This window comes from Bradyrhizobium iriomotense, assembly GCF_030160715.1.
Taxonomy (GTDB): Bacteria; Pseudomonadota; Alphaproteobacteria; order Rhizobiales; family Xanthobacteraceae; genus Bradyrhizobium; species Bradyrhizobium iriomotense.
The window spans coordinates 1-115,343 of the sequence record NZ_BSOW01000009.1 but is presented as its reverse complement, the minus strand read 5'-3'; the positions used below and the strand labels follow the sequence as shown (position 1 = coordinate 115,343).

At 65.0% G+C, this 115,343-nt stretch carries 93 protein-coding genes, 1 other RNA gene and 1 pseudogene; 39 read left to right on the top strand and 56 right to left on the bottom strand.

Going from position 1 to position 115,343, the window contains the following annotated elements:
• Positions 1-263: 263 nt before the first annotated feature.
• The gene (locus QQL28_RS14775) at positions 264-1,694 is read left to right on the top strand and encodes a DUF1254 domain-containing protein (RefSeq protein ID WP_284266378.1); all 1,431 of its coding nucleotides are present in this window, start codon (positions 264-266) and stop codon (positions 1,692-1,694) included.
• Positions 1,695-1,806: 112 nt separating this feature from the next.
• Here the strand turns inward: QQL28_RS14775 and QQL28_RS14770 are convergent, their stop codons facing one another.
• Positions 1,807-3,225: a DUF2252 domain-containing protein gene (locus QQL28_RS14770; protein ID WP_284266675.1), complete on the bottom strand. Its 1,419-nt coding sequence runs from the start codon at positions 3,223-3,225 to the stop codon at positions 1,807-1,809.
• Positions 3,226-3,352: 127 nt separating this feature from the next.
• Between QQL28_RS14770 and QQL28_RS14765 the strand changes: the two genes are divergently transcribed.
• The 3 genes from QQL28_RS14765 (at position 3,353) to QQL28_RS14755 (ending at position 7,767) form a co-directional block, all read left to right on the top strand.
• Positions 3,353-5,071 (top strand): SulP family inorganic anion transporter, encoded by a 1,719-nt coding sequence (locus QQL28_RS14765; RefSeq protein WP_284266376.1) that lies wholly within the window; start codon positions 3,353-3,355, stop codon positions 5,069-5,071.
• Between the two features lie 18 nt (positions 5,072-5,089).
• Positions 5,090-5,947, top strand: coding sequence for a carbonic anhydrase (locus QQL28_RS14760; protein WP_284266374.1), 858 nt, complete (start codon positions 5,090-5,092; stop codon positions 5,945-5,947).
• 155 nt (positions 5,948-6,102) lie between these two features.
• Entirely contained in the window at positions 6,103-7,767 is a 1,665-nt protein-coding gene (locus QQL28_RS14755; protein ID WP_284266372.1) for a sulfatase-like hydrolase/transferase, read from the top strand.
• Between the two features lie 9 nt (positions 7,768-7,776).
• On the opposite strand, the gene QQL28_RS14750 is transcribed toward QQL28_RS14755, so the two are convergent.
• Positions 7,777-8,349 (bottom strand): TetR/AcrR family transcriptional regulator, encoded by a 573-nt coding sequence (locus QQL28_RS14750; protein ID WP_284266371.1) that lies wholly within the window; start codon positions 8,347-8,349, stop codon positions 7,777-7,779.
• Between the two features lie 150 nt (positions 8,350-8,499).
• Between QQL28_RS14750 and QQL28_RS14745 the strand changes: the two genes are divergently transcribed.
• Positions 8,500-9,237, top strand: coding sequence for a 3-oxoacyl-ACP reductase family protein (locus QQL28_RS14745; protein WP_284266369.1), 738 nt, complete (start codon positions 8,500-8,502; stop codon positions 9,235-9,237).
• A gap of 391 nt (positions 9,238-9,628) precedes the next feature.
• Positions 9,629-10,096: a hypothetical protein gene (locus QQL28_RS14740; protein ID WP_284266367.1), complete on the top strand. Its 468-nt coding sequence runs from the start codon at positions 9,629-9,631 to the stop codon at positions 10,094-10,096.
• A gap of 317 nt (positions 10,097-10,413) precedes the next feature.
• Here QQL28_RS14740 and QQL28_RS14735 read toward each other — a convergent pair whose 3' ends face one another.
• From QQL28_RS14735 to QQL28_RS14720, 4 genes are all read right to left on the bottom strand, one after another.
• Positions 10,414-10,653 (bottom strand): hypothetical protein, encoded by a 240-nt coding sequence (locus QQL28_RS14735; protein ID WP_284266365.1) that lies wholly within the window; start codon positions 10,651-10,653, stop codon positions 10,414-10,416.
• Positions 10,654-10,687: 34 nt separating this feature from the next.
• Positions 10,688-11,812: a DUF2336 domain-containing protein gene (locus QQL28_RS14730; protein ID WP_284266363.1), complete on the bottom strand. Its 1,125-nt coding sequence runs from the start codon at positions 11,810-11,812 to the stop codon at positions 10,688-10,690.
• A gap of 199 nt (positions 11,813-12,011) precedes the next feature.
• On the bottom strand, positions 12,012-15,698 hold the full coding sequence (locus QQL28_RS14725) for an AsmA family protein (RefSeq protein WP_284266361.1): 3,687 nt from the start codon (positions 15,696-15,698) through the stop codon (positions 12,012-12,014).
• 133 nt (positions 15,699-15,831) lie between these two features.
• A complete protein-coding gene (locus QQL28_RS14720; protein ID WP_284266358.1) occupies positions 15,832-17,067 on the bottom strand; it encodes a cytochrome P450 in 1,236 nt (411 codons plus the stop codon).
• Positions 17,068-17,198: 131 nt separating this feature from the next.
• Here QQL28_RS14720 and QQL28_RS14715 point away from each other — a divergent pair, with 131 nt between their 5' ends.
• On the top strand, positions 17,199-17,807 hold the full coding sequence (locus QQL28_RS14715) for a TetR/AcrR family transcriptional regulator (protein ID WP_284266356.1): 609 nt from the start codon (positions 17,199-17,201) through the stop codon (positions 17,805-17,807).
• Here the strand turns inward: QQL28_RS14715 and QQL28_RS14710 are convergent.
• From QQL28_RS14710 to QQL28_RS14700, 3 genes are all read right to left on the bottom strand, one after another.
• Positions 17,799-20,393: an EAL domain-containing protein gene (locus tag QQL28_RS14710; protein ID WP_284266354.1), complete on the bottom strand. Its 2,595-nt coding sequence runs from the start codon at positions 20,391-20,393 to the stop codon at positions 17,799-17,801. The genes QQL28_RS14715 and QQL28_RS14710 overlap by 9 nt on opposite strands.
• 161 nt (positions 20,394-20,554) lie before the next feature.
• Positions 20,555-21,856, bottom strand: coding sequence for an MFS transporter (locus QQL28_RS14705; protein ID WP_284266353.1), 1,302 nt, complete (start codon positions 21,854-21,856; stop codon positions 20,555-20,557).
• A 108-nt stretch (positions 21,857-21,964) separates the two neighbouring features.
• Positions 21,965-24,355 carry a bifunctional diguanylate cyclase/phosphodiesterase gene (locus QQL28_RS14700; RefSeq protein ID WP_284266351.1) on the bottom strand — a complete coding sequence of 797 codons (2,391 nt, stop codon included), beginning with the start codon at positions 24,353-24,355 and terminating at the stop codon, positions 21,965-21,967.
• A gap of 322 nt (positions 24,356-24,677) precedes the next feature.
• Here QQL28_RS14700 and QQL28_RS14695 point away from each other — a divergent pair, with 322 nt between their 5' ends.
• Positions 24,678-25,844 carry an ABC transporter substrate-binding protein gene (locus tag QQL28_RS14695; protein WP_284266349.1) on the top strand — a complete coding sequence of 389 codons (1,167 nt, stop codon included), beginning with the start codon at positions 24,678-24,680 and terminating at the stop codon, positions 25,842-25,844.
• A 157-nt stretch (positions 25,845-26,001) separates the two neighbouring features.
• Positions 26,002-26,796 (top strand): adenylate/guanylate cyclase domain-containing protein, encoded by a 795-nt coding sequence (locus QQL28_RS14690; protein WP_284266347.1) that lies wholly within the window; start codon positions 26,002-26,004, stop codon positions 26,794-26,796.
• 83 nt (positions 26,797-26,879) lie between these two features.
• Here QQL28_RS14690 and QQL28_RS14685 read toward each other — a convergent pair whose 3' ends face one another.
• From QQL28_RS14685 to QQL28_RS14670, 4 genes are all read right to left on the bottom strand, one after another.
• A complete protein-coding gene (locus QQL28_RS14685) occupies positions 26,880-27,857 on the bottom strand; it encodes a hydroxyacid dehydrogenase (RefSeq protein ID WP_284266345.1) in 978 nt (325 codons plus the stop codon).
• Positions 27,858-27,871: 14 nt separating this feature from the next.
• Entirely contained in the window at positions 27,872-29,725 is a 1,854-nt protein-coding gene (locus QQL28_RS14680; protein ID WP_284266343.1) for a TRAP transporter large permease, read from the bottom strand.
• An 8-nt stretch (positions 29,726-29,733) separates the two neighbouring features.
• Positions 29,734-30,765, bottom strand: coding sequence for a TRAP transporter substrate-binding protein (locus tag QQL28_RS14675; protein ID WP_284266340.1), 1,032 nt, complete (start codon positions 30,763-30,765; stop codon positions 29,734-29,736).
• Positions 30,766-31,145: 380 nt separating this feature from the next.
• The gene (locus QQL28_RS14670; RefSeq protein ID WP_284266338.1) at positions 31,146-31,586 is read right to left on the bottom strand and encodes a DoxX family protein; all 441 of its coding nucleotides are present in this window, start codon (positions 31,584-31,586) and stop codon (positions 31,146-31,148) included.
• Between the two features lie 96 nt (positions 31,587-31,682).
• Here QQL28_RS14670 and QQL28_RS14665 point away from each other — a divergent pair, with 96 nt between their 5' ends.
• From QQL28_RS14665 to QQL28_RS14655, 3 genes are all read left to right on the top strand, one after another.
• Positions 31,683-32,603 carry a LysR family transcriptional regulator gene (locus QQL28_RS14665; protein ID WP_284266336.1) on the top strand — a complete coding sequence of 307 codons (921 nt, stop codon included), beginning with the start codon at positions 31,683-31,685 and terminating at the stop codon, positions 32,601-32,603.
• A gap of 129 nt (positions 32,604-32,732) precedes the next feature.
• Positions 32,733-34,232, top strand: coding sequence for a caspase family protein (locus QQL28_RS14660; RefSeq protein ID WP_284266334.1), 1,500 nt, complete (start codon positions 32,733-32,735; stop codon positions 34,230-34,232).
• Between the two features lie 273 nt (positions 34,233-34,505).
• Positions 34,506-36,182: a SulP family inorganic anion transporter gene (locus QQL28_RS14655; RefSeq protein ID WP_284266332.1), complete on the top strand. Its 1,677-nt coding sequence runs from the start codon at positions 34,506-34,508 to the stop codon at positions 36,180-36,182.
• Positions 36,183-36,313: 131 nt separating this feature from the next.
• Here QQL28_RS14655 and QQL28_RS14650 read toward each other — a convergent pair whose 3' ends face one another.
• The 3 genes from QQL28_RS14650 to QQL28_RS14640 all read right to left on the bottom strand — a co-directional run bounded on the left by QQL28_RS14650 (position 36,314) and on the right by QQL28_RS14640 (position 38,451).
• Entirely contained in the window at positions 36,314-36,715 is a 402-nt protein-coding gene (locus QQL28_RS14650) for a hypothetical protein (RefSeq protein WP_284266330.1), read from the bottom strand.
• Between the two features lie 190 nt (positions 36,716-36,905).
• Positions 36,906-37,310: a hypothetical protein gene (locus QQL28_RS14645; protein ID WP_284266673.1), complete on the bottom strand. Its 405-nt coding sequence runs from the start codon at positions 37,308-37,310 to the stop codon at positions 36,906-36,908.
• A gap of 121 nt (positions 37,311-37,431) precedes the next feature.
• Positions 37,432-38,451 carry a Spy/CpxP family protein refolding chaperone gene (locus QQL28_RS14640; RefSeq protein WP_284266328.1) on the bottom strand — a complete coding sequence of 340 codons (1,020 nt, stop codon included), beginning with the start codon at positions 38,449-38,451 and terminating at the stop codon, positions 37,432-37,434.
• Between QQL28_RS14640 and QQL28_RS14635 the strand changes: the two genes are divergently transcribed.
• On the top strand, positions 38,440-38,934 hold the full coding sequence (locus QQL28_RS14635) for a hypothetical protein (protein WP_284266326.1): 495 nt from the start codon (positions 38,440-38,442) through the stop codon (positions 38,932-38,934). The two genes, QQL28_RS14640 and QQL28_RS14635, sit on opposite strands and share 12 nt — an antisense overlap.
• Here the strand turns inward: QQL28_RS14635 and QQL28_RS14630 are convergent.
• A complete protein-coding gene (locus tag QQL28_RS14630) occupies positions 38,931-40,349 on the bottom strand; it encodes an FAD-binding oxidoreductase (protein WP_284266324.1) in 1,419 nt (472 codons plus the stop codon). The genes QQL28_RS14635 and QQL28_RS14630 overlap by 4 nt on opposite strands.
• A gap of 111 nt (positions 40,350-40,460) precedes the next feature.
• On the opposite strand from QQL28_RS14630, the gene QQL28_RS14625 reads away from it, so the two are divergent.
• Positions 40,461-40,967 (top strand): thioesterase family protein, encoded by a 507-nt coding sequence (locus tag QQL28_RS14625; RefSeq protein ID WP_284266322.1) that lies wholly within the window; start codon positions 40,461-40,463, stop codon positions 40,965-40,967.
• 2 nt (positions 40,968-40,969) lie between these two features.
• Here the strand turns inward: QQL28_RS14625 and QQL28_RS14620 are convergent, their stop codons facing one another.
• Entirely contained in the window at positions 40,970-41,143 is a 174-nt protein-coding gene (locus QQL28_RS14620; protein ID WP_284266320.1) for a DUF1328 domain-containing protein, read from the bottom strand.
• A 252-nt stretch (positions 41,144-41,395) separates the two neighbouring features.
• Between QQL28_RS14620 and QQL28_RS14615 the strand changes: the two genes are divergently transcribed.
• From QQL28_RS14615 to QQL28_RS14590, 6 genes are all read left to right on the top strand, one after another.
• Positions 41,396-43,972 (top strand): ATP-dependent helicase, encoded by a 2,577-nt coding sequence (locus QQL28_RS14615; RefSeq protein ID WP_284266318.1) that lies wholly within the window; start codon positions 41,396-41,398, stop codon positions 43,970-43,972.
• A gap of 91 nt (positions 43,973-44,063) precedes the next feature.
• Positions 44,064-44,480, top strand: a complete 417-nt coding sequence (locus QQL28_RS14610; RefSeq protein ID WP_284266316.1) for a hypothetical protein — start codon at positions 44,064-44,066, stop codon at positions 44,478-44,480.
• Positions 44,480-45,154, top strand: coding sequence for an OmpA family protein (locus QQL28_RS14605; protein WP_284266314.1), 675 nt, complete (start codon positions 44,480-44,482; stop codon positions 45,152-45,154). Before QQL28_RS14610 ends, QQL28_RS14605 begins: the two co-directional genes overlap by 1 nt.
• Before the next feature lie 170 nt (positions 45,155-45,324).
• Entirely contained in the window at positions 45,325-45,843 is a 519-nt protein-coding gene (locus tag QQL28_RS14600) for an Mpo1 family 2-hydroxy fatty acid dioxygenase (RefSeq protein WP_284266311.1), read from the top strand.
• A gap of 32 nt (positions 45,844-45,875) precedes the next feature.
• Complete coding sequence (locus QQL28_RS14595; RefSeq protein WP_284266309.1) at positions 45,876-46,907, top strand: NAD-dependent epimerase/dehydratase family protein; 1,032 nt, start codon at positions 45,876-45,878, stop codon at positions 46,905-46,907.
• A gap of 30 nt (positions 46,908-46,937) precedes the next feature.
• On the top strand, positions 46,938-47,564 hold the full coding sequence (locus QQL28_RS14590; RefSeq protein WP_284266307.1) for a methyltransferase family protein: 627 nt from the start codon (positions 46,938-46,940) through the stop codon (positions 47,562-47,564).
• 23 nt (positions 47,565-47,587) lie between these two features.
• On the opposite strand, the gene QQL28_RS14585 is transcribed toward QQL28_RS14590, so the two are convergent.
• A complete protein-coding gene (locus QQL28_RS14585; RefSeq protein WP_284266305.1) occupies positions 47,588-48,550 on the bottom strand; it encodes a LysM domain-containing protein in 963 nt (320 codons plus the stop codon).
• A gap of 132 nt (positions 48,551-48,682) precedes the next feature.
• Positions 48,683-49,162 carry a DUF3016 domain-containing protein gene (locus tag QQL28_RS14580; RefSeq protein ID WP_284266303.1) on the bottom strand — a complete coding sequence of 160 codons (480 nt, stop codon included), beginning with the start codon at positions 49,160-49,162 and terminating at the stop codon, positions 48,683-48,685.
• A gap of 181 nt (positions 49,163-49,343) precedes the next feature.
• On the opposite strand from QQL28_RS14580, the gene QQL28_RS14575 reads away from it, so the two are divergent.
• Entirely contained in the window at positions 49,344-50,471 is a 1,128-nt protein-coding gene (locus QQL28_RS14575) for a threonine synthase (protein ID WP_284266300.1), read from the top strand.
• Between the two features lie 38 nt (positions 50,472-50,509).
• On the opposite strand, the gene QQL28_RS14570 is transcribed toward QQL28_RS14575, so the two are convergent.
• Positions 50,510-51,229: a hypothetical protein gene (locus QQL28_RS14570; protein ID WP_284266297.1), complete on the bottom strand. Its 720-nt coding sequence runs from the start codon at positions 51,227-51,229 to the stop codon at positions 50,510-50,512.
• Between the two features lie 277 nt (positions 51,230-51,506).
• Between QQL28_RS14570 and QQL28_RS14565 the strand changes: the two genes are divergently transcribed.
• The 3 genes from QQL28_RS14565 to QQL28_RS14555 all read left to right on the top strand — a co-directional run bounded on the left by QQL28_RS14565 (position 51,507) and on the right by QQL28_RS14555 (position 54,168).
• Positions 51,507-52,430: an ABC transporter ATP-binding protein gene (locus QQL28_RS14565; RefSeq protein WP_284266295.1), complete on the top strand. Its 924-nt coding sequence runs from the start codon at positions 51,507-51,509 to the stop codon at positions 52,428-52,430.
• A complete protein-coding gene (locus tag QQL28_RS14560) occupies positions 52,427-53,188 on the top strand; it encodes an ABC transporter permease (protein ID WP_254103712.1) in 762 nt (253 codons plus the stop codon). Before QQL28_RS14565 ends, QQL28_RS14560 begins: the two co-directional genes overlap by 4 nt.
• Before the next feature lie 200 nt (positions 53,189-53,388).
• On the top strand, positions 53,389-54,168 hold the full coding sequence (locus QQL28_RS14555; RefSeq protein WP_284266288.1) for a L,D-transpeptidase: 780 nt from the start codon (positions 53,389-53,391) through the stop codon (positions 54,166-54,168).
• 19 nt (positions 54,169-54,187) lie between these two features.
• Here QQL28_RS14555 and QQL28_RS14550 read toward each other — a convergent pair whose 3' ends face one another.
• Both QQL28_RS14550 and QQL28_RS14545 read right to left on the bottom strand, forming a co-directional pair.
• The gene (locus QQL28_RS14550; RefSeq protein ID WP_284266286.1) at positions 54,188-55,453 is read right to left on the bottom strand and encodes a hypothetical protein; all 1,266 of its coding nucleotides are present in this window, start codon (positions 55,451-55,453) and stop codon (positions 54,188-54,190) included.
• Between the two features lie 30 nt (positions 55,454-55,483).
• Complete coding sequence (locus QQL28_RS14545) at positions 55,484-56,395, bottom strand: AraC family transcriptional regulator (RefSeq protein WP_284266284.1); 912 nt, start codon at positions 56,393-56,395, stop codon at positions 55,484-55,486.
• 107 nt (positions 56,396-56,502) lie between these two features.
• Here QQL28_RS14545 and QQL28_RS14540 point away from each other — a divergent pair, with 107 nt between their 5' ends.
• The 4 genes from QQL28_RS14540 (at position 56,503) to QQL28_RS14525 (ending at position 59,729) form a co-directional block, all read left to right on the top strand.
• Entirely contained in the window at positions 56,503-57,240 is a 738-nt protein-coding gene (locus tag QQL28_RS14540) for an SDR family oxidoreductase (RefSeq protein ID WP_284266282.1), read from the top strand.
• Positions 57,241-57,410: 170 nt separating this feature from the next.
• Complete coding sequence (locus QQL28_RS14535; RefSeq protein ID WP_284266280.1) at positions 57,411-57,608, top strand: hypothetical protein; 198 nt, start codon at positions 57,411-57,413, stop codon at positions 57,606-57,608.
• 141 nt (positions 57,609-57,749) lie between these two features.
• Positions 57,750-58,607: an alpha/beta hydrolase gene (locus QQL28_RS14530; RefSeq protein ID WP_284266278.1), complete on the top strand. Its 858-nt coding sequence runs from the start codon at positions 57,750-57,752 to the stop codon at positions 58,605-58,607.
• A 186-nt stretch (positions 58,608-58,793) separates the two neighbouring features.
• The gene (locus QQL28_RS14525; protein ID WP_284266276.1) at positions 58,794-59,729 is read left to right on the top strand and encodes a glycerophosphodiester phosphodiesterase; all 936 of its coding nucleotides are present in this window, start codon (positions 58,794-58,796) and stop codon (positions 59,727-59,729) included.
• A 117-nt stretch (positions 59,730-59,846) separates the two neighbouring features.
• Here QQL28_RS14525 and QQL28_RS14520 read toward each other — a convergent pair whose 3' ends face one another.
• Entirely contained in the window at positions 59,847-62,126 is a 2,280-nt protein-coding gene (locus QQL28_RS14520; protein ID WP_284266273.1) for a spermidine synthase, read from the bottom strand.
• 143 nt (positions 62,127-62,269) lie between these two features.
• On the opposite strand from QQL28_RS14520, the gene QQL28_RS14515 reads away from it, so the two are divergent.
• A complete protein-coding gene (locus QQL28_RS14515; protein WP_284266271.1) occupies positions 62,270-63,901 on the top strand; it encodes a phytoene desaturase family protein in 1,632 nt (543 codons plus the stop codon).
• A gap of 271 nt (positions 63,902-64,172) precedes the next feature.
• On the opposite strand, the gene QQL28_RS14510 is transcribed toward QQL28_RS14515, so the two are convergent.
• Positions 64,173-64,328, bottom strand: coding sequence for a Flp family type IVb pilin (locus QQL28_RS14510; RefSeq protein WP_431309607.1), 156 nt, complete (start codon positions 64,326-64,328; stop codon positions 64,173-64,175).
• A 171-nt stretch (positions 64,329-64,499) separates the two neighbouring features.
• On the opposite strand from QQL28_RS14510, the gene QQL28_RS14505 reads away from it, so the two are divergent.
• The 3 genes from QQL28_RS14505 (at position 64,500) to QQL28_RS14490 (ending at position 69,186) form a co-directional block, all read left to right on the top strand.
• Entirely contained in the window at positions 64,500-65,387 is an 888-nt protein-coding gene (locus tag QQL28_RS14505; RefSeq protein WP_284266268.1) for a 50S ribosomal protein L11 methyltransferase, read from the top strand.
• A 426-nt stretch (positions 65,388-65,813) separates the two neighbouring features.
• Complete coding sequence (locus QQL28_RS14495; protein WP_284266263.1) at positions 65,814-67,640, top strand: aminopeptidase P family protein; 1,827 nt, start codon at positions 65,814-65,816, stop codon at positions 67,638-67,640.
• Positions 67,641-67,908: 268 nt separating this feature from the next.
• Positions 67,909-69,186, top strand: a complete 1,278-nt coding sequence (locus tag QQL28_RS14490; protein WP_284266261.1) for a multidrug effflux MFS transporter — start codon at positions 67,909-67,911, stop codon at positions 69,184-69,186.
• Between the two features lie 158 nt (positions 69,187-69,344).
• Here the strand turns inward: QQL28_RS14490 and ligA are convergent, their stop codons facing one another.
• From ligA to rsmH, 19 genes are all read right to left on the bottom strand, one after another.
• Positions 69,345-71,498 (bottom strand): NAD-dependent DNA ligase LigA, encoded by a 2,154-nt coding sequence (ligA, locus tag QQL28_RS14485; protein WP_284266259.1) that lies wholly within the window; start codon positions 71,496-71,498, stop codon positions 69,345-69,347.
• Positions 71,499-71,683: 185 nt separating this feature from the next.
• Positions 71,684-73,357, bottom strand: coding sequence for a DNA repair protein RecN (gene recN, locus QQL28_RS14480; protein ID WP_284266257.1), 1,674 nt, complete (start codon positions 73,355-73,357; stop codon positions 71,684-71,686).
• 15 nt (positions 73,358-73,372) lie between these two features.
• On the bottom strand, positions 73,373-74,272 hold the full coding sequence (locus QQL28_RS14475; protein WP_284266255.1) for an outer membrane protein assembly factor BamD: 900 nt from the start codon (positions 74,270-74,272) through the stop codon (positions 73,373-73,375).
• Positions 74,273-74,518: 246 nt separating this feature from the next.
• Entirely contained in the window at positions 74,519-75,481 is a 963-nt protein-coding gene (lpxC, locus tag QQL28_RS14470; RefSeq protein WP_284266253.1) for a UDP-3-O-acyl-N-acetylglucosamine deacetylase, read from the bottom strand.
• Between the two features lie 360 nt (positions 75,482-75,841).
• Positions 75,842-77,629 (bottom strand): cell division protein FtsZ, encoded by a 1,788-nt coding sequence (gene ftsZ, locus QQL28_RS14465; RefSeq protein WP_284266252.1) that lies wholly within the window; start codon positions 77,627-77,629, stop codon positions 75,842-75,844.
• An 87-nt stretch (positions 77,630-77,716) separates the two neighbouring features.
• On the bottom strand, positions 77,717-79,036 hold the full coding sequence (ftsA, locus tag QQL28_RS14460; protein WP_284266250.1) for a cell division protein FtsA: 1,320 nt from the start codon (positions 79,034-79,036) through the stop codon (positions 77,717-77,719).
• Positions 79,033-80,070 carry a cell division protein FtsQ/DivIB gene (locus tag QQL28_RS14455; protein ID WP_284266248.1) on the bottom strand — a complete coding sequence of 346 codons (1,038 nt, stop codon included), beginning with the start codon at positions 80,068-80,070 and terminating at the stop codon, positions 79,033-79,035. Before QQL28_RS14455 ends, ftsA begins: the two co-directional genes overlap by 4 nt.
• Before the next feature lie 345 nt (positions 80,071-80,415).
• Positions 80,416-81,402: a D-alanine--D-alanine ligase family protein gene (locus tag QQL28_RS14450; protein ID WP_284266246.1), complete on the bottom strand. Its 987-nt coding sequence runs from the start codon at positions 81,400-81,402 to the stop codon at positions 80,416-80,418.
• 126 nt (positions 81,403-81,528) lie between these two features.
• Positions 81,529-82,449 (bottom strand): UDP-N-acetylmuramate dehydrogenase, encoded by a 921-nt coding sequence (murB, locus tag QQL28_RS14445; protein WP_284266244.1) that lies wholly within the window; start codon positions 82,447-82,449, stop codon positions 81,529-81,531.
• 205 nt (positions 82,450-82,654) lie between these two features.
• On the bottom strand, positions 82,655-84,058 hold the full coding sequence (murC, locus tag QQL28_RS14440) for a UDP-N-acetylmuramate--L-alanine ligase (RefSeq protein WP_284266242.1): 1,404 nt from the start codon (positions 84,056-84,058) through the stop codon (positions 82,655-82,657).
• Between the two features lie 150 nt (positions 84,059-84,208).
• On the bottom strand, positions 84,209-85,309 hold the full coding sequence (gene murG, locus QQL28_RS14435) for an undecaprenyldiphospho-muramoylpentapeptide beta-N-acetylglucosaminyltransferase (RefSeq protein WP_284266240.1): 1,101 nt from the start codon (positions 85,307-85,309) through the stop codon (positions 84,209-84,211).
• Between the two features lie 182 nt (positions 85,310-85,491).
• A complete protein-coding gene (gene ftsW / locus QQL28_RS14430; protein WP_284266238.1) occupies positions 85,492-86,643 on the bottom strand; it encodes a putative lipid II flippase FtsW in 1,152 nt (383 codons plus the stop codon).
• Between the two features lie 226 nt (positions 86,644-86,869).
• Positions 86,870-88,270, bottom strand: a complete 1,401-nt coding sequence (murD, locus tag QQL28_RS14425; protein WP_284266236.1) for a UDP-N-acetylmuramoyl-L-alanine--D-glutamate ligase — start codon at positions 88,268-88,270, stop codon at positions 86,870-86,872.
• 7 nt (positions 88,271-88,277) lie between these two features.
• Positions 88,278-89,381: a phospho-N-acetylmuramoyl-pentapeptide-transferase gene (gene mraY, locus QQL28_RS14420; protein WP_284266234.1), complete on the bottom strand. Its 1,104-nt coding sequence runs from the start codon at positions 89,379-89,381 to the stop codon at positions 88,278-88,280.
• A gap of 144 nt (positions 89,382-89,525) precedes the next feature.
• The gene (locus QQL28_RS14415; RefSeq protein ID WP_284266232.1) at positions 89,526-90,905 is read right to left on the bottom strand and encodes a UDP-N-acetylmuramoyl-tripeptide--D-alanyl-D-alanine ligase; all 1,380 of its coding nucleotides are present in this window, start codon (positions 90,903-90,905) and stop codon (positions 89,526-89,528) included.
• Complete coding sequence (locus QQL28_RS14410) at positions 90,902-92,374, bottom strand: UDP-N-acetylmuramoyl-L-alanyl-D-glutamate--2,6-diaminopimelate ligase (RefSeq protein WP_284266230.1); 1,473 nt, start codon at positions 92,372-92,374, stop codon at positions 90,902-90,904. Before QQL28_RS14410 ends, QQL28_RS14415 begins: the two co-directional genes overlap by 4 nt.
• Before the next feature lie 66 nt (positions 92,375-92,440).
• Entirely contained in the window at positions 92,441-94,192 is a 1,752-nt protein-coding gene (locus QQL28_RS14405) for a peptidoglycan D,D-transpeptidase FtsI family protein (RefSeq protein WP_284266228.1), read from the bottom strand.
• Positions 94,189-94,581 carry a cell division protein FtsL gene (ftsL, locus tag QQL28_RS14400; protein WP_284266226.1) on the bottom strand — a complete coding sequence of 131 codons (393 nt, stop codon included), beginning with the start codon at positions 94,579-94,581 and terminating at the stop codon, positions 94,189-94,191. Before ftsL ends, QQL28_RS14405 begins: the two co-directional genes overlap by 4 nt.
• 3 nt (positions 94,582-94,584) lie before the next feature.
• Positions 94,585-95,574, bottom strand: coding sequence for a 16S rRNA (cytosine(1402)-N(4))-methyltransferase RsmH (gene rsmH / locus QQL28_RS14395; protein ID WP_284266225.1), 990 nt, complete (start codon positions 95,572-95,574; stop codon positions 94,585-94,587).
• Between the two features lie 519 nt (positions 95,575-96,093).
• Between rsmH and QQL28_RS14390 the strand changes: the two genes are divergently transcribed.
• Positions 96,094-96,876 carry an N-acetylmuramoyl-L-alanine amidase gene (locus QQL28_RS14390; protein ID WP_431309602.1) on the top strand — a complete coding sequence of 261 codons (783 nt, stop codon included), beginning with the start codon at positions 96,094-96,096 and terminating at the stop codon, positions 96,874-96,876.
• Between the two features lie 118 nt (positions 96,877-96,994).
• Here QQL28_RS14390 and QQL28_RS14385 read toward each other — a convergent pair whose 3' ends face one another.
• The 3 genes from QQL28_RS14385 to QQL28_RS14375 form a co-directional block, all read right to left on the bottom strand.
• Positions 96,995-98,227 carry an RNA polymerase sigma factor gene (locus tag QQL28_RS14385; RefSeq protein ID WP_284266221.1) on the bottom strand — a complete coding sequence of 411 codons (1,233 nt, stop codon included), beginning with the start codon at positions 98,225-98,227 and terminating at the stop codon, positions 96,995-96,997.
• Positions 98,227-98,577, bottom strand: a complete 351-nt coding sequence (locus QQL28_RS14380) for a YciI family protein (RefSeq protein ID WP_284266219.1) — start codon at positions 98,575-98,577, stop codon at positions 98,227-98,229. The genes QQL28_RS14385 and QQL28_RS14380 overlap by 1 nt, the downstream gene beginning before the upstream one ends.
• Before the next feature lie 98 nt (positions 98,578-98,675).
• Positions 98,676-99,026, bottom strand: a complete 351-nt coding sequence (locus QQL28_RS14375; protein WP_284266217.1) for a YciI family protein — start codon at positions 99,024-99,026, stop codon at positions 98,676-98,678.
• Positions 99,027-99,174: 148 nt separating this feature from the next.
• Here QQL28_RS14375 and rnpB point away from each other — a divergent pair.
• Positions 99,175-99,654: RNase P RNA component class A (gene rnpB, locus QQL28_RS14370), an RNA gene on the top strand.
• Positions 99,655-99,833: 179 nt separating this feature from the next.
• On the opposite strand, the gene QQL28_RS14365 is transcribed toward rnpB, so the two are convergent.
• Positions 99,834-100,550: an alpha/beta fold hydrolase gene (locus QQL28_RS14365; RefSeq protein ID WP_284266215.1), complete on the bottom strand. Its 717-nt coding sequence runs from the start codon at positions 100,548-100,550 to the stop codon at positions 99,834-99,836.
• Positions 100,551-100,625: 75 nt separating this feature from the next.
• The gene (locus QQL28_RS14360) at positions 100,626-101,066 is read right to left on the bottom strand and encodes a DUF983 domain-containing protein (RefSeq protein ID WP_284266213.1); all 441 of its coding nucleotides are present in this window, start codon (positions 101,064-101,066) and stop codon (positions 100,626-100,628) included.
• Positions 101,067-101,156: 90 nt separating this feature from the next.
• On the opposite strand from QQL28_RS14360, the gene QQL28_RS14355 reads away from it, so the two are divergent.
• The gene (locus tag QQL28_RS14355; protein WP_284266211.1) at positions 101,157-102,533 is read left to right on the top strand and encodes an aminotransferase-like domain-containing protein; all 1,377 of its coding nucleotides are present in this window, start codon (positions 101,157-101,159) and stop codon (positions 102,531-102,533) included.
• A gap of 30 nt (positions 102,534-102,563) precedes the next feature.
• Positions 102,564-103,304: a sulfite exporter TauE/SafE family protein gene (locus QQL28_RS14350; RefSeq protein ID WP_284266209.1), complete on the top strand. Its 741-nt coding sequence runs from the start codon at positions 102,564-102,566 to the stop codon at positions 103,302-103,304.
• Between the two features lie 97 nt (positions 103,305-103,401).
• Here QQL28_RS14350 and QQL28_RS14345 read toward each other — a convergent pair whose 3' ends face one another.
• The 5 genes from QQL28_RS14345 to QQL28_RS14325 form a co-directional block, all read right to left on the bottom strand.
• Positions 103,402-104,664: an O-antigen ligase family protein gene (locus QQL28_RS14345; RefSeq protein ID WP_284266206.1), complete on the bottom strand. Its 1,263-nt coding sequence runs from the start codon at positions 104,662-104,664 to the stop codon at positions 103,402-103,404.
• Between the two features lie 171 nt (positions 104,665-104,835).
• Positions 104,836-106,242, bottom strand: coding sequence for an MATE family efflux transporter (locus tag QQL28_RS14340; protein ID WP_284266204.1), 1,407 nt, complete (start codon positions 106,240-106,242; stop codon positions 104,836-104,838).
• Between the two features lie 53 nt (positions 106,243-106,295).
• Positions 106,296-108,095 carry an ABC transporter ATP-binding protein gene (locus QQL28_RS14335; protein ID WP_284266202.1) on the bottom strand — a complete coding sequence of 600 codons (1,800 nt, stop codon included), beginning with the start codon at positions 108,093-108,095 and terminating at the stop codon, positions 106,296-106,298.
• 488 nt (positions 108,096-108,583) lie between these two features.
• A complete protein-coding gene (locus QQL28_RS14330; protein WP_284266200.1) occupies positions 108,584-110,167 on the bottom strand; it encodes a DHA2 family efflux MFS transporter permease subunit in 1,584 nt (527 codons plus the stop codon).
• Between the two features lie 24 nt (positions 110,168-110,191).
• A complete protein-coding gene (locus QQL28_RS14325) occupies positions 110,192-111,502 on the bottom strand; it encodes an HlyD family secretion protein (protein ID WP_284266197.1) in 1,311 nt (436 codons plus the stop codon).
• 182 nt (positions 111,503-111,684) lie between these two features.
• Here QQL28_RS14325 and QQL28_RS14320 point away from each other — a divergent pair, with 182 nt between their 5' ends.
• A complete protein-coding gene (locus QQL28_RS14320) occupies positions 111,685-112,320 on the top strand; it encodes a TetR/AcrR family transcriptional regulator (RefSeq protein ID WP_284266195.1) in 636 nt (211 codons plus the stop codon).
• 53 nt (positions 112,321-112,373) lie between these two features.
• A complete protein-coding gene (locus tag QQL28_RS14315; protein WP_284266193.1) occupies positions 112,374-112,724 on the top strand; it encodes a DUF6665 family protein in 351 nt (116 codons plus the stop codon).
• A 34-nt stretch (positions 112,725-112,758) separates the two neighbouring features.
• On the opposite strand, the gene QQL28_RS14310 is transcribed toward QQL28_RS14315, so the two are convergent.
• Together QQL28_RS14310 and QQL28_RS14305 are read right to left on the bottom strand one after the other, a co-directional pair.
• Positions 112,759-113,979, bottom strand: a complete 1,221-nt coding sequence (locus tag QQL28_RS14310; protein WP_284266192.1) for an extensin family protein — start codon at positions 113,977-113,979, stop codon at positions 112,759-112,761.
• A gap of 363 nt (positions 113,980-114,342) precedes the next feature.
• The gene (locus tag QQL28_RS14305; protein WP_284266189.1) at positions 114,343-114,678 is read right to left on the bottom strand and encodes a hypothetical protein; all 336 of its coding nucleotides are present in this window, start codon (positions 114,676-114,678) and stop codon (positions 114,343-114,345) included.
• A 305-nt stretch (positions 114,679-114,983) separates the two neighbouring features.
• On the opposite strand from QQL28_RS14305, the pseudogene QQL28_RS14300 reads away from it, so the two are divergent.
• Positions 114,984-115,343: pseudogene (locus QQL28_RS14300) on the top strand (DUF2147 domain-containing protein); the annotation flags it as partial.

Genomic DNA, 115,343 nt, shown 5'->3' with positions numbered 1-115,343 from the left:
CATTAGGGCGCGTCCTTATTAGTCCAGGACTATCTGCTCCCAGGTGTTGAGCCCGCACGGCCCAACCGATCGGGAGCGTCTGCAAGTGCCCCCAAGCCAGACATCCTTGATCTAAGTCAATCAGAACGCGGCGCCTTGCTCCTTAGCTGGCCCGCCCGCCATCCGTTCTTTGCCTTTGAAGGAAGGAAATGGGGAAAATACCCCCAGCGCATATCCACTTGGATCATTGGTCAACGGCGCAGACAAGTTCCGGAGAAATCATCATGAAGAAGCATCTGTCATCGCTTGCTGCGGTCTCGTCAGGTCTTATTCTCATGGCCTCGACATCGGCGCCGAGCTTTGCTCAATCGATTTCTGCGGACGAGGCACAGGCCATCGCTGCAGAAGCATATGTTTACTTCTATCCGCTCGTGACGATGGACCTGACGCGCAAGCAGCTCATCAATTCTGATCCCAAGACCGCGGGAATGGGCGGTCCTCCCAACACGTTCGACAATATCCAGGCCTACCCGACCGCGGACATGAAGGCGGTGGTGCGGCCCAATTTCGACACGTTGTATTCCAGCGCCTGGCTGGACCTGACGCGAGAGCCCATGGTCGTTTCGGTTCCAGATACCGGCGGCCGCTACTACCTGCTGCCGATGCTCGACATGTGGAGCGATGTGTTCGCGTCACCGGGATTGCGCACGACAGGCACCAAGGCCGCCGATTTTCTGGTCGTACCGCCGGGCTGGAACGGAAACGTGCCGGCGGGTTTCGCGCGCATCGACGCGCCCACGCCTTACGTCTGGATCATCGGTCGCACCAAGACCGATGGTCCCGCCGACTATGCCGCGGTTCATGAGGTGCAGAAGGGTTACAAGATCACGCCGCTGTCCGGATGGGGCAAGCCCTCCGTCGCCGTGACGCAGACCGTCGATCCCAGCGTCGACGTCAAGACTCCACCGAAAACACAAGTCGACACGATGGCCGGCGATAAATTCTTCGCCTATGCAGCAGAGCTGCTCAAGGCCAACCCGCCGCACATCACCGATGAGCCAATCGTCGCGCGCATGAAGCGGATCGGCCTCGAACAGGGCAAGAGCTTCGACATCACCAAAGTTGACGCGACGGTACGGAAGGCTGTCGAAGACGCGCCGGCGCAGGCGCAAAAGCTGATGGCATGGAAAGTCCCGACATTGGCGCGCGTCGCAAACAACTGGTCCATGAACACGGACACGATGGGCGTTTACGGGAACTACTACTTGAAGCGCGCGATCGTCGCCCAGGTCGGCCTCGGCGCCAATCTGCCGGAGGATGCGATCTACCCGGGCAGTATTGCCGATCAAAACGGCAAGCCGCTCGACGGCGCAAACAAGTACATCATCCGCTTCACCAAAGACACGATGCCGCCGGTCGAAGCATTCTGGTCGATTACCCTGTATGACAATGACGGCTTCCAGGTTGCGAATCCACTCAATCGCTTTGCGGTGAGCAGCTGGATGCCGTTCAAGCGCGACGCCGATGGGTCGCTGACACTCCACTTCCAGAACGAAAATCCCGGCGTCGATCGCGAAGCCAACTGGCTGCCCACGCCAAAAGGACCGTTCAACCTCACCATGCGCCTCTATGCGCCGAAGTCGGAGGCGTTGACCGGGGTTTGGAATCCTCCGGCCATCGAGCGGGCGGATAGTGACACCGTTGGCCGGAAGTGACGACGGATACCAAGTAAACTCGAAAATCGCGCAGCCGCGGTCAAGGGCCCCTACACTCCCTTGACCACGGGCGCGATCGCAGCCATCTCGCTCTTCATGCTGGGCGCTGTTGTTAGGATTCCAAATAAACCTTGATGTCGCCTTTCTTCACAGCAGCTTTCAGGGCGGCATGGTCGCGCTCGGCCTGATCGGCGTAGGCAACCGCAAAGCGGCCCATGGCTTGGTCGAATTCGTCGCTGGATGAGCCGAGATAGCCGCTGATCGTCGCCGATATCTCGCTGACCTTGGCATGCGCACGCGCGAGCACCCAGCCGCAGGCGCTCGCATAGACCTCCAGAACTTCCGCGTCGAACGCTTCAATCAGGGGTTTGATCTTGGCGTCGCGCAGCTGCCGCACGTAGAATTGCCGGTCGCGGGGGCCTGTAAGCCAGCCGAGGAAAGAATCCGACGCAGGTTGCATCAGACGCTGACCCATTACCACGCGCTGTCCGTGATGATGATAGGCGCTCTTTCCCGCATAGGGCTCCAAAACGGATTGCGCCGCCTCCTTCACCTGGAGAAACAGCGGACTGTTGGCCTCCGACATCATGAGCACGATCCAGCAATGCCGGCCCACACTTCCAACGCCGACCACCTTGATGGCGGCGTCGACCAGTTGGTAGCGGTCGAACAGCTGACGCCGGTCATCGGCCAGGGAATCCCTGTAGGTGCCCAAGATTCCTTCGAGTGTCGAAAGGAAATCAGGAGCGCGTGCCGCCTCCGGATGAAAGATGAGCGGAGGTTGCTCCGTGATACGGATTTGCCCACCGACGCTGCCGGCAAGCTTGGGAAAATCCAGCTCCGAGCCCCTGTCCGTGGCCGCATGGTCAATCCGCCGTTGCAGACGTTTCCGAGCACTCTTTGGCGCGATCGCTATCAAATCCTCGGCGGCGATGTTGGCGTACCATACAGCGAGCGGATCCATTCTTGAGTATTCGCGCATGTGTTCGCGATAGCCGCGCGCAGCAGCCGTGGCGCAATCGCGGCCTGTGGCGTCGGACAATCCAATCGATCGTGCGGCAAGCATGACCGAGGCGGCGAGGCGCTTGATGTCCCATTCCCACGGGGCCGGCGACGTCTCATCGAAATCGTTGATGTCGAAAATTATATGGCGTTCGGGCGTCGCAAAGCCTCCGAAATTCGCGAGGTGGCAGTCGCCACAGGCCTGCACGCTCAGCCCGGTGCTCGGCGTCCGCGCCAGGTCCGCGGCCATCACGCCCGCAGAGCCACGATAAAATGCGAACGGCGATTGCAGCATCCGGCCATAGCGGATCGGCACCAGCTCCTTCACCCGGCCGGCGTCCGACTTTTGCAAGATGTCGATCGGGTTCGGCCGGTCTTTTGACGGCTTCCAGCCGCCATGTTGCTCGCGCGCAAGCTTGCCGCGAAGAGCCTTGCCGGCGGCAGCGCGATCGTCTGGGGAAACGATGTGAGGTGTTGTGCCGACGGTCGGCCGCGTCCTGGCCTCTGATTTGTGGCTCGCACGATCCATCATGAACCCCGGCCTTATCGACCTTCGGGTTTGTTCACTTTTCGATCGGAAGCGTTGACTTGGATCAAGCTATCGGCAGTGCAGCCACATCAACGTTACCGTTTCATCCGCCGAAAGGCTTGGCACCATGGCCGATGCGACAGGACAAACGGGCAGCGTCGAGCGGCAGACTTCGTGGCTATCCTGGCTGCCACCAACCCGGTGGCTCGCGGAATATTCTCCGGCCTGGCTGCCTTCCGACATCATCGCCGGCGTGACGCTCGCAGCCTACGCAATCCCGGTCTCCCTTGCCTATGCCGGACTGGCCGGGCTGCCTCCGCAGGTTGGGATCTACGGCTACCTGCTCGGAGGCATCGGCTACGCACTGTTCGGTTCTTCGCGCCAGCTTGCGATCGGGCCGACCTCCGCCATCTCGCTCATGATCGCCGGCACGGTGGGCGCGATGGCCGCCGGCGACACACTCCGCTACGTGCAGATCGCCAGCCTGGCAGCCTTCACCGTGGCCGTACTCAGCCTGTTCGCCTGGCTGCTGCGGTTGAGCGCGCTGGTCAAATTGATCAGTGACAGCATTCTCGTCGGGTTCAAGGCGGGTGCCGGCCTCACCATCGCGATGACGCAGCTGCCGAGCCTGTTCGGCGTCCCAGGCGGCGGTCACAACTTCTTCGAACGAATCTATCTGTTCGTCGGACAGCTCGGTCAGACCCAGCTGCTGGTCCTTGCTGTCGGGCTCGTGGCCCTCATTCTGCTCGTCGCCGGCGGACGTCTGCTCCCGAGGCGACCCGTCGCTCTCGGCGTCGTCGTGCTGGCCATCGCGGCCGCGACTCTGCTCGGTCTGCCGGCGCTCGGTGTTCCTGTGACAGGCAAAATCCCGTCGGGTCTGCCGAGCCTCGCCCCGCCGGCGCTGCGGATCCGAGACGTCGAAGGCATCCTGCCGCTTGCGGGGGGCTGCCTGTTGCTGGCGTACATCGAGGGCGTGTCCGCCGCGCGAACCCTTGCGGCGAAGCACGGCTATGCGGTCGACGCACGCCAGGAGCTTCTCGGCATCGGCGCCGCCAATCTCGCCGCAGCCATTGGACAGGGTTACCCGGTTGCCGGTGGACTGTCGCAGTCGGCCGTCAACGACAACGCCGGCGCGCGCTCCCCTTTGGCGCTCATCTTCGCCTCGGTCACACTGGCCTTGTGCCTACTTTTTCTCACGGGGCTACTCGAGAACCTTCCGAAGGCCGTTCTCGCCGCGGTCGTCCTCACCGCGATCTATGGACTATTGGATTTCCCGGCGATGATCCGCATGTGGCACGTCAGCCGGCTCGACTTCCTGGCAGCGGCGATCGCGCTCTTGGCCGTGCTTTGGCTTGGAATTCTTCACGGCATCCTGCTCGCGGCGCTGGCTTCCATTCTGCTGCTGCTGGCGCGTGCATCGCAGCCCCACGTCGCCTTCCTCGGGCGCATTCCCGGGACCGAACAATATTCCGACATGGAGCGCCATCCTGACAACGAGCCGGTGCCTGGCGTGGTCGTGTTCCGACCGGAGGCCTCGCTGATCTACCCCAATGCCGATGCCGTGCTGGAAGCCGTTCTGACCCGCGTTCAATCCACCTCAGGCCCGATCCGTCTGGTGGTCTGCGATCTGTCCGCTTCACCGTTCATCGATCTCGCGGGCTCGCGGATGTTGCGCGAGTTGGAGGCCGAGCTCTCGAGCCGCGCTGTCGCGCTGCGGATCGTCGGCGCCCACGGAAGAGTGCGCGATCTCTTGCGCGCCGATGGCCTCGAGGACAAGGTCGGCGACATCGATCGCACCGCAACTGTCGAGAAGGTACTTTTGGTGACCTTGAGACAGGCAGGCTAACCGCAAAAGGAAGCCGATGTGAAAACGGTCGACGTCATCTACCGATATCAAGCAGATGCGCCTGCGAGACACCGACCATCCGATAGCGACCAAGCGCTACTACGTCTCGATGAAGGCAACCGGACCTTCGCCGCGCTCCTCGATCAGGTCAAAGACGAACATGGGCGAACAGAGAGAGTTGTGCCCGTCGATGCGCGTGATCTAGGCCTGATCTCTGGCCAAATCGGAACACCCACCCAGCACCCCTTCGCCGCGGTTCTTGGCTGCTCGGACGCCAGGGTGCCGATCGAACTCATCTTCAACGAAGGCCCGAACGACCTCTTCGTCGTCAGGGTCGCAGGCAACGTGCTGGGCACGGACGTCCTGGGCAGCCTGAAGTTTGCGGTGGACCACCTGGGCGGCAGTGTAAAACTCATCGTTGTCTTGGGACATAGCGGATGCGGCGCTGTGACCAGCGCTGTGGATGTGTTCCTGGATCCCGGCGACTACTTGTCCCTCGCGACGAAGCATTCGCTGCGCAACATTCTGGATCGTTTGCTGGTCGTGATTCAGACGTGCGCAAGGAAGTTGGCCACGGCGTTCGGACCGGAGGTTGCGCACCGCCCGGGATACCGAGAGGCCCTTATTGAGGCATCGATCGTGACCAACGCCGCGCTCGCTGCTTACTCAATACAGCAAGGCGTCGGGACTAACGAGGCCGGTGAACTGCGGGCGGTATATGGCGTCTACCTTCTTGAGACCCGGGAGGTGTGGGCACCGCATGCGGGCGACACGAAAGGCGTCGGGCTGGCGGCAGCCCCGCGCGACCTTGACGGGTTTGTCGATCTTGGCGACGCCATTGTTCGGTCGGAGCGAATTGCCGGTCTTCTCAGATAGCGGAACAAGAGCTACACCGATCTCTCTGATCGCACCACGAAATCGTTGCTCGTGGGCTGACCAAGAAGGTCTCCAGCGCGCCTTGTCCGCACGATGCCCCGCCTAGTCTGCAAAGCCATTTGACACGTCTCAGGCCGTGGCGGCATCCTGCTCCCATGGCTTTGACCTTGGCACTTGTGACGACCATCTGCGCCGTTGCCCTGACAGAACGCAGCGTCGAGCACCTGCTGTTTGCGATCGCGGCGCTCTTCTTCAACGCAGCCCTGTTGCTGGTCTTTGTTGCCGATTTCGAGAGAGCGATCCTGCTGTCTGGCATGCTGGCCGTCGCAATCGCCGGCGTATCGATCGTAAAATTCAAGCACAGTGCCCTCAAATTGGTCGTGTCCGATGTGCCGCTTGCGTTTGCAGGCACAGTCCCATTCTTCGTGCTGCAATACCCACGCATGATGCTGGGTGTTCTCGTCGCCGGCATCTTGCTTGCTTCCGCTTCGATCGCGGTTCTGGTCTACGGCGCCGGATCGCCGATTTCCGTTGCCGTTCGAATTCCCTTGGTCTGCCTTGCACTCATCGGCTTCGCGAAAGCTTCCGCCATCAAGGGCGCCACGTCCTTGCGGCTGACGCTGACGCAAGGGCGGTGCTTTTATTCGACCTTCATGGCCTCGCTCATCGACCCCGCGTCCTGGCGGCAGTTCAACGGGCTGGCTCTGAGCGATATCGCAAACGAACCGCTGCCGCTGAAGGAGGCGATGCCCGCGCGCTCCGGCGACCGTCCGGACATCATCGTCATCCAGCACGAGTCGATCTTCGACCCGCGCATTTTTGGCCTGCCGATCGAGCCGGTCGTCGAAGCGTTCCTGTCCCCGGCAGACGGGGAATTTGGCCGCCTCAACGTGGACATCTTCGGTGGCGGCTCGTGGCAGTCGGAATTCAGCCTGCTGACCGGTCTTTCAAGTGCAAGCTTCGGCTCGAGCGCGTACTACCTCTTCAAGAAAGGCGCCGGCCGATTCCACAGCAGCCTGCCGCGTTCGTTGGCGTCGCTCGGCTACAAGACGACGCTCACATCGAGCTGTCGTCGCAACTTTCTCGACTACGATGAATTTTACAGCTCGATCGGCATCGACGAACGCATCTTCATTGACGATTTTCCGCCGCCCTTTGATATCAGACGTTTCGAGGCGACGAATTCGGATGCCATGTTTCTCGATGCGGCGATCGATGCTCACGCCAAGAGGATTGCCGATGACCCGTCACCTCGATTTCTCTACGTGCTGACCAACTTCAATCATGGTCCGCATAACCGGCGGCTGGTGCCGCCCGGGCAGTTTGAGGAGGAGCGCGCCTTTGCCATGGCGAGCCTTCCCGATGACGAATATGCCGAATATTATGCGCGACTCGTGGAGACCGCCTCGACCTGGCAAAAGCTCAGAGAGAAGCTGGCAAACAGTTTTCCGGGGCGCCCTGTTCTCGTGATGCACTATGGGGACCATCAACCCGTGCTGACGAGACGGATCGATCGGCACCTGGAAGGCCCGGGAGATAGCCGGCGTCCGTTTCGTACATTCTATGCGATCGAGGCTTTGAATATCCCTCACTTCGACCCAGGGCGAGGCACGGACCTCGATATCGCTTTTCTGGGAACCGTCGCTTTGCAACGTGCAGGCCTCCCGCTTGATCCAATCTTCGCCACGCGTGCGAGCTTGCTCGACGATTGCGGAAACACCTACTTTGCATCGGCCTCCGAACGGAAACGCCGATTCCACCGCACGCTTGTGGATCGCGGCTTGATCGACTTGAAGCCGCGCGTACAGCATGCCCGCTAGCCTGGCGCGCTATTCCATGCGTTGTTCTCGTCGCGCGTTGGGTCCTCCCCCGGGCCACGCAGCCATGGCCGCCTCGGCGGCGCCTCTCAACTCCGTCGGCGTGGCGCCGTCCTTGGCCTGGATGGCCATGCCCTGGAAGACGCTGAGGTAGAACCGGCTCAGGGCATCGATGTCGGTTGCGGCCGGCAATTCGCCATTGGCCAGCGCAGCCTCTAACCGCGCGCGCAAATTGCCGAGCATGTCGAGCCGCACCTTCTTGACCGCGCGGGCGATCGAGGGCGGCCATTCATCGCTGACGGCGCCGAGCACGGCCATGCAGCCGGCCGGTGCGACCCGGGATCTTGGCAGGGTCTCGGCCGCCGTGATCAGCAGGTTCGCGATGCCGGCACGCGCGGTCGCGCCCTCCGCGAGCCGGTCCCAGACCGGCTGTCCCTGGGTCAGGACGTAATGCTCGATCGCCGCCAGATAGAGCGCCTCCTTGCTTTCGAAGGCGGCATAGAGGCTCGGCGAGCGGACGCCCATGGCCTCGCACAGATCGTTCATCGAGGCGGACGCATAACCCTTGCGCCAAAACAGGAACATGGCGGCCTCCAACGCCGCCTCGCGATCAAATTCCCGTGGTCGTCCTGCCATCGCGCCTCTTTCTGTAATGATCAACACATAATTCACTTGACGCGATCTATCAAGCCGCCACATATTCTGTGTCGATCATTACAGAATTGGAGAGATCAAATGACGCTGACAGGAAAACGGGCCCTGGTGACGGGCGCAAGCAGAGGTATCGGCGCAGCCATCGCGAAAGCGCTTGCCGCGGAAGGCGCCGACGTTGCCATCACTTACGAAAAGTCGGCGGACAGCGCCGCGAAGGTCGTTGACGCCATCAAGGCGACGGGGCGGAAAGCCGTCGCGATCCAGGCCGACAGCGCCGATGTCGCTGCCGTTCGGGCCTCGATCGACAAGACCGTCGCGGAACTGGGCGGGCTTGATATCCTTGTCAACAACGCCGGAATTCTGCGATTGGGCGGCCTGAACGACATCGCGCTCGGCGACATCGACGCGCTGCTGGACGTCAACGTCCGCTCGCCGATCGTCGCGAGCAAGGCCGCACTGCCCCACCTCGGCAAGGGCGGTCGCATCATCACCATCGGCAGCTATTTTGCCGACCGCGTTCCGTCGCCGGTACTCGGCGTCTACGCCGCGTCGAAGTCGGCCCTGATCGCGTTCACCAAGGCCCTGGCTCGGGAGCTCGGCCCCAGAGACGTCACGGTCAACCTCGTGCAGCCGGGCTCGATCGATACCGACATGAACCCGGCCAGCGGCTCGACCGCGGAGTCATTGAAGCAGTTCATGGCGCTGGGCCGGTTTGGCGCACCGGAGGACATCGCCAACGCGGTTGCATTCCTGGCGAGCGCGAAAGCCAAGTACGTCACCGGCTCGACATTGACCGTCGACGGCGGCGCGAACGCGTAGAGGTCGAGGGCGTCAACGGCCGGGCCGCGGTCGGCCCGGCCGTGCAGCGCGCCGGGGCCGGACGATGCACGGATAGCTGTTCTGCTAACGGCCTCCGCAACTCGCCCGTTTCGTCCATGCCGGGCGACAAAACGATCGCAATCTTCGCTGTCGCCGCGAACCAGCCCTGTGCTTGCGACGACTAATCCCGGCTACGGCGCACGACGTGGCCGTCCAGGCAACGGCATGCCGGGATGTCCATCCGTCGCAGGGGGTTAAGTCAATGGAGCCACGCAAGAAGCCACGCGAATGGACGCCGCCGGCGCCACCGCCCTCCCGCGTCCCGGCGGCCGGCTCCTCCAGAGCATCGGCACAATCATCCGGCTCTGAACGAGGTGCCGTCGAATACTTGGTGTCGTTCATTTTTCATGTGCTGTTCTTCGGCCTCATCGCGGGCGTGTTGCGGACGCGGTTTCCCCTCGATCTCGGCCTGTTCATCTTCTTCACCAACGACGGGATGACGGAGTGGGCGTTACGCAAGATCGGGATACGGCTCGTTCCCGGCTCGCTCGGCGAAACGTTCGTGAATGCCTTCGTCTGGGGCAGCGGCGTATCGATCCTGTTCACACACTGGAAGGACGCGGCGCCCAAGTGGCTGGTGCCGTTCGTTCTCGTCGATGCGCCCTGGTTCGCGATTGTTGGCATGGCCGTCGGATGTGCCCTGCTCAAGGCGATCTCGACGACGGTCGTCAGGCGCGTGCTGCCGTGGTTCGGGATCAAGATCGCGCCTGACAGCCGGGCATGGACGATCGCCTATGGCGTAGTCGGATTTGCCATCCTGGGTCTCGTGCTTCTCGCCCTTTCCTATGCGCCGGGTTAGCCGCGATCAATCTCGCTGCTGGCCTGGCACTGTCCTGGGCTTCGGCAGCGTTCTTGCGCAATGGGTGAAGACTGGCGAGCTATTGTTGATCGCGCCGGCGATCGTCAAGGACTAGCTGGTGGCCTTCAGTGGTGACTTCCTGGATGATTGTCGGGCGGGCCGCCGTATCGATCCCAGTTGTCACGATTTTCGCTGTCAGGCTTCACCCTTAGTCCTTGTCTGAAAGCAAAACCGATAAACCCGACAAGAACGATGAGGCAGATAGGTGCGAGGATCCAGTCAGGCACGCGCCAACCTCCCCGCGGACCCTGCGCGGCCTACCTGAAATAATCCAGCACGAGGTCGAGGTCCGGGCGGCCGGCGGCGGTGCCGTTGAGGTCGGCGTCGATCACGCGGCGGCAGGCTTCCACCGCGGCGTGGTCGCCGAGATCGTTGGCGGCCTCGAGCACGAGCCAGGCCGCGTCGACCGAGGCCTTGTCCGGTTTCGCGCCGCCGAGATCGGCGTTGAGCGGCTTGTTGGGCTTCTTGCGGGCTGCGGTGCCGAATTGAGGCAACATGGCAAATACTCCCCTCTCGATTTCCCGATGGCGCTCAGTGCATGTGCAGCTCGGCCTGACGGCCGGCAGCGGGATCGGCAGCAGTGCCGTTCTTGCGCGACTGGTAGAACTTCAGGACGCTGCGTGAGGTCTCGATCTTGAGCCGGCCGAAGTCGCGCTCATTGTCCTTGAGCTCGCGCGCGGTGATCAGATGATCCTTGGCGCCGAGGAACAGGAGCGACATCGTCGTATCCCACGAGAAATCCAGCGCCTTGCACAGCACCAGCAGCATCTCGCGATTGCGGTCCATCAGCGCGCGCTCGATCACGTCGACCGGCAGCGCCGAGAGCAGCGACAGGCCGATCTGCACCTCGTCGAAACGGTGCTGGCGCGCGTAGTTGGAGATCGAATCCTGGTTGAGGTTGCCCTGGCGGTGCTGCGTCGTCACGACGCGCTTGGCGACGAAATAGGTGCGCGATGACGGTCCGAACTTCGACTGGAGGTCGCCGGTGACGTCGGTCACCGAGCTCTGGATCTGCGACATCATCTCCGGCCGCTCGCTCTCGAGCCGGCGGCGGACGTCCTCCGACGCTTTCGCGATGAGCTGCTGGAAGACGTGCCGGGGCACGTCCTTGCGCAGGCCAAGCTGCTCGGCGAGGATCGAATCGCCGTCGGCGCGCCGGACCATGTGTAACAGGCTCGAGCCCGAGAAGCGCGCGCCCTCGTTCTTCGCCACCGAGGTCACGACCTCCTGGTTGCCGCGCTTGACCAGCACGTCGGTCACGGCTTCGCCGATCGACTTGCGCTGCGAGATCGCGAGCAGGTGGTCTTGTCCCTTGGTCAGGGCGTTCTCGACAAGCATCTTGTCGTCGAGCCGGTCGGACTCGCGCAGCACGGGGCCGGCGACCGCGATCTCGTCGTCGAAGGCGAGCTGATGCAGCACGTTGAGCGGAGCATGGTCGCAGGCGACCATCAGCTCCGAGAGCTGCGCCCGCGCCGCGACCTCGATCTCGTCAGCGAGCTTCCCGATCACCTCGCCGAACATGCTGATCTCGTCGTCGCGGTAGCGACCGGTGATCAACAGGTCGGTCGCGTGCCACAACGCACGTGCACGGCTTTCGTCGGTGCCGCGCGCGATCGCGTCATCCAGATCCTGCAGAAGCGATTTCGCTTCGTTCATGGCGCATGTCCCCAATTCTTGGCGGGCCGTCCTGTCCACTTGGCAGGACGCCGAATTCCTCTTCCGGACCAAACTAGCCGTCAAACGCGAGAATCCGGTAAAATCGGCAGATCAGTTTTTCCGAGCAAAATTCGCTAAAAGTTGCGCGAATGGCTTTACGCCCACGCAGGGTCTCGCTGCCGCACCGGCCGTGCGAGCTTTACGGATTGGACTGCGGCACCAGCACCAGCGGCGGTTTCGGCTTGGGCCTCGCCGGTGGGGGACCAGGCGCAGGCCTGACCTCGATCGGCGGCGGAAGCGGCGCCACCTGCTGGCTTGCGATCGGCGGGCCGGAGATCGAAGGATTTGAGACCGAGGGACTTGGTGAAGCCGGTGCGGCCAGCGGCGGCCGCGGCGTCGGCGCGACCTTGGGCTCGACCTTAGCCTTGGGCTGGGCGCGGCGGGGATCACGGCCGGGCATCGGCACGTCGACCGGCGCCGGCAGTTCGGGCGCGGCGTCCGGGGACACCAGTCGCGGCAATGCGGCGGTCGCCGGCGGCGGCTCGCCGCGCTCGATGGCATCGAGGCGCCGCGTCTCGCGGTCGATGGTCCGTACCGCCAGCCACGAGGACAGCGGCGTGAGGTCGACGGAAAGGTTCAGCTTGTCGGGCGGGCCGGCCGCAAAGAGCTGGATTTCCGGAGGCGCGCCGGACAGGCCGGTCATGATCGGCGTCAGGCTGGCGCGGATGTCGGCCTGGTCGGCGGGAATGTCATAGCCGCCGGAGACGATGGCGCGGGCGTTCTTTGCTTCCAGCGTGGTCGCCCCGACGCGCAGGCGGCCGTCGCGGATCGTGAACGGGATCTGCGCCGAGCCGATCGCCAGGGGGCCTGCCGACAGCGCCGGCTCGACGAGCTGCCGGAGCCTGGTGTCGTCAGCGACCTGGCCGCCATCGCTGGCCCGGATCGCGAGCTCGAAGGCGCGCGGATCGAGCCCGGTGAGCTCGGCCTGCTCCAGCGTCACGGTGCCGTTGCCGGCGAGCGCGCCGGTCAGCGCCGCAATGCTGCGGCCCTGGGCCGACAGCGTCATCTGCACCGAGGCGCGGCCCTTGGGGACGGCGAGATTGCGATAGCGCAGCACTGTCGCATCGACATTGGCAAGCTGGATGCGTGCGTTCAGCGACAGGCCGTTGGCACTGTCGCGCGCATCTATGCTTGCAGTCATCTCACCGCCGCCGATGCCGCCCTTCAGTGAATCCAATGCCAGCGACTGACCGTCATTGCGGATGATGCCGCTGAAGGGCCGGATCTCGACGCCGCCAGGCAATCCGCCGCGCAGGGCCTGGAAGACGATGCGGCCGCGCCAGCCGCCCAGGAGCCCCGCCGTGAGCGGCTGCTCTGCGTCGCGCCCGGCCGTTCCGATGGCGACGCCGAGCGCCGGAACGAGATCGAGCGTATCGAGTCCAACCTCACCGTCGATGCTCTTCTCCGGGTCCAGCGTCATCGCAAGACGCCCGCGCAGGTGCGATCCCGCGGCGGTGCTGTCGAGATCATCGAAGGTCAGCCTGTTGCCGGACAAGGTCAGGCGCGAGGACAGGTTGACGGTTTGCACCGGCTTCTCGCCGGCGCCGATCCCGAGCAGCGGCGCGAGGTTGGCGTTGCGCACGCGCAAGTTCACGCTGGCCTTCGGATCGGGCGAGGACAATTCGAAGCTGCCCTGCGCGTCTGCGTCCAGTCCACCACCCGCAATTTTCGCGTTGAGCTGAAGCGGCCGGCCCCAGGCGCCGCTCACCTTGCTTTCCGCTTGCGAAGCCCCCTCGCCTGCCGCGACCACGCGGTCGAGGCCGAACAGCGCCAAGAGCGAACCCGCCTGCGGCGCGGAGAGTTTTGACTCCAGCGTGAAGTCGCTATTGCGCAGCTTGTCGAGATCGAGGCCGTTGATCGCCGCCGCCAAGACTTGCGCCGACAGCGTCGCCGTTCCCTTCAACTGCGGCGCATCGAGATCCAGCGCGGCGCGCGCATTGGTGCGATCGGCATGCTCGGCGTTCTTGTCCAGGCTCAGATCGAGCTTGAGGCGCGTCGGACCGGGCCGCGCCTCGAGGCGATCGAAGCGTGCGCCGAGCGCCGGCGCGATCGGGTTGATCAGGGCCGTTAGCTGAGACAGGGAAAGGGCCGCCGACGTCAGCGACAGCTTGCCGGTCGCATGCGCGCGATCAAAGCTGCCGTTCGCTTGCGTCGTCACCCCGCTCGCCTGGCCGAACTGCAACTGCTCCAGCGACAGCGTGGTCGGGCTGTAACCGAATTTGGCGGCGAACGGCCGCAGCTCCTGCCCGGCCGAGGTCGCGCGGCCGACGTCGAGCGACAGTTTTGCCTCGTCCGGCCATTCGCCTTGCGGCCCGGCGAGACCGCGCACGAAGTTTGCGGCCGCATCGAGATCGAGCCGGTCGGCCTTCAGCTCCGCATCGAACCGCGAGCCTTTGTTCGCGGCGGTCTGCGCGAAGGTGATATGGCCCTCGACCGCGCCACCCTCGATCTCGGCCTTCAGCTTCTCGATCGCCAGGTGATTGGCAGCGACCGTCACGTCGCCGCTCAGGCGGAGCGGTTTGGTGCTGCGGCGGTTGATCTCGCTGCGGCCCTGAAGCCAGGCCACCAGCGTATCGGGATCGCTGGATTCGACGCTGAGCCGGCCACTAAAACTGTCGGATCCCGGGGCCGCGCCGTTCAGCGAAACCTCGGTCATGCCCGGCGCGCGCAGATCGAGCCGCTGGAAGGTCCAGGACCTGCCGTCGGTCTGCAACTCCGCGGCGATGTTTTGCAGCGGCCGGCCGCCGAGCATGATCTGCTCGGAGCTGAATGATATCTGCGCCGGGACCGGCGCCTGCGGAATGGCGGCAAGCCCCGCGCGCAGCGCCGGCAGGATGCGCAGCGGCTCGGTGTTGTCCTTGGCCGCAAGCTTGTCGGCATCGAGCTGCCGGGCCGACAGATTCGCGCGCAGCAGGGGCGCGGCGCCGAATTTGAGATCGCCGACGCCGGCGACCTTGAGCGCAGTGTCTTCGGGGCCAAAGCTCGCCTCGATCTGGTCGAACTTCGCAAGCGACGGATCCGCCTTGAGCTTCGTGGTGAGCTTCCACGGCGTCGGCGCAGGGGCTGCCGGCCGGTCCTTTGAGGTTTCCTTGGGTGGAGGAGGCACGGCGAGCGTGAGCGCGCCGTCGAATTTCGGCAGCCGGCCATCGAAGGCGAGCACGCCTTCGAGATCGGCCAGGATCGCGCGCTCGCCGGGATCGATATTGATGTGGAGACGGGTGGCGGTGCCGTCGGGGCTCGGGCCGGAGGAGACGCGGAACGGATAGCGCGTGCCGGAGACGGTGACGTTGCCGTCACCCCGCACCGAGCCGGCGAGCGAGCGGACGTCGCCGGCGAACGCGATGTCGCTGAGCTCCAGCGTGGTGCGGCTGGCGGCATCATGAAGCGCGATGCGGCCGGTGAGGTTCAGCCGCTCGATCGCGAGCGAGGCGAGATTGAAGCTGCCGCTGGCCGTGGACGGCAGGTCGACCCGGCCCCTGGCATCGAGGCCGAGGTCGGCCGCCATGCCGTTGACCGTGAGCTCGGTGGCGCGCCATTCGCCGCGCATCAGCGAGGAGAGGCTGAACTCGACGTCGAGTTTGTCGGCGCGGAGCTTACCGAGGTCGTTGTTGCCGCCGAAGGTGACCGAGCGCAGACGCAGCGTCGGCGCCGGCAGCAGCCGGGCATCGAGCTGGCCCGCGACCCGCACCGGGACACCGATGATCCGGGTCGCCTCCGCCTCGAACTGGGGCCGGAACTGGTTCCAGTCGATGAAGTAAGGCCCGATCAGCGCGGCCAGCAGCGCAATGATGAAGGCAATCGCTAATCCGAGCAGCGTCGTCTGCACGGGTCTCCCCTCGGCCAAACCGGCACCCGGGCCAAACCCAAGCCAAATCGAAGCCTAAGCCGCGCCGGAACTCCCCCTTATATAGGGCCAAGTATGGCGAAGTCACAGCGACTGTTGCGCGCGGAGGTTAACGCTACCAGCTCGCCGGCAGCCGCTTCAGGCCGCGCAGGACGAAGGTCGGCCGCCATTCGGGGTTCTCGACGTCGTCGATCCGCAAGTCGGGCAGCCGCTTGAGCAGGGTGTTGATGGCGATCTCGGCCTCGATGCGCGCCAATTGGGCGCCCAGGCAGAAATGGATGCCGCCACCGAACGACAGCGGCTTGACGTTCTCTCGGGCGATGTCGAGGCGGTCGGGCCGGTCGGGATAGACGGCCGGATCGCGGTTGGCCGAGCCCAGAAGGCACAGCACGGTCTCGCCCTTGGGGATCCGCTTGCCGCCGAGATCGTCGATATCCTCCAGCGTGACGCGCCCGGTCATCTGCACCGAGGAATCGTAGCGCAAGAACTCCTCGATCGCGTTGGTGATCAGCTCCGGCCGGGCCTTGAGCAGCGCGAGCTGGTCCGGATTGCGGTGCAGGGCCAACAAGCCGTTGCCGATGAGGTTGACGGTGGTCTCGTGGCCGGCGCCGAACAGCAGGATGATGTTGGCGGTCAATTCCTCATTGGTGAGCTTGTGCCCGTCCTCCTCGGCCTGCACCAGCTTGGTGGTGAGGTCCTCGCCCGGATTGCGGCGGCGCAGCTCGAAGAGCTGCTGGAAGTACATCTGGGCCATCAGGTTGCCGGCGTTGCCTTGGCGGATCTCTTCCGGAGATAGCGGCACGGGATCCAGAAGCCGCCCGCCATCGCGCGAGCCCTTGTAGAAGACCTCGCGATGATCCTCGGGGATGCCAAGCATGTCGCAGATGATCGTGACCGGCAGGCGGAAGGCAAAATCCTCGATCAGGTCCATCTGCCCGCGATCGATCACCGCGTCGAGCGTCTGGTCGACGATCTCCTGGATACGCGGCCGCATGTCCTCGACCCGGCGTGCGGTGAAAGCTTTCACGACCAGACCGCGTAGGCGGGTGTGGTCGGGCGGATCCGACTGCAGCATCCAGTGGCTCATGCTGCGGAAGACCGGCTCCTCCATGATCTTGGGACCGTAGCGGCGCTTGCTACGCTCGACGAAATCCTTGCCGAAGCGCTTGTCGCGCATCACGAGGCTCACCTCGGCATGCCGGCTCGCCAGGAAGGAACCGAACGGGGTGACATGCATCGGATCGAGCGTGCGCAGCCGCTCGTAGTGGGGATAGGGATCCCTGATGAAGTCGGGGGCCAGCGGATCGAACAGCGGGTCGCTTGCCGCCGGCTGCTGCGCATGCTCGTTCATGGAGACCTCAAATCATTCGCCGCATGACATCGAACACGCCGGTGCGCCCGAAATGCGCGGCGTGACCATCCCTGAAATCTACAATTCGATACATTATTGTATTGAGTTGCATCCTGAACTAAAATGCAGGGATGTCAAGAGTGAGAACCAGGCCGACCCGCGACGACACGCGCGACAAGCTGTTCGAGGCGGCCGCGCGCGTGTTCGAGGACCAGGGCATCGGCGGCGCCAGCATCGAGGCGATCGCGGCCGCCGCCGGCTTCACGCGCGGCGCGTTCTATTCGAACTTCGCCAGCAAGGACGAGCTGATCATCGCCATGCTCGAGGACCACGTCGAGCAGTCGATCCGGCGCAATCTCGACCTGCTCGCCGAGCATACTGACCTCGACGATTTCATCGCGGCGCTGAAGGCGATGGAGCGCAGCCGCCGCGACCCGCTCGGCCGCGCGCCGCTCCTGCATATGGAGATGATCCTCTACGTGGCGCGCGCCGAAAAGCGCAGGCCCGAGCTTGCCAAGCGCCTGCGCGCACGGCGCAAGCTGGTCGCCGATATCCTGCAGGGCGCACAACTCGGCGGCCCGAACAGGATACAGGACCCGTCCTGGGCCGCCGCCGTGGTGCTGGCGCTGGAGGACGGTTTTCGCCTGCACCGGCTGATCGATCCGGACACCACACCGGCTGACAACTTCTGGCGCGCCATCGGCGATCTCCGTCGCGCGATGGGACTTGTCTCAGGCTGAATGCGCGGCCGAGCGCTTCACCGGGACGGCATCGGCGGGCGTGCGATCGAGATGGTCGCGCATCGCCTTCGCCCTCGCGGCGCCATGGTCGAGCAGCCAGCGCTCGAACGCGACAGGCGTCAGCGCCGGCGCGTAGAGAAAGCCCTGCACGACGTCGCAGCCGAGCTCGGCCAGCACCTTGCGCTGCGCCTCGGTCTCGACGCCTTCGGCAACCACGGTCATGCCGAGGCCCTGGCCGACGCGCACGACCGCGGTCGCGATCGCGAGCGCACCGGCATCAGCTTCGATGTCCCGCATGAAGCTGCGGTCGATCTTCAGCTCGCGGATCGGCAAGTGCGCGAGCCGGCTCAGGCTGGAATAGCCGGTGCCGAAATCGTCCAGCGAAAGCCCGACACCGAGCGCGCGGATCGCCTTCATCGTCTCGAGTGCAACCGCCCGCTCCTGCATGAACGCGCCCTCGGTGATCTCGAGCATCAAAGCGTCCGCCGGCAGATCGTGCGCGGCGAGGACGTGTCCCACATGCTTGGCCAGCAGGACATTGCGGAAATTGATCGGCGAGAGGTTGACCGACACGCTGGGGATGTCGAGCCCGGCGCGACGCCAGCTCGCCATCTGGCGGCAGGCCTCGCGGATCGACCACAGCCCGATCTGCTCGATCAAGCCGCATTCCTCGGCGAGCGGAATGAATTTGGCCGGCGAAACGTCTCCGAGGTCAGCATCGTGCCAGCGCGCCAGCGCCTCTACGCCATGGATGGCGCCGTCGGCGGTGCGAATCTGCGGCTGGTAGCGCAGACTGAGCTGGTCCTCGGCAATGGCACGGCGCAGCGCCGCAGTGAGGACGAGCCGCTGCTCGGCGAGCCCGTTCATATCGGCGCTGAAGAAGCGATGGGTGGAGCGTCCCGCCTGCTTGGCCTTGTACATGGCGGCATCGGCCTGCTGCATCAGCGTGTCGATGTCGGTGGCGTGATCCGGATAGATGCTGATGCCGATGCTGGCGGACATCTGCATCTGCCGCGCGCCGAGCCGCAGCGGCTCGGCCAGCGCCTCGGTGATCCGGCTCGCGACGCGCGCGGCACCTTCGGCATCGCGGTTCGGCAGCAGGACGACGAACTCGTCGCCGCCGAGCCGGCCGAGCATGTCGCTGGGCTCGATCTGCGCGCGCAGGCGATGCGCCAGCTCGACCAGCAACTCGTCGCCCGCAGCGTGGCCGAGCGTGTCGTTGACGTCCTTGAAATGATCGAGATCGAGAAACGCCAGCGCAACGTGGCTGCCGGGGCGACATTCGTCGATCGCGGCCGTGATCAGGTGGCGCAGTTGCACGCGGTTCGGCAGGCCCGTGAGAATGTCGTGATAGGCAAGCCGCGCGATCTCCGCGCGCGCTTCCTTGCGCTCGATCGCGAGCGCGCCGAGATTGACGCAGGCATCGACGATGCGCCGATGCCAACGGCTCGGCGCGCGAGGCTCGCGATAGTAGAAGGCGAAGGTGGCGATGACCCGTCCGTCCTTGGCCTTGACCGGGGTCGACCAGCACGCGCGCAAGCCAATCGACAGCGGCATCGCCTTGTAGGGCTGCCAGCGCGGATCCCTGTCGATGTCAACCGCCAGAACCGGCTTGCCGTAGTACGCGGCCGTGCCGCAGGAGCCGACCTCGGGTCCGATCGCGACACCGTCCAGCGCGCGCGAGTACACGTCGGGAAGGCTGGGACCACCGAGCGGATGCACGAAGCCGGCGGCATCGACATGAAGCAGCGAGCAAACCACGTCGGGCGCGATCTCCTCGACGCGCCGGCACAGCCGGTCGGCAATCTCGGTGATCGGCACTTCGTCGGCCAGCGCGACCGTGATCAATTGCTGGAGCGATCGCAGCTGCTTGGTTTCGGTAACGTCCTCGAGCAGGGCAAAGATGTGCTTGACCCGGCCCTTGCGATCGCGGAAGGCGTCGATCCTGGCGACGACCCAGATCTCCTCGCCGTCCTTGCTGTAAAGCATCACCTCGGCTTCGCCGCCGCGGCCACCCGCCATCAGCCGTTTGCCGAGCCTTGCAAGCGCCCTGCGGTCGGTGTGGCGGCCGGCCAGGAGCTCGCTCACGGGCCGCCCCTCGGCTTCATCGGAGGCATAGCCGAACACGGTGGCGAAGGCCGCGTTGGTGTAGCGGATCTTCAGCTCGGTATCGGTGATGATCACCGCGCGATTGGTCTGGTCGGACACCGCGTTGAGCAACCCGATCCGCACGCGGCGTTCGGCCTCCTCGGTGACGTCGCGAACGTAGACGGCGTGATAGGTTGCGCCGTCGGCAGTGATGGTCGAAAGCGATATCGCCGCCCTGAGCCGTGAGCCGTCGCACCGCACGAGGCTGATCTCGTCGCGGACATCCACGACCGGGTCAGCCAAGCACTTGAGCGCGAGAATGCCGGCATCGCGTCCGAGCGCGTCCGCGCGCGGGAGCTTCCAGAGCCGCTCCGCGGCTGCGTTGAAATGCATGATCCTGCGGCCTGCATCGACGATGACGACACCGTCCTCGGCCAGCTCCAGCGCAGCCAGCAGGACTTCCGGAGTTTTGATCGCAGGGCAATCGTTGACGGACATCGTTGGACACCAGGCGCGTCGCAACCAGGTGCGACAAGGGCCGCGAGCCTAGCGGTCCGATGGTGTCCAAGAGGTTGGCTCAACCTGACGTGGGCTTGCCAAGATCAGACATGCTTAAGATTCGGCGAAGACGAGCTGCGGAATTGCGAAGGGAAGCGGACCTATCCGGCGCCGGTTCCGGGCTGCAGCTTATGCAGCCGGCCGGCAACCGCCCTCACCTTGCGGGGTCCGGCCTGCCAGATCGACAGCGCAGACAATCCGCTGACGACCACCGCGATGGCAAAGGCGAGCGTGTAGTTGCCTGTGAGATCATAGAGGAAGCCGGTCACCCAGGGACCCGCCGCCCCACCCGCGAGCGCAGCGAGCATGATCATGCCGAAGATGCTGCCCTGGTGCTTGCCCTGGAAGATCTCGAACACCACCGCGCCCATGATCGAGGTCAGCCCGTAGCCGAGCGCGCCTTGCGTGAACACCATGACATAGACGAGCCACAGCGACGGCTGGTATCGCAGCGCGATCAGCGCCGCAAAGCAGATCGCAAAGCCCGCGCAGCTTGCCGCCCAGACCCATTCCCGTCCGATCCGATCCGAGACATGGCCGAGCAGGATCTGGCCCGGAATGCCGAGCAGACTGACGACGCCGAGTGCCCACACGGCGACGCCAGGGCTGAAGCCGATGTCGAGCAGGAATTTGGTCTGATGCACCTGCACCGCGTACCAGATGTACAGGCCGCAGAAATAACCGAACGCGATCCACCAGAACCGCGCCGTGCGCAACGCACGCTTCAGCGTCCATTCGATGCCGGCCCAGACGGGATCGACGATGTTGGAAACCGGTTTTGCCGCGCTCGCCGAGGGCACGGCGTCACCATCGGGCTGGAGACCGAGATCCTCGGGACGCTTGCGCAACAGCAGGTTGATCGGCGCCAGCGCGATCAGGGTCAAGAGTCCCATCATCGTGCAGGCGGTACGCCAGCCGGTCTGCTCGATCACGTGCTGCACCCAGGGCAGCAGCGTCACCGAGCCGATGCCGACGCCGGCAAAGGCAATGCCGATGGCGAAGCCGCGCTTGCGGATGAACCAGTTCGGCAGGAACAACGACTGGCCGGAATAGCCGAGGCAGACGCTGCCGGCGCCGACCATGACGCCGATGGTGACATAGAGATGCCAGGGCTGGCTGGTGAGCGGCGCCAGCAAGAGTCCGCCCGCCATCAGCGCGACGCCGACCTCCATCACCGCGCGCGGCCCGGCATTGTCCATAAGCCGGCCGATCAGCGGGCTGGCTACGCTGGAGGCCACGAAGCCGAACGAGAAGGCGCCCGCGGTGACGCCGCGCTCCCAGCCGAACTCGGAGAGGATCGGCGGATAGAACAACGAGAACGCGGTGCGCGCATTGACCCCGATGGCCATGGTGACGAAGGTCACCGCGACCACGACCCAGCCATAGAAGAACGGAAGCCGCATTGTGTTGGTTTCATCCCTGGACGATCTTTCCGATCATCGGGGGATGTCCGGGTCAAGCGCTTTTCGCGCATGCCGGAGCCACGCTTGCGCCCTGCGCGGCGATGGGTCTCAGGCGGCGTCCAGGCGCGAGCCCGCGACGGGCGGCTCCGGCGCGATCCGTTCGATCGGTTGCGGCCGTCCCAGGAGATAGCCTTGCGCAAAGTTCACGCCGAGCCCCTTCAGCCGCTCGAACTGTTCGCTGGTCTCGACGCCCTCGGCGGTCACCGACATGTCCAGCCCGCGCGCCAGCGTCACGATCGAGGAGATGATGGCCGAGCTGTGCGGCCGATGGCTGAGATTGCTGATGAAGGACTTGTCGATCTTGATCTTGTCGAACGGAAACGCCGTCAGGTAGCTCAGCGACGAATAGCCGGTGCCGAAATCGTCGAGCGCGAGCTCGATGCCGATGCTCTTGAGCCGCTCCATGAAGGCGTGGTTCTCGATGCCGCGCTCCAGAAGAACGGACTCGGTGATCTCGATCTCGAGGCGCTCGGGCGGCAGGCCGGAATCCCCCAGCGCCGCGCAGATCACGTCGAACAGCTCGGCTTCCTTGAACTGCACCGGCGACAGGTTCACGGCGACCCGCGCGTCCGAAGGCCATGACGCCGCGTCCTCGCAGGCGCGCCGCAGCACCCATTCACCGAGCGCCACGATCAAGCCGGTCTCTTCCGCGAGCGGAATGAACTGGTCCGGCGGGATCAGCCCGCGCGTCGGATGACGCCATCGCACCAGCGCCTCGAAGCCGCAGCGCTGGCCGCTCGCGACGTCGACGAAGGGCTGGTAGTGCAGCTCGAACTGGCAGCGGGCGATGGCGTCGCGCAGGTCGCCCTCGAGCATGTTGCGCGCCTCGAGCTCCGCCGACATCGCCTCGTCATAGATGGTGAAGCAGTTACGCCCCGCAGCCTTCGACCGGTAGAGCGCGAGGTCGGCCTTCCTCAGGAGCTGTTCCTGGTTGCTGCCGTGTTCCGGCGCGATCGCAATGCCGATGCTGGTGCCGATCTCCACGCGATGACCCGGCAGGAGGAACGGCTCGGTGACGAGCTTGGCGATCCGGCCCGCGAGCTCGGCCGAGCATACCCGCTGATCGTCGCAACCTTCCTGGATGATGGCGAACTCGTCGCCGCCGAGCCGCGCCAGCACGTCGCTCTGGCGCAGCGCGGACTTGAGGCGCTGCGCGACCTGGCGCAGCAGGAGGTCACCGGCGCCATGGCCGAGCGAGTCGTTGACGTTCTTGAAGCGGTCGAGATCGAGCATCAGGATCGAGAAGGTCAGCCCGTCCTCGCGCATCTGCCGGTTGATCTCGTCCAGCCGCGCGAGGAAGAACGCGCGGTTCGGCAGGCCGGTCAGGATGTCGGTCTGGGCGAGCTCCAGCACCCGGCGGTTGGCGAGCGACAGCCGCCGCGAATTGCGGCTCGCGAGCACGAGATAGCTTGCCAGCGACATCGTCAGGAGCATGCCGACGACCAGCACGGTGAGTGCGCGGTCATAGGCGGTTTCCAGCGGACCGCCGGCGGTCGGCAAGGCACGCACCTGCCAATCGGTGTCGCCGATCCGCAAGTTGCCCGACCAGTGCACGCCCTTTGACACGTCGGCCATCGATTGCGGCGCGGTCGCCGAGGACGAGAAATCCGGCAGCGACTGCTCCAGGCTGACAATCTGCCCCGTGAACGGCGGATAGACATTGACGCTGATGGCGGGACTTGCCGCCGTCGTGGTGCGGATGGCGCGCAGCAGCAGCGGCAGATCGAACGCGGCGACGATGACGCCCGCCTGGTTTCGTCGGCGATCGGCAACCGTGTCGCGCGAGGTGCCCTTGGCGTAGACGGGAACGACGACAAGGACGTTGGGCAACTGGTCGCCTTCCCGCGGCTCGTAGAGCCGCGTGCGGAGCGCCGCGATCCGGTCACCGTCGCGCGCGCGCTCGATCGCGGCATAGCGATCCGGAATGGTCGCGTAGTCCATGCCGTAGACGGGCGAGGTCTTCGGCTGCGTGGAATAAAACACCGGGAAATACTCGTCCTCCTGCGGCGCGGTCGCAAAGCCGTCGCCCTGAAGCGACTTGATGCGATAGCCGGACACGCCGTCCGCGGCCGCGGCGGCCTCATACTCGGCGCGCTCCTTGCGGTTGACCCGCGGCAGCCAGGCGACGCGGAGCATGCCGGGGTGACGCTCGAACAGCCGGCCGGCGAACGTCTCGAACTCGCTGCGGGTGACGTCCTCGTTGGTCGATTCGAACAGGGTGCGCAGCGCCACGAGCCGACTGATATATTCGTTCATGCCGTTCTGCATGACGATGGCTTCGGTTTCGGCCGTGCTCTCGAACTCGACCCTGTTGACGCGGTCCTCCCAGCGCGCGACCGCGGCCGCGCCCACCACCGAGAACAATACGCCGAGGCTTGCTGCAACGAGCGCAGGACGATAGAGCCGGAACAGCGGCAGAGGACGCCATCGCCCGATCATACGCTTCCGATCCTGATCATTCTGATCGCGATCGCCCATCTCTCTCAGCCGTCCCTCTGGCGTGACGGATCGAACTTCTGGTTGAGCCGCCAGGACGATCGGACATGGGGCTCGGTTAAGAAGTGCACAATTTCACTGCAGCACCGGGCATGACCGCGAGGCTTAGTTAACGGTTCCCCTGCAAGTCGCCGCATCATGGAAACAATCTGCGCGGATTCACCGGAGTACTACGGGGCGCGATCGGCGTTGCGGTTAGCAAGCTGTTCAGACGGCGGAACTATCGTTTTCCCGTAATTCCCGCAAATCCCGTATCAGCGTTGTCATGACACGAGTCCGTTCCGCGACATGCATCGTTCTGGCCATCGTGCTGGCCGCATTCGGTGCACCGGCCGCCGGAAGCGACGAGGCCGGCGTCAGCCCCGACGCGATCCTGTTCGGCCAGGCTGCGGCACTCGAAGGGCCCTCCTCCGCACTCGGCCAGCGCATGCGGCAAGGCATCGTCGCCGCCTTCGCCGAGATCAACGCCCAGGGCGGCGTCCATGGCCGCAAGCTGCAACTGATCAGCCGCGACGACGGCTATGATCCCGACCGATCGGTGGCGCAGACCCTGCGGCTGATCGACGAGGACAAGGTGTTCGCACTGATCGGGGCGGTGGGCACGCCGACCGCGATGGCGACCATCCCGATCACCAGCCTCCGGAACATTCCTTTCATCGGCCCGTTCAGCGGCGCGGAATTCCTGCGCGATCTGGAGCTCGGCAACGTCGTCAACATCCGCGCCTCCTACGGCGCGGAGGCCGAGGCCTGGATCAAGCATCTCACCGAGGATCGCAAGTTCAGCCGCATCGGCATCTTCTACCAGGACGATGCCTTCGGGCGCGACGGTCTCCTGGGCGTGAAACGCGCGCTCGCCAAGCGCGGCCTCGAGCTTGCCGCCGAAGGCACTTTTGAGCGCAACACCAGGGCCGTCGCCTCGGCCTGGCGGATGCTCAAGCGCGCCGAGCCGGAAGCGATCGTGATGGTCGGGACCTACGGGCCGTGCGCGGAGTTCATCAAGCTCGTGCACCGCAGCGGTCTCAATCCGACCTTCGTCAATATCTCCTTCGTCGGCGCCAATGCGCTCGCCAAGGAGCTTGGGCCCGAGGGCGAAGGCGTCATCGTCTCGCAGGTCGTGCCGTTTCCCTGGGACGCATCGCTGAAGCTCGTTGCCGACTACCAGGCGGCGCAGAACGCGTTCGACCCGACGCTGACACCGGACTTCGTGTCGCTCGAAGGCTATATCTCCGCCCGCCTTGCGGCTGCCGCGCTGGAGAAGGCCGGACCGAACCCAACCCGCGCCGGGCTGTTGCGCGTCATCAACGACGTCGGCCGCTTCGAGATCAGCGGCAGCAGCGTCACCGTCGGCGTGCGGATGATCGACACGCCACCAAAGGTGTTCCTGACGATGATCCAGAAGGACGGATCGTTCAAGCCGATCGACCGGCCGTAGGCGGAGTGTACTCACAAATGCGTGGGCCTTGGCTTTTGGGGCTGAGCAGAACTTCTCTCCCCAATCGGAGATTGGGAGTCCTGTTGCCAACGCAGGAATGTACGACTACGCTTCACCCTAGGTACGCCCAAACGATCTTTCGATTGGCCGCACGTTCATGCCCAAATTCCTTCGCATCGGACTCCATCAGTCGAACGTTTCCGGATACACGTCAAAGGCATGGTGCGTTCGACGGGTCGGCTCGACGGTTTTTCTGAAGTGGGGCGCCGTGGAAGTCCATGGCGTCGGAGATGGGCGAAAGGTCTACTGGACGCGTCTACCGCAGGACAAGACTATTCGTTGCGGCTCGGTACAGCGCGCCAAGGACTATGCAAAGGCAGCGATCGCGCGGCGACGCAGCCATCGCTATGAACCGCTGACCGGAAACATCGCGAACCGGCGTCGAACCGCCGAGCGTGACGCCGGGCTCAAGCAGGCGCTCGCCACGATCCTCTTTGTCGATATCGTCCGCTCCACCGAAAAAGCCGCGCGGCTCGGCGACACGCGTTGGACGCAGGTGATGAATCACTATTACGCTGCGGTCCGCAGAGAGCTGAAGACCTTGCGCGGAAAGGAAGTCGTGACGACGGGGGACGGATTACTCGCGACGTTCAAGGCGCCAACTGCCGGGGTCCGTTGCGCGACCGCGATCTGCGAGGCCGTGCGCACGCTGGGGCTCGACATCAGGGTGGGGCTGCATGCGGGCGAATACAAGGTGAGCGGGGCGGAGGTGGTCGGTCTCGCGTTTCACATCGGCGCGCGTGTCGCCGCGAAAGCGCGTGCCGGCGAGGTCCTGGTCTCGAGCGCGGTCAAGGATCTGATGTCGCAGTCCGGGATCCGCTTCAAGGATCGCGGCGTTCACCAACTCAAAGGCGTGCCGGAGCGATGGCGCCTGTACCGGGTCGAACATTGAGCATGATCTCCGCGCAAACGCATTCCGCGTTGGTCGCGAGGGAAAACCGCTTCGCACTTTTCCGGATCATGCTCTAGCGCATTTCAGGGACGGCGCGTCCAACGTTCGGCATTCACCGCGCCCGGCGGGACCTCGCCCTTGATGATCGCCTCCACTTGGCGCACGGTTTCCAGCGACTGATATTCGATCGCCTGCGGCGTCAGGCCGCCGACATGCGGCGTGGCGATGACGTTGGGCAGCCGCGCGAGCTCCGGCGACGGCATCTGGTCCGGCGCGCGGCCGACATCCATCGCGGCGCCGGCGATGCGCCTCTCGCGCAGTGCGGCCGCAAGCGCCGCCTCGTCGACAAGATTGCCGCGCGAGAGGTTGATGAAGACGGCATGCCGTTGCATGCGCGCCAGCGCTGCTGCGCCGATCAGATTCTCCGTCTGCTCGTTGGCGATGGCGAGGCAGACGACATAGTCGGATGCCGCCAGGAGCTCGTCGAGCGCCACGTGCCTGATCGCGCCATCGTCGATCGTCACGAAGGGATCGGCGACCAGCACCTCCATGCGCAGCACCTTTGCGATCTCGGCGAGATAGCGCCCGATGCTGCCAAAGCCGATGATGCCGAGCTTGCTGCCGCCGAGCTGCCGGCCCATCCGCGCCTCTGCCTTGCGGCCGGCCTGATAGTCCGCCGTGGCTCGCGACACGCCGCGCGACAGATCCACCATGAAGCCGAGCGCGAGCTCGGTCACTGCCTGCACGAAGCCGGGACCGGCGCGCGTCACCAGCACGCCGCTTTGCGAGGCGGCCTCGACATTGACGTTGCGGATGTCGACGGCGCAGCGGACGAAGGCGGAGAGACGCGGCAATTGCGAAAAGATCTCGCCACGGCCCTCGGTCATGCGGTCGGCGACGATGATCTCGGCATTCTCGGCGGCACGGACGAGGCCGGCGGCATCGAGCGGCGCGTCGCCTTCGTGCAGGATCACCTCGGCCAGCGCCTGCAAGCCTTTCAGGCTGCGCTCGCCATAGTAATTCCTGCGCATCTCCGGCGTATGGGCCAGCAACACCTTCACGAATGAACACTCCTCTAGTAGCCGAACGCCCGCGGCAGCGCCGTCGAGATCGGCGGCACGAAGGCGATCACGAGCAGGCAGAGCATCAACAGCCCGAGATATCCCATGATCGGCTTCACCGTCCGCTCGATCGGCACGTTACCGATCAGGCAGGCGCCGTAAAGGCCGAGCCCGAGCGGCGGCGCGAACAGGCCGATGCCCATCGCGATGACAAGCACCACGCCGAAATGCAGGGGATCGATACCGAGTTGGACCGCGACCGGCAAGAGCAGCGGCCCGAAGATGATCAGCGCGGCGGCGCCCTCCAGCACCGAGCCCATCACGATCAGGACGAGAATCGCGAGCAGCATGAACAGCCAGACGCCTGAGGTCTTCGACAGGCCCAGCATGAAGTCACCGACCGCGTGCGGGACCTGCTGCAAGGTCAGCGTGAAGGCGAGCGACTGCGCGGCCGCGACGATGAACAGCACGAGCCCGGCGCGCGTTGCCGCCTGCACGAAACTATGCGCGGCGGCTTTCAACGTGAGCTCGCGGAATACGAGGCTGCCGACCAGAATGGCATAGGCTGCCGCGAAAGCGGAGATCTCGGTCGCGGTGGCAAAGCCGGTCTTGAAGCCGGTGAAGATCATGAAGATCAGGCCGAAGGATGCGATCGCACCGCTCCACAGGCCGGACACCGGGACTTGCGGCTCGGCCTCCTCAGCCGAATCCGGGCGCTTGCCGAAGATGATGGAGACCGCGATCAGCACCAGCGCCATCAGTGCTGCCGGCAACAGGCCCGCGATGAACAGGCCGCCGATCGAGAGGTTCGCGACGAAGCCGAGGATGATCAGGTTGATGCAGGGCGGAATAGTCTCGGCCATCACCGCCGAGGCCGCAAGCAGCGCCACGGCGCTGCCTGGATTCTGTCGCGAGCGGCGCGCCGCCGGGATCAGCACCGAGCCGACGGCGGCGACATCGGCCATCTTGGAACCGGAGATGCCGGAGAACAGCACCATCGAGGTGACCATCACGACATTGAGGCCGCCGCGCATGCGGCCGACTGCGCGCTGTAACAGCTCGATCAGCCGCACCGACATGCCGTTGGCTTCCATGAGGTAGCCGACCAGGATGAAGAAGGGGATCGCGAGCAGCACGAAATTGTCGATGCCGCGCGCCATCTGCTGGGCAAAGATGACGCCGGGCAGCGCGCCCTCCACCCAGATGAAGATCAACGCCGCCAGCGCCAGCGCAAATCCGATCGGCAGGCCGCCGAACAGCGTGACGAAGAAGCCGATCAGCATCAGCGTGCCAGATGCGGGCACCGACGCGGGCAGCAGCGCGTCCCAGGCGAGATAGAGGCCGGTCACCACGGCGATTGCAACGAGACCCTTGGCGATGTCGGGAAGCGGCCTTGCGCAGAGCTGATCGATCGCGAACACCGTCATGAACAGCGCGCCGACGCCCATTGGATAGAACGTCAGCTCCAGCGGCAGCCCGGAGCCGGTAGTCTGGCCTGCGGTCAGCGTCCCCAGCTTGATCGCATTGTAGGCGACGTAGGCCGAGATCAGCACGATCAAGAGCGCGCTCGCGGCATCGACCAGCGCCCGCAACCGCGGAGCCAGCATGTCGCGGAAGAAGGACACGCCGACATTCTCGCCGCGCGCGAGCGCGCTCGCCGCACCGAAGAAGGCCGATCCGACCATCAGACCGCGCGCGACGTCGTCGGACCATTCGACCGGCGCGTTGAAGAGGAAGCGCAGCAGCACCGAGACGCAGACCACCAGGAGGTCGGCGGCCAGCAGGATGGCCGCGATCCCATCGCTCAGGCGCAGCAAAAGAGCGATGCTCCCGCGGCGGCCGCCTGAGAGGGACGCGGCGGCTGTCATCGTCATCCTTAGGCCTGGGTCGCGCGGATCATGTCGATGACGGGCTTGGATTCAGGCCGCGCCTTGATGAAGTTATCGGTCTGCGGCATGACGCGCTTCCTGAAGGCCTCGCGGTCGCATTCGGCCACCGTCACGCCCTTCTCGGTCAGCGCCGTCAGCGCCTCCTTCTCGACCGCAAGGCCGTGCGTGCGCGTGTCGGCCGCGGCCTTCTTCGCAGCATCGAGAAAGCCGTCGCGCAGCTTCGGATCCATGCGGTTGTAGGTCATGTCGCTGAAGTAGATCGCAAGCGGCGAGAAATTGTGCTGCGTCAATCCGTAGAACTTTGCCGTTTCGAAGAACTTGCTGGCCAGGATGGTCGGTGGATCGTGCTCGAGCCCGTCGAGCACGCCCGCCTGCAGCGCCGTGTAGATCTCGCCGAACGCCAGCGGCGTTGCCGCCGCGCCCATCAACCGCAGGCATTCCGTGATGACGGGATTTGGCAGCGTCCTGATCTTCAGACCCGCGAGGTCCTCGGGCGTCTTCACCGGTTTCTTCGCTAGCACGCTGCGCGAGCCGAAATTGTAGGCCCAGGCGATGATGCGGATGTTGGCGCCCTTGAGCAGCGCCTCCTCGATCGGCTTGGCGGCGCCGGCATCGAACGCCTTGGTCTGCTGCGGGAAGCTCGCAAAGAGATAGCCGAGGTCGAAGGTGCCGACGAGCGGCACCAGGTTGGCCGAGATCGACGAGCCCGACACCATCAGGTCGATGACGCCGAGCTTCACCGAATTGATGACGTCGATTTCCTGGCCGAGCTGGTTGTCGGGGAAGAACGCGACCTCGACCTGCTCACCGAGGCCGTTGGCCTTCAGCTGCTTGACCAGATTGTCGTAGTAGACGCGGCCGTTGGCATATTTGGGATCGTTCGGCAGCGACGAGGAGCATTTCAGCTTCAATGTCGCGGCTTCGGCGCGGCCGATGATGGCGGGAGAGAATGCGAGGCCGGCGGTTATCGCCGTCGAGGATTTGATGAACGCGCGACGGCTCACTGGCACTGACGTCATTGTGCTCTCTCCCCAAGCGTTTTTTATTTGTGCCGCAGTCGTTGCCGCAGCCGTTTCATCGACTGTAGGGCCAAAGCGACAAGACAGGCAAGGGTAGCGGCACGTGGCGACCCGGAGGGCGGCAGGCACGGATGTTTCGGCGAGGACGCGCGATCGGCCTATGTTTGCAGCTGTTTGCAGCAAGCCGCGCGATGGATGGTGTGGTGTTCGGCTGGGCCCGAAGCCGATCGATCCAATTCAGGTATGGATCGATGCAGAACTCATATTGATTGCACCCGGCTCTCGCCTGATCGCGCAGCGAAACGCGACAAGGCTGCGGGACCATGATCCCGCAGCCTTGTTTCTCAATCAGTTCTTGCGATCGGTCCTTGCGAAGGACGTCAGCGCGAATGTGCGCCGCTCAACTCGCCGACCGCACCGTCCTGGCGCGAGGGGCGCAGCGCATAGGCGCCGTCGCCGAGCAGGGCCTGCGCAAGCAGCGCAATGGCCCAGAAGGCGGGGAATTCCCAGCCGCCCTTCGGATTGGTGAAGAAGAAGCCGGCCGCGCCGTGCACGGTGAAGATGGCGCCGAGCAGGATCGGAATGCCGGCGAGCGCGGCGTAGCGGGTCCACACCCCCAGGATCAGGGCGACGCCGCTCAGCACCTCGACCGTCATCACGAGATAGGCGAGCTCGGGCGGAAAGCCGAGGCTGCCGAAGAACTTTGCGGTTCCGGCCGGGGTAAAGACGAAAAACTTCAAGCTGGCATGGGCGAGAAACAGCGCACCCAGCGTCACGCGCAACACCAGCGCCGCATAGGGCGCGGTACGGGAATCGATCATCATGGTCTCCTTTGATTGCCGACCTTATGATCTATTCTAAATTCGGTGATAATCTGCTATTTTGGAACAATAGTTCACACCTAGAGAGTGAGATCATTGCTCGACCGCCTCACCAGCCTTGAAGTCTTCGCCAAGGTGGCGGCGGTCGGCAGCCTGTCCGGCGCCGCGCGCGCAATGGGCCTGTCGCAGACCATGGTCACAAAGCACGTTGCCTCGCTTGAAGGCCGCCTCGGCATCAAGCTGTTCCATCGCACCACGCGCCGGCTGTCGATCACCGAGGCCGGGCGCAGCTATCTCGAATCCTCCGAGCGCATCCTGGCCGACATGGAGACCGCCGACGCCGCGGTCGCAGCCGAACGGGTCGAGCCGCGCGGGCTGCTCCGCGTCAACGTGCCGGTGGTGTTCGGCACCCGGCAGATCGCGCCGCTACTCTCGGATTTTGCCGAGCGCTATCCGAAGGTCACGACCGAGCTCGGCCTCAACGACCGGCTGGTCGATCTTGCCGAGGAAGGCTGGGACCTCGCGATCCGGATCGGGCGCCTGCGCAACTCCAGCATGGTGGCGCGGCGGCTGGCACCGAACCGCCTCGTGGTCTGCGCCGCGCCGTCCTATCTCGCCAAACACGGAACTCCGCGCACGGTCGCCGACCTCGCCGCCCACAACTGCCTTGGCTATACGCTATCGCAGCAGGCGAGCGCCGCGGAATGGCTGTTCGGCGCGGATGGCGAGATCCGCGTCCAGGTCAGCGGCAACCTGCGCGCCAACAATGGCGATGCGCTGCGCGCGGCGAGCCTCGCCGGCCTGGGCCTCGCGCGGCAGCCGACCTTCATCGTCGCCGATGATCTGCGCGCCGGGACGCTGGTGGCGCTTCCGCTCGACCAGCCGGAGATGCAGTCGTCGGCGGTGCATGCGGTCTATCTGCCGGATCGGCGGCCGCCGGCAAAGGTCCGCGCCTTCATCGATTTCCTGGCGGCGCGCTTTTCGCCGGAGCCGCCCTGGGATCGTGGCCTGTTCTGACACAAGGGGCACCCCCGGCAGGAGACCCAATTTGCCGCAGATGCCAACGTGAGCTAGCGCACAGACTCCGTCATGGCCCACGGTTAGAAGAGGTGTCACCTCGCGCGCACTGCCGATGGAGGTGACACCATGCGCCGTCCGGCCCTTTGTAATTTGCTTCTTGCATCCAGCCTTCTCGTTCTTTCGCAACTCCTCACACTGACAGATGCCTCCGCCGAAACGCGGCTCGCGCTCGTGATCGGCCAGTCCGCCTATCGCGCAGTGCCCGAATTGCCCAACGCCGCCAACGACGCCAAGGGCATGACGGAACTGCTCGGCAACGCCGGCTTTAGCGTCACCACCGCACCCAATCTGGCGCAGAACGAGATGCGCCAGGCGATCAGCGATTTTGCCGGCAAGGTCAGCGCCAGCGGCGCCGACACCGTAGCGCTGGTGTTTTATGCCGGCCACGGCTTGCAGATCGACGGCGAGAACTATCTGGTGCCGGTCGACCTCGATCCGAAGCGCGAGGCCGACATTCCCTTGCAGGGCGTGCGGCTGAACGACCTGCTCAACACGCTCGGCGCACTGCCGACGCGCGCGCGCATCTTCATGCTCGATGCCTGCCGCAACAATCCCTTCCCGGCGCTCAGCGGCGCAGGCCACGGGCTTGCGATCGTCGACACCAAGGCCGGCGCGCCCGGCTCGTTCATTTCCTACTCGACCTCGCCCGGCGCGGAAGCCGAGGACGGCTCCGGCATCGACAGCCCCTACACCACGGCGGCGCTGACGATTGCCAAGCAGCCGAACCTGGCGATCGAGGAAGTCTTCAAGCGCATCCGCGTCGCCGTCGCCCAGTCGACCGACGGCCGGCAGATCCCGTGGGAAAGCTCGTCGCTGACAGCCGACTTCAAGTTCTTCGGCGACAGCAGCGCCCAGCAGCCTTCCGCTCCCGGCGCGGGTTCGCCGGCGCTGGCCAGCGCGAGCCGCACCGTCGAGGACTGGCGTCAGGAGCTTCGCGGCAAGGAGCCCAAGGTCGCCTATGATCTCGTGATCGCCGACGACACCGTGCCTGCGTATCAGGCCTATGTCGAGCTGTACGCGCAAGCCTCTTACACCCCGCGCCTGCGCACGATCCTGGAACGCCGGCGCCAGATGCTGGCGTGGGAGCAAGCGGTCGCGATCAACACCCGCGCCTCGTACGAGACTTATCTCACGAACTGGGGCAGCAGCGACCTTGCAGCAACCGCGCGCAGGATGTTGTTGCGCGTGCAGAACCGCAATTACGGCGTGGCCGCGGCGGTCGCGACGCCGGTCGCTGTCGCGATGGCGCCGACCTGCCCGTGCTCGACGCCGTCGACACCGGCAACGCCGATCAACCCGACGGTCGCGCCGATCATCAAGAAGCGCGTCGACGACACGCCGCCGAAGAGAAAGGTCGACGACACTCCGCCCAAGCGGAAGGTCGTCGACACGCCGCCCAAACGCCGGCCTCCACCGGACGAGGTGGTCGTCGAGCGCGCTCCGCCCCCGGGCCCGCCCCCCAGCGCCATCATGCAAGGCATCGGCATCGGTGTTGGCATCGGCCTCGGCATGGGAATGGGCGGCGGCCGCGGCGGCGACAACTACCATGGCGATTATCGCAGGTAGCCCTACTGCGTCATGAACGATCTAACTCCTCATTCTGAGGGGCTTGGAGTAAGCGTCTCGAAGGATGGGGGCCATAGGCGGGGCCTCATGGTTCGAGACGCGCTTCGCGCTCCTCACCAAGAGGGGTTAGTGACGCACTAAGGTAGTCGACCCCGAGATCGAGAAGGCGCCCGCAGATGCATACAGCGTCTGCGGGCATCTTCATGGGCGCCTGATATCTCCAGATTCCTGTTAGTCTGTTCCCCGCCACGGTCGCCCAGGGGATTCGTATCGATGCCGCACGACGCTGACGCCAAGCCATCCTGGCCGCTATTCCGGTCGCTCGCGTCCTATCGCTTTGGCCTGCTGCCCGGGGACCTGATGGCGGGCCTGACGCTGGCGGCGATCGCCATCCCCGAGCAGATGGCGACATCGCGGCTCGGCGGCTTCGCGCCGCAGATCGGCTTCTTCGCCTTCATGGCAGGCTCGCTCGGCTTCGCGCTGCTCGGCAGCAACCGCTTCTTGTCCTGCGGAGCCGATTCCACGATCACGCCGATCTTCGCCGGCGGCCTTGCGGCAGCCGCCGCGACCGGCTCGCCGGAATATCAGTCGCTGGCGATCGCGCTCGCGCTGATGGTCGGCGCGATGCTGGTCGCAAGCGGCATTTTCCGCCTTGGCGGCATCGCGAATTTGCTGTCGGTGCCGGTGATGGTCGGCTTCCTCGCCGGCATCTCCGTCCACATCATCGTCTCGCAGCTGCCGGGCGTGCTCGGCGTGGAGGCACCAGGCGGACCGACGCTCGATCGCATCGGCACGCTGGCGCGCGAGCTCGGCCGGTCCAATCCTTACACGATCGTGATCGGCTTCGGCGTGCTCGCCGTCGTCTTCCTCGCCGAGACGATCAGCCCCAAGATTCCCGGCGCGCTGATCGGACTGGTCGGCGCGACGCTGGCGGTGATCGGTGCCGGGCTCGAAGCCAAGGGCGTGAAAGTGGTCGGCACCGTCCCAGGCACGTTGCCGATGCCGACCTTGCCGGAGCTTGCGCCCGAGGCGTGGGTACGCCTCGTTCCGCTGGCCTTCGTCATCACTGTCGTGGTGATGGTTCAGACCGCGGCGACCACGCGATCGTTTCCCTCCGATCCCGACAAGCCCGCCGACGTCGACCGCGATTTCCTCGGCGCCGGCGCCGGCAGCCTGCTTGCGGGCGTGTTCGGCGCGTTTCCGGTGAATGCCAGCCCGCCGCGCACGGGCATCGTGGTTGAGACCGGCGGGCAGTCGCAACTGTCAGGCCTCGCCGCGGCGCTGATCGTGCTGGCGCTGCTCGCCTTCGGCACCGGGCTGTTGCAGCACGTGCCGGACGCGGCGCTCGGCGGCATCCTGCTGTTCGTGGCGCTGCGGATCATCCGCGTGACGCAGATCACCACGATCTATCGCCAGTCCTTCAGCGAGTTCCTGCTGATCGTCGCGACGGCCGCGCTGATCATCGTGCTGCCGATCCAGCAGGGCGCATTCCTCGGCATCGTGCTGTCGCTCCTGCACGGCATCTGGAGCACGACGCGCGCAAAACTCATCGAGTTCGATCGCGTGCCGGGCACCACGATCTGGTGGCCGGCACATCCGCATATCGCGGGCGAGCGTCTCCCCGGCGTCGTCGTGATCGGATTGCAGGCGCCGCTGTCGTTCCTCAACGCGCCGGGTTTCCGCAACGACGTCGCCAATCTCTTGAAGACCACGACACCGAAGCTGATGGTGCTGGAAGCGAGCGGCATGGTCGAGATCGACTTCACCGCGGCCCAGGTTCTGCTGGAGGTGTTCAGGGTATGCAACGAGCAGGGCGTCACGATCGCAGTGGCGCGGCTGGAATCAGTGCGGGCGCAGAACGCGTTCGAACGCTTTCGGCTTTACGACGTCCTTCCGAGCGACCGCGTCTTCCACAGCGTCGACGAGGCTGTCCGGAAGCTCGCCGGCTAGGGCGTGTACTAATACGACGCGGGCGCCGGCGAAATGTCCGCTGTTGGGGTGGAGAAGGGTTAGGTAGGCAAGCCCATCTGAACTCGGTCCAGAATGCCCCAGAGCCGACACAAAGAGTCGGTTCCGTCCAACTATGCCAGTCGGACCGTTGCGCGACGCACGATGATCCGCTCGCCTTCTTCAAGATACTTGAGCTCGTCATTGTACTCGCTGTGGACCAGCCAGATGTCTACCGTCCGCCCTTTCACCTCCCGCTCGCAGACGAGGATTCGCCCCTCTTTCAAGCCAGTGAGTAGATCGAGGTAGTCGAGTTCGATGTAGTTACCGCGAGCATCGGCGAACATAAGATTATCGTGCGCATGCCAGGGCATGCCAAGAAAACCGATCAGGCAGTCTTCCTCGCGCTCGGCGTTCTGAACGCACAGAACTGCGTCACGGCCAAGATCGACCTCTATACGATGATCGTTATCTAGTCGCACTACCAGGCCGATCTCTCGGCATAGCTGGTTAACAAGATCGAGGTCGTAACGCATGGCAGCGCACCAATCACCTATTATGGGGCTTCATCATTGGCGTAGCAGATCTGGCGCGCGATGTCGCCTTGTGGCCCTTCGCGTCATTTCACTCCTGCGCAGCAATGGGTTGCTTTCGGAGTGGAGCGGACGCAGCTAAGGCGCGTCCGGAAACCGGATTTATGCGCACACGCCCCAAGGCAAGCCTGCATCACTGCACAAGCGCCGGATAGTCCTTTTGCGCGGCCTCCCGAATCCAGCTCGCCTGGATCGCGCGATAGAGGATCTGCGCCGTCTTTACGTCGTTGGCCTTCATGCAGAGATCGACGATGCGGCGGACGGCGTCGTCGCGCATCAGACCGTCCGAGATCTTCATCGCGATTTCCATCGCGGCGCGCGCCGCGCGTTCATAGCGCTCGTTCTCGTGCTTGCGCTGCTTCTCGGCCGATTTTCTGCCGTGATCGGCGCGCGCGGCAAGGCCGCCGACCCATTCGGCGCTGGCGGATGCGGACTGGCAGATGTTGCGGATGCGATCGGCAGCCTCGATGTCGCCGATCGGCCACTGGATCGGCTCATCCCAGACGTCGGACGGCTTCTGCCTTGCGAACCACTTCATCGCCCCGCCACCCGTGGTCTTCCGGCCCCTCATCGTCGAGCTTCAGTGCGGCCCAGCATAGAGAACCCCGCCGCGCCCGGCGAGGCGGTTTTTCCCGCCATGCCTTTGGCCTGCGGCGCACTCAGGACGTCCGGCGCGGACCGATCGCCTCGAACTGCGCCTTCTGCTCGTCATTCAGCGTCGCATAGAAGGCCTCGAGCGCGGCGCGCACCGACTTGACGCCGTCGAGCATCACATCGAGCCGCTTGCGGATCGCGGCCATGCGCGCCGGCGGCGTCATCGCGTCGCTGGGCTGGCAGGCCGCCTTGAGCGACGCGCTGACCTTGGCGCTGGTATCCCCAAGCACTTGCAACGCGGCGCGCTGGGTGTCGTCGGGGTGAAGCCTCGCTTCGATTTCAGCGCCTGGCCAATCGAGCCCGACAGGCGTACCGCAATTCTGCGCAAGCGATGCATTGGAATTGTTGGAGGCCGCTGCGCGGCGTTGGTCCTCGGCCAATGCATTGAAACGTGCCTTCTGCTCGTCGGTGAGCGAGCCATAAAATTTGTCGAGCGCCGGTTGCACCAGCGCGACGGCCTTCGTCATCGCCTCCACGCGCTGCTGCATGGCCGCGAGGCGGCCGGGCGCCGTCGCCGCGACCTGCGTTGGACAGGATGCGCGGATCAACTCGGCCGCGAGGATCGAGGCATTGCCGAGAGCATCGAGATCGGCGCCTTGCACGTCTGTCGGCTGCACGGCATCCGCGATCTGGTCGATCGGCAGACCGACGATCTCGCGGCGGTCGCTGCCGCAGAGCTGATCGAGCGCAACGCCCCGCGCCTGCCTCCGTCCGTAAGGACGCTGCGGCAGATAGGCCGAAAGACCGTCATAGCCATAGGGGCCGAAGATGCCGGCATAGATGTCGGGATAGCCGTAGCCCCAGAAGCCGAGACCATCGCCCCAGATCGTGTAGTCGTAGAGGTCGTTATAGGCGAACGGCCAGAACAGCGGCCCCACCCAGCCGTAGAAGCCGCCGGGATGCTGCCACCATCCGTTACCGACGCCATGCCAGCCGACCAAAGCTGCCGCAGCCGCAATCTGCGCACGCGCCATCGGATTGCTCATCAGTCGGCCGTTGCGGAAGGCACCGGCGTGGACGTTCATTGCATTGCGGAAGTTCGCAGGGCGCACGGCCGCATTGCGGATCTGGCCAAAGTTCGGGCCAGCGTGTCGCGCGACGGCCCCGAACCTCGCGCCGCCATGATGTCCACCGCCGAAATGGGCGTGACCGAAGCCATGACCGTGGCCGCCGCCATGATGACCACCGCCGTGATGGCCGCCACCACCATGGTGCCCGCCGCCGTGCCCACCCCCGTGGTGCCCGCCCCCATGGCCACCGCCGCCGCCCTTGGCCAGCGCCGCGCCCGCCAACATGCAGACAAGCGCCATCGCGGCAATTCCAATGACCGGTCGCAACATCGCATCCTCCCGCAAAGCCGCGCCATTGAGGCATCGGAACTTGTCGGGAATTGGAACCGGCGAAACTGCCGAAAGTTCCCGACCGCAGGCGAAGCAGGCGCTTTAGGTTATTGTTTGAGCATGATCTTTTCGGAAAACCGCTGCACACTTTTCCGGATCGTGCTCTAGGCCTGCGGCACGATCTTGCCGGGATTGAAGATGTTCTGCGGGTCGAGCGCCTTCTTCAGCGCCCGCATCGCGTCGAGCGCCTCTGGGCCAAGCTCGGCCTTGAGGTATTTCTGCTTGCCCTGCCCGATGCCATGTTCGCCGGTGCAGGTGCCGTCCATCGCCTGCGCGCGCTCGACCAGACGGTGCATGAACTCCTCGCCGCGCGCCATCTCGTCGGCATCGTCGACGTCGCAGAGCAGCGAGCAGTGGAAATTGCCGTCGCCGACATGGCCGACGATCGGCGACAGCAGGTTGAGCCGCTTCAGATCCTCCTCGGTCTCGGTGACGCAATCCGCAAGGCGCGAGATCGGCACGCAGATGTCGGTCGCGACCACGCCGGCACCGGGCCGCAACGCCTTCACCGACCAATAGGCATCGTGCCGTGCCTGCCACAGCTTGGTGCGATCCTCGGGCTTGGTGGTCCAAGAGAAATCGCCACCGCCGCAGTCCTTGGCGATCTCGCCGAACGCCTTGGACTGCTCGGCGACCTCGATCTCGCTGCCGTGGAATTCAAGCAGCAAGAGCGGCGTCTCCGCCAGCGTCAGCTTCGAATAGGCATTGCAGGCCTTGACCTGCGCGGCATTGAGCAGCTCGATGCGCGCCACGGGAATGCCGGTCTGGATCGCCAGGATCGTGGCCTGACACGCGCCGCCCACGGTTTCAAACGAGCAGGCGCCCGCCGCGATCATCTCGGGAATGCCGCGCAGGCGGATCGTCAGCTCGGAGATGATGCCGAGCGTGCCTTCGGCGCCGACGAACAGATGCGTCAGGTCGTAGCCGGCCGACGACTTCTTCGCGCGCGTGCCGGTCGTGATGATCTCGCCGTCGCCGCGCACGACTTTCAGCGCCAGCACGCTTTCGCGGATGGTACCGTAACGCACCGCATTGGTTCCGGAGGCGCGCGTCGAGGCCATGCCGCCGAGCGAGGCGTCGGCGCCGGGATCGATCGGGAAGAACAGGCCCTGGTCGCGCAGGTGCTCGTTGAGCGCCTTGCGCGTCACGCCGGGCTCGATCACGCAGTCGAGGTCCTCGGCATGGACCGCGAGCACCTTGTTCATGTCGCGCAGGTCGATGCAGATGCCGCCCGCCGGCGCATTGACCTGGCCCTCGAGCGAGGTGCCGGTGCCGAAGGCGATCACGGGTACGCCATTCCCGGCGCAGATCCGCACCACGTCCTGGATGTCTTTGGTCTCCTGCGCCATCACCACACCATCCGGCGGCTGGTTTGCGAGCCAGGTCGTGGTGTGACCGTGCTGCTCGCGCACGGCCTGCGAGGTGATGAAGCGATTGCCGAAGCGCGCGGTGAGCGCTTCCAGCGCACTGGCCAGGGCTTTCGGCTCGGGCCGCGGCGGATTATTGGTGATGGTCATACCCACGGACATTCCTCCCGACAGAGGACCGTGGCAAAGGACATACAACCGGTCAAGTCAAGCGACCGGATGCATAGCAGGAAGAACTTGGCAGGAAGAACTTGGCAGGAAGGAAACATGACGGAGACTGCCGCTCACGTGCACGAGGCCGAGCCGTTCCGTTCCTCGATCATGCAGATCGAGCCGCAATGGATCGACTATAACGGCCATCTCAACATGGCCTATTACAACGTGATGTTCGACCGGGCGATCGACCAGCTCTGGCTGAAGCTCGGGATCGGGCCGACCTATATGAAGGAGCGCCACGGCTCGACCTTCACCGCCGAGTGCCACGTGCGCTATCTGCGCGAAATCCATCTCGGCGATCCCGTACAGATTTTGGTGTGGCTGCTGGAAGCCGACGACAAGCGGCTGCACACGTTCGAGGAGCTGCGCCACGCGACCGAGGGCTGGCTGTCGGCCACCTCGGAAAACATGTCGCTGCACATGGACATGACCTCGCGAAAGGTGGCGCCCTTCCCATCGGACATTCGCGAACGCATCGCCTCGGTGGTCAAGGACCACAGCGCGTTGCCGCGGCCCGAGGGCATCGGAAGAAACGTCGCGATGCCCTCGAAACGGTAGCGCTAGACCCTGGTGCGGCCGCGGGCCAATCCGAACACGGCCGAAACCAGGAACAGCACGACCGCGATGAAGAAGATGACCTTGGCGATTTCGATCGAAGCGCCGGCGATGCCGCCGAAGCCCAGGATACCGGCGATCAGTGCGATAACCAGAAACGTCACAACCCAGCCAAGCATGGTCAACACCTCTATCTCGATGTTTGTCTGCGATCGGAGCGGCTCACGCCACGCCTCGTTTGAACAGACAATCTCGAGCTCGAAACGAAGGTTCCTGGCTGAGAGGGGCGGAAATTCGCTGAGGCGATAGGAACAAATCGGCCCTCGGCGCACGTGGAAAACCCCTCGCCGCCGCCCCATATAGGGGCTAATCCCTGTTATGAAGGCTCCCTTCCGCCACCCCGCGGTGCCATCGTGGGGCCACTGATTCGCATGACCGAGCCGAGCAAAATCACCTCTCACGGCGTCCCCGACCACCAGCCTGCGGCCGGCGGCATTGCCGCGCGCGCCCGTGCCTCGGTGGGCCCGAAATATCTGACCGGCCTCAATCCCGAGCAGCGCGACGCCGTGGAGACGCTGGACGGCCCCGTGCTGGTGCTCGCCGGCGCCGGCACCGGCAAGACGCGCGTGCTCACCACGCGCATCGCCCATATCCTGAGCCAGGGCCGCGCGCGCCCGGGCGAGATCCTGTCGGTGACCTTCACCAACAAGGCCGCGCGCGAGATGAAGCACCGCCTCGGCCAGATGCTGGGACAGGCGGTCGAGGGCATGCCCTGGCTCGGAACCTTCCACTCGATCGGCGGCCGTATTCTGCGGACACACGCCGAGCTCGCGCAGCTCAAGTCGAATTTCACCGTGCTCGATGTCGACGATCAGGTGCGGCTGTTGAAGCAGCTCCTGCAAGCCGAAAACATCGACGACAAGCGCTGGCCGGCGCGCATGCTGGCCGGCCTGATCGACGGCTGGAAGAACCGCGGGCTGAACCCAACCCAGGTGCCGTCGGGCGAAGCCGCGATGTTCGCCAATGGCAAGGGCGGCAAGCTCTATGCGAGCTACCAGGAGCGATTGAAGATCCTGAATGCCGCCGATTTCGGCGATCTGCTGCTGGAGAACATCCGCATCTTCCGCGAGCACCCGGACATCCTCCGGCAGTACCAGCAGCGCTTCAAATACATCCTGGTCGACGAATATCAGGACACCAACGTCGCGCAGTATCTGTGGCTGCGGCTGTTGGCGCAGGCGCCGTCTCCCAACCCGTCATTGCCGGGCTTGACCCGGCAATCCATCGATTCTTCACGAGATGGATCACCGGGTCTCGACGCTTCGCGTCGGCCCGGTGATGACGAGAATGATGATGTGTTGCCGATTCCCGTGAACGAAAAAGCTCACGTCAAAAACATCTGCTGCGTCGGCGACGACGACCAGTCGATCTATGGCTGGCGCGGCGCGGAGGTCGACAACATCCTGCGCTTCGAGCACGATTTTCCGGGCGCCAAGGTCATCCGGCTCGAGCGCAATTACCGCTCGACCGGCCACATCCTCGCCGCCGCCTCGCATCTGATCGCGCACAACGAAGGCCGGCTCGGCAAGACGTTGCGCACCGAGGACGAGGACGGCGAGAAGGTCACCGTCACCGGCGCCTGGGATTCGGAAGAGGAAGCCCGCGGCATCGGCGAGGAGATCGAGCAGCTCCAGCGCCAGGGCGAGAAGCTCAACGAGATCGCGATCCTGGTCCGCGCGTCCTACCAGATGCGCGAGTTCGAAGATCGTTTCGTCACGCTCGGCCTGCCCTATCGCGTGATCGGCGGCCCGCGCTTCTATGAGCGCGCCGAAATCCGCGATGCGCTCGCCTATCTGCGCGTCATCAATTCGCCGGCCGACGATCTCGCCTTCGAGCGCATCGTCAACACGCCCAAGCGCGGGCTTGGCGATGCCACCGTGCAGATGCTGCATGATCACGCCCGCAAGCGCCGCATTCCGCTGTTCGAAGCGGCGCGCGCGGTGGTCGAGACCGACGAGCTGAAGCCGAAGGCGCGCGGCTCCTTGCGCGATCTCGTCACGCAATTCGACCGCTGGCGCGCCCAGCGCGAGGTGACCACGCATACCGATCTCGCCCAGATCGTGCTCGACGAGAGCGGCTATACCGAGATGTGGCAGAAGGACCGCTCGGCGGACGCTGCGGGGCGGCTCGAAAACCTCAAGGAGCTGGTGCGCTCGATGGAGGAGTTCGAGAACCTGCAAGGGTTCCTCGAGCACATCTCGCTGGTGATGGATCGCGACGGCGGCGCCGAGGAAGATGCGGTGTCGCTGATGACGTTGCATTCGGCCAAGGGGCTCGAATTCGACAACGTGTTCCTGCCGGGCTGGGAGGAAGGCCTATTCCCGAGCCAGCGCACGCTGGACGAACAGGGCCGCGCCGGCCTCGAGGAAGAGCGCCGGCTCGGCCATGTCGGCCTGACCCGCGCCCGCCGCCGCGCAAAACTCTATTTTGCGACCAACCGGCGGATCCATGGCACCTGGTCGACCACGATCCCCTCGCGCTTCCTCGACGAATTGCCGGCGGCCAATGTCGAGATCACGGAATCCAAGGGCGGCTCGGGCTGGGGTGGCAGCGGCGGCTACGGCGCCTCGCGCTTCGACGACATGGAAGCCTTCGGCTCCAGCTATTCGACGCCGGGCTGGCAGCGCGCCCAGGCGAATCGCAACCGCGGCCAGGGCGGCCGCAACGGCGGCGGTCGGGGCGGCTTCGAGGAAGAGCCCGCGCCGTTTTCCTCCGCGCCCGATTTCGGCGGCAGTTTTTCGTCGCGCCGCCGCGGCCCGATGACGATCGAGGGCGAGCTGGTGGCAAAATCCACCGGCACGACGTCCGAATTCTCGATTGGCGACCGCGTCTTCCACCAGAAATTCGGCTACGGCCGTGTCGCCAAGATCGACGGCAACAAGCTCACCATCGCCTTCGACAAGGCCGGCGAGAAGAAGGTCGTGGACAGCTTCGTGCAGCGGGCGTGAAGCCTCCCCCTGTTGCGGCGGCGTTACGCCGCCGGCTTTCCTTGCTCCACGCCCCTTGACCATGGCGAACTTCCCCGTATCAGATGCGGCCATGGCCCGGGGCTTCATCACACTCGCCGTACTTGCATTTGGCATGCCGTCGCTGGCAGCGGCTGATACCATGAGCTTTGGCGATGCGATCGGCATGCTGGCCAAGAGCTGCGGCGCGGAGATCGTGGCCAATTGCCGTGGCGTGAACCCGGATTCGACGCGGCTGAAGGAATGCTTGTCGCGAAATCGGGACGTGCTGTCGCCGCAGTGCCAGACCGATTATCTCGCGGCCTTCGACGCCATCCAGAAGCGGGTCGCCGCGCGCGTGACAGTGGCGAACGCCTGCCAGCGCGAGATCGTCAAGGTGTGCAACGGCTCGACCAAGGAGACCAGCAAGTCGATTCCCTGCCTGATCTCGACGCCAAAGGGCATCAGCAACAACTGCCTGAAGGCGGTGGACGACGCGGGGTATCGCTGATGCGCGCGGCCAGGCTCACCCTGCAATCGACCGGCCTCGCGCTCGCCCTGGTGCTCGCGGCAGGCTCGGTAGGCGCGCAGACGACGCCGCCGACCCGCGACGACATCGTCGCCAAGCTCAACCATTTCGAAACCGGCCCCGACCTCGACCTCGCGGCGCTGAAGCCACAGGTGATGGAGCGGGCCAAGACGCGGATCAAGAACGATCCGGGTCCGGTGAATCGCCCGCTGATCGCGCCTGACCTTGCGAGCCTGCCGGCTTTCAACACGCCGATCCAGTTCGACGCCGACACGCCGATCATCCAGCCTTCGTCCTACCAGACGGTCGGCCGCATCGCGGATGCGCTGGTTCACGCCTCGCTGCTGCCCTACACCTTCCTGATCGTCGGCCATGTCGAATCCAATTCGAAGACGCGGGAAGCCAATGCGATCCTGAGCCAGCGCCGCGCGGATGCGATCCGCGACGTGCTGGTCAACACGTTCAAGATCTCCGCCAAGCGCATCCAGTCGATCGGACTTGGCGAGGAGCAATTCCTCGATCGCGCGCGTCCGACCTCGGCAGCAAACGGGCAGACGCAGGTCCTGACGCTTGCAAAACTCCCCGAGGAACAGGCCGGCCAGCCTGCGGCGCCCAAACCTGCGGCGCCGGCCAAGAAGCCGGCCAAAAAACACTAATTTGATCTCATCCGGGCCGTATCCGGAACCCCTTGAACCCCTGACTGTTTTTCGCGCGTACGGCGTCTCGAATGCCTGCTCTGCGCGACAATTGCGCCGGTTTGTGCAGGGGGCAAGCAGATGCTATAGGCTTGTCGCTTCCTCCGACCTGCATGCTCAGTGAGACCAAGATGGGTGGCTTTTTTCAACGCCAACTTGCCGTTTATGTCGAGTACCATCGTGATCCCCGGAACACGGCGATGCATGTGATCGGTATTCTCCTGCTGTTCACGGGCGCCGTGATGCCGCTGACGCTGGTGCAGGTCCCGCTGTTCGGATTCGAATTCAGCCTCGCGGTGATCCTCGCGTTGCCGGTCCTCATCTATTGGCTGCTGCTCGACGTGGCGCTGGGGACAGGTATTCTTGCCGTGTCCATCGTGCTGTTCTCAATCGCGACGACCATTGCGGCGCAAGTCAGCACCCTCACGATGTGGGCGATCTTCGCCGCGCTGGTCGCGCTCGGCTTCGCCGCGCAGGCGATCGGCCACAAGGTTTTCGAGGGCCGCGAGGCCTCGTTGTTCACCTTTCCGTCTCATCTTTTGCTTGGACCGATGTTTGTAATGGCAAAATTATTCATCGCGTTGGGATTTCGTCGTGACCTTGCCGCGATTCTCGCGCCTGTTCCGACCAATTCCCTATCAACCCGATAAGATTCCAGAGCGGAACAGCAGCAAACGTCTTCATGACTCTCGTACTGGTTACCGGTGGCAGCGGCTTCATCGGACATCACCTTGTAGAAGCGCTCCGCGCCAGGGGGCAGCGGGTGCGCGTTCTCGATGTGCGACCGCCGGCCGCACCGTGTGCTGACGTCGACTACGTCGCGGGCTCGGTGCTCGACGGCGACGCGGTCGATCGCGCGCTCGCGGGCGTCGATCAGGTCTATCACCTCGCCGGCCTGCCCGGCATGTGGGTCGCCAACAAGCAGGATTTCCACGAGGTCAACTGCCGCGGCACCGAAATCGTGCTGACGGCAGCGCAACTGCGCGGCGTGTCGCGCTTCCTGCACTGCTCGACGGAATCGATCCTGTTCCCCTACTCGCAGCTCGCCGGCATTCCTGCCGAGGAGGCACTGCAGCCGGCCGACGCGATGCCGGGCGCCTATACGCGGTCGAAATCGCTCGCCGAACATTGCGCGGCAAAGGCCGCGGCGGCGGGCTTCCCGCTCGTCATCGGCACGCCGACCATGCCGATCGGGCCGGTCGATCAGAATCTCACGCCGCCGACCGCGATGCTGTGGTACTTCCTGCAAAAGAAGGTGCAGCCGCACATCAACTTCCTCGTCAACCTGGTCGATGTGCGCGATGTCGCCATGGGCCTCCTGCTCGCGATGGAGCGCGGGCGCATCGGGCAGCGTTACATTCTCGGCGGCGACTGCGTCCGGCTCGGACAGATCCTGCGCATGATGTCGGTGATCAGCGGCCGCAAGCAGTACCCCATCGCGGTGCCCGGCAGGCTCGCCGAGCTATCGGCGATCATGCTCGAATACATCTCCGACCACCTCACGCACCGGCCGCCCAACGGCACTGGCGAAGGCGTGCGCATTGCGCTTGCCGCCAGCGACCTCTCGATCGACAAGGCGCGCACCGAGCTCGGCTATGCGCCCCGCCCGGTCGAGCCGGTGCTGCGCGAAACCATCACCCATCTGCTCGCACGTGGCGGCCTGCAAACGCAGGCCGGCATCGAGCGCCACGCGCTCAGCTCGCGCGCGAGCTGAGCCCAAGCCCAAAAGCAAGAACCTTTCCGCATGTCCTTTGATTTCAGCAAGCTTCTCTCTTTCGCCTGGGGTGGCTGGACCACGACCTGGCCGACCAAACTGCTGGCATTGATCTGGCTCGCCTGGCTCGCAAGCTGGGTAGGAGCCTCGTTCTGGCAGGGCCGCACCAAGAAGCAGGTGATGACGCTGGACTCGCAACGCTATCGCCTGCCGATCCTGATCGGCGGCATCCTGTTCACGCCGTGGACCGCGGAAGTGCTGAGCGAGAAGCCGCTATGGGTATTCGGCGAAACCGGCGTCTACATCGCAGCGCTGGTCGTGCTCGCCGGAATCTCCTTCACCTGGTGGGGACGTCTGCATCTCGGCAAGTTCTGGTCGAACACCATCACCCACAAGGAAGACCACCGCGTCATCGACACCGGCCCGTACGGCATCGTGCGTCATCCGATCTACACCGGCCTGATCGCCGGCATGCTCGCGACCGGCATCGCGGTCGGCACGGTGACGGCGATCCTCGGCGCCATCCTGATCTCGCTCGGCATGTGGCAGAAGGGCCGGATGGAAGAAGTCTTCCTGTCGAAGGAACTCGGTGAAGATGCCTACGGCGCCTATTGCCGCCGCGTCCCGATGATCATTCCGTTCCTGTCGCCGCGGTGATTTCTACGCACCGCCGACGAGGATCAGCGCACTGACTTAGCTACCGACTTGGGCGGGGTGACGGCGGCCTGCGCCGGCACAGCCTGCAGCAGATGGCGCGGGATGATGACGTCCTGAGCGGCGGCAAGCGGCGTGCCTTCAGACAACCCGTTGGCCTGCGCGAGCGACCACACCGGCACATGATATTGCGTGGCGATCCGTTCGAGCGTGTCGCCGGCACGCATGGGCAGCTTCACGCCCGAGTCCCACAGCTCCACCAACGTGTCGCCCGGAACGAGATAGCGCAGCGGCACGGGCTCTCCTTGCGCCTGCGCCGGCACGCGCGGCAATTGCGCGACCATGTCGACGATCTGGCGGTGGATGTCTTCGGACTTCTCGATGTTGATGTGCGTGACGCGTTTGTTCTGCTTCAGATCGAAGCTCGCATAATGGCCGCGATAGCCGGGCTCGGCGACCACGTCGCCGCCGCCGAGCACGCTGTCGGACAGATAGATGTTGATGAAGCGCTCGACATTGAGCGGCACGTTTCCGGTCGCATGCGCGGGATCGATGGTGATCACGAGGCTGACCGGAAGCTTCTCCTCGGCAAACATTTCGGCGAAGATGATCGAGCACAGCCCGCCCATGGAATGCCCGATCAGCACGACCGGCGCAGGCTGTTCACGGTAGGCGGTGATCGCACGCTGGGCGACCAGCCGGCAGATCGTGAATTCGTAGACGTCGGCCTTGAAGCCGGCTTCCGTCAGCCGCTCCCCAAGGCGGTCCATGCCGGTCGAGAAGATCGGCCCCAGCGCGCCGCGGAACAGATAGACACGCGGCGACGGCATTGACTCTGCCTCAGCGGGCAGCGGGGGCGGTTGCGGCAGTGATGGTGCCACGATCGCGGCCGACTTCTTCGGTTTTGCCGGCGACGCGACCGCCACGGCGGTCGAGACGGCAAGCAACACGCCAGCCGCCAGCACGACCACTCGCCTCAAAACAACCATTCGTCCTGCAACCCCACCGCGGAAAGGCAGACGCCTTCCCTATTCCGGCCTTACTGACCACCGATTTGGCGGAATTTGGGGCACAAAGCCTCCCCAATTGCGCGTCAACGCCAATGCGCCGGCCCCGCTCACTTATCGCGAACCGGCGATGCGCCTGAACCAGTCATCCAGAAGCGCCTTCTCGTAGCCGTAGCGGCCACTCAGGCGGCCGGAGGAGTTCATCAGATAGTTCATGTCGCTCAGATCGTCCTCACCGCTCGTCGTGCGCCTGCCTCCGCCGCTCAGCGTGTAGCGCAGCTTGATGCGCGGCGGCGTGACGTCGCGCATCACCCTCACCTCCGTGCCACGCCCCCGAGGCTCGTCCTGGCCGGCAAGATCGATATCGAGGACATCGATGCTCAGATTCTGCCCCGGCGCGAGCAGCCGCCTGCCCAGGGTTTCGAGATAGGCGCGAAACTCCGCCAGCGTGACCTCGCGCGATGCACCACCGAAGCTATCCGCGTCAGTGTACCGCTCGGGATTGATGAAGCGGACCTTGACGCCGGCAAGGCCGGGCGACGGACCGAGCAACGCAGACATCAGCACGACTGTGGCAACCAATCTCCGGATCATGCGAGCCTCGCTTTCCGAATGCATTCAGTCGCAGCTTCCCGCGAACTTGGGAACGCCGGAATTGACATCGATATTCCGTTTCGGCACTTAGAATCGTTCAATCGGGCCGCCGCTTCCTCGCGCCTCTCGCCTGATCATCTGGCGGCGTAATCGGCCCTGAAGCTCGCATCCGAGATCGCCCATGAAGACGCCATGCTACATCGAACCGCTCAGCGGCACGCTCTACCCGCTGGACCAGCCGCGCTGGTGCTCCGACGACCGCAAGCCGCTGATGGTGACGACGCTGCGCGGCATCTCGCGCGACGAGATCGATCGCAGCGAGCGCTCGCTGTGGCGCTATCGCGCGGCGCTGCCGGTCGATATCGCCAGTCCGATCTCCATGGGCGAAGGCTGCACGCCCCTGGTCCAGAAGGAATGGGGCGAGTTGAGGCCCTACTTCAAGCTCGAATGGTTCAACCCGACGGCCAGCTTCAAGGATCGCGGCACCACCGTGATGCTGTCTTTCATCCGCCAGCTCGGCGTCAACGCAGTCCTCGAGGACAGTTCGGGCAATGGCGGCGCATCGGTCGCCGCCTATGGCGCGGCCGGCGGAATGAAGATCAAGATCCTGGCGCCCGCGTCGACATCTCCGATGAAGATCGCACAGGTGCGCGCTTACGGAGCTGATATCCAGCTGGTGGAAGGGCCGCGCGAGGAGTCGGAGGCGGAGGCCATCCGCCAGTCCAGCGAGACCTTCTATTCGAGCCACAATTGGCAGCCCTTCTTCCTCGAAGGCACCAAATCTCTCGCCTACGAGATGTGGGAGGATTTCGGCTATTCGGCTCCCGACAACGTTGTCGTTCCCGTGGGTGCGGGCAGTAACCTGCTCGGCTGCTATCTCGGCTTCAAGGAGCTGCTCGCGGCGGGGCAGATCGCGCGGATGCCAAAACTGTTTGCCTCGCAGCCGCTCAACTGCTCGCCACTCGATGCGAGCTTCACGGCGGGTGTCGATACGCCGGTGGCGCGCGAGGTCCGCAAGACCATCGCCGAGGGTACCGCGATCAAGAGCCCGCTGCGCCTGCGTCAGATGGTGGCGGTACTGAAGGAAACCGGCGGCGGCACGGTGGCCGTCCCCGAAGAGGGCATCGTCGCGGGGCTGAAGAAGCTCGCGATCACGGGCCTGTTTCCCGAGCCGACATCGGCAAGCGCGGCCGCCGCGCTCGACGAGCTTGCCCGGCGCGGCGCCATTCGCCCGAACGAGCGCACCGTCGTCGTCATCACGGGAACGGGGATCAAGGCGGCGTCGCTGATCACCGAGCTTCTCGGCTAGCGTCTCGGCAGCGGAGCGAGACGCCGCGCGGGGCTCGCCTAGTTCCGCCCTGGAGCCGTCGCCGCGGCCGAACGGGCGACCGGCTTCGGCGCACCCGGCTGTGCCGTCGGGGCCGCGGGCGCACGCGAGCGCATCACCACGGCATCGATCTCGGCGATCACGCGGCGCTGGATCAATTCGTTCTTGTCGATCGTGATATGGCCGGCACCCGAACCGCGCACGTCGACATTGTCGAGCTTGCCGCGGAAACCGTCGGCGGCCCTCACCGGCTCGCCGGGACCATCGCCGATATAGAGGTTGATGTAACGCTCGGCGCCGGTCGAGAGCTTCGTCTTGAACACGGAGTCAAGCCCGATCGCGAGCTTCACGGGCACGCCGAGACGGTTGAGCTTGGCGATCATGTCGGGCAGCGCGGTGGCGCCCGAGGAATGACCGACCAGAACGATGGTCTTCAGCCGACCCGCCTTGTAGGCGGCGGCGGCCTCATCGGCGAGCGAGGACCAGGAGACGAAGTTCGCAACCGTCACCGGGATACCCTGAGCCTCGAGCCGCGAGCCGATGGTGTCGAGCCCGAGCGAGAAGATGTTGAGCACGCCGCGCAGCAGATAGACATGCGTGGTCGCGGCTGCCTGGCTCGGCTGCGCCTTGGCGCTCGTCGGACTCATGGCAACAGCTGACAGCAGGAGCAGGCACGTCGCCCAAACACGGATGGCGGACAACTGGCTGGCGCCGGCTGCGTAACGGCCGTTCGGTCTCATCGGTCTATTCCCTGGGAGCAATACGCTTCGCAATTGGCGGGAATCGTAGCCACGGCCTGCTCGCGCACGCAACAAAGAGGCGCGTGAACGGCAATCTTTGGCTGCCGCGCGTGTCTCTCCAGCAACAGTCGCCCGGAACCCGCCATCCAGGGGCCTGTTTTGAGACCATTTTTCTCCAGGGAATTGCGACAGGGAGATCGCGTTCCTATTTCAGGGCTCCGCTGACCTGCCCTTCAGGGGCTGGTTCCAGCCTCCCCTCCCCAGCCCTCCGGCCATCATGTCCTCCATCATATCCGTCGCCAACCTGTCGAAGACCTATGGGTCCGGCTTCAAGGCGCTGAAAAACGTCAATCTCGACATCAAGCGCGGCGAGATTTTTGCGCTGCTCGGCCCCAACGGCGCCGGCAAGACCACGCTGATCTCGATCATCTGCGGCATCGCCAATCCGAGCGAAGGCAAGGTCATGGTCGGCGGCGAGGACATCGTCAGCTCCTGGCGCAAGGCGCGCTCGCTGATCGGCCTGGTGCCGCAAGAGCTGCACACCGACGCATTCGAGAGCGTCTGGGCAACGGTGAGCTTTTCCCGCGGCCTGTTCGGCAAGCCGAAGAACCCGGCCCATATCGAGAAGGTGCTGAGGGATCTCTCGCTCTGGGACAAGAAGGACAACAAGATCATCACGCTCTCGGGCGGCATGAAGCGCCGCGTGATGATCGCCAAGGCGCTGTCGCACGAGCCGCAGATCCTGTTCCTGGACGAGCCCACCGCCGGCGTCGACGTCGAGCTGCGCAAGGGCATGTGGGAGGTGGTGCGCACCCTTCAGCAGTCGGGCGTCACCATCATCCTCACCACCCACTACATCGAGGAAGCCGAGGAGATGGCCGACCGCATCGGCGTCATCAACAAGGGCGAGATCGTGCTGGTCGAGGACAAGGCCACCTTGATGCAGAAGCTCGGCAAGAAGCGGCTGACGCTGCATCTGCAGAACAAGCTCAGCTCGCTGCCGGAAAGCCTCGCCCATTACAAGCTCGAGCTCTGCGACAGCGGTGCGACGCTGGTCTACGACTACGACACCAAGGGCGAGCGCACGGGCATCACCAGCCTGCTCGGCGACCTCCGCAACGCCGGCATCCGCTTCTCCGACCTCGACACGACGCAATCGTCGCTCGAGGACATCTTCGTCGATCTCGTGAGGACGTCATGAATTTGCACGCCGTTCGTGCCATCTACCTGTTCGAAATGGCGCGCACCTGGCGCACGCTGCTGCAAAGCATCGTCTCGCCGGTGGTCTCGACCTCGCTCTACTTCGTGGTGTTCGGCGCCGCGATCGGGTCGCGCATCGACCATGTCGAGGGCGTGAGCTACGGCACGTTCATCGTGCCGGGGCTCGTGATGCTGTCGGTCTTGACCCAGAGCATCGCCAACGCCTCCTTCGGCATCTACTTCCCGAAATTCGTCGGCACGATCTACGAGATCCTCTCAGCGCCGATCTCCTATTTCGAGATCGTGCTCGGCTATGTCGGAGCGGCCGCGACCAAGTCGATCATCCTCGGCCTGATTATTCTCGCCACCGCCGGACTGTTCGTTCCCCTGCACATTCATCATCCGATCTGGATGCTGACGTTCCTGGTGCTGACCGCGGTGACCTTCAGCCTGTTCGGCTTCATCATCGGCATCTGGGCCGACGGGTTCGAGAAGCTCCAGATGATTCCGATGCTGGTGGTGACGCCGCTCACCTTCCTCGGCGGCAGCTTCTACTCCGTCAACATGCTGCCGTCGGGCTGGCGCACGGTCGCCCTGCTCAATCCGGTGGTCTATCTGATCTCCGGCTTCCGCTGGAGCTTTTACGAGATCGCCGATGTCAGCGTCGCCTTGAGCATCGGCATGACCGCGGCCTTCCTGGTGATCTGTCTGGTCATGATCGGCTGGATCTTCCGCACCGGCTATCGGCTGAAGAATTGACGTGAAGAGGTGACCGGCTCGCGAAAATGTCAGCGCCAGCGGCGCGGATTCGTCACGCAAGAGCCTTGCTTGCGCCCGGCGCCACGTTAACGATCGCCGGAGCAGGCCACTGGAACCGAAACCTGATTGCGGGCATAGTACGTGCCAGGGGGACGGAGAGCCGCGGCGCTTGCGCGAACAGGCCGGAGGCCAGGAGTAAAATGCGTACCTTACTTGTTGCAATCACCTCATTATTGCTTTTCAGCGCGAGCACCGCGCAAGCCAAGGTCGACATCACCATCGACAAGGACAATCAGCGGATGACCGTCGCGGTCGACGGCGTCGCGCGCTATCACTGGCCGGTCTCCACCGGCATCCCCTCCCGCGAGACGCCGAATGGCAGCTTCCGCGCCTTCCGCATGGAAGAGGATCACTACTCCAAGGAATTCGACGACGCGCCGATGCCGCACTCGATCTTCTTCACCAAGATCGGGCATGCGATCCATGGCACCGACTCGGTCGGCCGGCTCGGCACGCCGGCGTCCCACGGCTGTGTGCGGCTGTCGCGCGAGAACGCCTCGACGCTCTACGCGCTGGTGCAGGAACAGGGCGTGCTCAACACCACGGTGATGCTGACCGGCTCGGCGCAGGTGGCCCTGATGCGCAATCCGCGCGGCCGCGGCCCCAACGCGGTGGCGCGCGCGGCGCAGCCGAACGGCGACCAGTACGGCGCGGCCGGCGAGCCCGTCGACTTGACGCCGCAGGCGCAACTCGGTCGCCGCGTCATGCCGCAGGACGACGGCTATATCTATCCGGCCGACGGCAGCGATACCGGCGCACGCTATCCGGCGCCGCGCGGCTCGCGCCAGGTCTATGGTGCGCAGGTCTATCAGCCGCAGCAACAGTATCAGACGTACGATCCGAGCTACGGCCAGCAGGGCTACTATTATCAGCAGCCCCGCCAGTACTATCAGCCGCGCACCTATTACTATCAGAACTGACGGCTGAAACGGCGGGCCGCTATCTGAACGCGCCCTCACCCTGCACGATCATCTTGTGCACGGCGTCCACAAAGGCGCGCGCGACCGGCTCGAGGATCTCGGGGCCGGTCGCGGCGAGATCGTCCTGCGGCGTGTGGAAGGTGCGATGGCGACCGGCCATGCCGAGGAAGTTTCGATAGCCCGCCGCGTGCACGTCGCGCAACTCCCCGATCGCTTCCTTCTCCGCGACCAGCCGCTTCACCGCAATGGATGCGAAGGCTTCGTCGGTGAGCGGTACGGCCGATTTGCTCAGCACCAAAGCGCGCTCCTCTTCAACCCGGTCGGTTCGCATCCCGTCGGCAAAGCCATAGCAGGCATTCGACGAGCCGAAATGCACCCAGGCGAGCGTATCCTGCGGCGGCGGCGCACCCTGCTTCAGGAACAGCTCCATGCCGCCATGGCCGATCTCATGACCGACGGTGGCGACGAAGACGAAACTGGCCGGCCACTTCTCAGCTGCGGCGGTGCGCGCGAGCGCGAGGAAATTGGCAATGCCGGGCCCGCGTTCGCACACGCAACTGTACCAGCCGGTCATTGGCGTGGAGACGACGATCGTCGGCCCGCTGCCGGCGCCGAGCTTGGCGACGACGTTCCGGCCGGCGACATCGTGATCATAGTGGCCGGCGACATCGAACGTAACGGACGCCCCTGACGCCAGCGCGCGTTCGAACGCGTGCTTCTTGTTGCCGGCCACCACCATGACAGGCACCGGCCAGGGCTGGCTCTCCTGCACGACGTTGTAGGCGAAGCGCTCGTCGGCGGGATTGCCTATCATCAAGAGGATCGCCGCAGGCCCTTTTGCCGCGGCCTGCGCGATCGCCGCCCGATGCGCGGGCCCGAGATAGGCACTCCGGTCGAATGGCAGCTCGATCCAGAGGATCTTGCCCGTGACATCGCCCTCGCGCGCGAGCGGGGCGGAGAGATGGAAACTGGCCTTGTCCTCCGGCGGCCACCAGAACGGCGTCGCCTCGACCGTCGCTCCGCCGGCCTCGGCAGTGGCGTGCTCGACGACATATTGCCGGCCCAGCACGACCGGCTGAAAGCTCACCTCGAAACCGGCAGCCTTCAACTCGCCAGCGATCCAATCTGTGGTAGCGCGATCGCCGGACGAGCCGAAACGGTGCAGGCCGAAGGAGGCGTAGCGCGCCACGTCCGCATAGAGGCTGGCACCGCCGAGGACATCCTCGGCGCAAGCAGATTGTCCGAGCATGAGAGCCGCCATGATCGCGATGAAAAAACGCAGCATCTGATCGTTCCCGGTTCTATCCCCCCGCCGTCACTGTCGCCGTTCTGCGGCCGCCGTCAACCCGTACCGCTTTGGTGCCTCGCCATGGGCGCGCTTGAACGCGTTGCTGAAAGCGCTTTCCGAGGCATAACCGACCTTGGCCGCAATGGCCGCGATCGTCTCGCCTCGGCGCAGGGCATCGCGCGCGACCTGCATGCGCCACCGAAACAGATAATCGAGCGGAGAAGAGCCGACCTTCTCCCGGAAATCGAGCGCGAAAGCGGACCTCGACATGCCGACGGCGCGCGCAAGGTCGCTGACGGTCCAGCGCCGTGTGATTTCACCATGCATGAGATTGAGAGCAGCCCCGATCTGCGGATCGGCTGCAGCGCCGATCCAGCCGACGCCGCCGTGCCGCGCGACATAGCCGCGGAGCACCTGGACCAGGAGAACGTCGGCAATGCGTCGCGTCACCAGGGAAACGCCGATTTGCCCGGCTCGTATTTCGTGGTCGAGGATTTCGAGCAGGCCGCGCAAGACGGTCGCGGCCGGGTCCGCCTCCGGAATCAGCATGAAACGCGGGAGAGCATCGAGCAGGAGCCGAACATGGAGCGCCTCGAAGACGAAGCTACCGGCCAGCAGAACGGTGTCCGATCCGCCATAATGGCCGACGTCCGAATGCTCCCAGTCGAAGGACGCAAGCCCATTTAGAGGCGCAAGCTGCGGATCGCTTGCCAGCACGTATTCGGGCGCCTCGGCCAAGAGAAACGTGTCGCCAGCCACAAGACGGTACGGGCTCTCTCCGGACAGCGCGATCCAGCACTCCCCACGCAGAACGGCGGCAAACTTCAGGGCCGGCTTGGCGGGAAACCGGAACGCCCACTCGCCACCCGCCTCGAACCGCGTGCACCGCGCGCTCCGGACGTCAAGGACGGCGAAAATGTCGGACAGGGTGTCAGTCACAGTTTTGGACGATCGCGACGAAATCCGGGCGTCGTTCGCATAGATCATCCAGATCGGCGATGCAATGCTTTGACCGCTGAGTGTAGCGGCGACCGAAGGAGACCAGTGTGTCGGGAATAGATGGAAAGGTCATTGCGATCACGGGAGCGAGCAGCGGCATCGGTGCCGCGAGCGCACGCCTGCTCGCCGAGCGCGGTGCGAAACTCGTCCTGGGAGCGCGCAGAGAGGAGCGGCTGAAATGCCTCGCCGACGACATTGTCGGCCGCGGTGGAGAGGCCGTCTATTCTCCGACGGACGTCACGCGCCGCAGCGACCTCGCCACGCTGGTCGGGCTTGGATGCGAGAGATACGGCAAGATCGACGTCCTCGTCGGCAATGCCGGCATTGGCCCCATCTCTCCGCTGGACGATCTGCGTGTGGACGATTGGGACAGGATGATCGACGTCAACCTCAGGGGATTTCTCTACGGCATCGCCGCAGCGCTTCCCGTTTTCCGTCGGCAGGGCTTCGGTCACTTCGTGACGGTGATCTCGACTGCCGGCCTCAGGATCGCACCCAGTATGGCCGTCTATGCAGCCACGAAGAACGCCGTCCGCACGATTTCGGAAGGTCTGCGGCTCGAGGCGGGCGACAAGCTGCGCGTCACCGGCATTTCACCTGGCTTCGTAAAGACCGAGTTCGCGTCATCAATGACCGACCCCGAGGTCAAAGCGAAGATCGCCGCCACGATGGACGAAGTAGCGATCGGGCCCGATGCGATAGCCAGGGCCATTGCGTTCGCGATCGAGCAGCCACGGGATGTCGACGTCGGCGACATCGTCGTTCGTCCAACGGCGCAGGCGTGAACCGACGCTTGTCTTGCGCTCAACCTCCTTCGCCGACCAGCACGAACGGCGCCCAGATTGCGGGATCCACGGGGATCACCGAACCCGATGAATGGCTTCGAGGCGCGCGGGTCCTTCGCAAAGCTGCGCAGCGCGCGAAGGCTCGCCACTGAGGGCAGCACGGTAATCGCATGCGTGTCGAGCGCCACCTTCAGGTCCTGCTGCCGTCGCACCAGCACCGCGATGGCGTCATTGCCGACGCCGAACCGCGCCGCCATCTGCGACAGCGCCGCGCCATGGGCCTGGCGAACTCCCGAAGTGGCCCAATCCCCTCACATTTGCGCGAGAACTCCATTCCCGACGGCACGAAACGACCACGGGTCATCTGAGCGTAAAAACCCTGCAATAGTCTGAGCCGCTTTATTGAGCATGAATTTCCGGGTGGAAAGCTTTGCGCCGCGGCCGCCAGCGGGGCACGCACGGCGGCCCGCCGGCCCACATGATTTCGATGACATGATGCGGAGATTGTCATGAAACGCGGCATTGCCGTTTTCGTCTCAGTTGCGGCGTTGGTGGGCTTCACATATTTTGTCGCCGGCAAATGGGCGATCCATCACACGACCGTTGCCCTGTCCGACATCCTGCGCGGCGACCGCAATGTGACCGTGGAGGTCTCCATCCGCCGAGACCGCGAGATGGAAGCGATGGCCGAAATGATCGAGCTGCCGGTCGTGATCCTCAGCCACGGCAACACTGTCAAGCATACCGAGTATTCATTCCTCACCAACACGTTTGCGGCACGCGGCTACATGGTCGTCAGCATCCAACACGACCTTGACACCGACGATCCCATGGTCACCAAAGTCGGCGAGGAATATGTCGGGCGGCGTATTCAATACAATCGCGGCATCTTCAACATCCTGTTCGCGATCGAGCAGCTGAAGCAGCTCTATCCGAACGCCGACTACAAGCATCTGACCCTGGTCGGACATTCCAACGGCGGCGACATCTCGATGTATTTCGCCAAGCTGCATCCCGACATGGTCAAGAAAGTCGTCACGCTCGACAATCTGCGCGTGCCGTTCGTCACCGACGGCAAGGTCAAGATCCTGTCGTTCCGCTCGAAGGATCCGCAATTCAAGACCGATCCCGGCGTCGTTCCCGACGACGAGACCTGCGCCAGGGTCGGCATCCAGGTGGTCAAGACCGAATTCCAGCACAATGAGCTCAGCGACCGCGGCTCGGACCGGGTCAAGAGTTTCATCGAAGGCGCCGTCCATGACTTCCTGAACGACCTCGGCGAGGACGACAGCCCGCTCAACATGCCGCGCCTGTCGAAGCCGCATCCCACCATCGACCAGCTGGCAGCCGCCGTGCCCGGCAATTGAACGCGCCCGTCTTCCTCCACGCTCCAATGCTGCGGCCGGCTCCTGCCGGGTAGACGGCATCATCGATGCCGTCTATTGGTCGATCCGCGGCCGAGGCCGTGGTCCTCTTGCCTGTCCCGGTTCATGATGTCATTGCGTCTCGCGACACTTCTGGGTGCTCTCAGCCTTATCGTCACGGGAGAGGCCATGGCTCTCGATTCTGCCTTCGATCTCGAAGCGCATCGCGGCGGGCGCGCGCTGCTGCCGGAAAACACCCTGCCCGCCTTCGCCAACGCACTGTCCATGGGCGTCGATACGCTGGAGCTCGACGTCGGCGTCACCGCGGACGGCGAGGTGGTCGTGTCGCATGAGCGCGGCCTCAATCCGGATCTCGCGCGCGACGCCGCAGGCGGTTATGTCGCCGCGCCCGGCACGCCGTTCGTCAAACTGCGGCTCGACGAGGTCAGGACGTATGACGTCGGCCAGATCCGCCCCGACAGCCCCTACGCCAAGCAATTCCCCGAGCAGCGCGCGGTGGAGGGGACGCGGATTCCGACGCTGAAAGAAGTGTTCGCGCTGGTCGAAAAATCCGGCAACACCCGCGTGCGCTTCAACATCGAAACCAAGATCGATCCGAACCATCCGGACGAGTCACCGGATCCGCAAGCCTTTGTGGCGCGGCTCCTCGGCGTCATCGACGCCGCGGGGTTTTCAGACCGCGTCATGATCCAGTCCTTCGACTGGCGGACGCTGCTCCTGGTCCAAAAGCAGGCGCCGAAACTTCCGACCGTCTATCTGACGCTGCAGCGCGGCTCGGCGCCGACCAACGCACTCGACCGGGCCACCGACTGGACGGCGGGCTTCAATCCGGCCGATCACGGCGGCTCGCTGCCGCGCACGATCAAGGCGGCCGGCGGCGCGATCTGGTCCCCCTATTTCGGCGACGTGACTGCGGCGCTGGTCAAGGAAGCTCACGAGCTCGGCTTGCGAGTCGTGGTCTGGACCGTCAACAAGGCGGACGACATGGCGCGGATGATCGAGATCGGCGTCGACGGCATCATCTCCGATCGCCCCGATTTGTTGCGGCAGGTCGCCGGCGACAAGGGCATCGCACTGCCCGCGGGGACACCGGTCAGTCCGTAGCCTCTCCGCTCGCGCAAGGTCCCGTAGCCCGGATGAGCGAAGCGATATCCGGGGCCGGTGCGGCGTAAATGTGCAGGCGACCCGGATGTCGCTTCGCTCATCCGGGCTACGAACTTTCTACTCCCCATCCCGCAGACGCCGATACAGCGCGCCGATGATGTTGGAGTAATCGTCGGTCCAGACCCGCACCCTGTCGTCGGCCTCGGTCTCCTCCCATTGCTTGGAGGAGGCGAGCTTGCCGACATCGGCTTCCTCGCGCGCGGAGACGACGACGTCGGTCGAGAAGATGTAGTCGGCGTCGCGGCCGGAATCCTCGTTGTAGACCCAGCTCTTGAGATCGTTGGCATCGGCGATGCCGACCACGACCGGCTCGAGATCGAGATGGCGGTTGGAGATGTGCATCACGACCGCGCCGTGCGGGGCGAGCTTGTCCTTGTAGATCTTCATCGCCTCTTCAGTGGCGAGATGGATCGGGATCGCGTCGGACGAATAGGCATCGACGATGATGAGGTCATAGATGCCGTCGGGCTCCTTGGCGAAGGTCAGCCGCGCATCGCCGATGACCGGCTTCAGGCCCGGCGCGCAGCTCGAGATGTAGCGGAAATACTTCGGATCGCTCGCGGTATCGACCATGGTCTGGTCGATCTCGAAGAACTTCCAGCTTTCGCCCGGCTCGGCGGCGCAGGCAAGCGTGCCGGAGCCGACCCCGATGGCGGCGACCTTCAGCGGCGCGCCCTTGCGCTCGCGCAGAGCGGTGATGGCCTGACCGATGCCGCCGTCCTTGTGGTAGTAGGTGATCGGCTCGGGCCGCCCCGCGACCGGCGTGCCGTCATTGTTGAGGAAGCGCTCGGCGCCATGGATCGTGGTGCCGTGCATCAGCACGTGGAAATAGCCGCCGGGCGTCACCACGATCTTGTGCACGCCGAAGAAGCTGCGCACCGTCTCGACGCGGCCTTCATCGGCCGGATAGACGCGGGTCAGCGTCAGCGCGAGCGCGATCGTCGCAAAGATCTTCCAGCGGTTGGCATTGAGCGCGAGCGCCAGAAGCGCTGCGAGCAGGCCGACGGCGCCGGCGATCCAGACGCGGTGATCCTCGAACCAGGTCGTGACCTCGCCGGTCGAGTAGGACGGCGCCACCAGCGCGAGCGCCAGCGCGGCGAGCGCGAGCCAGTACCACTTCATGACGGGAGCAAGCCGCTCGCCTGCCGATGGCCGGCATAGCGCGGCGAGCGCGATCAGGATCGGATATTCCGCGATCCAGGAGAAGGTGAATGGCGCGACGAGGCCTGCGAACAGGCCGCCGACCATGCCGCCGAACGACAACGCGACGTAGAAGCCGGTGAGATATTTCGCGGCAGGCCGGGTGCGCGCCAGCTCGCCGTGGCAGGCCATGGCGATGACGAAGAAGCACAGCTGGTGGCCGCCGAGCGTCAGCAGCAGGTTCTGCTCGCCGCCAAAGGCGAGAAGGAAGATGACGCCCGCGATCGCAAGCGGCTGGAGCATCAGCATCCATTTGTGCGGCAGTAATGGACGCGACTGGAACACCAGCACCCAGGTCAACAGATACAGCGACAACGGCAGCACCCACAAAAGCGGCGCGGCGGCGACGTCGGTCGAGATATGCGCGGTCACCGCGATCAGGAGGCCCGACGGCACGGCGGCGAGGAAGATCCAGCGCGCGCGCGTCACGAGGCTCGGTGCCGGCGCATCGGTGTCTTCGGTTCGCGCATCGGCCACCGCCAGTGCCGGCGAACGCAGCAGCAGCACGCCGCAGGCCGCGATCAGCAGGATCAAGAGACCGTAACCGCCGGTCCAGAGCCAATTCTGGGTCCGCAGCGTGAACACCGGCTCCAGCAGCACCGGATAGGACAACAGCGCGAGGAAGCTGCCGATGTTGGAAGCGGAGTAGAGGAAATAGGGATCGGGACCATCAGGGTGGCCGGTGCGGACGAACCAGGCCTGCAACAGCGGATTGTTGGCGGCGAGCGCGAAGAACGGCAGCCCGATCGACACCGCGAACAGGCCGAGCAGCCAGAACGCATAGCCCGAGGTCGGCGGCTCGCCGAAGGAATGCGCGATTCCCAGCGGCAGCGTCAGCAACGCGACCACCAGCAGCACGAGATGGATGGCGACCGGAATCGCGCGGTTCCTGATCTGCATCAGGAAGTGCGCATAGGCATAGCCCGCGAGCAGCAGCGACTGGAAGAACACCATCGCCACCGACCACACCGCGGGCGAGCCGCCGAGCCGCGGCAGCACCATTTTCGTGAACAGCGGCTGCACCGAGAACAGCAGCAGCGCGCTGACGAAGATCGCGGCGGTGTAGACCGTCAGCACCAGCCGGTTGCGCGAGGCGGACGGCTGCTCGGTGACGGCGGGAGGCACGATCGAATCCATGAAAGCTCCGGCAAAACCCCGGCGGTCGCCGGGCGCGCGCAATGGAGCACAAGGCGCATGAACGGGCAATAAATGGTGGGACTGTCGCGCCAGGGAATGCCTGATATACAGGCGTCATTTCCGGCACCGCCTCTGCGGCGACAATGGACAATGTTGAAGCTTTCATGACCGAAACCGACGTCGTCATCATCGGCGCAGGCCACAACGGCCTCACCTGCGCGGCCTATCTCGCGATGGCGGGGCTGCGGGTGACGGTGGTCGAGCGGCGCAAGGTGGTGGGCGGAGCCGCGGTGACCGAGGAGTTCCACCCCGGTTTCAGGAATTCGGTCGCGGCCTATACGGTGAGCCTGCTCAATCCGCAGGTCATCAGCGATCTCAAGCTTGTCGAGCAAGGCCTGCGCATCGTCGAGCGGCGTGCGCAGAATTTTCTGCCCGCTCCCGATGGCAGCTATCTCCTCACGGGTGAGGGGCGAACGAAAGAGTCCGTGGCGCGGTTCAGCGCGCATGATGCCGAGGCCCTCGACGGCTTTTCGCGCGAGCTCGAGGCGATCGCCGACGTGCTGCGCCAGTTCGTGCTGCGTGCGCCGCCGAATCTGCTCGACGGCTTCGGTCAGGCTGCGATCCGCGAGAGCGTCAACGCGCTGCAAAGCGCCAACATCCTGCGCAAGCTCACGCTGGAGCAGAGCCGTAGCCTGCTCGACCTTTTCACGCGTTCAGCCGGCGAGATGCTGGACGAGCGGTTCGAGCACGATCTCGTCAGGGCGCTGTTCGGCTTCGATGCCATCGTCGGCAATTATGCGAGCCCTTATGCGGCAGGTTCGGCCTACGTAATGCTGCACCACGCCTTCGGCGAGGTGAACGGCAAGAAGGGCGTCTGGGGCCACGCCATCGGCGGCATGGGCGCGATCACGCAGGCGATGGCGCGCACCGCGCGCGACCGAGGCGTTGCGATTCAAACCAATGCCGGCGTGCGCGAGGTGATCGTCGAGCGCGATCGCGCTGTGGGCGTCGTGCTCGAGAGCGGCGAGAGCATCCGCGCAAAATACGTTGCGTCGAACGTCAATCCAAAGCTGCTCTACACGCGCCTCGTCGCTGCGGACGCCCTGCCCGCCGACTTCCTCGCCCGCATCCGGCACTGGAAGAACGGCTCCGGCACCTTCCGCATGAACGTCGCGCTCGACCGCCTGCCGTCCTTCGCGGCGCTCCCCGGCGAGGGCGATCATCTGACCTCCGGCATCATCATCGCACCGAGCCTGGCCTATATGGATCGCGCTTATCTCGATGCGCGCGCGCATGGCTGGAGCCGTGAGCCGGTGGTGGAGATGCTGATCCCTTCGACGCTCGACGACACGCTAGCGCCCGACGGCAAGCACGTCGCCAGCCTGTTCTGCCAGCACGCCGCGCCGGAGCTCCCCGAGGGCAGATCATGGGACAACCACCGCGAGGAGGTCGCCGACCTCATGATCGCGACGGTGGACAACTACGCACCTGGCTTTGCGGCGAGCGTGCTCGGCCGCCAGATCCTCTCCCCGCTCGATCTCGAGCGGCAATTCGGCCTGCTCGGCGGCGATATTTTTCACGGCGCACTGACGCTGAACCAATTGTTCTCGGCACGCCCGATGCTCGGACATGCCGACTATCGCGGACCGCTGAAGGGCCTCTATCACTGCGGCTCCGGCGCCCATCCCGGCGGCGGCGTCACCGGCGCCCCCGGCCACAATGCCGCCCGGGCGATCCTGAGGGATCACCGCTCGCTGTTCGCAGGCCGTGGATAAGCGTGTGGATAGCCTGTGCTCGGGCCTGCCCGGCGCGTGGGGAAAGGTCGCGCGAAAATCGCGGGGGAATCTTGGGGACCAAGCCGGGGATATCCTGGGGGCAAATTCGGGATATCGCTGTGGACGAGCCGGTGGACAAACCCTGGGTTAAAGCAGGGGAATCCTGCGAGCCACACGCCAAAACGACTTCGCCCGCAAGGGGCTTTCCCCCGCGGGCGTCGGTCGTTGTCTTCAATGAAATAGCCCCCGCCCGGAAAAAGGGAGGCGGAAATTACTTCAAGGAGCTGCTAATTGAACCGAACTTGTCATTCAGGCTGGTGCCCAGGTTGTTGACCACGGTAATGATCGCCAGGGCGATGCCGGCTGCGATCAGACCGTATTCGATCGCGGTGGCGCCGGACTCATCGGACCAAAACTTTTGAACCATGCGCTTCAAGATTATGCCTCCAATTTCCAGTTGCGTTGGCTGCACCCAACATCCGGTAATCTACGGAGCGGAACCTAAAGTTGAATAAACAAGGGAACCACAAGTTTTGAGAATGATGCGAGGCGAAAACTCATAAAATTGGACCGAACTGAGCGAGCAGATCTGAAGCAAATGCCCCCTTCCCCCACCCACCGCGCCAGCTTTGCGATCGGCGACGAGGCCGCCGCCAAACGCGTCGTCGATGTCCTGACCGAGATCTTTTTCGATGGCGACGCGGCGGTCGCCGCGTTCGAGCAGCCGGACGGGCGCTGGGACGTCACGCTGCACTTCGCGGATGCGCCGGATCAGGATTTCCTTAAGGGAATCATCACTGAAACGGCAGGCAGCCAGATCGCGGACACGCTGGTGTTCGACAGCGTCGAGGCCAAGGATTGGGTCAAGGCGAGCCTTGCGGATCTGGTGCCCGTGCCGGCAGGACGCTTCGTCGTGCATGGCAGTCATGATCGCGACCGCGTGCCGCCGAACAAGCTCGCCATCGAGATCGAGGCGGCACTCGCCTTCGGCACCGGCCATCACGGCACGACGCGTGGCTGCCTACTGTTGCTTAACCATGTTTTGAAAGGTTCCCGGCCGAAGCGCGTGCTCGACCTCGGCACCGGGACCGGCGTGCTGGCGATCGCGGCGGCCAAGGCGCTGCATCGCGCGGTGCTGGCGAGCGACATCGACCCGCCCTCGGTGTGCGTCGCCCGTGAGAATGCGGTGCTAAACGAGGCCGGCCACAACGTGCATGCGATCCGCGCCACCGGCTTTGCCGCGCCCGATTTTGGCAGATGGGCCCCGTTCGACCTGGTGCTGGCCAACATCCTCGCCAATCCGCTGCGGCAATTGGCGGGCCCCATGACACGGCATCTTGCGCCCGGCGCGCAGGTCATCCTCTCCGGGCTTCTGACGCCCCAGGCCCCCGCCGTGATCGCCGCCTACCGCGCGCGCGGCCTCGTGCCCGTTCGGCACTTGCGGATCGAGGGCTGGAGCAGCCTGTTGCTGCGGAAGATGGGTTGAACTGCTGTGGGTGGGTTAGCGAAGCGTAACCCACCCTACGCTGCCGACAATGCGGCGCTATTCCACCGGCTTGTCGTCGTGGCGAATCGGCTCGTGCTTCTCGCGCAACATCCGCTTGGCGCGGCGCTCGGCGAAACGGTCGATCATCTGGTAGAGAACACCGCGCGGTTTCTCTGGCTCGGGTGAGGACGATCCGCGGCGGAGCGGAGGCGATATCTTTTCAAACGTAAACGCAGGCATCGTGTGTCCCCTCGCCGTTGAGATGAACCACTTGCTCTTTTTGCCCTGTCATCCGGACGAAGCGCGGAAGCCGCATCCTTTACTCCACTCGACGCGAATGGAACTTCGCAAGCACAGTCTATGCCAATGACTAACGATTGCGTCCACATTGCGGAGCAATCCCCATCACCCTAAGATAGACACAGCATGTTCGAAGCTCACTTCCAGACATTCGAGGAGCCCGAAGCCGGCGTCGCATTGAGCGCGCGGCTTGCGGCGCTTCGCGAAGAACTCGCCCGCCGCAAGCTCACCGGCTTCGTCGTTCCGCGCGCCGACCAGCAGCAGAATGAATATGTGGCGCCATCGGAGGAGCGTCTGGCCTGGCTCACCGGCTTCACCGGCTCGGCGGGACTGGCGGTCGTGCTGCCGCAAGAGGCGGCGGTGTTCGTCGACGGCCGCTATACGCTGCAAGCGGCCAAGCAGGTCGATGCCAAGGCCTGGGCGGTGGAATCCCTGATCGAGCCGCCGCCGGAAAGCTGGCTGTCCGCCCATCTGAAGTCCGGCGACCGCCTAGGATTTGACCCGTGGCTGCACACTTTTGCAGCAGCCGAGCGCCTGTCCGCCGCCTGCGCCAAGGCCGGCGCCGAGCTGGTGGCGGTCGACTCGAACCCGATCGACGCCGTCTGGCATGACCGGCCACCTGCGCCAATCGCGCCGGTCATGGTTCACGCCCTGCAATATGCGGGGATCGCGGAGACGGAGAAGCTCACGCAGATCCGCAGCGACATCGGCAAGCTCGGCGCCGATGCGCTGGTGCTGTCCGACAGCCATGCGGTGGCCTGGACCTTCAACATCCGCGGTGGTGACGTCGCACACACGCCGTTGCCGCTGTCCTACGCCCTGGTGCCGAAGGACGGCCGGCCGACCGTGTTCATCGACCACCGCAAACTCTCCAACCTGACGCGCGACCATCTCGAGCAGTCCGCCGACGTGCGCGAGCCCGATGCACTGACGCCGACGCTGATGGCGCTCGCCAAGAGCGGCGCTGCGATCGCGCTGGACAATGCGACCGCCGCCGACGCGCTCAGCCGGCTGATCACGAGCGGTGGCGGCAAGCCGCTGCGCGGCGCCGATCCGGTGACGCTGCTGAAGGCGGTCAAGAACGCCACCGAGATCTCAGGGACGAAGACCGCACACCGCCGCGACGCGGTGGCGCTGGCGCGTTTCCTCGCCTTCATCGATCGCGAGGCGCCCTCGGGCAAGCTCACCGAGATCGACGCGGTGGAGGCGCTGGAGACCTTCCGGCGCGACACCGGTGCCTTGAGGGACGTGTCGTTCCCGACCATTTCCGGAACGGGCCCGAACGGCGCCATCGTGCATTACCGTGTCACCCGCAAGAGCAACCGCCGCATCGCGCGCGGCGATCTGCTGCTGATCGATTCCGGCGCGCAGTATGAGGACGGCACCACCGACGTCACGCGCACCATGGCCATCGGCGAGCCCACCGCGGAGATGCGCGACCGCTTCACCCGCGTGCTGCGCGGCCATATCGCGATCGCGCGCGCGGTCTTTCCCGACGGCACCACCGGCGCGCAGCTCGATACGCTGGCCCGACAATATCTCTGGGCCGCCGGTGTCGATTTCGAGCACGGCACCGGCCACGGCGTCGGCAGCTATCTCTCCGTGCATGAAGGGCCGGCGCGCATTTCGAAGCTCGGCACCACGCCGCTCAAGCGCGGCATGATCCTGTCCAACGAGCCCGGCTACTACAAGACCGACGGTTTTGGCATCCGGATCGAGAATCTCGAGCTGGTCGTTGCCGCCGACATCGCCGGCGCCGAGAAGCCGATGAACGCCTTCGAGACGCTGACGCTCGCCCCGATCGACCGCCGGCTGATCGAGGTGGTGATGCTGAGCAGGGACGAGCTCGACTGGCTGAACGCCTACCACGCCCGTGTCAGAGCGGAAGTGCGGCCCGCACTCGATGAGGCCACCAAGGCGTGGCTCGACGAGGCGACGGCGGAGCTGAAATAGCGCATAGCTCCGTCGCGTTCAGCGCAAGTCTCACTGCAGCCTCCCTGTCATTCCCCGCGAAAGCGGGGAATCCAGTATTCCAGAGACAGCAGTCGCATACGGAGACGCCGCAGCGTACTGGATCGTCCGGTCAAGCCGGACGATGACACCTGCTTTGTGGCGGCGACGCCGTGTCTGGTGACGGTAGATTTGCGGTGCCGGCATCACGCATGGCCGTATGCCGAAACATCCGTATTCGGCTTGCGCACGATGCGGCTAGTGTCGATCCATGCATGGCATGATGGGCAAGCCGACGCTCTCGGCGCAACAGAACCTCGCGACGTCGCGCGTGATGCTGATGTTGCTCGTCGCCATGACCGGCGTCGCGCCGATCTCGCTCTACATGCTGGTTCCGGCGCTGCCGGTGCTGGCGACGACGTTCGGTCGCGACATCTCCGTCGCGCAGATGACGGTGTCGCTCTACATGGTCGGCATCGCCTGCTCGCAGATCATCATGGGACCGCTGTCGGACCGGTTCGGACGGCGACCAGTGCTGCTCGCGGGGCTCGCGCTGATGGTCGCGGCGAGCATCGCCTGCATCTTCGCCGACAACCTGCCGCAACTGATCGCCGCACGCTTCTTCCAAGCGCTGGGCGGGGCCACCGGCATGGTGGTGAGCCGCGCCATCATTCGCGATCTCTACGAGCGCGAGCGCGTCGGCGCGATGATCAGCCTCGTCATCGCCGTCATGATGATCGCGCAAATGCTCTCGCCTTTGACCGGCGGCTTGATCGAGACCGCGTTCGGCTGGCGCGCGATCTTCTACGCCATAACGGGAGGCGCGCTCGCAATCGCCGTCGGCATCGCGCTGGCGCTACCCGAGACGCGCCGCGCCCGCGCTGCCGGCAGCGGCTTTCGTGGTGACGTCGGCAGCCTCATCCGCAACCGCGCCTTCGTCGGCTATGTGCTGTGCCAGGTGCTGGCCTCGCAGATCATCTTCACCTTCGCCGGCGGCGGCCCCTATATCGTGGTGACGCAGATGGGCCGCAGCAGCGCCGAATATGGCGCGTGGTTCGCGACCACCGGCTTTGCGTATCTGGTCGGCAATCTCGCCTGCGTGCGCTTTGCGCCGCGGCACTCGCTGGAAAGGCTGATCTGGTTCGGGCTCGCGCTCCAGCTCAGCGGCAGCGTGCTGAACCTGGTCTGGAGTTTTACGGGCTGGAACGAAGCCCCGGCCTGGCTGTTCGGCACGCAGATGATCGTGATGATCGGCAACGCCTTCGTGATGGCGAATTCCGCGGCCGGCGCGATCAGCGTCCGCCCGGAGGCCGCCGGCACCGCATCGGGCGCCATGGGCTTCCTGCAGCAGGGCATTGGTGCGCTGGTGTCGCAATTCGGCGCCTATCTCGGCGGCCACTCCGCAACGACGCTGCCGCTGACCTCGGCGATAACAGCGATCTCGCTGCTGTGCGCCTCCACCATGATCTTCGTCGTGCCGCGGCGCGATGTGGTGGTGGACGAGAAGCTGATCGAGCAAGCGGAAGAGGAAGAGAGCGGGATGATGTGAGGGGCCTACGGCATCTCCTCAATCTCGCTGTCACCCCCCGCGAAAGCGGGGGATCCAGTACGCCGCGGCCTCTCCGTATCCAACTCATGCCTCTGGAATGCTGGATCGCCCGCCTTCGCGGGCGATGACGGCGGAGCGAGAGGCGCGAGCGCGCTCTCTCACTCCCCGATCAGCTTCAGCCATTCGTCTTCGGTGAGCACCTGGACGCCGTGCTTGTTGGCTTCGGCGAGCTTCGAACCCGCACCGGGGCCGGCGACGACCAGGTCGGTCTTCTTCGACACCGATCCCGACACTTTTGCGCCGAGCCGCTCCGCCGTCGCCTTGGCCTCATCCCGCGTCATCTTCTCCAGCGAGCCCGTAAACACCACGGTCTTGCCGGCGACGGCGGAATTGCTCTTCGGTTTCTCGGCGTCGATGATGTCGACTTCGCCTGTCAGCCGCTCGACGATGCCGCGGTTGTGGCTCTCGCCGAAATAGTCGGCGATGCTCTTGATCACGGTGTCGCCGATCTGGTCCAGCGCATCCATGTCGGCAATTGCCTCCTCGTCGCCCTTGGTGACCTTGAGGCAGGCATCGTGGAACGCATCCCACGAACCGTAGCCGCGTGCCAGCGCCAGTGCCGTGGTCTCGCCGACATGACGCATGCCGAGCGCATAGATGAAACGCTCCAGCGCGATGTTGCGCCGGCTCTCGATGGCGCCGAAGAGGTTGCGCACCGAGGTCTCGCCGTAGCCCTCGATCTCCTCCAGCTTCAGCTTCGCATTGCGCTTCTGTAGCGTGAAGATGTCGGCGGGCTCCTTCACGAAGCCTTCGTCGAAGAAGTACTGAAGCTGCTTCTCGCCGAGACCGTCGATGTCGAACGCCCGGCGCGACACGAACAGCTTCAAATGCTCGGTCTTCTGGTAGGGGCAGGCGAACTCGCCGGTGCAGCGGGCGCGCGACCCCTCCTCGCCCGTCGCCGTCTCCTCGCGCACCACGTCGGTGTGCAGCGGACACGGGCATTTCTTCGGGAATTGGAATTCCTTCGCGTTTCTGGGCCGCTTGTCGATTACGACGTCGACGACCTGCGGGATGACGTCGCCGGCGCGCTGGATCACGACGGTGTCGCCGATCCGGATGTCACGGCCCTCGCGCAAGGTCTCGCCCTTGTTGCCGATGCCCCTGATGTAGTCCTCATTGTGCAGCGTGACGTTCTGCACGATCACGCCGCCGACGCCGATCGGTTCGAGCTTGCCGACCGGCGTGAACGAGCCGGTGCGACCGACCTGGATCTCGATGTCGCGCAGCACCGTCATGGCGCGCTCGGCCGGAAACTTGTGCGCGATGCCCCAGCGCGGCGTGCGCGACACGAAGCCGAGCCGCTCCTGCCAGTCGATGCGATCGACCTTGTAAACGACGCCGTCGATGTCGTAGTCGAGCTCGGCGCGCTGCTCTTCAATTGAACGATGAAACGCGAGCAGCTCCTCGACGGAGTGACAGAGCCTGGTCAGCGGATTGGTCTTGAAACCGCAGCGCTCGAACCAGTTGATCATGCCGCTCTGCGTGCCCTCCGGCATCGCGCTCATCTGCCCCCACGCATAGGCAAAGAAGCCGAGCGGGCGCGAGGCGGTGATGCCGGGGTCCTTCTGCCGCAGCGAGCCGGCGGCCGAATTGCGCGGATTGGCGAAGATGGTGTCGCCGGCGGACTTCTGCCGCTCGTTGAGCGCGAGGAAGGCCTTCTTGGTCATGTAGACCTCGCCGCGCACTTCGCAGATGTCGGGGACGTTGCGGCCCTTCAGCTTCTGCGGAACGTCGTGCAGCGTGCGGATGTTGGCGGTGACGTCCTCGCCCACCGCGCCGTCGCCGCGCGTCGCCGCAGTGACGAGCTCGCCGCCCTCATAGCGCAGCGACATCGACAGCCCGTCGATCTTGGGCTCGGCAGAGAAATCGATCCGATCGTCGGCAAGCTTCAGGAAGCGCGCGATGCGGCCGACGAAATCGCGCACGTCTTCTTCGGCAAATGCGTTGTCGAGCGACAGCATCGGCACGGCATGCCGCACCTTCTTGAAGCGTCCGGACGGCGCCGCGCCGATCTTCTGCGACGGCGATTCCGCGCTGACGAATTCGGGGAAGCGCTTCTCGATCGCGTTGAAGCGCTGGCGTAGCGCGTCATATTCGGCATCGGTAACGGTCGGCGCGTCGTCCTGATAGTAGCGCTTGTCGTGCCCCTCGAGTTCGAGGGCAAGCCGCATATGCTCCACCTTGGCCTGGGGCTTGGTGAGATCGGCGACATCGGGAAGCGTCTTCGCTTTGGATCTTGCTGCTCTTGCCATGGTGCTTGAATACGACAGACGCGGCGTGAGGGTAAAGGCGTGTGGAAAATCTCGTGCCCCGGACGCTGCGCAGCGCCATAAGCGCGTTCACGCGCGTCTTCGACGCGCTATGGCGGTGCGCTGCCGATCCGGGGCCCATGGGGCAGCATTCTGGGTCCCGGCTCTGCGGCCGGGACGAGAGAGTTCTAAGCCGTTGCCGCCCGCAACAAGCGTTCCGCAGCCGCCCTCGCCTCCGCGGTGATCTCCGCGCCCGCCAGCATCCGCGCGATCTCCTCGCGGCGGTGGTCGGCGGCGAGCGCATTGACGCGGGTGGCGACGCGCTTGCCCTTGTCGAGGGCGTCCTTGGAAATCAGCAGATGCTGGTCGGCGCGGGCGGCGACCTGCGGGGCGTGGGTGACCGCCATCACCTGCACCTGGCCGGCAAGCCGCGCCAGGCGAGCGCCGATCGCATCGGCCACCGCGCCGCCGACGCCGGTGTCGATTTCGTCGAACACCAGGGTCGGCGCCGAGCCGCGGTCGGACAGCACGACCTTCAGCGCCAACAAGAAGCGCGACAGCTCGCCGCCTGAGGCGACCTTCATCAGCGGCCCCGGCTTCGTCCCGGGATTGGTCTGCACCCAGAACTCGACGCGATCGAAACCCTGCGGTCCCGGCGCGCCCTCATCCGTCTCGACCTGGGTCATGAATTTCGCGCGTTCGAGCTTGAGCGGGGCGAGCTCGGCGTTGACGGCCTTGTTGAGCTTTTCCGCCGACTTCTGGCGTGCAACCGAGAGCTTCTTGGCAGCAGCAGCGTAGCGCGCATCGGCCTCGATCGCGGCCAGCTCGAGCTTCTTCAACTGTTCGGCGCCGGCGTCGATCAGCCTGACATCGGCCGCGTATTTCGCGGCAAGCGCTGCGAGGCCATCGACCGGCGTCGAATATTTGCGCGAAGCCGCGCGCAGCGCGAACAGGCGTTCCTCGATGCGCTCGAGCTCCAAGGGATCGAAATCGGTTGCAGCGAGCGCGGCCTGGAGATGCTGGTCGGCCTCCTCCAGCGAATTGATCGCAGCGTCGATCGCCTTCACCGCAGGCTCGACCAGCGCCGGCGAATTGACGCCGCGGCGCTCCAGCCTGCGCACCGCCGCCGAAAGAGCCGCGACCGGCGAATTGTGCCCGCCGACAATTTCCTGCGCCTCGCGCAGATCGGAGGCGATCTTCTCGCCCTGCATCATGGTGGTGCGGCGGGAGGCGAGCGAAGTCTCCTCGCCGTCCTTCGGCGCAAGCTGCTTCAATTCGTCCGAGGCATGGCGCAGATAATCCGCCTCGCGCGCGGCGCGCTCCATGCCGGCGCGATGCTCGTCCAGCGCCGTATTTATCGTGCGGCGCGCATCCCACAGCGCTTCGACCACGGTGACATCCTTCTCGAGGCCGGCAAAGGCATCGAGCAGACGGCGGTGGGTGGAGGCATCGACCAGCGCGCGCTCGTCATGCTGGCCATGGATCTCGACAAGCGCAGCGCCGACTGCCTTGAGGGTCTGCACGCTGATCGACTGGTCGTTGATGAAGGCACGGGTGCGGCCGTCGGCGAGCTGCACGCGGCGCAGGATCATCTCACCGGTATCCTCCAGCCCGTTCTCGGCGAGGATCTTGGTCGCGGGATGAGCCTTCGGCACGTCGAACACGGCCGTGACCTGCCCCTGCTCCGCGCCATGGCGCACGAGGCCGGCATCGCCGCGGCCGCCGAGCGCCAGTGCAAAGGCATCGAGCAGGATGGATTTTCCCGCGCCGGTCTCGCCGGTCAAAACCGCAAGGCCGGTCGCGAATTCGATATCGAGCCGTTCGATCAGGACGATGTCACGGATCGACAGACGCGCCAGCATGGAACCCCAAATTTCCTAGCCGCCGAGGCCCATCTTCTTGAAGGTCCTGCTGATCCAGGACCCCTGATTCTCGCTCGGCTCGAGACCGCCGGATTTTACAAGATTATAGGCGTCCTTGTACCAGCGGCTGTCAGGAAAATTGTGCCCGAGCACGGCGGCCGCGGTCTGTGCCTCGCCGACGATGCCGATCGCCATATAGGCCTCGGTCAGGCGGTAGAGCGCTTCCTCGACATGGCGCGTGGTCTGGTACTGCGTGACCACGGTCTTGTAGCGGTTGATCGCGGCCGTGAAATCGCGCTTCTGCGCGTAATAGCGGCCGACGGACATCTCCTTGCCGGCGAGCTGGTCGCGCGCGCCCTCGATCTTGGCCTTGGCGCTGGCCGCATATTCGGAGTTCGGATATTTGCGCACCACCTCTTCGAGCGAGGCGATCGCCTTCTCGGTGCGGGTCTGGTCGCGGCTGATGTCCGGGATCTGGTCGTAATGGGACGCCGCGATCAGATATTGCGCGTAGGCCGCGTCCGGGCTGCCGGGATGCAGGGTGACGTAACGGCTGGCAGAGCCGATGCAGCTGTCATAGTCGCCGGCCTGGTAGGACGCGTAAGCCGACATCAGAAGCGACTTGCGGGCCAGGTCGGAATAGGGGTGCTGCCGGTCGACCTCCTCGAACTTCTTGTTCGCCGCCTTGATGTCCTTCTTCTCGTTCATGAGGTACAGGCCCTCATTGTAGAGCTTGTCGGCCGGCTCCTCGACGAAGGTGTCGTCCTTGGCGGTGAACTTGTCCCACAGATCGCCCGTGCCGCAGCCGCCGAGCGGCAGCGCGAGCGCGAGGAACGCGGCGGCCTGCAGCAACCGTCGCGCCGGGGGCGCGAGCGAAGCCGTGAATGATTCGCGCGTCATACGCTGTGCTGACATGAATTTAAGACCTGACGCCCTGTGATGCGCTGCCCGCCACGCCATGACCCCGCCATGGCCGCGAAATCTGTTTGCCCGTACTCCGGCGCCCTGCCATGCGACCCAAGCCGGTGTAACCCAAAAACGATCGTTAACGTCCCGGATAGGCAGGCATTTCGCCCGGATTAAGGCGACGGTGTGCCGATGCTAATCGATCATGGTTACCAGGACCTGCGCGGCTGGGCCAAAGCGGCCCGAATCAGCCTTTCAGGACACGTCCGGCCCGTAGGCGGCGGCAATCCGGCCACCCACGATACCGCTGCCCACCTCGACCACGGGACGCGTGGTGCGGCGAGCCGCCTCACCCTCGACCACCCGCCAAGCGGTCCGATCGGCAAGCAGCGCGGTCAGGACGGCGTGGTTGAGCTTGTGGCCACCGCGGACCGAGCGGTAGGCGCCCAGCAGCGGCAGGCCGGCCAGTGCCAGATCCCCCACCACGTCCAGCACCTTGTGGCGCACGCATTCGTCGGCGTAGCGCAGGCCTTCGGTATTCAGCAGTCGCTCGTCGTCGAACACGACGGTGTTCTCGAAGGAGGCGCCGCGCGCGAAGCCCGCGCCCCAGAGACGCGCCTGATCGCACATCAGGCCGAAGGTGCGGGCCCGCGCGATCTCGCGGCGGAAGCGCTCCGGGCTGAGCTCGAACGTGTAGGCCTGCCGGCCGATCACGGGATTGGCGAAATTGATCTCGACTTCGGCGCGGAAGCCGCCTGCGTAAGGCCGCAGCTCGCCGAAGGAATCACCGATCGCAGCCGAGACCGGCTTCAAAATCTGGATGAACCGGCGCTGCGCCGACTGGCTGACGATACCGGCCTGGTCGATCGCCGCAACGAACGCCGCCGCGCTGCCGTCCATGATCGGAACTTCCGGACCGTCGATCTCGATGGTGGCGTTATCCACACCCATGCCTCGCAGTGCAGCAAGCACGTGCTCGGCCGTCGATACCAGCGCACCGTCGCGGTCGCCAAGCACCGTCGCGAAATCGGTTGCGATGACCTGCTCGGCGGTGGCCTGCACTTCGCGGTCAGAACCTTCGAGGCCGGTGCGGACAAAAACCAAGCCTGCATCGACAGGTGCAGGCCCCAAGGTCAGCGTGACGGGGAGACCGGAATGAACGCCGACGCCAACCACGGTGGCCTGCGCGCGAAGCGTTGTTTGCCGACTAAATTTCATCGGGAACTGCCCACCCTACGACCCACTGCGACTTATACTGGACTGAACTGGCCGTCCGAGGCACCAGCTCGAATCTCCGTATCCCCAAGTCACGCGCAGACCATAGTCACTGCCCCAAACAAGCCAACTCACGCTTTTTTACCAATTGTTACCCCAACTCTGCCGCATTCGGGCGTGGCCTGATCCAATTTGCGCCACGTTTGGAGCCGGTTCCGGCAACTTTACTCCACCACGGAATACATAATTAATCATTGAAAATCAGTTGGTTGCTCTCGCAGCCCGAGATTCCGCAGAGCAAAAGCAAAGGTCCCGGCGAACGTTTCGCCGGGACCTTTTGGGTTGCCTCGATTGTAACAATCCTCACGTCGCCTGCCGGCGCAGGAAGGCCGGGATATCAAGATGGTCGTCTCCCTGTGGCGCCGGCGCAACAGGTGCGGGGCGGCCATGTGCGTCCAAACCTTGCGGCGGGGGTCGGCGGGCATACTCTGATACCGGATCACTGGCGGCGACCTGCTGAGCCACGCTGCGCTGCGGCCTGCGGTCGGGCAGCGGCGGCATCGCCGGACCTGCGGTGCGGGCTGTGACCGGCGGCTCGCTCTCCTCGTCGCGTCGGCCAAGGCCAACATTGGCAAGGCGCTGCAACAGCGACAGGCGGGTCTTCTGAGTCGGCTCGTCCTCGGCCTCGCGGCCTTGGCGAATCTCGGCCTGGGCCGGCATCGGCAGGTCCTCGAGGCGCGGCATCCGCGGCGCACGCAGCGGCGGACGCTCCGCTTGCGGCGGGATGAAGGTTTCCGGCGTCATCGGCTCCTGCATCGCGACGGGCGCTGCTTCCGGCTCGGGGAACAGCGAGGGCTTTTGCGCGATCGGACGCACGGTGACGTCGCCATAGGTCTGGGGCGCCGGGGCGTGCGGCACTTCGGGAGCCACCGCGGCGGCAATCGCAGCCAGCGCAGCCCGCTCGACATTGGGACGCGGCGCCATGGGAGCGGCAGCGACCGGTGCGGCCGCCGCCGGCGGGATCTGCGCTTCCAGCTTCTGGGCGCGCTCGGCAAGCCGCTGGTTGTCCGCGCGCAGCCGCGCGGTGAGATCCGCGAGCCGGGTTTCAGCCTGGGCGGCCGGAGCCTGCGGGGCGGCAACGGCAACGGCCGGTGCGCTCGATGCCTGGCTGTTGCGGGCGATCGCCGCCTGCTCGATGCCGGTGGCAACGACCGAGACGCGGATCAGGCCGTCGAGGGCTTCGTCGAAGGTGGCGCCGACGATGATGTTGGCGTCCTGGTCGACCTCCTCGCGGATGCGGGTCGCGGCTTCGTCGACCTCGAACAGAGTGAGGTCCTTGCCGCCGGTGATCGAGATCAGGAGGCCCTTGGCACCCTTCATCGAGCTGTCGTCGATCAGCGGGTTGGCGATCGCGGCTTCAGCGGCGGTCAGCGCGCGCTTGTCGCCGGAGGCTTCGCCCGTGCCCATCATCGCCTTGCCCATCTCACGCATCACGGCGCGGACGTCGGCGAAGTCGAGGTTGATCAGGCCTTCCTTCACCATCAGGTCGGTGATGCAGGCTACGCCCGAATAGAGCACCTGGTCGGCCATCGCGAAGGCGTCGGCGAAGGTGGTTTTCTCGTTGGCGACCCGGAACAGGTTCTGGTTCGGAATGATCAGGAGCGTATCGACGACCTTGTGCAGCTCGTTGATGCCCGCTTCCGCCGTGCGCATGCGGCGCCCGCCTTCGAAGTGGAAAGGCTTGGTCACGACGCCGACGGTGAGGATGCCCATGTCGCGCGCGGTCTTGGCGATCACCGGAGCGGCTCCCGTGCCGGTGCCGCCGCCCATGCCGGCGGTGACGAACACCATGTTGGCGCCCGAGAGATGGTCGCGCAGCTCGTCGATCACCTCTTCCGCGGCAGCCGCACCGACGTTCGGCTGCGAGCCGGCGCCGAGGCCCTGCGTGACCTGCGTACCCATCTGCACGATGCGCTGCGCCTTCGACATCGTCAGCGCCTGCGCGTCGGTGTTGGCGACCACGAAGTCGACGCCCTGAAGGCCAGCCGTGATCATGTTGTTGACGGCGTTGCCGCCGGCGCCGCCGACGCCGAACACGGTGATTCGCGGCTTCAATTCGTGAATATCAGGAACGTTGATACTGATGGTCATGGTTGCCTCTCGATCACGCGCGCGTGGGTTCGCCCCGGCCGGCGGCCGCGGGAGTTGGTGAAAATCCGGGAACGTGGAAACGAGTCATCAGAAGCCCTCGCGAAGCCATCGTCCGACCTTTCCGAAATAACCGCCGGTCCCTGTCTTAATCTGCCGCGTATGCCGCGGTTCGACATGTTCAAGGTGAACATATTGCGGGTAGACCAGGAGCCCGGCGGGCACCGCGAAGGCGGCGTTCTTCGCCTCATTGGGCAGCCGGCCGAAGCCGAGCGGGCGGCCGATCCGCACGGGACGGCCGAGAATTTGCGTGCCGAGCTCGACGAGCCCGGTGAGCTGCGAGGCGCCGCCCGAGAGCACGACGCGGCCCTTGGGCTCGGCCGCGAAGGGCGACTCCTTCAACTTGTCGCGGACCATCTCGAAGATTTCCTCGGCCCGGTGCTTGACGATGTTGGCAATGGTGGCGCGGGAGACGATCTGCGGCAGATCCTGCTCGTCGCCGGCGGTCGGCACCGACATCAGCTCGCGCGAGTCCGATCCGCCGGTGATGACCGTGCCGTTGAGCGTCTTGATCCGCTCGGCGTCGGCGATGGTCGCCGACAGTCCGCGCGCCAGGTCCATCGTGATGTGATGGCCGCCGACCGCAAAGCCTGCCGCATGCACGAAGCGGCCGCCGGAATAGACGGCAATGGTCGTGGTGCCCGCGCCCATCTCGACGACAGCGGCGCCGAGATCGGCCTCGTCGTCGGTCAGCACGGAGAGGCCGGCGACATAGGGGCTCGCCGCCATGGCTTCGACGTTGATGTGGCAGCGCTCCACCGCCAGCATCAGGTTGCGCGCCACGGTGGCGTCGCAGGTGACGACGTTCATGTCGACGCCGAACTGGCGCGCAACCATGCCGCGGGGATCGCGGATGCCCTTGACGCCATCGAGCGTGTAGCCGACGGGGAGCGCGTGCAACACGGTGCGGCCCTCGCCGGTGGCATGGCGCATGCCGGTGGAGGTGACACGATCGACGTCGGCCGGCGTGACCGCGCCGCCGCGGATGTCGGCGGCAGCCTCGACCATATGCCCGGCGAGCCTGCCGCCGGAGACCGACAGCAGCACGGATTCGACCCGTACCTTGGCCATCTTCTCCGCAAGCCCGACGGCCTGACGCACCGCCTGCTCGCATTCGCCGAGATCGACCACCGCGCCGGCCTTCATGCCGCGCGCCTGGATCTGGCTGTAGCCGGTCAATTCCACCGCATGGGTGCGGCCGCGCAGCGCCTCGCTCGGCGCGGACGGCTTCAGCCGCGCGATCATGCAGGCGATCTTGCTGGTGCCGATGTCGAGACAGGCGACGAGCCCGGCGCGCTTATGCGGCATCGGGCGGGTCTTCGGCGTCTGGGTGCGATCGAGACCGGTCATGCGGAATCACCGGCCTTCTTCTTGGACTTCTTGTCCTTGAACAATTCTTCGCGCGCCTTCGCGGCGTCGTCGGAGAGCTGCACCACGAGACGATCAGGCAGACGCATGTCGACGGCGACGATGTCCTTGGAGAACAGCTTCTCCTCCTTGTCGAGCCTGGACAGGGCGGCAAGCGCATTGCCGACATCCTGCTCGGGGAGCCGCACGTCGAGGCCGTCCTTCAGCCGCAAATTCCAGCGGCGCTCGCCGATGAAGATCGCCGCCTTGGTCACCGACTGCACCTGCGGATAGCGCGCGAGCAGCGCGAGGAAATCGCGCGCCTGGGTGGCGGCGCCCTTGCCGACCACGAGCGGCAGCATCAGGAAGCGGCGCGAAACATAGGGCTCGAGCACGGCGCCGTCGTCGGCGATCACGGAGAGCCGGCCAGCTTCCTGCCACAGCGCGAACGCCTTGCGCTCGGTGATGTCGATCTGGAGCTGGCCCGGATAGAGCTTCAGCACGGTCGCGTCCGCGATCCAGGGATTGGCCTTGAGCTTGTCGCGCAGGCCGTCCGCGTCGAGGAACAGCAGCGAGGAGCGGCCGCTGACGCCGCCGATGGCGAGAATCTCGTCCTGGCTTAGCTGCTTGCGGCCGTTGATGACGACGGACGTGATGCGGAAGCCGGCAGAATTGGCCAGCGCATTGCGGGCATCGCTGACCGCGGCGATGAAATCCTGGAGATGGCCGCCCTTGACGATGCCGAGGCCGGTGGCGCCGGCGAGCAGGATGACGGTCAGGCTGATCCCGACCCGGCGCGGCAGGAAGCGTTCAACCAGCGCAACGATGCGCGGCGTCGGCTCGCGCTCCGGAACGGCCTTGAAACTGGCCTTGGCGCGGGCGCGCTTGTCCAGGAGCTTCTCTTCGCGCTTGTCCTGACGCTTCTGCTCGATCCACTCGCGCAGAAGCACGACCGCTCCAATAGCGGCCGCCTTCAGGTCAGCTTGGGGCCTCAGCGATCGAAGGACCGACCGGGTGAGGTTGCCTGCACCATCCATTGCACGAGCCCGTCAACAGTTAGCCCGCGGAAATTTCGCGGGTTCTCGCGCCATGACGTCTCGGACCTGCCGGCCGGGTGGTCTTCAGCAGAAGAAGCCTCTCCCCTTCAAAGCGTTGGCCAGAGACGGGAACACCCGCAACAGCCCACGCGCCGGCAGCCAAATCGCCATATGCGCCGCCAGCGTTAACCTTCGGACTTCCTGGTAAACAAAAGGTAAACTTCGTTAACGGCCGGCGCTTTTTGCCTCGTCTTGTGAGGCATTTATGCCGCTATCCCTCGCATTTTAGCGATTTTCGGTTCCAAAACGGCTCGTTTCGCCCGTCCGGCCGTTAACCAACCCTAATTATTTCCGCACACCCCGCTCGGCGAGCTCGATCAGGTCGCGCAGGAAGTCGACAAACGCGATTCCCTGCGCCTTCAGCGCCTTGGGATAGAGCGAGGACTTGGTCAGGCCCGGCAGCGTGTTGGTCTCGAGATAGACCAGGCCCTTGTCCGACACGATGAAGTCCGAGCGGGAATAGCCGGTGCAGGACAACGCCCGATGCGCCCGCATCGCCTGGTCCATCAGCCCCGCCGTGACCTCGGGCGAGAAGCGGCCCGGGCAGATCTCCTGGGTCGAGCTGAGCAGGTACTTTGCCGCATAGTCGAAATTGCCCTCGCCCGGGATGATCTCGATCGGCGGCAGCGACATCATCGAGCCGTCCGGCCGCTCGAGCACGCCGCAGGTCGCCTCCACGCCGGCGATGTAGGGCTCGATCACGTACTCTTCGTGTTTCGCAGCGTTGCGGACAGCGACGAGATCCTGCTTGGCGTTGACGAAGATCAGGCCGTAGCTCGAACCATCGCGCGCCGGCTTTGCGATCAGCCTGCCGTATTCGGCCAAAGCCACGTCGATGTTTTCCAGCGCAATGCCGATCGGCGGCGTCACGCCGCCGAGCGCGGCAAACTGCTTGGCGGCGATCTTGTCGAAGGCCAGATGCGAGGACGCCGAGCCCGATCCCGTGAAGGGCACGCCGCGCGTTTCGCACATCACCTGCAATTCGCCATTCTCGGCGCAGCCGCCATGCAGCGCGAGCACCAGCACACGATCCTCGGCCTTGGCCTGGTCGAGCGCCTGCTCCAGCGGAATCCCGCGCGTGCCCGGATTGAACTCGTCCTCGAAGGGACAGGCGTGTTCGGCGAGTTGCTTCGACTGGACGACATGCACCTTGTCCTGGATGTCCCAGAACCAGAGATCGGCCTCGGGCAACGCCTGATGCAGGGCCTGTGCGCTTGCGACCGAGACCAGACGCTCCCTGTTGGAGCCGCCGAAGAGAATGGTGATGCGCATGTTCTTTCGTCACCTATTGCTTGCGTCATTCCGGGATGCGCCGCCAGGCGCAGGCCCGGAATCCATAACCCCAGCTCGTGGTTATGGATTCCTGGCTCGCGACTTCGTCGCGCTCCGGAATGAAAGTCACTGAGGAACCCCGATCCTTTTGATTTCCCAGTGTAGCTCAATTCCGGAATTTGCCTTCACGCGTTCGCGCACGGTCTCGCCCAGTGTCTCGATGTCGTGGCCGGTCGCATCGCCGGTGTTGATCAGGAAGTTGCAGTGCATCTCCGAGACCTGCGCGCCGCCGACGCGCAGGCCGCGGCAGCCGGCGGCGTCGATCAGCTTCCAGGCGGAGTGGCCGGGCGGATTCTTGAAGGTCGAGCCGCCGGTCTTTTCGCGGATGGGCTGCGCGGTCTCGCGATGGTTCTGCACCTCCGCCATGCGGGCGCGGATCGCGTCCTCGTCCTTGATGACGCCGCGAAAGCGCGCGGAGGTGAAAATGATCGAGGGATCGACGCCGCTGTTGCGGTAGACGAATTGCATGTCGACATTGGAGAAGGCGTGCTTCTTCCCATCGCGACCGACGCCGGTCGCCTCGATAAGCACGTCCTTGGTCTCGCCGCCATTGGCGCCGGCATTCATGCGCAGCGCGCCGCCGATCGTGCCGGGAATGCCGAAGAAGAATTCGAGCCCGCCGATGTTGGCGCTGGCCGCCACTTCCGCAACGCGCTTGTCGAGCGCGGCCGCCCCCGCGGTGACGACGTCACCGCTCGCGCTCGCATCGCCAAAGGCGCGCGGCGCAAGACGGATCACGACGCCGGACATGCCGCCATCGCGCACGATCAGATTTGAGCCGACGCCGACGACGTAGACCGGAATATCGGTTGAGAGATGCGCGAGGAAATAAGCGAGATCGTCTTCATCGGCCGGCGTGAACAACACCTGCGCCGGCCCACCGACGCGAAACCAGGTGAGCTCGGCCAGCGACTGGTTCGCGAGCAACCGCCCGCGCAGGTCAGGCATCGCGGCTTTGAGGTCAGGCGTGATGTCGGGGAAGCTCATACGAGTACACTCGCGAGAAGACGCGGCCTTTGTAAGGAAGGCACAATGTCTCCGTTCCCTCCCCCCTTGTGGGGGAGGGGCAGGGAGGGGGGTAGCCCCAAGTGAGGTCGGAGTTTGTGGCTACCCCCCTCCCCCGCCCTCCCCCACAAGGGGGGAGGGAGTGCAGTGTGCTTTGTGGCAAGCAGCGAGTGTGACATCGGCATCGTCACCCCAGCGCCTTCAATTCGCCAGGCAGCGCATATGCCCATTGCGTGATGTTGCCGGCGCCCAGGCACACGACGAGATCGCCTGACTTCGCCACGCCCTTGACGATGCCGGCGAGATCCGAGGATGCCGGCAGCGGGATCACCTGGCGGTGGCCGTGGGCGCGGAGGCCGGCGACGAAATGATCGCGGTCGATGCCTTCGATCGGCGCCTCGCCTGCGGGATAGACCTCGGCGACGATCACTGCGTCCGCATCGTTGAAGCAGGTGCAGAATTCCTCGAACAGCGATTGCAGGCGGGTGAAGCGATGCGGCTGCACCACGGCGATGATCTTGCCGTTGGTAGATTCGCGGGCCGCTTTCAGCACTGCAGCAATCTCGACTGGATGGTGACCGTAATCGTCGATCACGGTGATGCCGTTCCACTCGCCGGTCTTGGTGAAGCGACGCTTCACGCCGCCGAAGGTCGCCATCGCCTTCCGGATCGCCTCGTCCGAGACGCCGAGCTCATGCGCCACCGCAATCGCAGCGGTCGCGTTGGAGGCGTTGTGACGTCCCGGCATCGGCAGCATGAGGTCCGCGATCTCATGCACGGCACCGCTCTTGCGATCGCGGATCGCGACCTTGAATTTCGATCCGCCACCCATCGGCGTGAGCTCGACCAGCCGCGCATCGGCCTGCGGGTTCTCGCCATAGGTGATGATGCGACGATCCTCGATCTTGCCGACCAGGCTCTGCACGGTCGGATGATCGATGCACATCACGGCAAAGCCGTAGAACGGCAGGTTCTCAACGAAATGGCGGAACGCATCCTGCACGGCTTCGAACGTCTTGAAGTGATCGAGATGCTCGGGGTCGACATTGGTGACGATGGCGACATCGGTTGGCAGCTTCAGGAATGTGCCGTCGCTCTCGTCCGCCTCCACCACCATCCAGTCACCGGCTCCTAGACGCGCGTTGGAGCCGTAGGCGTTGATGATGCCGCCGTTGATCACGGTCGGATCAAGACCTCCGGCGTCGAGCAACGTTGCGACCATCGTGGTGGTCGTGGTCTTGCCATGGGTGCCCGCAATCGCGACGCAGCTCTTCAGCCGCATCAGTTCGGCCAGCATCTCGGCGCGGCGCACCACGGGAATGCGCCGTTCGCGCGCCGCCATCAGTTCCGGATTGTCGCGTTTGATCGCAGTGGACACCACGACGACCTCGGCGCCGTCGACATTATCGGCCTTGTGACCGACCGAGACCTTTGCGCCCTTCTTGCGCAGACGGTCGAGATTGTAATTGTCGGAGGCGTCCGAGCCCTGCACGGTGTAGCCGAGATTGACCAGCACCTCGGCAATGCCGCTCATGCCGATGCCGCCGATCCCGACGAAGTGGATGGGTCCGATCCCGCGCGGCAGTCTCATGTGGGTTCCTCAGGGTCATCGTCCGCGACTGCGGACGATCCGGTACTCCGCGCCGCCCGAGATTCAAATCAGCTGCGCCGGATACTGGATGCCTCGCTTTCGCGGGGCATGACAAGGGGCATTTTTGGTCATTCCGGGGCAGAACGGGCGTCAGATTCCCGCGACTTTGACCACCAGATCGGCCAGACGCTCTGCGGCATCGAGCCGGCCGGCACCGCGGGCAGCCTCCGCCATGGCGGCAAGCCGCGCGGGCTCGGCGGCAAAGGCGGAGATCTCGGCAGCCAGCCGGTCCGAGGTGAACTCGGTCTGCGGAATGCGCAAGCCGCCGTTCACCTGGGCCAGCACGCCGGCATTGGCGAACTGGTCCTGGTCGATCGAGCCGGGCAGCGGCACCAGGATCGAGGGCCGCCCGATTGCGGCGAGCTCGGCGACCGTGCCGGCGCCGGAGCGCGACACCACCAGATGATTGGAGGCAAGCCGCGCCGGCAAGTCCGTGAAGAACGGTGCGAGCTCGGCATTGATCTTGAGCTTGTCGTAGACCGCGCGCACCCGCGTCATGTCCTCATCGCGGACCTGCTGGGTGAGGATCAGCCGGCGCCAGATCGCAGGATCGAGCCGCTCGATCGCACCGGGCACGATGTCGGCCATGATGCGCGCGCCCTGGCTGCCGCCGACGACGAGCAGGCGGAGCGGACCGTTCGGCTCCGGCGGCGTGTACTTCACCGCCGCGGCTGCGAGGATGGCCGGACGCATCGGCGTGCCGACCGTCGTGGTCTTCGGCGCCAGCGTGGGATCACGGTCGAGCACGCCGGGCAAGGAGGTTGCGATCGCGCGGACATAGCGCGACAGGAAACGGTTGGCGCGGCCGAGCACGGCGTTGGCATCATGGATGATGCCGGGCACGCCGGCGAGCTTCGCAGCGATCAAGGGCGGCAGCGTCGGATAGCCGCCGAACCCGACCACCGCGATGGGCTTCGACCGGCGCATCAGATTGAAGGCCGACAGCGTGCCGGTGGCGAGCGTGAGGCCGGCATGGGCAAGCTGAATTGGATTGCGGCCGCGCGCGGTCTCGCTTGCCACGACGTCGATCATGTCCTTGCTGAACAGCCCGCTGTAGCGGAGCGCGCGCGCGTCCGTGACGAGGCGCACGCGAAACCCGCGCCGGATCAATTCGACGCCGAGCGCTTCGGCCGGGAACAGATGACCGCCGGTGCCGCCCGCGGCGAGAAGAATCAAGGGGGAGGTATCCATGGCCGAGGGTTTTACAGGCAGTCAGCCATCATGGCGAGCCGGACCACGTCACTGGGCTCGTGCCCCGGGCGCAGCGCAGCACGCCGCCCTTCGCGGCGTGGTGCGCTGCTGAACCGGGGCCCATTGGTGCGGCATTCTGGGTCCCGGATCTGCGCTCCGCTTGTCCGGGACACGAGAGCGCTCTACGCGTAGCTGCGCATCGCCTCGGCGCGGCCGATCGACTCGACCTCGGTGCGCGGGCGCAGCCGTGTCAGTGCCAGCATCATGCCGACGCCGTAAGCGAGCGTCACGATCGAGGAGCCGCCATAGGAGACGAACGGCAACGTCATGCCCTTGGCCGGGATGAGCTGAAGATTGACCGACATGTTGATCGCGGCCTGCACGCCGAACAGGATGGCAAGGCCGGAGGCCGCGAAGCGCGAGAACATGTCCTCATTGGCATAGGCGCGCGACAGCGTGCGGATGACGATGAAGGCGAACAGCGCCAGCATCGCAAGGCACAGGATGATGCCGAACTCTTCCGCGGCGACCGCGAACACGAAGTCGGTGTGGCTGTCCGGCAGGCTGCGCTTGGCGATGCCCTCGCCCGGCCCGAGGCCGAACCAGCCGCCGTTGTAGAAGGCTTCCATCGCGGTATCGACCTGGAAGGTGTCGCCGGAGGCCGGATTCATGAAGCGCTTGATGCGACCTGCCACGTGCGGAACAAACAGATAGGCGCTGAACAGGCCGGCAGCGGCAGCGCCCGCGAGCCCGAACACCCAGATCATGCGCATGCCCGCGATGAAGAACAACGCGCCCCACACCATCAGGATCAGCATGGTCTGGCCGAAATCGGGCTCCATGACGAGGAGCGAGACCAGCATCAACAGCAGCACCAGCGCCATCGAGGTCGCCGGCATCTCCGGCCGCTTGGTCGATTCCGCGAACAGCCAGGCGGCGATGACGACGAAGGACGGTTTTGCGGCCTCGGAGGCCTGGATGTTGACGCCGAGCAGCGTGATCCAGCGCCGCGAGCCCTTTACCTCGGGACCGATGGCGAGCGTCAACACGATCAGGACGATGCTGATCGCGAAGATGATCAGCGCGCTCCGCCGGATCGCGCGCGGCGACAGAAACGACACGCCGATCAGGACCATGAAGGACGGGGCCAGGAACATCACGTGCCGGCTGAAGAAGTGGAAGGGATCAAGCCCGATGCGGGTCGCAACCGGCGGACTCGCCGCCAGCGACAGGATGACCCCGGTCAGCATCAGCGCCAGGATGACGCCGAGCAGCGGCTTGTCGACGGTCCACCACCACTCGGAAAAGGGGGTGCGTTCTTCACGGGAGAGCATGGGCGGCCGGCTTTCGGACAGAGGTCAGCCCATTGGTCGCCGAGGTTGGTTTACGGGGGGTTAATGAGATCGATAACTTTGGAGAGAGCCCACAAATGCTCGCGTCATGCCCCGCGAAAGCGGGGCATCCAGTACGCCGCGGCTTCGCGGCTCAAGCACCGCCTCTGGAATACTGGGTCGCCCGGTCAAGCCGGGCGACGACAGCGGAGAATGATGCGCGAGTGCCCTACACCACCGCCTTCACGCCCGGCAGCGCTTGCACCAGTTCGCGGAACTTGGCGCCGCGGATCTCGAAATTGCGGTACTGGTCGAAGGAGGCGCAGGCGGGCGAGAGCAGGACGACGGCCTCATTGAGGCCTGAGGCTTCCGCGTCGCGCGCGGCGTGCTCGACGGCGACGTCCAGCGTCTGGCTGATCTCGTGCGGCACCTGACTGCCCAGCGTGCCCGAAAACTCCTGCGCGGCCTCGCCGATCAGATAGGCTTTTCGGATGCGCGGGAAAAAGCCTGTAAGGCCAGTGATGCCGCCCATCTTCGGCTTGCCGCCGGCGATCCAGAAGATGTCGGCGAAGGACGACAGCGCGTGGGCGGCGGCGTCCGCGTTGGTGCCCTTGGAGTCGTTGACGAACAGCACATTGCCAAGGCGACCGACCTGCTCCATGCGATGCGCAAGGCCGGGGAAGCTGCGCAGGCCGTTCTGAAGCACGTCGAGGCTGATGCCCATGGCGAGCGCGGCGGCGGAGGCGCAGGCCGCGTTCTGCGCATTGTGCAGGCCGCGCAGCGAGCCGATGCCGCCGAGCTTTGCCACCTCGCTGCGCGCGCCGCCCGAGGCGCGCAGAACCGTGCCGTGCTCGACATAGATGCCGGAGGCCAGCGGATTCTTGACGGAGATGCGCACCACATTCTTGCCGGCGCGGTCGAGCCGGTCGGCGATGTCGCGGCACCAGCCGTCGTCGACGCCGACGATCGACGTGCCGCCCGCCTGCACGCCGGCGACGAGGCGTTCCTTCACCTCGGCATAGTGCTGGATGGTGCCGTGGCGGTCGATGTGGTCCTCGCTGACATTGAGCAAAATGCCGGCGGAGGGATCGAGCGACGGCGTGAGGTCGATCTGGTAGGACGACATCTCGACGACATGGACGCGGCCCATGCGCGGCGGCTCCAGCGACAGGATCGCGGTGCCGATATTGCCGCCCATCTGGGTGTCGTAGCCAGCAACCTTGGTCAGATGCGCGATCAGCGCGGTCGTCGTCGACTTGCCGTTGGTGCCGGTGATCGCGACGAACGGGGCGTTCGGCGCGTGGCGCCGCCGCTCGCGGCAGAACAGCTCGATGTCGCCGATCACCTCGACGCCGGCCTCGCGCGCTTTCAGCACGCTCCAGTGTGGCGCGGGATGGGTGAGCGGCACGCCGGGTGCGAGCACCAGTGCGGAAAAATTCGCCCACGACACGGTGCGCAGATCGGCGGTGATGAAACCTTCCTGCGCGGCCCTTGCGAGGTTGTCGGCGCTGTCGTCGCCGGCAATCACCTCGGCGCCGCCGGCTTTCAGCGCGTGGCAGGAGGCGAGACCGGAACCGCCGAGGCCGAAGACCGCGACCGTCTTGCCGGCGAAAGAAGTGACGGGGATCATCGATCGATCACCGCAGCTTCAGCGTGGAGAGGCCGGCGAGCGCCAGCATCACCGAGATGATCCAGAAGCGGATCACGATCTGCGGCTCGGTCCAGCCGAGCTGCTCGAAATGGTGATGGATCGGCGCCATCTTGAAGATGCGTTTTCCCGTCAGCTTGAACGAGACGACCTGCACGATCACCGAGACGGCTTCGAGTACGAACAGGCCGCCGATCACCGCGAGCACGATCTCGTGCTTCACCGCAACCGCAATCGAGCCAAGCATGCCGCCGAGCGCCAGCGAGCCGGTGTCGCCCATGAAGATCGAGGCCGGCGGCGCGTTGAACCAGAGGAAGCCGAGGCCGGCACCCAATAGCGCACCGCAGAGCACCGCGAGCTCGCCGGTGCCCGCGACGTATTTGATCTGAAGATAGTCGGCGAACACGGCGTTACCAGCGAGATAGGCGATCATGGCGAAGCTCGCGGTCGCGATCATCACCGGCACGATGGCGAGGCCGTCGAGCCCGTCGGTGAGGTTCACCGCATTGCCGGCGCCCACGATGACGAAGGCGCCGAACACGACGAAGAACCACCCGAAATGCAGCACCGTGTCCTTCAAGAACGGAATCGTCAGCGCGGTCGACGCGGGATCGCGGTTGAGCCGCACCAGTGCATAGCAGGCGACCAGCGCGATGATCGCCTCGATCAGTAGGCGAAGCTTACCGCCGAATCCGCTCGTCGTCTGCTTGGTCACCTTCAGGTAGTCGTCATAGAAGCCGACGAAGCCGAAGCCGAGCGTCACCGCGAGCACGATCCAGACATAGGGGTTGAGCGGGTTGGCCCACAGCACCGTGCCGACCGTGAGGCCGGACAGGATCATCAGCCCGCCCATGGTGGGCGTGCCCTTCTTGCTGAGATGCGATTGCGGGCCATCGACCCGGATCGGCTGGCCCTTGCCCTGGCGGATGCGCAGATGATCGATGATCCACGGCCCGAACAGGAACACGAACAGTGCGCCGGTGACGACGGCGCCGCCGGTGCGGAACGTGATGTAGCGGAAAACGTTCAGCACGGTGCGAAACGCACCGAAACTCGGAAACGTGTTGGAGAGCTCGATCAGCCAGTAAAACATTCAGACAGTCCTATACCGCCTCGTCGCGTGCGGCCTTGCCGGAAAGCACTTTTGGCGCACTCGCCGGCCTACATCATGTGGTCGGGCGACCCTCAAGAACCGGACGGCCGGGGATGGTGGGATCAGACACGGCGCTTAACCAGTTTACGCCTTTGCCTGCAAGGCGGCCACTAGCCCCGGCACAAACTTGTTGACCCAGAACATCTTCTTGCTGCCCTTGACAACCACGACATCGCCTGCCTTCAGCAGATCAGCGACAGCTCGCGGGGCCAGCGTGGCGGGGTCGTCATGCCAGCCAAGGCCCTTGGCCGGCGGCAGCTTCTGGTAGAGATGATGCATCAAGGGACCGACGCAGTAGACGCCGTCGATCCCGTCGAGATGTTTTGCAAGATTCACGTGATAGGACGGCGCGTCACTTCCCAGCTCGAGCATGTCGCCGATCACGGCGATGCGGCGGCCACTGGTCATGTGGCGCGCCTTGAGGCTTTCCAGGGCTGCGGCCATGCTGGCCGGATTGCCATTGAAGCTGTCGTCGATCACGGTGATGCCGCCGACGCTCTGCTCGACGCCGCGACCCGTCATGATGCCGACGCCATCGAGCCTTGCCGCGAGCGCAGCCGCATCGAGATGGGCCGCATCAATCGAGGCCAGCGCGGCCAGCGCGTTGTGGACGCGGTGCGGCGCGCCGGGCGTGAGACTGAAGTCGATCTCCTTGCCGCCGACCAGCGCACCCACCTGCCAGCTCTCACCCTGGGGCGAATGCTTGAGCTCGCGCACCTCGGTGCCGTCGCCGAAGCGGATGACCTTGCCGCGCCATTCGGGGGCGGCGATATCGGCCGGCAGCACCAGCACGCCGTCGTCCGGCAGGCCCAATGCGATCGAGACCTTCTCGCGCCGGATGGCTTCGAGCGAGCCGAGCTTCTCCAGATGCACCGGCTGGACGTTGACGACCAGCGCCACCGTCGGCCGCGTCAGCCCGCTCAGCCGCGCGATCTCGCCGGTCTGGTTCATACCCATCTCGACGACCCAGAGGCTCGCATCAGGCCGCGCATTGCACAGCGTCAGCGGCACGCCCCAGAAATTGTTGAAGCTGGACGGGTTCGCATAGGCGTTCGGATAGGCCGCGAGATATTCCTTCGTGCTGGTCTTGCCGGCGCTGCCCGTGAGCCCGATCACCGGTCCAGCAAAGCGCGCGCGTGCGGCTCGCGCGAGGCCCCAGAGGCCATCGATCAGCGTGTCCTTGACGACGAGCTGCGGGATGCGGATACCCGCTATCTCGTGCGGCACGATCATCGCGACCGCACCCGAGGCTTCGGCCTTGTCGGCAAACTCCCAGCCGTCGCGCGCGCTGGCGAAGGCCGAGATGAAGCCGCCGCTCGGCGTGCCGCTCAGCGCGACGAACAGGCTGCCCGGCTTCACCAGCCGGCTGTCCTGGGTGACGAAGTCGATGGCCGTGTCCGGGAACGATCCTTCGATCCCCAGCGCGCGCGCCACCTCGGCAACCGTCCACAATGGCGCGCTCATGAAACCCTCGTCGCTAATGCGGCCGCGACCGCCTCGTGATCGCTGAACGGCAGCACATCGCCGCCGATGATCTGCCCGGTCTCGTGGCCCTTGCCGGCGATCAGCAGCGCATCTCCCGGCTCGAGCTCCTCGATTGCCGCGCGGATCGCCGCAGCGCGGTCACCAATCTCCTTCGCGCCTTTTGCAGCCGCGAGGATCGCGGCGCGAATGGCTTCCGGCCTTTCGCTGCGCGGATTGTCGTCGGTGATGATGACGCCGTCGGCATTCTCCGCCGCGATCGCACCCATGATCGGCCTCTTGCCGGCATCGCGATCGCCGCCGGCGCCGAACACGACGATGAGCTTGCGCTTCGCATAGGGCCGCAGCGCCTGAAGTGCCTTGACCAATGCATCCGGCTTGTGTGCGTAGTCGACGAAGATCGGCGCGCCATTGCGCTCGCCGACGAGCTCGAGCCGACCCTTGGCGCCTTCGAGATGCTCGAGGCTCCCAAAGACATTCGCCGCATCGCTGCCGGTGCCGATCGCGAGACCAGCGGCGACCAGCGCGTTCTCGATCTGGAATGCGCCGACCAGCGGCAGCCTGATCGAATACGCCTTGCCGCGATGCTCGATTGCGAGCTGCTGCGAAAAGCCGTCGACTTCGGCATCGACGAGGCGGATGCCCTCGCCTGCCCCGTCGCCGTTGCGACCGACCGCCATCACGCGCAAGCCGCGCGACCTCGCGGCCTCGATCGCCTCAGTCGAGCAATCATGATCTGCGGAGATCACGGCCGCACCGCCTGGCGGGACCAGATCGCGGAACAACCGCAGCTTCGCAGCAAGATAATGCGCAACTGTCGGATGGTAATCCATGTGGTCGCGCGTGAGGTTGGTGAAGCCGCCGGCCGCGACGCGCACGCCGTCGAGGCGATATTGATCGAGCCCGTGCGAGGACGCCTCAAACGCCAGATGCGTGACGCCGTCACGCGCGATCTCATCGAGCTGCCGGTGCAGCGCGATCGGATCGGGCGTCGTCAGCGAGCCATAGACGGTGCGCTTCGGCGAGACCAGGCCGATGGTCCCGATGCTGGCGGAGACGTGGCCGAGCCGCTCCCATATCTGCCGCGTGAACGCCGCCACCGAGGTCTTGCCGCTGGTGCCGGTCACTGCCGCGATGGTCGCAGGCTGTGCGGGGAAGAATCTTGCCGCCGCCAGCGCCAGCGCGCGCCGCGGATTGGAGACCGCAATGAACGGCACCTTGCGGGCATCCGGCGCATGCTCGCCGACGACAGCGACGGCGCCCGCGGCGACGGCGGCATCGATGAACCGCGCGCCGTCGGTCTTGCTGCCCGCAAGCGCAAAAAACAGATCGCCGGACCTCACCACGCGGCTGTCGAGCGCAAGCCCCGTCACATCGAGCGCCGCGACGGCGGGCTCGATTGCGGCATCATTGCCCGGAAAATCCTGACCCAAGAGGTCGCGCAGTTTCATGGCCTTCCAGTCGAGATACCAAGCCGGATCCAGGGGAAACCCGACTCGGGGCAGCCTCGGTACGGCTTACTGGGTTGTCCTGGATGCTGCAAGAATAAGGCGGTCGGACGGCGGCAGGTTGAAACGGGGCTCGATGCCCAGGAGCGGCCCGATGCGGGCAATAACGTTACCCCCCGTCGGCACAGCATTGAAGCCTGACGTGATGAAGCCATACGTCTCCTTCAGAGGCTGTGGCTCATCCAGCATGACCAGAATCTGGTACTTCGGATCGTCGGAGGGCATGATCGCGGTGAAGGAGTTGAGCACCCGCTTCTTGGCGTAGCGGCCGTTGATGACCTTCTCGGACGTGCCGGTCTTGCCACCGATATAATAGCCGGGAACATCGGCCTTCTTGGCGGTGCCGATCTCGGCGTTGAGCCGCATCAGATAGCGCATCTTGTCGGAGGTCTCGGGCTTGATGACGCGCTTGGCCATCGCCGCGGCCTCTTCTTCGCTGCGCTTGAGGAACGTCGGAGGAATGAGATAGCCGCCGTTCACCAGGGCGTTGATGCCCATCACCGCCTGCAGAGGCGCCACGGACAGGCCCTGACCGAACGCAACGGTGACCGTGTTCAGCTCACCCCAACGGCGCGGGACCAGCGGGGCAGCGCTCTCCGGCAATTCGGTGCGCAACCGCGTCAACTGGCCCATTTTGGCCAGGAACGCCTTGTGCGCCTCGACGCCTTGGCCGAGCGCAATCCGCGCAGCGCCGATATTGGACGAGAAGGTGAATACTTCCTTGGTGTTGATGAAACGCCCGAGCATGTGGCTGTCATGGATGGTGAACTTGCCGTAGTGCAGGTTTCCGCGTGCATCCCACATCGAGTTCAGGTTGATCTTGCCGGAATCGAGCGCCATTGCGAGCGTGAACGCCTTGAAGGTCGAGCCCATCTCGTAGACGCCGGTGGTCAGGCGGTTGATGCGGTCAGGGTCGTGCGCTTCCTTCGGGTTGTTCGGATCGAAATCCGGCAGCGAGACCATTGCCACGATCTCGCCGGTCTTGACGTTGGAGATAATGCCCGACGCCGCCTTGGCGTGGAACTTCTCCTTTGCCTTCAACAGCTCGTCGCGCAGCGCGTGCTCGACGCGCAAGTCCACCGACAGCTCGATCGGCTTTTGCAGGCGATCGGTGGCAAAGCCTGCGCGATGGAGATCGGCGAGCCCGTTATTGTCGAGCCACTTCTCCATGCCGGCGATGCCCTGGTTGTCGATATTGACGAGACCGATGAGGTGGGCGACCTCGTTGCCGGTCGGATAGACGCGCTTGTTCTCACGCAGGAAGCCGATGCCGGGAATGCCGAGCTTGTGGATTTCCTGCTGCTGCTTCGGCGTGATCTCGCGCTTCAGCCAGACGAAACCCTTCCGCGCTGACAGCCGCTCGCGCACTTCGGCCTCGTCGAGGTCAGGCACGGTGGCGGTGAGCAGCTCGATCGCCTCGTCCTTGTCGATGATGCGACGCGGCTCGCCGAACAGACTCGGCGCCTTGACGTCGGTGGCGAGGATCTCGCCGTTGCGGTCGACGATGTCGGGCCGCGCGGTCGCAACCACATCCTGCGCGCCGCCGCGGCGCGCGCTGTGGACGTCGGCACCGATGGCGAACATCACGAGCCGGCCGCCGATGAGGGCATAGACGGCCGAAAACGCCAGGATTGCAAGGCCGACACGCGCGCGTGCCTTCGCCGCGCGATCGACATTGCGCCCGTAGAGCAGGCTGCGGATCAGCCGCTGATGCCAGGGTTCCGGCGGCCTTGCGGGTTTGCTCGGAGTGGCAGCGCTCATTGCTTGTCCTCCGGCTGCGGCACCGAACCCGTGACCGTGTCGGCATCGGTCGCAGCTTCGATGGTGTTGATCATGGCACCGATCGGATCAGGCTCGCCCGGCCTGACCAGCCGCGGCGGACGATCGGGCAGGTTCTTCAGCGAGTCGTATTGCGTGCCATTGACGGGCTTGAGCGGCAGATGCCGATCGGCAAGTCCTTGCAGCCGCAGCGGCGCATCGAGCTTGGCCCATTCGGAGCGCAGCGCGGCGATGGCATCGCGCTGCTCGCGGATGTCGGCATGCAGCCGAAGCACCCGCTCGGTCCGGGCGGTGGATTCCATCTTGATCCGGTAGACATAGGCCGCGGCGAAGATCAGCGCGCCGATGACGAGGAGGTGGATAATGCGCATGCGCTAGCCGCCCCTCATCACGTCGGAGAGTCTCGGCCAAGATGATGACTCGCCCTCGGCATGCGCGGCAGCCGCGGTCCGCTCGGCGGCGCGCAGCTTCGCGGAACGCGCGCGCGGATTATGCGCGACCTCCTCTTCGCCCGCGACGACGGGACGCCGCGTCAGAAGCTGGAAGCTCGGTGGCACCTGTGCGACCTCGGGCAGATGCCGCGAGCCGCCGCCGGTCTTGGCGCGTTCGCTGAGGAAATTCTTGACGATGCGGTCTTCCAGCGAATGGAAGGACAGCACGACCAGCCGACCGCCGGGCCTCAACACACGTTCAGCAGCCGCAAGAGCGGTCTCCAGCTCTTCGAGCTCTTCATTGACGAAGATGCGCAGGCCCTGGAAGGTCCGCGTCGCCGGATGGATGTCGCCGGGCTTCGAGCGCACGACCCTTGCAACGAGATCGGCGAGCGCGCGCGTGGTCGTGATCGGCGCTTCCTCGCGTGCCGCGACGATGGCGCGCGCGACTTTGCGCGAATGCCGCTCCTCGCCGAAGAGATAGATGATGTCAGCAAGATCGCTTTCGGACGCTTTTGCCACGACGTCCGCGGCGGTCGGCCCCGCCTGCCCCATCCGCATGTCGAGGGGACCATCGAGCCGGAACGAGAAGCCGCGGCCGGCCTGGTCGAGTTGCATCGAGGAAACGCCGACGTCCATGACGACGCCGTCGACGGCATCGACGCCTTGCGCGGCGCAGACCTCGGCGAGATTCGAGAAGCGGTCTTCGACAAGCGTCAGGCGCCCACGAGACCGGTCGACCAGATCAAAGCCACCGGCGATCGCCGTGCGATCGCGATCGATGCCGATGACACGGGTTCCCGGTACATCCAGAATGGCGCGGCTGTAGCCGCCGCCACCGAAGGTCGCATCGACATAGACGCCGCCCTCGCGCGGCGCGAGATGCTCGATCGCCTCGCGTCCGAGCACGGGAATGTGGGCAGGGGAGCTCATGCGCCCGACTCGCTGGGCGTGCGGACGAGAACGATGGTTAACACGCCCATCACGTCTCGAATTGTTCCGCTTCGCGGCGGTTCCACGGCTCAACCCCTGTACGGCGCGTTCGCCCAGCCCGGCGGTCCCCGGCCGCAAACCCTGTTTTCCGCATGGAATTTGTCGGGCAGCCATGGGATTTCGAGCAAAAAACGCGTTGGCCGCCTCCGGACGCGGGTCGGCTCTTCACCTGTCAGTAACGGCCCTTAGCGTTAAGAAAGTGTTGATGGTTCGGTTACAAGTCAAAAAGGTAAAATCCGTGGTGATGCGTCATCCACACACCTGCCGCGAAATGCGCCCGTTAACCGATGCCGGCGATTGCGCGGCCGCAAGTGTAAAGGAATAGTAAAGTGAGGGGCTTGAAGAGCCCACCGCTCTCGTCCGATTGAGCCTTAATTAATGTCGTCCGGTTCGTCCGCGTCATCAGGATCTGATTCGAAGCGTCAACGTGTGCTCCCGGTTCCCAAGGCCGCGGCGAGCATGCGGACGTTCGACCCCGATTCCTCCACCGTCTCCGACATCATCCCCTCTCCGAACTATGGCGAGCGCAACAAGGGCCGCCAGCCGGACATGATCCTGCTGCACTACACCGGGATGCCCGATGTCGAGGGCGCGCTGGCGCGGCTGTGCACGGCGGGCACCGAGGTCTCGGCCCATTACGTCGTGCTCGAGGACGGCCGCATCGTGCAATGCGTGCCGGAGAGCAAGCGCGCCTGGCACGCCGGCGTCTCGTCATGGGCGGGCGAGGACGACGTCAACTCCTGCTCGATCGGCATCGAGATCGTCAATCGCGGCCATGACTGGGGTTATCCGGAGTTCCCGCTGCGCCAGATCGCTGCCGTGATCGCGCTGTGCCGCGGCATCATGCTTCGCCGCAAGGTGGCGCCGCACCGGGTGCTCGGCCATTCCGACGTCGCGCCCGCGCGCAAGAAGGATCCCGGCGAGAAATTTCCGTGGCACTCGCTGGCCAATTCCGGCGTCGGCCACTGGGTAACGCCGGCGCCGATCGTGCGCGGCGAAAGCCTGATGCTCGGCACGATCAGCGACGAGGTGCTGAGCCTGCAGCAGGCGCTCGCCAAATATGGCTACGGCGTTCCGCTCACCGGCAAGTACGATGCGACGACGATGGAGGTCGTCACCGCCTTCCAGCGCCATTTCCGCCCGGCGCGGCTGGACGGCGTCGTTGATCACTCGACACTGTCGACATTGCAGGCCCTGCTGGCGAGCTTGCCGACAGAAGGTGCGACCGTCGCATCGAAGTGACGGCGCAAGCCACATACTTCGTTATTGCGAGGAGCGAAGCGACGAAGCAATCCCGACTGTCTCCGCGGAAACAATCTGGATTGCTTCGCTTCGCTCGCAATGACGGTGTTGAAGTAGCCTACCCCAGTTCCCTCATCCTCCGCGCATACAGCCTCCGCAGCGGCTCGAGCTGCGTCGCCACCGTCGCCGCGACATAGGCCTCGCGTGCCTCGTCCTTCCGGTCGAGCCGTCGCAGCAAATCGGCGCGCACCGCGGGCAACAGCTCGTAGCCATCGAGCCCGCCGCGCGCTGCGATCGCGTCGACGAGATCGAGCGCGCGTGCGGGGCCGTCGACCATGGACACGGCCGCCGCACGGTTGAGCTCGATCACCGGCGACGGGTTGATCCGCAGCAGCACTTCGTAGAGTCCGGCGATCTGCGGCCAGTCAGTCTCCTCATAACTCGGCGCCCGCGCATGGAGCGCGGCAATCGCCGCCTGCACGGCGTAGGGCTGCGGTCGGCCGGGCACGCGCAGCGCATCGTCGACCAGACGCGAGCCTTCCTCGATCTGCGCACGATCCCACAGCGTGCGGTCCTGGTCCTCCAGCAGCACGATGTCGCCGGCCGACGTCTCGCGCCCGGCACGGCGCGCATCGTGCAGCAGCATCAGGGACAGCAGGCCCTTGATACCGGCACGATCAGGCATCAGGCGGTCGAGCAATCGGCCGAGCCGGATCGCCTCGACCGCAAGATCCGGCCGCATCAGGTCTGCGCCTGAGGTCGCAACATAGCCCTCTGTGAAGACGAGGTAGATCACAGCGAGTACGCCGTTGAGGCGCAGCTCCAGCGCGTCGCGCTCCGGCACCTCGTAGGGAATGCCGGCGAGCCTGATCTTCTGCTTGGCACGGACGAGACGCTGCGCCATCGCCTCCTCGCTGACGAGAAAGGCGCGCGCGACCTGCGCCGTGGTGAGCCCGCACACCGTGCGCAGCGTCAGCGCGACCTGGACCTCGGGCGCGAACGCAGGATGACAGCAGGTGAAGATCAGCCGCAGCATATCGTCGTCAAGCATCGTCGCCGGCTCGTCGGGCGCTTGCGCATTCAGCTCGAGCTCATGCACGAGCGCCTGCTGCTTGCCGCGAAACGCCGCCCGGCGGCGGATGCGGTCGATCGCCTTGTTGCGTCCGACATTGACGAGCCAGGCACGCGGATTGTCGGGCATCTCGCGCGCAGACCAGCGCTCCAGTGCGACTGCAAAGGCGTCCTGGAGCGCATCTTCAGCGAGATCGAAATCGCCGACGAGGCGGATCAGCGTGGCGAGCGCCCGCCCCGCCTCGTCGCGGAAGACTTTTCCGATCTCGATGGACGACATCACTTGTAGATCATGACCGGCCTGACTTCGATCGACCCTTCCCTGGCCCCGGGAATTCGCGCGGCCAGCGCGATCGCAGTATCGAGATCCTTAGCCTCGACCAGGTAGTAGCCGCCGAGTTGCTCGCGCGTCTCCGCGAACGGACCATCGGTGGTCAGGGTCTTACCGTCACGCACGCGCACGGTGGTCGCAGTCGTGGTCGGCTGAAGCCCGTCGCCGGCCTTGAAATGGCCGCTCTGGATGATGGACTGGGTGTACGTGCCGTACTCCGCCGACATCTTCTGCCGGTCAGCGGCATCCATCTTCAGCACCTCGGCTTCGCTCCGATAAATCAACAGCAGATACTGCATCGGTTAACTCCTTGATCGGCTGAATTGCCGACATCCAGTCGAACGGGGAACGCACCAAACGACATCTTCACGATTTTTTTCGATGTCGGCGGACGAGATCACTTGTAGATCATGACCGGTCTGACTTCGATCGACCCGTGCCTGGCCCCGGGAATCCGCGCAGCCATCGCGATCGCGGCGTCGAGATCCTTGGCGTCGACGAGATAGTAGCCGCCGAGTTGCTCGCGGGTCTCCGCGAACGGACCATCGGTCGTCAGTATCTTGCCATCGCGAACGCGAACGGTGGTCGCCGTCGTGGTTGGCTGCAGCCCGTCGCCGGCCTTGAAATTGCCGCTCTGAACGATGGACTGGGTATACGCCCCGTACTCCGCCAACAGCTTCTGGTAGTCCGCAGGGTCCATCCTGCTCTGTTGAGCTTCGTTCCGGTAGATCAGCAGCAGATACTGCATCGTTTAACTCCTGTTGCTCGGGGGATCGCCGACATCCGGTCGAACGGGGCAAACATCAAACGACATCTTCAGGATAAATTATTTTCGCATGTCGTGCGGAACGATATCGCCTTGACGAAACCGTCATAAATGCTCATTGCGTACACCATCAGTCGGCCGGACGGCCGCTCCGGCAAGTGTCGAAAGGCCGCCGGGGAGGAAAGTCCGGGCTCCCTTGACATGCGGTGCCGGATAACGTCCGGCGGGGGTGACCCTAGGGAAAGTGCCACAGAGAACGAACCGCCCGCCTTCGCCCTTTGGGCTTCGGCGAGGCAGGCCCGCCGGGCTTGCCACCTCGTAGCAGCGTCAGCTGCGTAGACGGGTAAGGGTGAAAAGGTGCGGTAAGAGCGCACCGCGGTTCCGGCAACGGAGCCGGCATGGCAAACCCCACCGGGAGCAAAACCGAATAGGGACGGCTTAAGCGGGCTGTTCGCGCAAGCGATAACGCCGCGGGGCGATGTCAGGCCCGCCGTCCGGGTAGGTTGCTCGAGGCAATGTGCAAACATTGCCCCAGAGGAATGGCCGTCACGCATCGCCCGCGCAAGCGGGCGGTGCCCTACAAAACCCGGCTTACAGGCCGGCTGATGTTCTAAAGCGTTTTCGAGCGAAGTGGTTTTCCGGTTCGCGTGAAGAAAACGCGTCTTGCTAGGGAGGGGTTCGATGCTAACGCATCGGGCCCCTCACCATTTTGAGAAGTCGTCATTCCCCATTGCGCAATTGCGCAATGGGGGCTCGCGACTTCGTCGCGCCCCGGAATGACGGAGTGAGTCAGGCCACGATCTTCTCAAGCACCGTCATCAGCGCCTCCGGCGCCGTGACGTTCGGCGCGTGGCTGGCGTCGATCTCGAAATAGCGCCAGCCGGCTTCGCTCTTCGTGCGCCTCGCGAACTGCCCGAACGCGTCACCCGGCGGAATGCGCGTGCAGTAGATGTAGCTGCGCGGCATCCCCGGCTCGCCATGCCCAAGCTTCAGCTTCGTCTCGAAGCATTTGACGGGCATGTCGACACGGCGTGCGTTGAGCCAGTCGAGATCGGCTTGCGGCGTATCCGGCGGCGACGGGTTGGGCGGGATGCGGTAGCCGTCGCCTGCCGCCGCAGCTTTGCGCATCGGCTCGCGCGCGGGCTCGTTGAGATCGAACAGCGACTGGCCATCGCGCGGCACGAAGGCGTCGAGATAAATCAGTTGCGTGATACGGTCGCGCGCGCGATCGGCAACGCCGGTCGCGACCATGCCGCCATAGCTGTGGCCGAGCAGCACGATGTCGCTGAGATCGTCGAACCTGATGACGCTGATGACGTCCTGGATATGCGTCTCCAGGTCGATCGAGGGATTTGCCAGATGCGACCGCTCGCCGAGGCCGGTGTAGGTCGGCGCCACCAGGCGATGGCCCGACCGCGCCATCAGCGAATGCATCTTCCTCCAGGCCCATCCGCCCGACCAGGCGCCATGACAGAGCAGGAAGGTTTTAGGCGAACGTGCGGTCATCGGCGTTTCCATCGTTTCTTGTTTGGTACGATGGAGTGTAGCGGCCGACCGCGCGATGTAAACGTCGCGACGCGCTCAGGCAGCTCGCGGTGCGCCCTTGGCCTTGACGAGCACGGGCGCGAGCCGACCGGTTTCGCGCCGCCGCTTGCTCTCCTCAAAGCCGTGCATCCCGACCTGCCATTGCAGTCCGACGATGGCGCCCTTGGTCGGCTGCAACAAAGCGAGCGAAGCAAACAGCGTCACCGGCAGCCACACCGCCAATTGCAGCCAGACCGCGGGTGCATAGGCCGTCTCGATCGCGAGGATCGCCGGCACCACGAGATGGCCGACCACGACGATGACGAGATAGGCGGGAAGATCATCGGCGCGATGGTGGAACAGTTCCTCGCCACAGACGTCGCAGCTGTCGGTGACTTTCAGGAAGTGCTTGAACACATGGCCTTCGCCGCAATGCGGACAGCGGCCGTGAAAACCCCGCCACATCGCCTTCGCCAGAGAGACTGAACCGGTCGTCATGACTACACCTCTTTCTTTCCTGCTTCCTTTCCTACGATCCATACAATAATATCTTGCATCCATACATTCAAAGAAAATGGCCAAACTTGCATGGATTGGGTCCCTACAATCGCCGAGCTCAGCGGCCCCCGCTATCAGCGCATCGTCGACGCCATGGAGGCCGACATCGCCGCAGGCCGGCTGGTGCGCGGCCAGCAATTGCCGACGCAGCGCGCGCTGGCGAAAGCGCTTCGTCTCGACCTCACCACGGTGACGCGCGCCTATACCGAGGCACGGCGGCGCGGGATTTTGGAAGCACGGGTCGGACAGGGCTCGTTCGTGTCGGAGACCAGCGCACGCCGCGCGGTCGACCTGCCGCACCCGGTCACGATCGATCTGTCGATGAACGTGCCGCCGCATCCGCTGGAGGCGCAGCTCGATGAACGCATCCTTGCCGGGCTCGAGGCGATCCGCCAGCAATCCGGCCTGACCGCCTATCTCAACTACCAGCCGCCCGGCGGCAGCCCGCACGAGCTCGACGTCGCCGCCAAGTGGATGCGCACGCGTGTCCCCCATGTCCGCGCCGACCGGCTCGTGATCTTTCCCGGCACGCAGACGATCCTGTTCAACCTCATCGCCTATCTCGCCAGGCCCGGCGATATCGTGTTGACGGAAGCCCTCACCTTCCCCGGCATCAAGGCGGTCGCCGCACGGCTCGATGTCAAGCTCATTGGCGTCGCGATGGATGAAGGCGGCATCCTTCCTGACGCACTGGCCAAGGCGTGCCGCGAGCACAAGCCGAAGGCGGTCTATCTCATTCCGACGCTGCACAATCCGACCACCGCGACGCTCTCGACCGAGCGGCGAAGCGCGATTGCGAAGATCATACGTGACGCCGACACGACGCTGATCGAGGACGATGCCTATGGCCTGCTGGACCGTTCGGCCTCGCCGATCGCCAATCTCATTCCGGAGCGGACTTATCTCGCGACCACGCTGTCCAAATGCATCGCGCCGGCGCTGCGCGTGGCCTATCTGGTGACATCAGACGCTGCCGCGCAGGAACAGATGCGCAGCTATCTTCAGTCAACGGTGCAGATGCCCGCGCCACTGATGGTCGCGCTCGTCACCCATTGGCTCGAGAGCGGCGTCGCGGATCGCATCATCACCGCGATCCGCAACGAGGCGGTCGGCCGTCAGCAGCTCGCGCAGCGCGCCCTCAGGGGTTTTCAATTCCTGGCCAAACCTGCCGCGCATCATCTCTGGCTGCGGCTGCCGGAGGGGCGGAGCCGGACGGAGATCGCGGCGCAACTGCTGCGCAACGGGCTTGCAGTCATCGCCAGTGACGCCTTCGTGGTCGGCGATCATCCGCCGCATGCGGCACGACTGTCGCTCGGCGCCGCACGCAATCGCGCCGAGCTCAGCCAGGCGTTGCAAATTCTCCTCAGCGCGCTGCACAGGCCGGTCGACGCCCGGCAGATCGTCTAGTACACCGCCGATAACAACAAGGACATTGGTGTGGATACACTCAACTACGCGCTGTTGCTTTTCGGCGCATTGGCCGGCGGCTTCGTCTCCGGGCTGGCCGGTTTCGGCACCGCGCTGATGGCGCTCGGCATCTGGCTCTATATCCTGCCGCCATCGCTCGCGGTGCCGCTAGTCCTGATCTGCTCGGTGATCGCGCAGACCTCGACGCTGCCCTCGATGTGGAAGAGTTTTGACCTCTCGCTGGTCTGGCCGTTCCTGATCGGCGGGCTTGCCGGCGTGCCGCTGGGGACGATGATGGTCGCCACCGCCGATCCCAAGGTGTTCAAGCTGAGCGTCGGCGTGCTGCTGCTGATCTTTCCGACCGCGCTTTATCTCAACCAGAGGCCGCTCGCCTTCAAGTTCGGCGGCCGGATTGCGGACGGCGCGATCGGTTTCGCCGGCGGCATTTTGGGCGGCCTCGCCGGATTGTCGGGGCCGCTGCCGATCCTGTGGGCCAACATCCGCGGCTGGAACAAGCATGAGCGGCGCGGCATCTTCCAGCTCTTCAATTTCACGGTGCTGGCCGCCGCGCTGGTGTTGCAGACGGCGTCAGGCCTGGTCGCCACGCAGGTGATCTGGCTCGCGCTGATTGCGTTTCCGGGCACGCTGGTCGGCGCCTGGTGCGGCGCGCGCGTCTATCACGCGCTCAGCGACAAGCATTTTGGCGACATCGTGCTCGGCCTGTTGTTCCTGTCGGGTGTCGGCCTGGTCTGGAACAGTTTCGCGCACTAAAGCATGATCCGGAAAAGTGTGAAGCGGTTTTCCGGAAAGATCATGCGCAAACAACAACCTAAAGCGCGATGACGATTCATCCTAATCTCATCGCGCTTTAGCTCTCAGTTGTCTTCGCCAGCGCCATGCCACCGGCGACGCCGACGCCCAGCACGTAGAGCCAGCCCTCGCTGAAATCGAACAGATGTGAGTTGAACAGCGAGGACAGGATATTTTGCAGGACGACCAGTAGCCCGATCCAGCTCGCAAGCCCCGCGCCGCGGAACAGGAGAAGGTGCGCAAGCCACATCGCGTAGAGCACGATGACGCCGAGCGCGCCCCATTGCACCCCGATGTTGAGGGTCTGGTTGTGGGGATCGCTGACGATCTGCGCGCGCATGCCGCTCTCGCCGATCGCGGCACGCTCGAACAGCCCGCGGGTCGCGCCGGTGCCATGGCCGAACAGCGGCGCATCGGCGACGAAGCCGAGCGACTTGCGCCAGAACTCCAGCCGCGAGCCCATGCCGCTGACCTCGTTCTCGACGGTGGTGCGCTCATAGTCGCCGCTGAACTTGTCGACCGTTGCGCGCAGATGCGGCGAGGCGGTCCACAGCAGCAGGGCGGCCAACGCCCCCGCTCCTCCCAGAGCGAGCGCCGTCCGCCATCGCAGATGCAGCAGCGCGAACACCGCGATCAGGACCGGCAGCGTGACCAGCGCCGTGCGCGAGACCACCACGAACATCATGTTGGCGAGGAAACCGAGCGCAAGCAGCGCCAGCAACGCCGCGATACGCGTTCGACCGCCGCGGACCAGCGCCGCAACCGGATAGGCCAGCGCGAGGGCGCAAAGCGCGAATTCCTGACTCTGGTCAATATAGTTGCGTACCGCGATCCCGCTCTCGACCTTGTAGGGCCCGTGCGACAGATAGAGCTTGAGCGACAGGCTGGGCTCGATCGCGACGGCAAAGGACGTTAGCAGCAACAGCGTGCAGGAGACGAGGAACGCCGCGAACACCCAGTTGCCATGGGGCCAGCGCTCGAACTGGTAGATCAGGAGCGGCAGCGCGAGGAGTTTCGCCGATGGTGCGATCGCATGCAGCCGCTCCGGCCAGGGCGCATCCGACCACAGCGTGCCGGCAAGGGCCAGGACGAACAGCGCAATTGGTAGCAGGCAGATCGGGCGCAGCAGCGAGCGCGGAAATTCCCTGAGGTCGATGAACGCGAAGGCGATCAGCCAGGCCGGGAGCGCGAAGATCACGCCGGTCGTCGTCCACGGCAGAAGCAGCGCGATCAACGCGACGAAACGGGCGGGCGTCCGGTAGCGCGCCGCCCAGATGGCGGAGAGACATGACGCCACCCGCCCGTTCAACGTTTCGCTCATGCCGCCCCCTCGCCTTCCCACGGCTCATGCAAACTAGAGCACGATCCGGAAAAGTGTGCAGCGGTTTTCCGAAAAGATCGTGCTCAAACAAGGAGCTAAAGCGCGATGACGATTCAACCAAAATTCATCGCGCTTTAGCCGGAGCCGTGGGCAAGGGACAAGCGCATGCACCTATTCTGCCGCCGCCGCGCGCGCCGTCGGTACCTCCGGCTCGGGCCCGACTTGCATTGCAGCGACCTCCCGTGGCGCCAGACGTTTGCCAAACTCGCGGCGCAGCAGCCACACGCTGAAAGCAGCCTGCAGCGTGGTCGCCGCGATCGACACATACCACACATGCTCGATCCGGAAGCCGGGCCGCGTCGAGAGCCAGATCGCCGGCAGCGAATAGGTGAACACACGTGTCGCCGAGCTCAGGAGCACCGGCTTGGTGTTGCCGAGGCCCTGGAACATGCTCGAGCAGGTGAAGATCAGGCCCTGCGCCACCATGTTGAGCGAGATGATCCGCAAGAACAGGTAGGCGACCGCCATGGTCTCCCGGTCGTTCGAGAATCCGGCGAGCAGCAGTTCCGGCCCCAACTGTGCAAGGATCATGAAGCCGATCATCACGATGGTGGTGATCAGCGCCGCCTTGACGAAGGTTTCCCGAACGCGTGCGCCGTTTCCGGCGCCGACGTTCTGCCCGGCAATCGGGCCGGCGGCGAGCGCAACCGCGAGCGCCGGCATCTGGATCAGGGCCAGCGCGCGCTGCCCGATCCCGAATCCCGCCTGCGCTGCCGCGCCGAAGTCGCGCAGCACGTAGTAAACCACCGCCATGAAGACGAACATCATCGCGAACTCGCCGCCGGCCGGCAGACCGACATTGAGGATGCGCCTCAGATGGCGCGGCTGCGGACGCCACTGCGCCGCATTGAAGGCGACATAGCGCTCGACTTTGCGGAAATACACCAGCAGCATCAGGGTGCCGATGGCCACCGCGATCGAGCTCGCCAGCCCCGCGCCGGCAATGCCGAGCGCGTAGCCGGTGCCCCACCCCGAGATCAGCACCGGCGCCAGCGCGATATTGATGACGACCGCGAGGACCCGCACCAGCATGGCGGGGCGTACGATGCCGGTCGCGCGCAGCGCGGATGCCGTCACTTGCATGACGAATTCCATCGCCAGCGCCGGCATGAACCACAGCAGATAAGTGGTCCCCGCCTCGATCGTGGCCAGGTCCGTGGCAATCGAACGCATGTAGAGGCGCGACATTGCTGCGCCGATGACCAGGGTCAACAGGCCGAACAGCACCGACAGCACGACTGCCTGGTTGAAGATCAAATTGGCGTCGGGCCGATCCTTGCGTCCCACGGCATGCGCGATCAGCGCCACCGTGCCGACGCCGAGCACCTGCATTAGCGCGTTGACGAGAAAGCCCGCGTTGCCGGCCGCCGCAACGCCTGCCACTGCAGCATCGCCCAATCCCGACACGAAATACAGATCGACCAGCTGGCAGATCATGATCGAGATCATACCGGCCATGATCGGCGGCGTCATGGCGAGGATGTGCCTCACGATGGAGCCGTTCGTCAGGTCTTTCATCTCATTCCATCCCTGGCGGCGTGGCCGACATTGGTCCGTCAGCCACGCGCCATTCATTCCGCTGCTGCAATGTGCCCAAGCTCCACCACCTGGCGCTCGAACAGCCCGCGATAGATGCCTCCTGGCCTGCCCGCGAGCACGGCATGGGTGCCCTGCTCGACGATCTCGCCGCGGTCGAACACCAGGATGCGATCGAGGCTGCGCACCGTCGACAGGCGGTGCGCGATCACGATCGAGGTGCGGCCCTTCATCAACCGCTCCATCGCCTGTTGGATCAGCGCCTCCGATTCCGAATCCAGGCTCGAGGTCGCCTCGTCCAGGATCAGCACCGGCGCGTCCGCCAGGAACGCACGCGCCAGCGCAACGCGCTGCCGCTCACCGCCCGACAGTTTCACACCGCGCTCGCCGACCAGGGTGCCGTAACCCTTGGGCAGGCGCAGGATGAAGTCGTGCGCGTTCGCAAGGCGCGCCGCCTGCTCGATCGCCTCCAGGCTGGCGCCGGGCCGGCCGTAGGCGATGTTCTCGGCGAGCGAGCGATGAAACAGGATCGGCTCCTGCTGCACGATCGCGATCTGGCTGCGCAGCGATTGCTGCGTCGCTTTCGCGATGTCCTGCCCGTCGATCAGCACGCGGCCATCAGAGACGTCATAGAGCCGCTGCACCAGCTTGACGAAGGTCGTCTTGCCGGAGCCGGAGCGGCCGACGAGGCCCACGCGCTCGCCGGCGCGGATCTCGACCGACAGGCCGTCGTACAACGGCGCGCGATGGCCGCCGTAATGGAACGTGACGTCGTCGAACACGATCCGCCCGCCCTCGATCAGGATCGGCGTCGCATCCACCGCATCGGCAATGCCGATCGGCTCATCATGGATCGCAACCAGCTCCTCCATGTCGTTGACCGAGCGCTGGAGGTTGTTGATGTGCATGCCGACGTCGCGCAAATAGGCGTGGATGATGTAGTAGCTCGTCAGCACATAGGTGACGTCGCCGGGCGAGGCGCGCCCTGCCATCCACAGCAACACCGACCCGCCGATCACCGACGCGCGCAGGCATAGCAGCAGCGAAAGCTGCGCCAGCGCCGTGTAGTTGTAGCGCAGCCAGGTCCGCCGCACGCGCACGCGCCAGCGCTTGATGACGCGGGCGAGCCGCGCATCCTCCCGCGCCTCCGCGCCGAACGACTTCACCACCGCGTTGCAGGTCAGCGCATCCGCGAGCGTTCCCCCGACCTTGGTGTCCCAGGCATTGGAGACGCGCGCGGCCGGCGCGATGTAGCGCGTGGAGAACAGCGCCGTCATCGTCACGTAGACCAACGCGCCGAGCGCGATCACCGCGCCCAGCGAAGCCCAGTGCACCCCGAGCAGGATCATCGAGCCGACCAGCACGCTGAGCGAAGGTAGTAGCGCCAGCAGGATGGTGTCGTTCAACAGGTCGAGCGCCCACATGCCGCGCGTGATCTTGCGCACCGTCGAGCCGGCGAACGAGTTGGCGTGCCAGTCGGTCGAGAAGCGCTGCACGCGCATGAAGGCGTCCTGCGCGATGTCGGACATCAGCTTCAGCGTGAACGGCACCATCACCTGCAAGCCGGCCAGCCGCAGCACCATCGAGGTGAAGCCAAGCGCCACGATCGCGCCGAACGCAACCAGCGCCGCATGGTGGGCGGCGGGATCGTCGGGACCATGTGTCAGGGCGTCGACGAGGCGGCCCGAGAACACCGGCATGAACAGGTCGGCGACCGTCGCACCCAACAGGCCGCCGGCGACCGCGAGCGCGCGCCCCGGCTGCTTCAGCCAGTGGCGGAACACGAAGGGCAGCACCACGCGTATCGCCGCGGGCCTTTTTGACAGTGCGGTCATGGCGTTATCCGGCTGCGCGCTGGCGCAGTCCGGCTCCATCAATGGACGCATGACGGCCACTAGGGCCGAAAACGGCGTCGTTAGATCAAATTGTCGCTTGGGAGTTGGAGCGACCGGGGAAAAAGGCCCGGCCGAAGCTGGCGAAAACGGTCTCTAAAGGACCGAGCACACACCGAGCATGAAAAAGGTAGACATCGAGCGCGGGCGTGCGATCTGCGAATGCGTCGAAATCATGCAAATCCCTCCCGGTTCGAGCAATGAGGCGCGCTTTATAGATGTGTCGGTTGCGATTTGCAACACGGCTCGCGCAAGATGTCGCGCGCGTGTTGCAAATTTAATGCGCGTCGCCGCCGACTTGACCTCCGCCGTCATGCCCCGCGAAGGCGGGGCATCCAGTACTCCGCGGCGATAGCTGGCTTACACAACTTCCGCCACGGAGTACTGGATCGCCCGCCTTCGCGGGCGATGACACCGAGTGTGGGGCTTGCCTAATGCGCGTCGCCGCCGCCGGCGAGGGACGCCGGCTTGTTCAGGAGCGTCACCAAGAGGCTCAGGCTGAGATAGAACAGCGTCAGCATGAAGAAGGCGTCGCCATAGCCCATCACGACGGCCTGGCGGTGCACGATCTGGGTGAGCTGCTTCATCGCCATCAGCGTGGCGTCGCCCAGGCCCTGGAACTTCTGCATGAAGGTGTTGAGCGTCTCGGTCGCCGTCGCGTTGCCCCAGGTCACGCGCTCCTGAAGACGCGTGATGTGCAGATCGGTGCGGTTGTTGAGCACGGTGTTGATCACGGCGAGGCCGACGGCGCCGCCGAGGTTGCGCATCAGGTTGAACAGGCCGGAGGCATTCTTGACCCGCTCCGGCGCCAGCGTACCAAGCGCGATGTTGTTGGTCGGCACCATCGCGAACATCATGCCGATGCCGCGCAGGATCTGCGGCAGCAGCAGCTCATAGAAATCGAAGTCGCGGGTGATCCAGGTCATCTGGTAGGAGCCGATCGCGAACACGATCAGGCCGAAGGCGATCATGTAGCGCATGTCGAACTTCAGCATGAGACGGCCGACCAGCGGCGCGACCAGGAACATGGTGGCGCCGGAGACGAACATGGTCTCGCCGATCATCAGCGCGCTGTAGCCGCGCACTTCGGCGAGGTAGCGCGGATAGATATAGGTCAGGCCATAGAGCCCGATGCCGATGCAGAACTGAAGCACGCAGCCGACCGCGAAATTGCGATTGGAGAAAGTGCGCAAATTGACGATCGGCTCGGCCGCGGTGAACACGCGCCAGAAGAAGGCGATCGCCGAGATCGCGCAAACCCAGGCGAAGATCGCGACTGACGTGTCCTGGAGCCATTCGTATTGCGGGCCTTCCTCGAGCACATATTCCAGCGAGCCGAGGAAGCCGGCCATGAAGATCAGGCCCCACCAGTCGAAGCGGTCGAGCAGCTCGAAATGCGGCTCGTCGAAATCGACCAGCGCCAGCACGCCCAGCGTGATGCCGATGCCGGGCACGACGTTGATGAAGAACAGCCAGTGCCAGGACATGAGGTCGGTGATGTAGCCGCCGACGGTCGGACCTACGGTCGGCGCCAGCGTCGCGACGAGACCGATGATGGGGCCGACGATGTGGAATTTCGTGCGCGGAAACACGGTGTAGGCCGAGGCGAACACCGTCGGGATCATACCGGCGCCCAGGAAGCCCTGAAGCGCGCGCCACAAAATCATCTCCTCGATCGAGGAGGCGAAGCCGCAGAGCAGGCTCGATATAGTGAAGCCGGCCGCCGAGATCGCAAACAACAGCCGCGTGCCGAGCGCGCGCGACAGGAATCCCGACAGCGGGATCGCGATCACTTCGGCAATCAGATAGGCCGTCTGCACCCAAGAGACTTCGCTCTGGCTCGCCGACAGACCCGCCTGGATCTCGGACAGCGAGGCGGAGACGATCTGGATGTCCAGGATCGACATGAACATCCCGAACACCATGATGATGAAGGCGAACAGCCGCTTCGGCTCGATGCGCTCCGAAGCAGGGTTCGCCATCAAGGCGGGATTGGCGGTCGTGGCGTTCGCCATGGTCTGACCTCGCAGCGCTTGATGCTACTGCGGATGGATCATCGTGGGATCGTCGAGATCGACTTCGCTGTCGGCGTCGGCCGCACCCTTGTTGGTGTCCACGGTCGCATAGACCGACATGCCGGCGCGGAGCAGGTTCTGCCGCGTGACCGATTTCGGTACGCGAATGCGGACCGGCACGCGCTGCACGATCTTGGTGAAATTGCCGGTGGCGTTGTCCGGCGGCAGCAGCGTGAACACCGAGCCCGCGCCCGCCGCGATGCTGTCGACGACGCCGCTGAATTTACGCATACCGTAGGCATCGACCTTGATCGTCACCGGCTGGCCGGGACGGATGCGCTTGAGCTGGGTTTCCTTGAAATTGGCGTCGATATAGACCTCATCGAGCGGCACAATGTTGCCGAGCCGCTGGCCGACGGCAACGAAGTCGCCGGTGTTGACGAGGCGGTTGGAGAAGGTGCCATCGACCGGCGCGCGCACCGAGGTGAAGTTGAGGTCGCGCTCGGCTTTCGCGAGCGTGGTCTTCAACTCCGCAAGCTGCGCCTGCGCCTCGGCCTGCTGCGCCTTGGCGACGTCGACATTGCTGACTGCCACGTCGTAAGCGGCCTGCGCGGCCTTGACCGCGGCGGCACCCTGGTCGCGTCCAGCTTCAGAGGTTTCGAACGTGGCGCGCGAGGCAAAGCCCTTGCTGCTCAGCGCCTGCTGGCGCTCATAGTCGAGGTCGGCGCGCTTGAGACCCGCTTCGGCGGAGACGAGCTGCGCCTTGGCCTGCACGACCTGGCTATCGAGCGCTGCGACCTGGCGGCCGATGCGATCGATGGTGGCCTGCTGGGTCGCAATCCTGGTCGCGGCGGCGTCGACTGCGATCTTGTAGTCGCCATCGTCGATGCGGAAGACGACGTCGCCGGCATGCACCAGCGTGTTGTCGCCGGGCAGGATCGAGGAGATGTGGCCGGCAACGCGCGCGCCCAGCATGGTGTTGTTGGCGCGCACATAGGCGTCGTCGGTCGAGACGTAGAAGCGGCCGACCAGCGTGTAATAGCCGGCATAGCTCGCGGCCGCGAGCGCAAGCAGAAGGCCGACGCCCATCAGGACGAATTTGCGCTTGCCGGATTTCGGCGGGGCAGCGCTCGGTGCCGGCGTGCCCGGGGCAGGCTTCTCGATTGCAGGCTTCTCCGGTGTTTCGGCCGTGCGGCGCTTGCTCTCTTCGGACACGGAGCGCAACTGTTCGGCGAGTGCCGCCGAATTGTCGCTCGCGGCTTCGCCCTGAGCTGGCGCTTGGTCCAGGGAATCCTGGCGAAGGACGCGCGCCGCCTGGTCTCTCGATACGGCCATGAAGGCCTCCCCACAAAACACGCGATCGGGCGGGCCGCGACGCGGCCCCTCACTTTCGCCAAACGACGAATACCATTGACCGAACGGTTCGGTCAATATAGATTATTCCCCGCTGGAACCCTAGTGGTCCGAATCCTTTCTTTGGGTTTCTGGCGCCAAAAACCCTGGGAAACCCTGCATCAATGGTTGAAGCCGTTCGCGACACCGTCGCTATCGTCTCGGAAGAGGACAGCTCCAAGCGTCGCCAGATCCTCGATGGCGCCCGCAAGGTGTTCATGGACCTCGGCTTCGACGGCGCCAGCATGGGCGAGATCGCGCGGGCGGCCACCGTCTCCAAGGGCACGCTCTACGTCTACTTCGCCGACAAATGCGCACTGTTCGAAGCCATCCTCGAGGAGGAAGCGCTTCAGCACGGCCAGGTCGTATTCAACTTCGACCCCGCGCGCGATGCCGAGACCACGCTGAAGGAGTTCGGGCAAGCCTATATCCATTTGCTGTGCCGGCCCGGCGGCGGATCGGCGATCCGCACCGTGATGGCGATCGCCGAGCGCATGCCCGATGTCGGCCGCCGCTACTATGGGCGCGTGCTGGACAAGACCATCAACCGCCTCGCGGATTATCTGAAGGCCCATGTCGCCTCCGGCGACCTTGCGATCGACGACTGCGACCTCGCCGCCTCCCAGTTCATGGAATTGTGCAAGGCCTCGCTGTTCCTGCCCTTCGTCTTCCAGGCCGCGCCGGCACCATCGGAAGAGCGCATGACCGCGGTGGTCGACAGCGCAACGCGGATGTTTCTGGCGGCATACCGGGGGAAGTGAGAGAGCGCGTCGCCTCGTTGCGCCTGCGCCCCGCGCGGCGCTATACATGAGCCATGTCCCGCGATCTTCACCTCCATCGCACACCCGTCGATGTTCTGAACTATGAGATCGTCCAGGAGCAGGCCTCTGCGCTGGGACGAATGGGGCGCGCGCTGGAAGAAGCCCTCGCTCGCTTACGTGAGTTCGACGCCGCTCATCCATCCTCGGACGCGCCGGCGTCGGCGCAGCAGGCGCGGCGCGCCCTGGTGATGGAAGCGGGCCACGCGCTCTGGATGTTCGTGGTGCAGCGGGAGGCGTGCGGGCTGCGCGACAGTCGCCACATCATGCGCACCTACAACGTGCCGGGCGAGGTGCAGGGCTGCATGGGCCTCGCCCCTCCGGCATCGATGCGGACCGCAACGTGAGTTGCTGACCTCGCTTCGGCCGCGCGTGCGCGCCCTACTCGTCCTCGAACTCGTCTTCCTCGTTGACCTTCTCGCGCTTGCCTTTGCGGCCGAGCGATCCGGTCACGTAGGGATCGCGGGAGTTGGCGTAAGGATTGCGCTGCTGCGCGCGGGCGGCGACCTCGTCGCCGGAGACGGCGGCCGGCTGGCAGATCAGGCGGCGGCTGGCGCGGCGCATCAAGTCGACGTGGATGTGATCGTAGTGATAGACGTTGGAGCCCGGCGCGAGCACGGTGGTGAAATGCGCGCAGGCGCCTGACTGCACGTCGCGCAGAAAGCCCTGCTCCTCCGGCAGGCCGCGCCAGCCGTCCTTCACCGAGATGCGGCGGCCATCGGCGAGCGTGAAGGCGGCGATGTCGAGCGCATTGCCGAAGGCGTGCTCGGAGATGTGGGCGTGCGGATTGCCGTTCATGCCGCGGCAGGAATAGGCGGAGATCTGCTTGATCTCGACCACGCGCTGGCCGAACCAGCGCATCGCCGAGGGCTGCACGGTGTCGGCGAACCAGCGGTCGAGCTCGGAGACGATCGGACAGGCCAGCGTCGCAGTCGGCTTCACCGCAACCGGGCCGACGGCGCCGACGGGACTGCCCTGCGCAGGGCCAAGCCGCGGCAGGGGCTGCTGCTCGGGGCGCTGTGAATAAGATGGCTGCGATCGGGGCGAGTAACTCGGTCGCGCCGGATAGCTCGGCGCGTTCATGTAGCGCGCCGCTCCCGCCGCATCAGTGCCCTCGGGCGGCAGGTCGATCTCGTCATCCTGCGGCGGTGCGATGCCGGGCGCGCTGAGCGAGACCGGGCCTGAGGCTCCGCCATAGCCGGACGGCTGGTTTTGGCGCTGCGGATAGTTCGAGGCGTTCGGATAGGCTTGGCTCGGATAGTTCTGACCTTGCGGATAGCTCGGCTGAGTTCCCGGCCAGCGCGGCTGGTTGCCGATGCTCGCCGGCGGCCGCAGTTCCTCGTCGGCAAAGCCAAAGCTGCTGCTCGCTTCGCCGATGGCAGCCACTTTCAGCGGAAATTCGGCGCCGCAGGCGCCTGGACCGGAGATTGGCTCGATGCGGACGATCTCGGCGCTCTCTTTCACCGCGCCGGATTTCAGGCAGGCGGCTTCGGCCTCGGCCCGCCACGGTTCGCGCTCGGCCTGGAAGAAGCCGCGTCCGCAACCCGCAAGCGAAACAAGGACGATGGAGCCGACGAGATACAAGCGAACTCCGCGCGTCATGCACGCAGGTTCGGTGAATTTATTTAAGGACTCTTCAACGCGTTGATTTCACGTTTCTTTAACCATGCGCGGGAACCCGAATGATGGGTGACCGACAGCACGGCTGACTTTTTCAGATGGAAACTCGCTGTTAACTTTATAAGTTGCGCGCAAAGACGCGCGAACAGAGGGAGCAGCTTTCTATGACGTTCGTCAGCAGACTGAGCGTTGTTACCGCGTACCTCGCAATAGCCTTTGTCGGAGCCATCGTGCTCGGCGTGATCTAGTTTTCGGACATCGACGACGGCTGGCGGGGGGCGCCTCGCGCGATCTCGCGCGCGTGGGTCATGGCGCGCCGAGCCAGACGCGGCTTTGCGGTCAAGTTCAGTCGAAATTCGAGCACTCCGATCCCGTGACGCCGCCGATCTTGAAATCGCGGCACATCATGCCGGGATTGTCGGGGTCGGGATAGCGATCGTCCTTCTGGCGAACGGTATGGCCGAAGCGCCAGCCGCGCGACAGCATGCAGCGCTTGTATTCGCGCGAGGTCATCGTGCCGTTCTGCGGCTTGCCGAACTGCGCGTCGCAGAAGGCACCATCCACGTGCAATTCGTCGGGGCCTCGCGGCTGCTTCAGCACGTTGCGATAGATGTCGGTGTCGGCATGCGCCGCGATGACGGTGCCGGCGAGCAGCGCGGCGATGAGGATGAGGCGGGACACGTTGGCTCTCCTTTGCAGCGATCTTCAGTGATCGGTCGCATGCAAGGCAGAAGCGGGTTCGGTGAGAGACGATTACAAATTGGATAGGCGGAGGCACGCTGCTGTCCCTTCGAGGGTGCAGCAGGTCGCGTGGCACGAGAGATTGTCGCCCCCAACCGAATGTGACGCAGCTCACGCCGGCAAGACTCCACACTTGTGACATCAGTCACGGAAGCCACGGCAGGCTGCGCGTAGGGTCGAACCACATTCGGCGGATGACCGACATCCGGCCATAACCGTTTCCACGCTGCATTTGGGAGGCTGCCATGACCAGGCTTTCTGTCGCCGCTACCGCGCTCTTCCTCGCTTCGACCGCAATTGCCCATGCCGGCAATGCGATCTCCTTCCAGATCGAAGGCCAGCGAATCCAGATCCAGGCCCCACGAAACTGCGCCTCGCTGGACTGCGTCACCATCGTGGCACCCGGCCTGTCGAACAAGCCGATCACGCTGAACAACATCAACCTCAACGGTTTTGGCTCCAAGGACGACAACGACACGACGTCGTCGAGCACGACGACCACCGCGCCCCCGGCTCCGGCGCCCGCTGCACAGCAACCGGCGCCGCAGCCCCCAGTCCAGGCGACCGCGCCTGCCACGCCCGTCGTGACTGCGCCGCCCGCGACG

Bases quoted from the DNA above. Each gene is read 5' to 3' on its own strand.
- QQL28_RS14775 (WP_284266378.1), top strand. From the start codon at position 264: ATGAAGAAGCATCTGTCATCGCTTGCTGCGGTCTCGTCAGGTCTTATT.
- QQL28_RS14770 (WP_284266675.1), bottom strand. From the start codon at position 3,225: ATGGATCGTGCGAGCCACAAATCAGAGGCCAGGACGCGGCCGACCGTC.
- QQL28_RS14765 (WP_284266376.1), top strand. From the start codon at position 3,353: ATGGCCGATGCGACAGGACAAACGGGCAGCGTCGAGCGGCAGACTTCG.
- QQL28_RS14755 (WP_284266372.1), top strand. From the start codon at position 6,103: ATGGCTTTGACCTTGGCACTTGTGACGACCATCTGCGCCGTTGCCCTG.
- QQL28_RS14750 (WP_284266371.1), bottom strand. From the start codon at position 8,349: ATGTTCCTGTTTTGGCGCAAGGGTTATGCGTCCGCCTCGATGAACGAT.
- QQL28_RS14745 (WP_284266369.1), top strand. From the start codon at position 8,500: ATGACGCTGACAGGAAAACGGGCCCTGGTGACGGGCGCAAGCAGAGGT.
- QQL28_RS14735 (WP_284266365.1), bottom strand. From the start codon at position 10,653: ATGTTGCCTCAATTCGGCACCGCAGCCCGCAAGAAGCCCAACAAGCCG.
- QQL28_RS14730 (WP_284266363.1), bottom strand. From the start codon at position 11,812: ATGAACGAAGCGAAATCGCTTCTGCAGGATCTGGATGACGCGATCGCG.
- QQL28_RS14720 (WP_284266358.1), bottom strand. From the start codon at position 17,067: ATGAACGAGCATGCGCAGCAGCCGGCGGCAAGCGACCCGCTGTTCGAT.
- QQL28_RS14715 (WP_284266356.1), top strand. From the start codon at position 17,199: ATGTCAAGAGTGAGAACCAGGCCGACCCGCGACGACACGCGCGACAAG.
- QQL28_RS14710 (WP_284266354.1), bottom strand. From the start codon at position 20,393: ATGTCCGTCAACGATTGCCCTGCGATCAAAACTCCGGAAGTCCTGCTG.
- QQL28_RS14705 (WP_284266353.1), bottom strand. From the start codon at position 21,856: ATGCGGCTTCCGTTCTTCTATGGCTGGGTCGTGGTCGCGGTGACCTTC.
- QQL28_RS14700 (WP_284266351.1), bottom strand. From the start codon at position 24,355: ATGATCGGGCGATGGCGTCCTCTGCCGCTGTTCCGGCTCTATCGTCCT.
- QQL28_RS14695 (WP_284266349.1), top strand. From the start codon at position 24,678: ATGACACGAGTCCGTTCCGCGACATGCATCGTTCTGGCCATCGTGCTG.
- QQL28_RS14690 (WP_284266347.1), top strand. From the start codon at position 26,002: ATGCCCAAATTCCTTCGCATCGGACTCCATCAGTCGAACGTTTCCGGA.
- QQL28_RS14680 (WP_284266343.1), bottom strand. From the start codon at position 29,725: ATGACAGCCGCCGCGTCCCTCTCAGGCGGCCGCCGCGGGAGCATCGCT.
- QQL28_RS14675 (WP_284266340.1), bottom strand. From the start codon at position 30,765: ATGACGTCAGTGCCAGTGAGCCGTCGCGCGTTCATCAAATCCTCGACG.
- QQL28_RS14670 (WP_284266338.1), bottom strand. From the start codon at position 31,586: ATGATCGATTCCCGTACCGCGCCCTATGCGGCGCTGGTGTTGCGCGTG.
- QQL28_RS14660 (WP_284266334.1), top strand. From the start codon at position 32,733: ATGCGCCGTCCGGCCCTTTGTAATTTGCTTCTTGCATCCAGCCTTCTC.
- QQL28_RS14655 (WP_284266332.1), top strand. From the start codon at position 34,506: ATGCCGCACGACGCTGACGCCAAGCCATCCTGGCCGCTATTCCGGTCG.
- QQL28_RS14650 (WP_284266330.1), bottom strand. From the start codon at position 36,715: ATGCGTTACGACCTCGATCTTGTTAACCAGCTATGCCGAGAGATCGGC.
- QQL28_RS14645 (WP_284266673.1), bottom strand. From the start codon at position 37,310: ATGAAGTGGTTCGCAAGGCAGAAGCCGTCCGACGTCTGGGATGAGCCG.
- QQL28_RS14640 (WP_284266328.1), bottom strand. From the start codon at position 38,451: ATGAACGTCCACGCCGGTGCCTTCCGCAACGGCCGACTGATGAGCAAT.
- QQL28_RS14625 (WP_284266322.1), top strand. From the start codon at position 40,461: ATGACGGAGACTGCCGCTCACGTGCACGAGGCCGAGCCGTTCCGTTCC.
- QQL28_RS14620 (WP_284266320.1), bottom strand. From the start codon at position 41,143: ATGCTTGGCTGGGTTGTGACGTTTCTGGTTATCGCACTGATCGCCGGT.
- QQL28_RS14615 (WP_284266318.1), top strand. From the start codon at position 41,396: ATGACCGAGCCGAGCAAAATCACCTCTCACGGCGTCCCCGACCACCAG.
- QQL28_RS14610 (WP_284266316.1), top strand. From the start codon at position 44,064: ATGGCCCGGGGCTTCATCACACTCGCCGTACTTGCATTTGGCATGCCG.
- QQL28_RS14605 (WP_284266314.1), top strand. From the start codon at position 44,480: ATGCGCGCGGCCAGGCTCACCCTGCAATCGACCGGCCTCGCGCTCGCC.
- QQL28_RS14600 (WP_284266311.1), top strand. From the start codon at position 45,325: ATGGGTGGCTTTTTTCAACGCCAACTTGCCGTTTATGTCGAGTACCAT.
- QQL28_RS14595 (WP_284266309.1), top strand. From the start codon at position 45,876: ATGACTCTCGTACTGGTTACCGGTGGCAGCGGCTTCATCGGACATCAC.
- QQL28_RS14590 (WP_284266307.1), top strand. From the start codon at position 46,938: ATGTCCTTTGATTTCAGCAAGCTTCTCTCTTTCGCCTGGGGTGGCTGG.
- QQL28_RS14585 (WP_284266305.1), bottom strand. From the start codon at position 48,550: ATGGTTGTTTTGAGGCGAGTGGTCGTGCTGGCGGCTGGCGTGTTGCTT.
- QQL28_RS14580 (WP_284266303.1), bottom strand. From the start codon at position 49,162: ATGATCCGGAGATTGGTTGCCACAGTCGTGCTGATGTCTGCGTTGCTC.
- QQL28_RS14575 (WP_284266300.1), top strand. From the start codon at position 49,344: ATGAAGACGCCATGCTACATCGAACCGCTCAGCGGCACGCTCTACCCG.
- QQL28_RS14570 (WP_284266297.1), bottom strand. From the start codon at position 51,229: ATGAGACCGAACGGCCGTTACGCAGCCGGCGCCAGCCAGTTGTCCGCC.
- QQL28_RS14565 (WP_284266295.1), top strand. From the start codon at position 51,507: ATGTCCTCCATCATATCCGTCGCCAACCTGTCGAAGACCTATGGGTCC.
- QQL28_RS14560 (WP_254103712.1), top strand. From the start codon at position 52,427: ATGAATTTGCACGCCGTTCGTGCCATCTACCTGTTCGAAATGGCGCGC.
- QQL28_RS14555 (WP_284266288.1), top strand. From the start codon at position 53,389: ATGCGTACCTTACTTGTTGCAATCACCTCATTATTGCTTTTCAGCGCG.
- QQL28_RS14550 (WP_284266286.1), bottom strand. From the start codon at position 55,453: ATGCTGCGTTTTTTCATCGCGATCATGGCGGCTCTCATGCTCGGACAA.
- QQL28_RS14535 (WP_284266280.1), top strand. From the start codon at position 57,411: ATGCGTGTCGAGCGCCACCTTCAGGTCCTGCTGCCGTCGCACCAGCAC.
- QQL28_RS14530 (WP_284266278.1), top strand. From the start codon at position 57,750: ATGAAACGCGGCATTGCCGTTTTCGTCTCAGTTGCGGCGTTGGTGGGC.
- QQL28_RS14525 (WP_284266276.1), top strand. From the start codon at position 58,794: ATGGCTCTCGATTCTGCCTTCGATCTCGAAGCGCATCGCGGCGGGCGC.
- QQL28_RS14520 (WP_284266273.1), bottom strand. From the start codon at position 62,126: ATGGATTCGATCGTGCCTCCCGCCGTCACCGAGCAGCCGTCCGCCTCG.
- QQL28_RS14515 (WP_284266271.1), top strand. From the start codon at position 62,270: ATGGACAATGTTGAAGCTTTCATGACCGAAACCGACGTCGTCATCATC.
- QQL28_RS14510 (WP_431309607.1), bottom strand. From the start codon at position 64,328: ATGGTTCAAAAGTTTTGGTCCGATGAGTCCGGCGCCACCGCGATCGAA.
- QQL28_RS14505 (WP_284266268.1), top strand. From the start codon at position 64,500: ATGCCCCCTTCCCCCACCCACCGCGCCAGCTTTGCGATCGGCGACGAG.
- QQL28_RS14495 (WP_284266263.1), top strand. From the start codon at position 65,814: ATGTTCGAAGCTCACTTCCAGACATTCGAGGAGCCCGAAGCCGGCGTC.
- QQL28_RS14490 (WP_284266261.1), top strand. From the start codon at position 67,909: ATGCATGGCATGATGGGCAAGCCGACGCTCTCGGCGCAACAGAACCTC.
- ligA (WP_284266259.1), bottom strand. From the start codon at position 71,498: ATGGCAAGAGCAGCAAGATCCAAAGCGAAGACGCTTCCCGATGTCGCC.
- recN (WP_284266257.1), bottom strand. From the start codon at position 73,357: ATGCTGGCGCGTCTGTCGATCCGTGACATCGTCCTGATCGAACGGCTC.
- QQL28_RS14475 (WP_284266255.1), bottom strand. From the start codon at position 74,272: ATGTCAGCACAGCGTATGACGCGCGAATCATTCACGGCTTCGCTCGCG.
- lpxC (WP_284266253.1), bottom strand. From the start codon at position 75,481: ATGAAATTTAGTCGGCAAACAACGCTTCGCGCGCAGGCCACCGTGGTT.
- ftsZ (WP_284266252.1), bottom strand. From the start codon at position 77,629: ATGACCATCAGTATCAACGTTCCTGATATTCACGAATTGAAGCCGCGA.
- ftsA (WP_284266250.1), bottom strand. From the start codon at position 79,036: ATGACCGGTCTCGATCGCACCCAGACGCCGAAGACCCGCCCGATGCCG.
- QQL28_RS14455 (WP_284266248.1), bottom strand. From the start codon at position 80,070: ATGGATGGTGCAGGCAACCTCACCCGGTCGGTCCTTCGATCGCTGAGG.
- QQL28_RS14450 (WP_284266246.1), bottom strand. From the start codon at position 81,402: ATGCGCATCACCATTCTCTTCGGCGGCTCCAACAGGGAGCGTCTGGTC.
- murB (WP_284266244.1), bottom strand. From the start codon at position 82,449: ATGAGCTTCCCCGACATCACGCCTGACCTCAAAGCCGCGATGCCTGAC.
- murC (WP_284266242.1), bottom strand. From the start codon at position 84,058: ATGAGACTGCCGCGCGGGATCGGACCCATCCACTTCGTCGGGATCGGC.
- murG (WP_284266240.1), bottom strand. From the start codon at position 85,309: ATGGATACCTCCCCCTTGATTCTTCTCGCCGCGGGCGGCACCGGCGGT.
- ftsW (WP_284266238.1), bottom strand. From the start codon at position 86,643: ATGCTCTCCCGTGAAGAACGCACCCCCTTTTCCGAGTGGTGGTGGACC.
- murD (WP_284266236.1), bottom strand. From the start codon at position 88,270: ATGATCCCCGTCACTTCTTTCGCCGGCAAGACGGTCGCGGTCTTCGGC.
- mraY (WP_284266234.1), bottom strand. From the start codon at position 89,381: ATGTTTTACTGGCTGATCGAGCTCTCCAACACGTTTCCGAGTTTCGGT.
- QQL28_RS14415 (WP_284266232.1), bottom strand. From the start codon at position 90,905: ATGAGCGCGCCATTGTGGACGGTTGCCGAGGTGGCGCGCGCGCTGGGG.
- QQL28_RS14410 (WP_284266230.1), bottom strand. From the start codon at position 92,374: ATGAAACTGCGCGACCTCTTGGGTCAGGATTTTCCGGGCAATGATGCC.
- QQL28_RS14405 (WP_284266228.1), bottom strand. From the start codon at position 94,192: ATGAGCGCTGCCACTCCGAGCAAACCCGCAAGGCCGCCGGAACCCTGG.
- ftsL (WP_284266226.1), bottom strand. From the start codon at position 94,581: ATGCGCATTATCCACCTCCTCGTCATCGGCGCGCTGATCTTCGCCGCG.
- rsmH (WP_284266225.1), bottom strand. From the start codon at position 95,574: ATGAGCTCCCCTGCCCACATTCCCGTGCTCGGACGCGAGGCGATCGAG.
- QQL28_RS14390 (WP_431309602.1), top strand. From the start codon at position 96,094: ATGCGGACGTTCGACCCCGATTCCTCCACCGTCTCCGACATCATCCCC.
- QQL28_RS14385 (WP_284266221.1), bottom strand. From the start codon at position 98,227: ATGTCGTCCATCGAGATCGGAAAAGTCTTCCGCGACGAGGCGGGGCGG.
- QQL28_RS14380 (WP_284266219.1), bottom strand. From the start codon at position 98,577: ATGCAGTATCTGCTGTTGATTTATCGGAGCGAAGCCGAGGTGCTGAAG.
- QQL28_RS14375 (WP_284266217.1), bottom strand. From the start codon at position 99,026: ATGCAGTATCTGCTGCTGATCTACCGGAACGAAGCTCAACAGAGCAGG.
- QQL28_RS14365 (WP_284266215.1), bottom strand. From the start codon at position 100,550: ATGACCGCACGTTCGCCTAAAACCTTCCTGCTCTGTCATGGCGCCTGG.
- QQL28_RS14360 (WP_284266213.1), bottom strand. From the start codon at position 101,066: ATGACGACCGGTTCAGTCTCTCTGGCGAAGGCGATGTGGCGGGGTTTT.
- QQL28_RS14355 (WP_284266211.1), top strand. From the start codon at position 101,157: ATGGATTGGGTCCCTACAATCGCCGAGCTCAGCGGCCCCCGCTATCAG.
- QQL28_RS14345 (WP_284266206.1), bottom strand. From the start codon at position 104,664: ATGAGCGAAACGTTGAACGGGCGGGTGGCGTCATGTCTCTCCGCCATC.
- QQL28_RS14340 (WP_284266204.1), bottom strand. From the start codon at position 106,242: ATGAAAGACCTGACGAACGGCTCCATCGTGAGGCACATCCTCGCCATG.
- QQL28_RS14335 (WP_284266202.1), bottom strand. From the start codon at position 108,095: ATGACCGCACTGTCAAAAAGGCCCGCGGCGATACGCGTGGTGCTGCCC.
- QQL28_RS14330 (WP_284266200.1), bottom strand. From the start codon at position 110,167: ATGGCGAACGCCACGACCGCCAATCCCGCCTTGATGGCGAACCCTGCT.
- QQL28_RS14325 (WP_284266197.1), bottom strand. From the start codon at position 111,502: ATGGCCGTATCGAGAGACCAGGCGGCGCGCGTCCTTCGCCAGGATTCC.
- QQL28_RS14320 (WP_284266195.1), top strand. From the start codon at position 111,685: ATGGTTGAAGCCGTTCGCGACACCGTCGCTATCGTCTCGGAAGAGGAC.
- QQL28_RS14315 (WP_284266193.1), top strand. From the start codon at position 112,374: ATGTCCCGCGATCTTCACCTCCATCGCACACCCGTCGATGTTCTGAAC.
- QQL28_RS14310 (WP_284266192.1), bottom strand. From the start codon at position 113,979: ATGACGCGCGGAGTTCGCTTGTATCTCGTCGGCTCCATCGTCCTTGTT.